At 44.3% G+C, this 115,343-nt stretch carries 91 protein-coding genes, 3 tRNA genes and 1 riboswitch (1 of these 95 cut by a window edge); of the genes, 60 read left to right on the forward strand and 34 right to left on the reverse strand.

The features are described 5' to 3' along the window. Positions 1–59: 59 nt before the first annotated feature. Both QQ041_RS22465 and QQ041_RS22470 read left to right on the forward strand, forming a co-directional pair. Positions 60–136 (forward strand) — tRNA-Asp (locus QQ041_RS22465). Positions 137–195: 59 nt separating this feature from the next. Further along, positions 196–272: transfer RNA gene (locus QQ041_RS22470), tRNA-Trp, on the forward strand. 867 nt (positions 273–1,139) lie between these two features. Here QQ041_RS22470 and QQ041_RS22475 read toward each other — a convergent pair. Continuing rightward, the gene (locus QQ041_RS22475) at positions 1,140–2,420 is read right to left on the reverse strand and encodes a sodium:proton antiporter (protein WP_285955104.1); all 1,281 of its coding nucleotides are present in this window, start codon (positions 2,418–2,420) and stop codon (positions 1,140–1,142) included. A 169-nt stretch (positions 2,421–2,589) separates the two neighbouring features. Between QQ041_RS22475 and metH the strand changes: the two genes are divergently transcribed. Next, complete coding sequence (gene metH / locus QQ041_RS22480; RefSeq protein WP_285955105.1) at positions 2,590–6,267, forward strand: methionine synthase; 3,678 nt, start codon at positions 2,590–2,592, stop codon at positions 6,265–6,267. A 114-nt stretch (positions 6,268–6,381) separates the two neighbouring features. Here the strand turns inward: metH and lysC are convergent, their stop codons facing one another. Next, positions 6,382–7,749, reverse strand: a complete 1,368-nt coding sequence (lysC, locus tag QQ041_RS22485) for a lysine-sensitive aspartokinase 3 (RefSeq protein WP_285955106.1) — start codon at positions 7,747–7,749, stop codon at positions 6,382–6,384. A gap of 108 nt (positions 7,750–7,857) precedes the next feature. Further along, positions 7,858–8,035, reverse strand: a riboswitch (Lysine riboswitch). A 176-nt stretch (positions 8,036–8,211) separates the two neighbouring features. Between lysC and QQ041_RS22490 the strand changes: the two genes are divergently transcribed. Continuing rightward, a complete protein-coding gene (locus QQ041_RS22490) occupies positions 8,212–9,351 on the forward strand; it encodes an alanine--glyoxylate aminotransferase family protein (protein WP_146490459.1) in 1,140 nt (379 codons plus the stop codon). A gap of 101 nt (positions 9,352–9,452) precedes the next feature. Here the strand turns inward: QQ041_RS22490 and QQ041_RS22495 are convergent, their stop codons facing one another. From QQ041_RS22495 to QQ041_RS22510, 4 genes are all read right to left on the reverse strand, one after another. Beyond that, positions 9,453–11,216, reverse strand: a complete 1,764-nt coding sequence (locus QQ041_RS22495; protein WP_285955107.1) for a PglL family O-oligosaccharyltransferase — start codon at positions 11,214–11,216, stop codon at positions 9,453–9,455. A 96-nt stretch (positions 11,217–11,312) separates the two neighbouring features. Next, the gene (gene uvrA, locus QQ041_RS22500) at positions 11,313–14,144 is read right to left on the reverse strand and encodes an excinuclease ABC subunit UvrA (protein ID WP_285955108.1); all 2,832 of its coding nucleotides are present in this window, start codon (positions 14,142–14,144) and stop codon (positions 11,313–11,315) included. A 151-nt stretch (positions 14,145–14,295) separates the two neighbouring features. Beyond that, the gene (gene galU, locus QQ041_RS22505; RefSeq protein WP_061019114.1) at positions 14,296–15,168 is read right to left on the reverse strand and encodes a UTP--glucose-1-phosphate uridylyltransferase GalU; all 873 of its coding nucleotides are present in this window, start codon (positions 15,166–15,168) and stop codon (positions 14,296–14,298) included. 157 nt (positions 15,169–15,325) lie between these two features. Beyond that, positions 15,326–15,973: a LuxR C-terminal-related transcriptional regulator gene (locus QQ041_RS22510; protein ID WP_060982966.1), complete on the reverse strand. Its 648-nt coding sequence runs from the start codon at positions 15,971–15,973 to the stop codon at positions 15,326–15,328. A gap of 278 nt (positions 15,974–16,251) precedes the next feature. Between QQ041_RS22510 and QQ041_RS22515 the strand changes: the two genes are divergently transcribed. From QQ041_RS22515 to tldD, 26 genes are all read left to right on the forward strand, one after another. Next, positions 16,252–16,800, forward strand: coding sequence for a single-stranded DNA-binding protein (locus tag QQ041_RS22515; protein ID WP_285955109.1), 549 nt, complete (start codon positions 16,252–16,254; stop codon positions 16,798–16,800). A gap of 161 nt (positions 16,801–16,961) precedes the next feature. After that, on the forward strand, positions 16,962–18,977 hold the full coding sequence (csrD, locus tag QQ041_RS22520; RefSeq protein ID WP_285955110.1) for an RNase E specificity factor CsrD: 2,016 nt from the start codon (positions 16,962–16,964) through the stop codon (positions 18,975–18,977). A gap of 2 nt (positions 18,978–18,979) precedes the next feature. Next, a complete protein-coding gene (locus tag QQ041_RS22525) occupies positions 18,980–20,422 on the forward strand; it encodes an MSHA biogenesis protein MshI (protein ID WP_285955111.1) in 1,443 nt (480 codons plus the stop codon). Continuing rightward, complete coding sequence (gene pilO, locus QQ041_RS22530; protein ID WP_285955112.1) at positions 20,422–21,069, forward strand: type 4a pilus biogenesis protein PilO; 648 nt, start codon at positions 20,422–20,424, stop codon at positions 21,067–21,069. The genes QQ041_RS22525 and pilO overlap by 1 nt, the downstream gene beginning before the upstream one ends. After that, the gene (locus tag QQ041_RS22535) at positions 21,062–21,397 is read left to right on the forward strand and encodes an MSHA biogenesis protein MshK (RefSeq protein ID WP_285955113.1); all 336 of its coding nucleotides are present in this window, start codon (positions 21,062–21,064) and stop codon (positions 21,395–21,397) included. Before pilO ends, QQ041_RS22535 begins: the two co-directional genes overlap by 8 nt. A 15-nt stretch (positions 21,398–21,412) precedes the next feature. Then, positions 21,413–23,083, forward strand: a complete 1,671-nt coding sequence (gene mshL, locus QQ041_RS22540) for a pilus (MSHA type) biogenesis protein MshL (protein ID WP_146490466.1) — start codon at positions 21,413–21,415, stop codon at positions 23,081–23,083. A 52-nt stretch (positions 23,084–23,135) separates the two neighbouring features. Then, a complete protein-coding gene (locus QQ041_RS22545) occupies positions 23,136–23,975 on the forward strand; it encodes an ExeA family protein (RefSeq protein WP_146490467.1) in 840 nt (279 codons plus the stop codon). A gap of 2 nt (positions 23,976–23,977) precedes the next feature. Continuing rightward, positions 23,978–25,138 carry a lipopolysaccharide assembly protein LapB gene (locus QQ041_RS22550; protein ID WP_285955114.1) on the forward strand — a complete coding sequence of 387 codons (1,161 nt, stop codon included), beginning with the start codon at positions 23,978–23,980 and terminating at the stop codon, positions 25,136–25,138. Then, positions 25,128–26,852, forward strand: a complete 1,725-nt coding sequence (locus QQ041_RS22555) for a GspE/PulE family protein (protein WP_048657952.1) — start codon at positions 25,128–25,130, stop codon at positions 26,850–26,852. Before QQ041_RS22550 ends, QQ041_RS22555 begins: the two co-directional genes overlap by 11 nt. A 12-nt stretch (positions 26,853–26,864) precedes the next feature. Further along, on the forward strand, positions 26,865–28,088 hold the full coding sequence (locus tag QQ041_RS22560) for a type II secretion system F family protein (protein WP_048657953.1): 1,224 nt from the start codon (positions 26,865–26,867) through the stop codon (positions 28,086–28,088). 3 nt (positions 28,089–28,091) lie between these two features. Further along, positions 28,092–28,547, forward strand: a complete 456-nt coding sequence (locus QQ041_RS22565) for a hypothetical protein (protein ID WP_017071537.1) — start codon at positions 28,092–28,094, stop codon at positions 28,545–28,547. A gap of 79 nt (positions 28,548–28,626) precedes the next feature. Further along, positions 28,627–29,202 (forward strand): prepilin-type N-terminal cleavage/methylation domain-containing protein, encoded by a 576-nt coding sequence (locus tag QQ041_RS22570; protein WP_285955115.1) that lies wholly within the window; start codon positions 28,627–28,629, stop codon positions 29,200–29,202. A 35-nt stretch (positions 29,203–29,237) separates the two neighbouring features. Continuing rightward, on the forward strand, positions 29,238–29,696 hold the full coding sequence (locus tag QQ041_RS22575; protein ID WP_102498310.1) for a prepilin-type N-terminal cleavage/methylation domain-containing protein: 459 nt from the start codon (positions 29,238–29,240) through the stop codon (positions 29,694–29,696). A gap of 144 nt (positions 29,697–29,840) precedes the next feature. Next, positions 29,841–30,332 (forward strand): prepilin-type N-terminal cleavage/methylation domain-containing protein, encoded by a 492-nt coding sequence (locus tag QQ041_RS22580; RefSeq protein ID WP_285955116.1) that lies wholly within the window; start codon positions 29,841–29,843, stop codon positions 30,330–30,332. Then, positions 30,329–30,898: a prepilin-type N-terminal cleavage/methylation domain-containing protein gene (locus QQ041_RS22585; protein ID WP_285955117.1), complete on the forward strand. Its 570-nt coding sequence runs from the start codon at positions 30,329–30,331 to the stop codon at positions 30,896–30,898. The genes QQ041_RS22580 and QQ041_RS22585 overlap by 4 nt, the downstream gene beginning before the upstream one ends. Continuing rightward, positions 30,898–31,638 (forward strand): prepilin-type N-terminal cleavage/methylation domain-containing protein, encoded by a 741-nt coding sequence (locus QQ041_RS22590; RefSeq protein WP_285955118.1) that lies wholly within the window; start codon positions 30,898–30,900, stop codon positions 31,636–31,638. The genes QQ041_RS22585 and QQ041_RS22590 overlap by 1 nt, the downstream gene beginning before the upstream one ends. Next, the gene (locus QQ041_RS22595) at positions 31,628–32,056 is read left to right on the forward strand and encodes an MSHA biogenesis protein MshP (protein ID WP_123322484.1); all 429 of its coding nucleotides are present in this window, start codon (positions 31,628–31,630) and stop codon (positions 32,054–32,056) included. The genes QQ041_RS22590 and QQ041_RS22595 overlap by 11 nt, the downstream gene beginning before the upstream one ends. A gap of 2 nt (positions 32,057–32,058) precedes the next feature. Beyond that, positions 32,059–36,375, forward strand: coding sequence for a DUF6701 domain-containing protein (locus tag QQ041_RS22600; RefSeq protein ID WP_285955119.1), 4,317 nt, complete (start codon positions 32,059–32,061; stop codon positions 36,373–36,375). Positions 36,376–36,525: 150 nt separating this feature from the next. Beyond that, positions 36,526–37,569: a rod shape-determining protein gene (locus tag QQ041_RS22605; protein ID WP_017062957.1), complete on the forward strand. Its 1,044-nt coding sequence runs from the start codon at positions 36,526–36,528 to the stop codon at positions 37,567–37,569. 94 nt (positions 37,570–37,663) lie between these two features. Then, positions 37,664–38,551: a rod shape-determining protein MreC gene (gene mreC / locus QQ041_RS22610; RefSeq protein WP_004735927.1), complete on the forward strand. Its 888-nt coding sequence runs from the start codon at positions 37,664–37,666 to the stop codon at positions 38,549–38,551. Further along, positions 38,541–39,029: a rod shape-determining protein MreD gene (gene mreD, locus QQ041_RS22615; RefSeq protein WP_004735926.1), complete on the forward strand. Its 489-nt coding sequence runs from the start codon at positions 38,541–38,543 to the stop codon at positions 39,027–39,029. Before mreC ends, mreD begins: the two co-directional genes overlap by 11 nt. A 7-nt stretch (positions 39,030–39,036) precedes the next feature. Continuing rightward, a complete protein-coding gene (locus QQ041_RS22620; protein ID WP_285955120.1) occupies positions 39,037–39,660 on the forward strand; it encodes a nucleoside triphosphate pyrophosphatase in 624 nt (207 codons plus the stop codon). A 20-nt stretch (positions 39,661–39,680) separates the two neighbouring features. Continuing rightward, positions 39,681–41,150 carry a ribonuclease G gene (gene rng, locus QQ041_RS22625; RefSeq protein WP_017061363.1) on the forward strand — a complete coding sequence of 490 codons (1,470 nt, stop codon included), beginning with the start codon at positions 39,681–39,683 and terminating at the stop codon, positions 41,148–41,150. 10 nt (positions 41,151–41,160) lie between these two features. Beyond that, a complete protein-coding gene (locus QQ041_RS22630) occupies positions 41,161–45,033 on the forward strand; it encodes a YhdP family protein (protein ID WP_285955121.1) in 3,873 nt (1,290 codons plus the stop codon). Between the two features lie 74 nt (positions 45,034–45,107). Then, a complete protein-coding gene (locus QQ041_RS22635; RefSeq protein WP_146490473.1) occupies positions 45,108–45,920 on the forward strand; it encodes a carbon-nitrogen hydrolase family protein in 813 nt (270 codons plus the stop codon). A gap of 19 nt (positions 45,921–45,939) precedes the next feature. Continuing rightward, positions 45,940–47,385: a metalloprotease TldD gene (gene tldD, locus QQ041_RS22640; protein WP_285955122.1), complete on the forward strand. Its 1,446-nt coding sequence runs from the start codon at positions 45,940–45,942 to the stop codon at positions 47,383–47,385. A gap of 106 nt (positions 47,386–47,491) precedes the next feature. Here tldD and QQ041_RS22645 read toward each other — a convergent pair whose 3' ends face one another. Next, on the reverse strand, positions 47,492–48,871 hold the full coding sequence (locus QQ041_RS22645; RefSeq protein WP_285955123.1) for a PhoH family protein: 1,380 nt from the start codon (positions 48,869–48,871) through the stop codon (positions 47,492–47,494). A 466-nt stretch (positions 48,872–49,337) separates the two neighbouring features. Between QQ041_RS22645 and rapA the strand changes: the two genes are divergently transcribed. Then, entirely contained in the window at positions 49,338–52,247 is a 2,910-nt protein-coding gene (rapA, locus tag QQ041_RS22650; protein WP_285955124.1) for an RNA polymerase-associated protein RapA, read from the forward strand. A 110-nt stretch (positions 52,248–52,357) separates the two neighbouring features. Here rapA and QQ041_RS22655 read toward each other — a convergent pair whose 3' ends face one another. Continuing rightward, positions 52,358–53,635: an NRAMP family divalent metal transporter gene (locus QQ041_RS22655; RefSeq protein ID WP_285955125.1), complete on the reverse strand. Its 1,278-nt coding sequence runs from the start codon at positions 53,633–53,635 to the stop codon at positions 52,358–52,360. Between the two features lie 158 nt (positions 53,636–53,793). On the opposite strand from QQ041_RS22655, the gene QQ041_RS22660 reads away from it, so the two are divergent. Further along, positions 53,794–54,528 (forward strand): pseudouridine synthase, encoded by a 735-nt coding sequence (locus tag QQ041_RS22660; RefSeq protein WP_285955126.1) that lies wholly within the window; start codon positions 53,794–53,796, stop codon positions 54,526–54,528. Between the two features lie 34 nt (positions 54,529–54,562). Further along, complete coding sequence (locus QQ041_RS22665) at positions 54,563–55,525, forward strand: D-2-hydroxyacid dehydrogenase (RefSeq protein ID WP_285955127.1); 963 nt, start codon at positions 54,563–54,565, stop codon at positions 55,523–55,525. 85 nt (positions 55,526–55,610) lie between these two features. Here the strand turns inward: QQ041_RS22665 and QQ041_RS22670 are convergent, their stop codons facing one another. The 4 genes from QQ041_RS22670 to argR form a co-directional block, all read right to left on the reverse strand. Continuing rightward, positions 55,611–56,048: a universal stress protein gene (locus tag QQ041_RS22670; protein WP_010434405.1), complete on the reverse strand. Its 438-nt coding sequence runs from the start codon at positions 56,046–56,048 to the stop codon at positions 55,611–55,613. A gap of 107 nt (positions 56,049–56,155) precedes the next feature. After that, on the reverse strand, positions 56,156–58,735 hold the full coding sequence (locus QQ041_RS22675) for a TRAP transporter permease (RefSeq protein ID WP_285955128.1): 2,580 nt from the start codon (positions 58,733–58,735) through the stop codon (positions 56,156–56,158). Positions 58,736–58,990: 255 nt separating this feature from the next. Continuing rightward, positions 58,991–59,959 carry a TAXI family TRAP transporter solute-binding subunit gene (locus tag QQ041_RS22680; protein ID WP_017061374.1) on the reverse strand — a complete coding sequence of 323 codons (969 nt, stop codon included), beginning with the start codon at positions 59,957–59,959 and terminating at the stop codon, positions 58,991–58,993. Between the two features lie 342 nt (positions 59,960–60,301). Beyond that, positions 60,302–60,772 (reverse strand): transcriptional regulator ArgR, encoded by a 471-nt coding sequence (gene argR / locus QQ041_RS22685; RefSeq protein ID WP_004740827.1) that lies wholly within the window; start codon positions 60,770–60,772, stop codon positions 60,302–60,304. A 332-nt stretch (positions 60,773–61,104) separates the two neighbouring features. On the opposite strand from argR, the gene mdh reads away from it, so the two are divergent. Both mdh and QQ041_RS22695 read left to right on the forward strand, forming a co-directional pair. Next, positions 61,105–62,040 carry a malate dehydrogenase gene (mdh, locus tag QQ041_RS22690; RefSeq protein WP_009847834.1) on the forward strand — a complete coding sequence of 312 codons (936 nt, stop codon included), beginning with the start codon at positions 61,105–61,107 and terminating at the stop codon, positions 62,038–62,040. A gap of 125 nt (positions 62,041–62,165) precedes the next feature. Further along, on the forward strand, positions 62,166–62,357 hold the full coding sequence (locus QQ041_RS22695) for a hypothetical protein (protein WP_017061375.1): 192 nt from the start codon (positions 62,166–62,168) through the stop codon (positions 62,355–62,357). A gap of 95 nt (positions 62,358–62,452) precedes the next feature. On the opposite strand, the gene ispB is transcribed toward QQ041_RS22695, so the two are convergent. Next, positions 62,453–63,424, reverse strand: coding sequence for an octaprenyl diphosphate synthase (gene ispB / locus QQ041_RS22700; RefSeq protein ID WP_146490480.1), 972 nt, complete (start codon positions 63,422–63,424; stop codon positions 62,453–62,455). Positions 63,425–63,692: 268 nt separating this feature from the next. Here ispB and rplU point away from each other — a divergent pair, with 268 nt between their 5' ends. From rplU to folA, 6 genes are all read left to right on the forward strand, one after another. After that, a complete protein-coding gene (gene rplU, locus QQ041_RS22705) occupies positions 63,693–64,004 on the forward strand; it encodes a 50S ribosomal protein L21 (protein WP_004740823.1) in 312 nt (103 codons plus the stop codon). 19 nt (positions 64,005–64,023) lie between these two features. After that, a complete protein-coding gene (rpmA, locus tag QQ041_RS22710; protein WP_004735905.1) occupies positions 64,024–64,281 on the forward strand; it encodes a 50S ribosomal protein L27 in 258 nt (85 codons plus the stop codon). Positions 64,282–64,586: 305 nt separating this feature from the next. Next, a complete protein-coding gene (gene cgtA, locus QQ041_RS22715; protein ID WP_017061377.1) occupies positions 64,587–65,759 on the forward strand; it encodes an Obg family GTPase CgtA in 1,173 nt (390 codons plus the stop codon). Between the two features lie 165 nt (positions 65,760–65,924). Next, a complete protein-coding gene (locus QQ041_RS22720; RefSeq protein WP_285955129.1) occupies positions 65,925–66,692 on the forward strand; it encodes a threonine/serine exporter ThrE family protein in 768 nt (255 codons plus the stop codon). Beyond that, the gene (locus QQ041_RS22725) at positions 66,692–67,165 is read left to right on the forward strand and encodes a threonine/serine exporter family protein (RefSeq protein ID WP_017062945.1); all 474 of its coding nucleotides are present in this window, start codon (positions 66,692–66,694) and stop codon (positions 67,163–67,165) included. The genes QQ041_RS22720 and QQ041_RS22725 overlap by 1 nt, the downstream gene beginning before the upstream one ends. Before the next feature lie 39 nt (positions 67,166–67,204). Then, positions 67,205–67,684 carry a type 3 dihydrofolate reductase gene (gene folA / locus QQ041_RS22730; protein WP_146490482.1) on the forward strand — a complete coding sequence of 160 codons (480 nt, stop codon included), beginning with the start codon at positions 67,205–67,207 and terminating at the stop codon, positions 67,682–67,684. A gap of 78 nt (positions 67,685–67,762) precedes the next feature. On the opposite strand, the gene QQ041_RS22735 is transcribed toward folA, so the two are convergent. The 6 genes from QQ041_RS22735 to lptD all read right to left on the reverse strand — a co-directional run bounded on the left by QQ041_RS22735 (position 67,763) and on the right by lptD (position 74,528). Beyond that, positions 67,763–68,566, reverse strand: coding sequence for a symmetrical bis(5'-nucleosyl)-tetraphosphatase (locus QQ041_RS22735; RefSeq protein ID WP_146490483.1), 804 nt, complete (start codon positions 68,564–68,566; stop codon positions 67,763–67,765). A 29-nt stretch (positions 68,567–68,595) separates the two neighbouring features. Then, a complete protein-coding gene (gene apaG, locus QQ041_RS22740) occupies positions 68,596–68,976 on the reverse strand; it encodes a Co2+/Mg2+ efflux protein ApaG (protein WP_004735899.1) in 381 nt (126 codons plus the stop codon). Positions 68,977–69,064: 88 nt separating this feature from the next. Continuing rightward, positions 69,065–69,880: a 16S rRNA (adenine(1518)-N(6)/adenine(1519)-N(6))-dimethyltransferase RsmA gene (gene rsmA, locus QQ041_RS22745; RefSeq protein ID WP_017632191.1), complete on the reverse strand. Its 816-nt coding sequence runs from the start codon at positions 69,878–69,880 to the stop codon at positions 69,065–69,067. Further along, positions 69,877–70,866: a 4-hydroxythreonine-4-phosphate dehydrogenase PdxA gene (gene pdxA / locus QQ041_RS22750; RefSeq protein ID WP_061019093.1), complete on the reverse strand. Its 990-nt coding sequence runs from the start codon at positions 70,864–70,866 to the stop codon at positions 69,877–69,879. Before pdxA ends, rsmA begins: the two co-directional genes overlap by 4 nt. After that, positions 70,856–72,151: a peptidylprolyl isomerase SurA gene (gene surA / locus QQ041_RS22755; protein WP_146490484.1), complete on the reverse strand. Its 1,296-nt coding sequence runs from the start codon at positions 72,149–72,151 to the stop codon at positions 70,856–70,858. Before surA ends, pdxA begins: the two co-directional genes overlap by 11 nt. Positions 72,152–72,194: 43 nt before the next feature. Continuing rightward, positions 72,195–74,528: an LPS assembly protein LptD gene (lptD, locus tag QQ041_RS22760; RefSeq protein WP_146490485.1), complete on the reverse strand. Its 2,334-nt coding sequence runs from the start codon at positions 74,526–74,528 to the stop codon at positions 72,195–72,197. A 148-nt stretch (positions 74,529–74,676) separates the two neighbouring features. On the opposite strand from lptD, the gene djlA reads away from it, so the two are divergent. Both djlA and QQ041_RS22770 read left to right on the forward strand, forming a co-directional pair. Further along, a complete protein-coding gene (gene djlA, locus QQ041_RS22765) occupies positions 74,677–75,531 on the forward strand; it encodes a co-chaperone DjlA (protein ID WP_285955130.1) in 855 nt (284 codons plus the stop codon). 59 nt (positions 75,532–75,590) lie between these two features. After that, positions 75,591–76,136, forward strand: coding sequence for a DUF924 family protein (locus QQ041_RS22770; RefSeq protein ID WP_146490487.1), 546 nt, complete (start codon positions 75,591–75,593; stop codon positions 76,134–76,136). Between the two features lie 97 nt (positions 76,137–76,233). Here the strand turns inward: QQ041_RS22770 and QQ041_RS22775 are convergent, their stop codons facing one another. From QQ041_RS22775 to leuA, 5 genes are all read right to left on the reverse strand, one after another. After that, entirely contained in the window at positions 76,234–77,016 is a 783-nt protein-coding gene (locus tag QQ041_RS22775) for a DUF547 domain-containing protein (protein WP_285955131.1), read from the reverse strand. Between the two features lie 190 nt (positions 77,017–77,206). Next, complete coding sequence (leuD, locus tag QQ041_RS22780) at positions 77,207–77,809, reverse strand: 3-isopropylmalate dehydratase small subunit (RefSeq protein WP_285955132.1); 603 nt, start codon at positions 77,807–77,809, stop codon at positions 77,207–77,209. 14 nt (positions 77,810–77,823) lie between these two features. Continuing rightward, complete coding sequence (leuC, locus tag QQ041_RS22785) at positions 77,824–79,236, reverse strand: 3-isopropylmalate dehydratase large subunit (RefSeq protein ID WP_057621989.1); 1,413 nt, start codon at positions 79,234–79,236, stop codon at positions 77,824–77,826. Positions 79,237–79,353: 117 nt separating this feature from the next. Then, entirely contained in the window at positions 79,354–80,445 is a 1,092-nt protein-coding gene (leuB, locus tag QQ041_RS22790) for a 3-isopropylmalate dehydrogenase (RefSeq protein WP_285955133.1), read from the reverse strand. A 96-nt stretch (positions 80,446–80,541) separates the two neighbouring features. After that, the gene (gene leuA / locus QQ041_RS22795; RefSeq protein WP_060983000.1) at positions 80,542–82,089 is read right to left on the reverse strand and encodes a 2-isopropylmalate synthase; all 1,548 of its coding nucleotides are present in this window, start codon (positions 82,087–82,089) and stop codon (positions 80,542–80,544) included. A 568-nt stretch (positions 82,090–82,657) separates the two neighbouring features. On the opposite strand from leuA, the gene QQ041_RS22800 reads away from it, so the two are divergent. From QQ041_RS22800 to QQ041_RS22845, 10 genes are all read left to right on the forward strand, one after another. After that, entirely contained in the window at positions 82,658–83,317 is a 660-nt protein-coding gene (locus tag QQ041_RS22800) for a TetR/AcrR family transcriptional regulator (RefSeq protein WP_146490491.1), read from the forward strand. Beyond that, on the forward strand, positions 83,317–84,654 hold the full coding sequence (locus tag QQ041_RS22805) for an efflux RND transporter periplasmic adaptor subunit (RefSeq protein ID WP_285955134.1): 1,338 nt from the start codon (positions 83,317–83,319) through the stop codon (positions 84,652–84,654). The genes QQ041_RS22800 and QQ041_RS22805 overlap by 1 nt, the downstream gene beginning before the upstream one ends. Then, on the forward strand, positions 84,651–87,758 hold the full coding sequence (locus QQ041_RS22810; protein ID WP_146490493.1) for an efflux RND transporter permease subunit: 3,108 nt from the start codon (positions 84,651–84,653) through the stop codon (positions 87,756–87,758). Before QQ041_RS22805 ends, QQ041_RS22810 begins: the two co-directional genes overlap by 4 nt. Positions 87,759–87,974: 216 nt before the next feature. Next, a complete protein-coding gene (locus tag QQ041_RS22815) occupies positions 87,975–88,499 on the forward strand; it encodes a phosphatase PAP2 family protein (protein ID WP_146490494.1) in 525 nt (174 codons plus the stop codon). A 54-nt stretch (positions 88,500–88,553) separates the two neighbouring features. Next, the gene (locus QQ041_RS22820; RefSeq protein WP_146490495.1) at positions 88,554–89,624 is read left to right on the forward strand and encodes an MJ1255/VC2487 family glycosyltransferase; all 1,071 of its coding nucleotides are present in this window, start codon (positions 88,554–88,556) and stop codon (positions 89,622–89,624) included. A gap of 346 nt (positions 89,625–89,970) precedes the next feature. Next, positions 89,971–90,930: a transcriptional regulator LeuO gene (gene leuO, locus QQ041_RS22825; protein WP_060983006.1), complete on the forward strand. Its 960-nt coding sequence runs from the start codon at positions 89,971–89,973 to the stop codon at positions 90,928–90,930. Between the two features lie 201 nt (positions 90,931–91,131). After that, complete coding sequence (locus tag QQ041_RS22830) at positions 91,132–92,940, forward strand: long-chain fatty acid--CoA ligase (RefSeq protein WP_146490496.1); 1,809 nt, start codon at positions 91,132–91,134, stop codon at positions 92,938–92,940. Between the two features lie 459 nt (positions 92,941–93,399). Further along, on the forward strand, positions 93,400–95,139 hold the full coding sequence (locus tag QQ041_RS22835) for an acetolactate synthase 3 large subunit (protein WP_146490497.1): 1,740 nt from the start codon (positions 93,400–93,402) through the stop codon (positions 95,137–95,139). Position 95,140: 1 nt separating this feature from the next. Beyond that, complete coding sequence (gene ilvN, locus QQ041_RS22840) at positions 95,141–95,635, forward strand: acetolactate synthase small subunit (protein ID WP_008219984.1); 495 nt, start codon at positions 95,141–95,143, stop codon at positions 95,633–95,635. Between the two features lie 113 nt (positions 95,636–95,748). Further along, positions 95,749–97,632 (forward strand): GGDEF domain-containing protein, encoded by a 1,884-nt coding sequence (locus QQ041_RS22845; RefSeq protein ID WP_285955135.1) that lies wholly within the window; start codon positions 95,749–95,751, stop codon positions 97,630–97,632. Between the two features lie 582 nt (positions 97,633–98,214). Here QQ041_RS22845 and QQ041_RS22850 read toward each other — a convergent pair. Continuing rightward, a complete protein-coding gene (locus QQ041_RS22850) occupies positions 98,215–98,886 on the reverse strand; it encodes a GntR family transcriptional regulator (RefSeq protein ID WP_019826885.1) in 672 nt (223 codons plus the stop codon). A 176-nt stretch (positions 98,887–99,062) separates the two neighbouring features. Continuing rightward, entirely contained in the window at positions 99,063–100,475 is a 1,413-nt protein-coding gene (gene pykF, locus QQ041_RS22855; protein WP_017061403.1) for a pyruvate kinase PykF, read from the reverse strand. Between the two features lie 429 nt (positions 100,476–100,904). Here pykF and QQ041_RS22860 point away from each other — a divergent pair, with 429 nt between their 5' ends. Both QQ041_RS22860 and glmS read left to right on the forward strand, forming a co-directional pair. After that, positions 100,905–101,675: a DeoR/GlpR family DNA-binding transcription regulator gene (locus QQ041_RS22860; protein WP_146490499.1), complete on the forward strand. Its 771-nt coding sequence runs from the start codon at positions 100,905–100,907 to the stop codon at positions 101,673–101,675. Positions 101,676–101,781: 106 nt separating this feature from the next. After that, a complete protein-coding gene (glmS, locus tag QQ041_RS22865; protein ID WP_285955136.1) occupies positions 101,782–103,614 on the forward strand; it encodes a glutamine--fructose-6-phosphate transaminase (isomerizing) in 1,833 nt (610 codons plus the stop codon). 84 nt (positions 103,615–103,698) lie between these two features. Here the strand turns inward: glmS and QQ041_RS22870 are convergent, their stop codons facing one another. The 6 genes from QQ041_RS22870 to rpsU form a co-directional block, all read right to left on the reverse strand. Next, positions 103,699–104,967, reverse strand: coding sequence for an O-acetylhomoserine aminocarboxypropyltransferase/cysteine synthase family protein (locus tag QQ041_RS22870; protein ID WP_146490501.1), 1,269 nt, complete (start codon positions 104,965–104,967; stop codon positions 103,699–103,701). Positions 104,968–105,171: 204 nt separating this feature from the next. Continuing rightward, a tRNA-Ile gene (locus QQ041_RS22875) sits at positions 105,172–105,247 on the reverse strand. Positions 105,248–105,410: 163 nt separating this feature from the next. Next, on the reverse strand, positions 105,411–107,255 hold the full coding sequence (gene rpoD, locus QQ041_RS22880; RefSeq protein ID WP_017061407.1) for an RNA polymerase sigma factor RpoD: 1,845 nt from the start codon (positions 107,253–107,255) through the stop codon (positions 105,411–105,413). A 99-nt stretch (positions 107,256–107,354) separates the two neighbouring features. Beyond that, positions 107,355–109,106 (reverse strand): DNA primase, encoded by a 1,752-nt coding sequence (gene dnaG, locus QQ041_RS22885; RefSeq protein ID WP_017061408.1) that lies wholly within the window; start codon positions 109,104–109,106, stop codon positions 107,355–107,357. A 119-nt stretch (positions 109,107–109,225) separates the two neighbouring features. Then, a complete protein-coding gene (locus QQ041_RS22890) occupies positions 109,226–109,669 on the reverse strand; it encodes a GatB/YqeY domain-containing protein (protein ID WP_017069475.1) in 444 nt (147 codons plus the stop codon). Between the two features lie 25 nt (positions 109,670–109,694). After that, positions 109,695–109,910 carry a 30S ribosomal protein S21 gene (gene rpsU / locus QQ041_RS22895; protein ID WP_004396009.1) on the reverse strand — a complete coding sequence of 72 codons (216 nt, stop codon included), beginning with the start codon at positions 109,908–109,910 and terminating at the stop codon, positions 109,695–109,697. Positions 109,911–110,168: 258 nt separating this feature from the next. Here rpsU and tsaD point away from each other — a divergent pair, with 258 nt between their 5' ends. Continuing rightward, positions 110,169–111,185, forward strand: coding sequence for a tRNA (adenosine(37)-N6)-threonylcarbamoyltransferase complex transferase subunit TsaD (gene tsaD, locus QQ041_RS22900; protein WP_019826876.1), 1,017 nt, complete (start codon positions 110,169–110,171; stop codon positions 111,183–111,185). A 106-nt stretch (positions 111,186–111,291) separates the two neighbouring features. Further along, positions 111,292–112,107, forward strand: coding sequence for an alpha/beta hydrolase (locus QQ041_RS22905; RefSeq protein ID WP_285955137.1), 816 nt, complete (start codon positions 111,292–111,294; stop codon positions 112,105–112,107). 57 nt (positions 112,108–112,164) lie between these two features. Here the strand turns inward: QQ041_RS22905 and plsY are convergent, their stop codons facing one another. Then, positions 112,165–112,761, reverse strand: coding sequence for a glycerol-3-phosphate 1-O-acyltransferase PlsY (gene plsY / locus QQ041_RS22910; protein ID WP_061019074.1), 597 nt, complete (start codon positions 112,759–112,761; stop codon positions 112,165–112,167). Between the two features lie 138 nt (positions 112,762–112,899). Between plsY and folB the strand changes: the two genes are divergently transcribed. Genes folB through QQ041_RS22925 form a run of 3 tightly spaced genes read left to right on the forward strand, consistent with a single transcriptional unit; the run spans position 112,900 to position 114,557 of the window. Continuing rightward, positions 112,900–113,259, forward strand: a complete 360-nt coding sequence (gene folB / locus QQ041_RS22915; RefSeq protein ID WP_146490504.1) for a dihydroneopterin aldolase — start codon at positions 112,900–112,902, stop codon at positions 113,257–113,259. Further along, positions 113,256–113,738, forward strand: a complete 483-nt coding sequence (gene folK / locus QQ041_RS22920; RefSeq protein WP_146490505.1) for a 2-amino-4-hydroxy-6-hydroxymethyldihydropteridine diphosphokinase — start codon at positions 113,256–113,258, stop codon at positions 113,736–113,738. The genes folB and folK overlap by 4 nt, the downstream gene beginning before the upstream one ends. A 15-nt stretch (positions 113,739–113,753) precedes the next feature. After that, positions 113,754–114,557 (forward strand): undecaprenyl-diphosphate phosphatase, encoded by an 804-nt coding sequence (locus tag QQ041_RS22925; RefSeq protein ID WP_004735967.1) that lies wholly within the window; start codon positions 113,754–113,756, stop codon positions 114,555–114,557. Positions 114,558–114,657: 100 nt separating this feature from the next. On the opposite strand, the gene QQ041_RS22930 is transcribed toward QQ041_RS22925, so the two are convergent. Then, positions 114,658–115,343, reverse strand: the 3' portion of a protein-coding gene (locus QQ041_RS22930; RefSeq protein ID WP_285955138.1) for a multifunctional CCA addition/repair protein. It continues 631 nt past the right edge of the window; 686 of the gene's 1,317 nt are visible here — the last part of the coding sequence; the start codon falls outside the window, past its right edge; its stop codon occupies positions 114,658–114,660.

Genomic DNA, 115,343 nt, shown 5'->3' on the forward strand with positions numbered 1-115,343 from the left:
AAATCTTTAGGTTGACCAACCTGGAGATATGGACGCTCACTTAGTGAGTTGACCACTGCGGAGTGGTAGTTCAGTTGGTTAGAATACCGGCCTGTCACGCCGGGGGTCGCGGGTTCGAGTCCCGTCCACTCCGCCACTTATTCGATAACCTCGCCTAGTGCGAGGTTTTTTCGAATCTGAAGTAATGAAAGTTTTAGGGGTGTAGCTCCAATTGGCAGAGCAGCGGATTCCAAATCCGCGTGTTGGGAGTTCGAATCTCTCCACCCCTGCCATATATGAAGCCTCAGCAGAAATGCTGAGGCTTTTTTGCATCTGTTGCTTCTACGAAGCAATGTTGGGAGTTGGATCGCCAGCCCGATCGAATCTCCGGAGTGCCGGCCCAGTCCAACCCTGCCATATTTAAGGCTCTAGACTGCGCGTCCCGGCAGAAATGCTAGAGCCTTTTTATTTTCTGAATCAAATATACGCTATTAGCGGAGCAGCGGATTCTCCGACTTACCAAAACAGCGTGTGTTTGGGGGTAAACCTCTACTCCTGCTATACACAAAGCCTCAGTAAAAAGGCTAGGGCTTGGGGGAACTAGACGTCTCCTTGGCTCGTCAGTTCGGTCGAATCTCGGAGTGCCGGCTCATTCGAACCCTGCTATATTTAAGACTCTAGACTGCGCGTCCCTACAGGAATGCTAGAGCCTTTATTAGAGGTAACGCGGGAAGCACCAAGTACTCCTTTAGCTATCTCTATCTACTCAACACTCATTTTGCTCTGTAATTCTGCTAGTTAATAACTAACGCTATTCTAGCGAGACATTGAGTCCCGTTATTTGTGTTTCAAGGTGCAAGGTGCAAGGTGAAGCCGTTCGATTGATACTTATATAATCTTGGAAGTGGTTTATTGGGTAGACTAGCGAGGGCGCAGAATAACGAGTTCTCTGTATGACTTAAGCTCCTGAAAGAGTTCAGGCCAAATTTAGTCCTCCCCCACATTAAGGTTTTTGTTTACTCAAATACTAGCAGTATCAAATATCGATATAAGCTCTATGTTCCACGTATACTCTTCAGCGAGGGAATTGGTGAGTTTGACTTTCATTACGTATAAAAAAGGCCACCTAAAGTAGACGGCCTTGGTTGATCTTCTAGATGTTAATCTAGCTCTTTCTCTGCTTGTTTTGCTTTCTCTATCATAGGAGTGATTGTTGAGCCTTGAATCAGAATAGAGAACACAACAACAGCATATGTCATGACAAGGATTATCTCTTTAACATCTATTGCCTTGTCTTCAATTACCCAGATACCTGAAGGGATTGAAAGTGCCATGGCTAGTGCTAAACCACCGCGTAAACCACCCCAAGTTAGAATCTTAATCGACCACGGGTTGTAAGTTCTAAAACGTTTAAATCCAATGTAAGACAAGAAAACACTTAAGTAGCGAGCACTCAATACAAGGGGGACTGCGAACGCCATTAAGATCCAGTCTTCTTGGTGGAATTTGAATAGCAGCATCGACATACCAATTAACAAGAATAATACGCCGTTTAAAAATTCATCTATCAATTCCCAGAAATGATCTAGGTGATCTTCACTCTCTTTTGAGAATCCGATAAAGCGAGTCCAGTTACCAATCATGATACCTGATACCACCATTGCTAAAGGTCCTGATACATGTAGAACTTCAGCAAACGCATAACCAGCAGTTGGGATGCCGATGGTTAATAGCAACTCCATCGAGTGGTCATCGGTGTTGCTGATTAGGTAGTGGAATACGAGACCTAAAACAAAACCGTAGACAATGCCGCCAATCGCCTCTTGGACGAATAACATGGTAACACTGCCAACAGTCGGCGCTTCTGTGCCGAATGCGATAGTAAATAGGGTTACGAAGATAACTAAGCCAAAACCATCGTTGAATAGAGATTCTCCCTCGATTTGAGTAGAGATTCTTCTGGGAGCATCGAGCTTCTTTACTATTGCTAACACGGCAATAGGATCGGTTGGGGAGATTAGAGAGCCAAACAGTAGGCAGTAAATTAGATCAAATTGAATACCGATGAACTGACAGAACCCGTACAGTACAAAACCAATAAAGAAGGTTGAAAACAGCGTAGCACCTAACGCGAGTACAGTTATTTCCCACTTTTGGTCTTTTAGGTTTGGTAACTTAATCCCTAAACCACCGGCAAAGAGTAAGAACCCCAATATTCCCTTAAGTAGGAAATCTTCAAAGTTGATACTGGCAACGGTTTCTGAGGCGATGTCAGCCAGTTGGAACCAATTGTTTTGTCCCGCAATGATAATCAATAGAGATAACATCATTGAGCCAGCTGTGATGGCGATGGTTGTCTGCATTTTACCAATTTTTGTATTCACGAAAGCAATAAGCATGGCTGCAGCGGACAAGAAGCATAAGGTGTAATAGACCGACATTGGGATTCCAACATGTAACAAAGTATGAATATGAATTTTCGTTGTCTCATGCTCAAATAGCAAACATTTTTTTGTCATGAGTCGGTAATCAATTTCCTTTTTTAGACGTCTAGACTCCTTTTTAATGTGTGATAGGATGGAGGGATAATTAAAGGAATGAGGTTGTACCGTGGGAAGTAATGTAAGGCAAAAGATTGACGCTCTGTTGAAGCAACGAATTTTACTGATTGATGGTGGTATGGGTACCATGATTCAGGATTATAAATTGGAAGAGCAAGACTATCGTGGTGAACGCTTTGCTGATTGGCACAGTGACTTAAAAGGCAACAATGACCTTTTAGTTCTTACGCAGCCTAAGCTTATCAAAGATATCCATTCAGAATACTTGGAAGCTGGGGCAGACATCCTCGAAACCAATACCTTTAACGCTACAACTATCGCTATGGCCGACTATGATATGGAAAGCCTTAGTGACGAAATTAATTTTGCTGCTGCCAAGCTTGCTCGTGAAGCGGCTGATGAGTGGACAGCAAAGACTCCAGACAAGCCTCGCTTTGTTGCGGGTGTGTTAGGCCCAACCAACCGAACTTGTTCTATCTCGCCTGATGTAAATGATCCAGGGTACCGTAATGTTAGCTTTGACGAATTGGTTGAAGCCTATTCTGAATCGACCCGTGCGCTTATTAAGGGTGGCTCAGATCTTATTCTTATCGAGACTATCTTCGATACGTTGAACGCGAAAGCGTGTGCTTTTGCCGTTGAATCTGTTTTTGAAGAAGTGGGTATTACTCTTCCAGTGATGATCTCCGGTACCATCACTGATGCATCAGGTCGTACGCTTTCAGGGCAGACAACAGAAGCATTCTATAATGCCCTTCGTCATGTTAAACCTATCTCATTTGGACTGAATTGTGCTCTAGGCCCTGACGAACTGCGTGAGTATGTTGGTGAGATGTCTCGCATCTCAGAATGCAATGTTTCGGCTCACCCTAACGCGGGGTTACCTAACGCATTTGGTGAGTATGACCTTTCTCCTGAAGATATGGCCGAACACGTTAAAGAATGGGCTGAAAGTGGTTTCTTGAACCTAATTGGTGGTTGTTGTGGTACTACTCCAGAGCATATCCGCCAAATGGCTGAGGCTGTTGAAGGTGTAACGCCGCGTCAATTGCCAGACTTACCGGTTTCTTGTCGCCTTTCGGGGCTAGAGCCTCTGACGATTGCTAAAGAATCTTTATTCGTGAATGTGGGTGAGCGTACCAATGTGACGGGCTCAGCTCGCTTTAAGCGCCTGATTAAAGAAGAGCTTTACGACGAAGCCTTGAGTGTTGCTCGAGAGCAAGTTGAGAACGGTGCTCAAATTATCGATATCAACATGGATGAAGGGATGCTAGACGCTGAAGCGTGTATGGTTAAATTCCTTAATTTATGTGCCTCTGAACCAGAAATTTCAAAAGTACCAGTAATGGTCGATTCTTCAAAATGGGAAGTTATCGAAGCTGGCCTGAAATGTATTCAGGGTAAAGGTATAGTCAACTCTATCTCTCTAAAAGAAGGCAAAGAGAAATTTGTCGAGCAAGCCAAGTTAGTTCGTCGCTATGGTGCTGCCGTTATTGTGATGGCTTTTGATGAAGTTGGTCAGGCTGATACTCGAGAGCGTAAAGTTGAGATTTGTACCAATGCCTACAACATTCTTGTGGATGAAGTTGGCTTCCCTCCTGAAGACATTATTTTTGATCCGAACATTTTCGCAGTAGCTACTGGTATTGATGAACATAACAACTATGCGGTTGATTTCATTGAAGCAGTGGGAGACATCAAACGCGATCTCCCTCATGCGATGATCTCTGGTGGCGTATCTAACGTGTCGTTCTCATTCCGCGGCAATAACTACGTCCGTGAGGCAATCCACGCAGTATTCCTATATCACTGTTTTAAAAATGGTATGGATATGGGCATTGTAAATGCTGGTCAACTGGAGATTTACGATAATGTTCCTGAAGACCTGCGTGATGCTGTTGAAGATGTAGTACTAAACCGCCGTGATGATTCGACGGAACGTTTGCTTGATATGGCAACTGAGTACCTAGAGCGAGCAGTAGGTAAAGTTGAAGATAAGTCAGCTCTAGAATGGCGTACTTGGCCTGTAGAGAAGCGCTTAGAGCACTCTTTGGTTAAAGGTATTACAGACTTTATAGTTGAAGACACTGAAGAAGCTCGTGTTAATGCCTCTCGTCCTATTGAGGTGATTGAAGGTCCTCTAATGGACGGCATGAACGTTGTTGGTGACCTATTTGGTGAAGGTAAGATGTTCTTACCACAGGTAGTTAAGTCTGCGCGTGTAATGAAGCAGGCTGTTGCGCACTTAGAACCGTTCATCAATGCATCCAAAGAAGTGGGTGCGACTAACGGTAAGATTCTGTTAGCGACCGTTAAAGGCGACGTACACGATATCGGTAAGAATATCGTTGGTGTGGTTTTGCAGTGTAATAACTACGAAATTATCGACTTAGGTGTGATGGTTTCTTGTGAAAAGATTCTTAAGGTCGCGAAAGAAGAGAACGTCGACATTATCGGCTTATCTGGTTTGATCACACCATCTCTTGATGAAATGGTGCACGTTGCCAAAGAGATGGAAAGACAAGGCTTTAAGCTTCCTCTTTTGATTGGTGGTGCAACCACATCTAAAGCTCACACTGCTGTTAAGATTGAACAGAATTACTCAGAGCCAGTGGTTTATGTAAACAACGCCTCTCGTGCTGTGGGTGTATGTACGTCACTGCTTTCTGATGAATTGAAACCTGCTTTCGTTGAGAAGTTGGATATCGATTATGATCGCGTTCGTGATCAACATAATCGTAAGAAGCCTCGCACTAAGCCTGTGACACTTGAAAAAGCTCGTGCTAATAAAGTGGCTATTGATTGGGATGCTTATACACCACCGGCACCGGCTAAGCCGGGAGTGCACATTTTCAAAGATTTTGATGTGGCTACTTTGCGTCAGTACATCGATTGGACGCCATTCTTCATGACGTGGTCTTTAGTTGGTAAGTACCCTGCGATTCTTGAGCATGAAGAAGTGGGCGAAGAAGCGCAACGTTTATTCAAAGACGCTAACGATCTGTTAGACCGTGTGGAGAAAGATAAACTACTTGAAGCTCGCGGTATGTGTGCCATGTTCCCAGCGAACAGTGTTGGTGATGATATTGAGGTGTATACCGATGAATCTCGCACCGAAGTCCTAAAGGTTCTACACAACCTTCGTCAACAGACAGAGAAACCAAAAGGCTTTAACTATTGCCTGTCAGATTACATTGCTCCAAAAGAAAGTGGTAAAGCGGACTGGATTGGTGGCTTTGCGGTAACGGGTGGTATTGGTGAGCGTGAGCTGGCTGATGAATACAAAGCGAAAGGCGATGATTACAATGCAATCATGATTCAAGCGGTTGCTGATCGATTGGCTGAAGCGTTCGCGGAGTACCTGCATAAAGAAGTGAGAAAGGATATTTGGGGTTACTCGCCAGATGAAGACTTATCGAACGATGATTTGATTCGTGAGAAATACCAAGGTATTCGCCCTGCTCCAGGTTACCCTGCTTGCCCAGAGCATACCGAGAAAGGTACGTTGTGGGAGTTAATGAATGTTGAGAAAGCGATTGATATGTCCTTAACGTCGAGCTATGCGATGTGGCCTGGTGCTTCTGTGTCTGGTATGTACTTCTCACACCCTGATGCTCGATACTTTGCTATTGCACAGATTCAACAGGATCAAGTGGATAGCTATGCCGATCGTAAAGGATGGGATATGTTAGAAGCTGAGAAGTGGTTAGGTCCAAACATTAACTAGTTTGAATCTATGACGGGCTTTGATTCGTAAAGTAAAAAGAGAAAGGGTTGCTTAATAGCAACCCTTTTTGTATTTGTGATTTGGTTAATTCAAACCAACCTATTAAACGCTTTCTTATTCAAATAGCTCTTGATGCAGTTTTTGAATTGCCAGTTTAGATACAGGTTCATCTAATAAGAAACATAGGTTGTGTGGGCTTGCTCCGTAACAAATCATACGTAGGTTGAAATCTTCTAGAGTGCCGAAGACCTGCTTTGCATAGCCTTTGCTTTCACTCATGTTGTTACCAATAAGAGCAACAAGGCATAGATCGTGTTCAATATCTACAGAACACAGATCCTCAAGCTCAATGCGAGCGGCTTCTGGCAACTGAGGAGCACCACCTGATGTATCTGTTTGATCGAGAGTGAGTGAGACACTGATCTCTGAGGTAGTGATAAGATCGACAGAGATCTTATGCTTAGCGAGGATCTCGAACACTTTTGCGAGGAAGCCATAAGCATGGAACATATTGGCGCTGCGTAGCGTAACCATGGTTTGGTTGCAGCGTAGGGCAAGCGCTCTGAACAGAGGGGAGCTTTCAACTTGTTGACGAATCCATGTGCCACCGAGCTCTGGTGCTTTTGATGAGCCGACAAATACCGGAATTTGGTGGCGTAGTGCCGGGACTAGAGTCGATGGGTGTAAGATCTTCGCGCCAAAGTTTGCCATTTCCGATGCTTCGCTGAAGCTGATCTCTGGGATAGGAGAGGCCTTAGGAGCAATACGTGGATCGGTAGTATAGATACCCGGAACATCCGTCCAGATCTCTAAGCCAATCGCTTGTACCGACTCGGCAATCAGTGCCGCTGAATAATCACTGCCACCGCGGCCTAGGGTCGTGGTGTTACCTTCGCTATCAGCACCGATAAAGCCTTGGGTAACGACAACTTGTTGTTGGCACAGTGGAATCAATTTCTCTTTTGCCAAAGCAGCAATCTCTTCTAGCTGTGGTTCTGCTTTTCCGAAATCATCATTGGTGCGCATCACTTCTCTGATATCGAAACGAACCGCAGGTGTTCCGCGCTCGCGAAGGATTTGAGCAAGGATGTGTGTCGACATCAACTCGCCACATGCTACAAGGTGATCAGTCAGCTTAGTACTTGCTTGAAATGATGCGGCTTCTGCTGCGCTCGCAATGTCATCAAGAATGCTGTGAACTTCTTTTTCGATGCTGATTGGGTCTGCGAGTTGGTCAAGAATCGCATTATGAATGTCCGTTAATTGCGTCATTAGTTCCTGACGACGAGCTTTGTCTTGAACACCATTCGCCAGTTCAACCAGCAAATTGGTCACACCAGAACATGCACTACTCACGACTAATTTCGTATTTGAGTTGTTTTCAATAATGGCAGCACAGCGGCTCATGGCTTCAAAGTTGGCAACACTTGTTCCGCCAAACTTAGCGACATTAAAAGAACCAGCTACATTAGATGCACTCACGATATATCTCCCACGACTTCCTAAAATAAAATTACTGTTGGGTAATCCAACGTCCGATGTTTTTCGAAGAGAGTTTTAGAGCAAAAAGAGAGGAATTATTAGAATAGTAACCCCAGAAGCTCTTCACCATATAGAAATGGCGACAGTTGACGGGATTCAGCCCGCTCAACCGATAATAAAGGTCCTGCATCCTTTTATTATCTCGGCACTGCTCCCCATAAATGTTTTGTATTGGAAATGCGGTTCCACAAAACATCTGCCTGGGCAGTGCTCCTCTTCTGCTAGATAGCCATTTCATTGAACGTGTTTGCGGTAACAATGTCAATTGGTAACTTGAGATAATTGAAAAATAATTTTAACAATTATGTGACAGTGGTTTGACCTCAATACTTATGGCTAATTGCTGAGGTAATCAATTTGCTTTAGGGTGGATTGTTCACAACATTAACGTAAGGGATGTACATGTCTAATTTAACACTCACTACTGCTATCGATAGCTTTTATCCACCACACCGAACGTTAATGGGACCGGGTCCTTCTGATATCTCGCCTCAAGTGCTGCAGGCTTTGAGTCGCCCAACCATAGGTCATCTAGATCCACTGTTTATTGCGATGATGGATGAGCTTAAACAGCTTCTTAAATACGCTTTTCAGACGGAAAACGAATTTACGATTGCCGTTTCTGCTCCGGGAAGTGCGGGTATGGAGACCTGTTTTGTTAACTTGATTGAGCCTGGTGAAAAGGTGATCGTTTGTCGTAACGGTGTCTTCGGTGAGCGTATGCGAGAAAACGTGGTGCGTTGTGGTGGCGAAGCCATCCTTGTTGACGACGAGTGGGGCAAGCCCGTCTCAGTTGAAAAGGTCGAGCAAGCATTGACAGACAATCCCGATGCTGTTGCTGTGGCTTTTGTTCATGCAGAGACATCAACCGGAGCGCTATCTGATGCTCAAGCTATCTCAGCTATCGCTCGTCAGTTTGATGCGTTAACGATTGTTGACGCAGTAACATCACTAGGTGGTGTGCCATTGCTGGTTGATGAGTGGCAGCTTGATGCGGTTTATTCTGGAAGTCAAAAGTGTTTGTCTTGTGTGCCGGGTCTATCTCCGGTGACTTTCTCTCAGCGTGCCGTTGATAAAATGAAAGCCCGTCAAGCGCCAGTGCAAAGTTGGTTCTTAGATCAAAGCCTAGTATTAGGTTACTGGAGCGGTGAAGGTAAGCGCAGCTACCACCATACCGCACCCGTAAATAGCCTTTATGCACTGCACGAGTCTCTCGTTCTATTGAAAAATGAAGGCCTAGATAATGCGTGGTCTCGTCATCATGCTATGCACCAAGAGCTTAAAGAAGGTGTAGAAGCATTAGGGTTAAGGTTTGTGGTCGATGAAGAGAGCCGCTTGCCGCAGCTGAACGCACTTTATTTCCCTGAAGGCATTGATGAGGCTAAGATCAGAACGCAGCTTTTAGAAGAGTATAACCTTGAGATTGGTGCAGGGCTTGGTTCTTTGGCTGGTAAGGCATGGCGTATCGGCTTGATGGGCTACGGTGCTCGCAAAGAGAATGTCGCGCTGTGTCTTAAAGCGCTGCAAGATGTACTTAAATAATCGAATTAGACTCGTTTCAAAGAAAAGCGCACGATCCTCGTGCGCTTTTTTGTGTTTGTTCTAAAAATAAGATGCAATAGTTACATCTCTCTAGTCCTTGGCTACTCTGCCGATGAGACATTGTTTTCTGCTTGAGATATTTTCTTGTATTGAACCTGTGAAAAGTCTCTGTTTGGAAATAAAAACTTTGCTTCACTACGGATTTGTTCCGCTTTGCTTTCTTCCCCTAAACCTTGGTAAGCAAGGATCAGGTTACTGTAGAACGCTGGTCTTGGTTTACTCTTTATGATCTCTAGTGACCAATCAACGTAGGGCTGAATAAGGCTAGGGTCACCTTTATAAAGACCAATGTTTAGGTAGGTGCTGTATATATCCCAATCGTAGCGATCTTTCCACACCACAGGGTTCGTTACCTGCTTAAGAATGTCTGGGTTCTTCGGTTTAGAAAGTTCAAACTTAGTCAGTACATAGTTGGTATGCAGGGCGCTCAACATATAAAAACTGACTAAGATAGGTATTACTAAGCTCGACACTCTAAACAGGGTCTTGCTGATGATACTGAACGGCTGTTGATAATGTCGGGAAGAGCGCTGATCGACCCAGTAAATCAATATAATGAATGTTATCCAGTGAATCGCCGAGTGATAAAAAGGATACTCAAGCTGAGAGTGCAAAAGAATTGGGATGAATAAAGCGAGCAGGGCTAGACGCGTTCCCTTTGCAGAACTTGCTATACGTGACATAACCAATATTGCAGCAATCAAGATCCCGATGATTGGTACAATTCCCCCTTCTACCCCCCAAAACAGAAACTCATTGTGGGGGTGATCCATTGAAGGAAGACCTGGATGATAGTTTGAATTGAGTTGGTGCTGACGAGCGGTATAAAGGGTGTACTCTGATTCAAATTTCCCGTAGCCGTAACCAGTAAATGGTTTCTCTACCAACATGTCTAGTGTTTGAGGGAAGGTGTAAGCGCGAGGGCTTTCTAGGTTCGCTTTCTTACTCGCTATGCTATCTGTAGCGCTAAGGTTTATTACAGTAAACGCAACCACAATACCTACAACAACTGATGAGCACCATCCATAGAAGCGCTTCTTGGTCGAAAATTTATATAGGTAAGGAAGAATACACACAAAGCCGATGAGTGCTGCTAACCATCCGGTACGTGATGCGATGATGATCAGCAATGGTACGGTTAAGGTTGGGGTTAGGTATAGTAAGAATGACTCGCTAATTTTGTGATTATATTTAGCGGGCTGTCTTGCCAAAAGGTAAGCGGACAGCACAAAACCCGTAGCTAAAAAGCTGGCCATTACATTCGGTTGTTGGAATATCCCATATGGTCGGTTTGCAGCAGTGTTGTAACCAAATAGGTTGCCAGGCTCTAATAAGAAATATTGCATATAGCCAAATAGTGCTTGTATAACAACAGCAAGTACAATGAACCACAACATGCGCTGCTTGTGTTTATTGCTGAACTTAAATTGTTGCAGCACGACAAATAATGCAAAGCCTGCCCACAATCCAAGCAAGCGTCCTGATGCTCCTTGAGGTGCGGCATTGCTGTATAAAATGGGTAGCGTGAGTATGATACAGCTTATCAACAAGCCAATCGTTAATTTTGAATACTTAAGTACTCGGTTGGTAGCGAGTTGGTAAAAGCCAATTGCTAGCGTGAAGCTTAGCGCCAGCCAAGTTGTTGGGTTAAATGATAACGCAAGCCCCGAGCCTCCAGGATTAGGCATGAAAAAATGCATGGCTAACAAGAATACAACAGCTAAAGAAGCCAGAAATGCTTTGTTGAGTGGTAGCTGAGTGACCTGATTTTCTAGCTGGGTGCCGCTAGTGTGTATTGTTGCCATAAATCCCTAACCTTATAAAAACAGAGCTTGTTCCTTCTGAAACAAGCTCTGTTACTTTAACATTTTTCTGTCTGCTCGCAGGGCGCTATTTTACACCTACTTCAAATTTAACATAGGATTAAGGAAGCGAGCGGTGTGTGAACCTTCGACTAACGCCACATCTTCAGGTGTACCTTCTGCAACAATCTCGCCACCACCTTGTCCGCCTTCTGGGCCAAGATCTAGGATCCAGTCTGCTGTTTTAACGACATCTAAGTTGTGCTCAATCACGACAACCGTATTACCGTGATCGCGCAGTCTATGTAGTACCGTTAACAACTGCTGGATATCGTGGAAATGAAGACCTGTTGTTGGCTCATCGAGAATGTATAAGGTTTTTCCAGTATCTCGCTTCGATAGCTCACGCGCCAATTTAACACGTTGTGCTTCACCACCAGATAAGGTTGTCGCAGCTTGCCCTAAGCGAATGTAAGATAGACCCACGTCCATGAGTGTTTGCAGTTTACGAGCAATCACCGGAACCGGATTGAAGAACTCACGCGCATCTTCTACGGTCATCTCTAGAACTTCGTCAATGGTTTTACCTTTATAACGAACTTCTAGTGTTTCACGGTTATAGCGCTTGCCTTTACACACATCGCAAGGTACATACACATCCGGCAAGAAGTGCATCTCTACTTTGATTACGCCATCGCCCTGACAAGCCTCACAACGGCCACCACGAACGTTAAAGCTGAATCGACCTGGTTTATAACCACGAGAACGTGACTCTTGTGTGCCCGCGAATAACTCACGGATAGGAGTGAAGATCCCTGTGTAGGTTGCAGGGTTTGATCTTGGTGTACGACCGATAGGGCTTTGATCTATGTCGATCACCTTATCAAAATGTTCTAATCCTTTAATCTTTTTGTGTTGTGCAGGAACTGCAGTCGTGGCCCCGTTTAATTGAGTGTGGGCGACTTTGAAGAAGGTGTCATTGATCAGCGTGGATTTCCCCGAACCTGATACCCCCGTAATACAACTGAATAAGCCTACAGGAATCGTCGCAGTGACATTCTTTAGGTTGTTCCCCGTTGCGCCTACAATCTCTACGACCTTTTTCTTATCGATAGGTGTTCTCTTTTCTGGCACTGCAATTTCTTTGGCACCGCTCAAGTATTGGCCTGTCAAAGAGTTCGGGTTGTCGATGATGTCTTGCATGGTGCCTTCTGCTACCACGTGTCCACCATGCACCCCCGCCCCTGGACCGATATCGATAACATGGTCAGCACAACGAATTGCATCTTCGTCATGCTCCACGACTAGCACGGTATTACCTAAGTCCCTGAGGTGAATTAAGGTTTGCAGTAGACGTTCATTATCGCGCTGGTGGAGTCCAATTGATGGCTCATCCAGTACATACATAACGCCAACTAAACCGGCACCGATTTGACTCGCCAAGCGAATACGTTGCGCCTCACCACCAGACAGCGTTTCAGCACTGCGTGATAGGTTAAGGTAGTTCAAACCTACGTTGACTAAGAAATGTAGACGATCATTGATCTCTTTCATCACTTTATCTGCGATCTGCCCACGCTGACCGTCTAACTTCAATTCTTGGAAAAATTGTAGTGCGTCAGCAATGCTCAGTTCAACGATTTCCGGCAGTGTTGTATCACCAATGAAAACATTTCGAGCTTCTAATCTTAAGCGAGTGCCATCACAGCTTGAACAAGACTTGGTTGAAATGTACTTGGCGAGATCTTCACGCACCGCGCTAGATTCAGTATCACGATAACGGCGCTCTAAGGTATTTAAAATCCCCTCGAATGGATGGCGCTTAACTCGAATATCACCTCGGTCATTGATGTACTTGAATTCTACTTCAGTACGACCTGATCCTTTTAGAATGATCTCTTGAGTCTTTTTAGGTAGAGAATTAAATGGTGCATATAGATCAAAACCATAATGCTCTGACAACGACGTTAGCATCTGGAAATAGTAGTAGTTCTTTTGATCCCAACCTTTGATTGCACCTTCAGCTATGCTGAGGTTCTCATCTAAAATCACTCGGCTTGGATCAAAATACTGCTGAACCCCAAGGCCATCACAAGTACCGCATGCCCCTGCTGGATTATTGAAAGAGAATAGGCGAGGCTCAAGCTCTTGCATGCTGTAGCCACACTTTGGACAAGCGAAGTTAGCAGAAAATACGATTTCTTCTTGATCTGTTTCGTCCATCCAACCGACGACAGCAATACCACCAGATAGCTCTAATGTGGTCTCGAATGACTCGGCTAAACGCTGTTGAAGATCAGGACGAACCTTAAATCTGTCTACCACGACTTCAATGGTGTGCTTTTTATGAAGTTCAAGTGCTGGTGGATCGGATAGGTCACAGGTTTCACCATCAATGCGCGCACGGATAAAGCCTTGCGCAGCTAAGTTTTCCAGTGTTTTAACATGTTCGCCTTTGCGCTCTTTGACGATCGGTGCCATTAACATCATCTTTGAGCCTTCAGGCAGTTCTAATACTTTATCGACCATTTGGCTGATAGTTTGCGCCGCGAGGGGGATATTGTGATCTGGACAGCGAGGTTCGCCAACTCGCGCGTACAGTAATCTAAGGTAGTCATAGACTTCAGTAATAGTACCGACGGTTGAACGAGGGTTATGTGACGTCGATTTTTGTTCTATTGAGATCGCAGGAGACAAGCCTTCAATGTGGTCGACATCAGGCTTTTCCATAAGAGATAGAAATTGACGAGCGTAAGCCGACAAAGACTCAACATAACGACGTTGACCTTCTGCGTAGAGAGTATCAAACGCAAGTGACGACTTTCCTGAACCTGATAATCCTGTGATAACCGTCAGCTTATCACGAGGTATGGTTAGGTTGACGTCTTTGAGGTTATGCGTACGAGCGCCTCTGATTTCTATTTTATCCATCTCAATAGACCATGTAATTTTAAGTGGCTAAAGTATTACATAGAGTGAGATTTGTGCAAAGTTTTACTGGATAAAAAAACAGTAAAACAAAAAAGGGGCGACTCATAGAGTCACCCTTTTACAATTCGAAACGCTAGTTATTAACCAGGCGTTATGCTTCTTTCTTGGTCGAGTGCTTACCTAGCTCGATTTGCTTTTGGTCTTTTTTGTATAGGTTTTCAAAGCAGTAGTTTGTTGCTTCGATATAACCTTCAACACTACCACAGTCAAAACGTTGGCCTTTAAATTTGTAAGCTAATACACAGCCCGCTTTTGCTTGTTTTAGCAATGCATCGGTAATCTGGATCTCGCCGCCTTTACCTGGTTCAGTCTGTTCGATAAGTTCAAAGATATCCGGAGTCAGAATATAACGACCAATGATCGCTAGGTTGCTTGGAGCAGTACCTTGTTCTGGCTTCTCTACCATGTCATCAACACGGAAAAGATCATCTTTAATCATTTCGCCAGAGATAACACCGTACTTGTGAGTTTCTTCTTCAGGAACTTCTTGTACTGCAACGATAGAACAGCGGAACTGTTTGTACAGAGCAACCATTTGAGCCAATACACCTTGTTGCTCGTTAACACAAAGGTCATCGGCAAGTACAACAGCGAACGGTTCATCACCTACCAGCTCGCGACCTGTTAAGATAGCGTGACCTAAACCTTTCATCTCACGTTGGCGAATGTAGGTGAAGTTTGCCGCTTCAATCGTTTCACGGATATTAATTAGAAGGTCTTCTTTGTTGGTGCCGCTAATTTGGTGCTCAAGCTCGTAGTTCTTATCAAAGTGGTCCATCAATGAATGCTTACCACGACCAGTGACGATACACATTCCATCCATACCAGCTTCGATAGCTTCCTCTACACCGTATTCAATCAGAGGTTTGTTTACTACAGGCATCATTTCTTTCGGCATTGACTTAGTAGCTGGTAAAAAACGTGTACCGTAGCCAGCAGCCGGGAAAAGGCACTTTTTGATCATGATAAGACCCTTTATCTATAATAATTATTGATTCAACCTGAGTGGTTGATATTTCTGAGGGCAACTCTAGCACAAGTTATGTCGAAAATTCAGCAACAATAGCCATGGTTTACTAGAGCTTCCCTCAAAATTATCGCCAGACTAAGAGGCGGATCGATTATGCAAGTAGGTTCTGGTTTGCCCAAGCAATAGCTTGAACCCTATTTTTGACTGCTAACTTACGGAATATCTGATAAAGGTGAGATTTAACCGTGAACTCACTAATAAACAAGTCATCGGCGATTTGTGTGTTTGATGACCCTGATTGAAGGCAGCGAATCACTTGGATCTCACGAATGGTTAAATCAACATTGGTTGGTGTCGTGTTGGTATTGACCATATTACGATAATAAAACAACAGTTGATTGGTTACCTTCCTTGGCAGCCAGTTATCGCCATCAATGACTTCTTGAAGACCACGAGCAATCTTGTCCTTTTGTTCAGTGTTGTAAAAGAGTCCTTTTAGTACCCCATAGGTAAGCAGCTCTGAGGTTGGAAGTTGCTGGGGTACATTGAATAAAATGATTTCGTGATTTTTCCACATAACAGTCAGGTTAGGGCAAATAATCAGTAGTTGTGGTACCTCTCTGTAATCGACGAGCAAGATTCGGTTACTCTGTTTTCTATCAACAAGCATTAAATCGTCCGGTGTCATCTTATAAAGGATAATAGATAAGTGCTTTTCTATCTCTTTTACGTGTAGGTAGGTGTCGCTTGGATCGATGCACATAAAGTGTAAAGTGCGAGCATATCGAGACTTTCTCATTGAAACTCCGTGTTCTAATAACATGAGATTTCACGTTGTCATGCACGCTTTCGCTTCTCTAGTACCTTATTTATGACTTGCGTTGAATATCAATCTGCGAAGTAAATGAGTGGTTTGTAAGTGGAGAAAAAAGCAACATCGCTCTGAATATCATGATTTGTTACGTTTTTATTCTTTGTAGTAGAGTGAGAATAGGAAGCGATTTATCACAGCAGAAAAGCGTGCTATTCTTGTGCGCTAAAAATTTTCTGAGACTATGAATTTAGACGGAGCAAATCATGGCTAGCCGTGGAGTTAACAAAGTTATATTAGTGGGTAACCTAGGTAATGACCCTGAAATTCGTTACATGCCAAATGGCGGCGCAGTAGCGAACATTACCATTGCAACGTCAGAGTCATGGCGTGATAAAGCAACTGGCGAGCAGCGCGAAAAAACAGAATGGCACCGTGTTGCTCTGTTTGGCAAGCTTGCGGAAGTTGCTGGTGAGTACCTACGTAAAGGTTCTCAAGTTTACATTGAAGGTCAACTTCAAACGCGTAAATGGCAAGATCAAAGCGGTCAAGATCGCTACACAACTGAAGTGGTTGTTCAAGGCTTCAATGGTGTGATGCAAATGCTTGGCGGCCGTGCTCAAGGCGGTGCTCCTGCTCAAGGTGGCATGGGTAACAACCAACAGCAAGGTGGTTGGGGTCAGCCACAGCAGCCACAACAACAATACAGTGCTCCAGCTCAACAGCAGCCGAAAGCACCTCAACAAGCTCCTCAGCAGGCTCAACCTCAATATAATGAGCCGCCAATGGATTTTGATGATGACATCCCATTTTAAGCTCTGTTTTTAATATATTATAAAGATAGTATTAAATTGGAAAAAGCCGCGTTTATCGCGGCTTTTTGTTACCTACAATTCTTAACGCTTTATTTACAACGTCAATTTATAGTATAAGTAGCAATACGGTATAATGTGAGTTGAAAAGGATTTCGTTATTCATGAGATATACCCCGACACTAAAATTGAGCACCCGATTGGTCGCATTTGTCACCGTGATAGTTATCAGTGCAATGTTCATCCTTTTTATTGGTGGCACACTCTCCTTTAAACGCATTGGGCAGGAGTATTTAGATCACTATTTGGTTGGTATTGTCGAGGTTGTAGATAAAGAGATGGAAGATCCAGACGCCGCGTATTCAATGCAGCGCTGGATGCCTAAGATGTTGCAAGCGAGCAATATTGTTGAGATGAAACTCTCGAACAAGACCGGTATCGTTTATCGTTTCAAAGATACCTCCCCACAGATAGATCCCAATCGTCTTTATGAAAAAAGCTTTATTTTAGAGCGTAATGAAGGTTACCGAATCGAATTTAAAGCGCTTCCTCCTTATATTGGCTACAACTACTCAATGGAAGCGATGTGGTCAATTACTTTGGCTGTCGCATTGGTCTTGTTCTGTCTGGCTCGCGGTGTTCGTTGGTTGAAAGAGCAACTCATGGGTTCTGAGATCTTAGAAGAGCGAGGAAGAATGATCCTTGCTGGGCAGGTTGAACCTCACGCAAAGGGGGATGAGCGTGAATGGCCTTATACTGCAAGTGAAGCCTTAGATGTATTGATTGAAGAGTTGCAAGACGCTCGTCAAGAGCGAAGTCGCTTTGATACCTTTATTCGTACCCATACCTTCCTAGATAAACTCACGGGCACGGCAAACCGAGTTTTATTTGATAATAAACTGGAATCGGTACTGCATGAAAGTGGTGCTCGAGGTGGTGTGTTACTGATACGTATCGACGAATGGGAACAAGTTCGTGATGCTAACGACAAGCAAACTACTGACGGCTTTATTATTGAAGTGGGTGAAGTCTTATCGAATATCGTTCAGCGTTATCCCGATGTCATTTTTTCTCGCTATTACGAAGCGGACTTTGCTGTATTTATCCCTCACCAGGGTGCAAAAGATATTGCGACTTTGGCAGCTCAGTGTCTAAGGCAGTTAGATAAATTAACCCCGCCAGAGCCTTTGGAACCTGATAACTGGTGTCATATCGGTGTGACTATGTATACCGAAGGTGAGCGCCACAGTCAGATCATGGATGAAACGGAAACAGCATTAAAGAGTGCCCAGCTGGAGCGTATAAATAACTGGAGCCGTTACCCGAAACAGAATAAGAATGAGTTGGATAGAGGCAGTGTTCGTTGGAGAACATTACTTGATAAAGCTCTGCTTCCTGAAAATTTAGTAATCTTTGCTCAGCGGTGTTATCTTATGCCGGAATCTGGTCAAGCTAATGAATTACATAGAGAAATATTTACTAGAATTCAGGACCCTGACAAGGGTTTATTGAAATCGTCTCGATTTATGCCTGCAGTAGAGCAAGTGGGTTATCAAGCTCAAATGGATCAATCTGTTTTGAAGGTTTTGTTGCGTTCGCTTAAAGAATCAACTCAATCTATCAATTATTCAGTGAATCTGAATGTTACCCCATTTGCTAATAAACAGCATTTTAAGTGGTTTAGGAGTGAGTTGTTACAACTCTCTGCTCAGCACCGCTCTCAGCTTGCTTTTGAGTTTCCGGAAGGGCACTTGATTGCTCATCTTGATTATATGAGACCGGTGGCAAGGATGCTGCGAGGTTTAGGGTGTAAAATTGTGGTTGGTCAAGCGGGGCGAACGATTGTTAGCACTCACTATATAAAGGATTTGAAGGTTAATTATATTAAGCTTCATCGAAGCCTAATAAAGAAAATCGATCAAAGGCATGAGAACCAACTGTTTGTCCGAAGCTTAATTGGGGCTTGCGGTGATTCTCCAACTCAAGTGATTGCAGTTGGAGTTGAGACAAAACAAGAAAAGAATACCTTGATAGAGTTAGGCATTAACGGCTATCAAGGGAGATATTTCGACGAAGAACAACAAATCATCCCTTTGCCTAATCAAGCTGAAAAGGCTGTGAAAGCGGAATCTGTTGTCAAAGTTGGACGAAGAAATCGATGGCGTAAGAGTAGTAGTTAAGAATGAATTTTAAAGCGATTTTAGACAAGATAAAGCCAACGAATAATAAAGGTAGCTCGCAAGTTGTTCTATTGGGCAATGATGCCATTTATATTTCATCGATAGATCAAGAACCTCAAGTAACCAGTATTCCAGTGGTTAATGGAGACTGGGAAAGTGCATTAAAAAAATCGCTTAGCAGTGAGGCGTTTACCAGTAATAGCCTTCAGCTCATTGTCTGTGCGAACTACTACCAAACCTACCAAATTGATAAACCTGATATTCCAGAAAGTGAATGGTCGGTAGCACTGCCTTTTTTACTCAAAGATCTTGTTTCTGAAAGAGTCACTGAAATTACGGCGAGTGCGGTCACGCTACCGACGTCGAACAAGCTGCAAGTGTATGTGTTGCCGAAAAAGCTGTTAGATAAGGTCCTAAAGGTTACCAACTCAGTTCAGGTAGAACTAAGTGGTGTGGTTCCAGAAGATGAAATTTGGGGTTACAGTGCTGGCGAGTTGTCTAACTTCATCCTTTTACAGCGCAGCTCAAATTCACACTTTAAGTTGGGTGCGTTTGTTGAAAATACCGTTTGTTTTCAAAGAACGATTCGAAGTGTTGTTCCACCTTTAACAGGTGTTGCGTCAAGTGCTCTACAATTGGACGGCCTTGCTTTAGAGCTCCAACGTTCGATAGATTACCTTTCTTCGCAAATTAAAGGCACTCAACTTCACCAGCTGAAAATCTGCTGTGATGAGGAAGATGAGGCTGAATTACAAAGCGCTTTAAATAGTACATTGAGCTCGACAGTTTCATTGTTGGTAGAAGGTGAGCGTGATAATTCAGAGAGTTTGTTGGTTAAACTCGCAGCTGAAAAAGATACTTTTAATGTCAACCTTTATCCTGAACATCTTAAGCCTAAAAAAGAATATTTTACGCTTACCAATGTTGTTGCGAGTTGGGGACTAGTTTGTGTTTTATTGCTTGGTGGTTACTTCGCGATGCAGTATCAAGTTTCTAATCTAGATAAAGAATTAACAGCCCTGCAACAAGACTCCAATCAACTTAACAAGCAAGTTAACCAATTGAATAGTAAGTTAACTCAGCATAAACCGTCTCCAGAGAAAGTGGCTGCTGTTGCGCGTCTCAAACGTGAGACTGAGGCTAAAAAAGAGGCTTTGAAGGCGGTCGGACAATACGACGAATCCCAACAAGTCGGGTATTCTGGCGTCATGAATTCCTTAGCTAAATTAGGCCGAAATGACATCTCTCTTTCGCACATCTACATGACCCACGATACTTTAGATCTTAGTGGTTTGGCTCGTAACGCAAATGTCGTTCCGAACTGGATTGGTCAGTTTAAAAGTGAGCTTAATTTAGTCGGACGTGCTTTTGAAAAACTTAAAATTGGTCGTAATGACCAGGACGTGGTGACGTTTGAATTAAGTACTCGCAGGGAGAGTAAATAATGCAACAGTGGAACCAACTTAGCGATAAGTTTCTTGCATTAAGCCAAAGAGAAAAATGGCTACTTTTCGTGTGTGGTTTTGTTGGCCTGTCCATGCTGTTATTCACCTTATTGGTTGAGCCCGCGTATCTCGACTTACAAGCGAAAAATGCCAAGACCACGAGCTTGACTCAATCGAATCAAAGGCAGCAGGGTGAATTGCTTGTTCTGCAAGCTAAGTTAAATAAAGACCCAGATAAAGAAATTAACCTCGAATACAAGAAACTCATGCGAGAGAGCCAAGACCTTTCTTTGCAACTTTCAGAGATTGTCGATGGGTTGATTACGCCTTCTCAAATGTCGCAATTATTGGAGAGTGTTCTTAATGCCGGTAATGGTCTAAAGCTTGAGTCGCTAGAGTCGTTAAAACCGGAAGCGATTTCGAATAATAAAGAGACCAGTGAATATTCTGGCTACTTTCTTCACCCTGTGAGAATGGAATTGACGGGCAGTTACTTTGATATTTCAGCTTATCTTCAAGCGCTTGAATCTTTGCCGGTTAGCTACTACTGGCGTACATTTGAATACTCAGTAGAAGAATATCCTAAAGCTCGACTGGTGTTCGAGGTATACACGCTAGGTACTAGACAGGAGTTTATCGGTGGTTAGAACTCTTTTGTTGTTTCTGCTGTTTGGCAGTTCCGCGGTGTGGGCTGAGCAAGACCCCACTGCACCATTAGGTTGGCTTTCACCCCAACAAAAAGCAACGTCAGCTAAGAAAGCGCCAACTCGTTATCGCTTACCGTCCTTAGAAAGCATTGTATGCAAGGGAGATACACCTTGCTATGTGATTCTGAATGGTCAGATTCTCGGCCAAGGGGAAACGATCAGAGGGTACCGAGTTAAGAACATCGATCCAGAATACGTCACTCTGCAGAGAAGCTCTAAGCAGTGGAAATTAGAGATGTTCTCTTTAGATGTTAAGAATAATAATTAAGGTTAGAGTGAAGACATGCGTAAACTTGTAGTAGCAATCCTAGTGTCATCTTTGGTCGGCTGTTCGATGGGGCATAGAGATCCTGTTGAGATTAAAGAATCTTTAAACGAATCAATTAATGAAGCCAATAGTAGAGCGCTTCATGATCTTCCTTCGTCGGTACAAGATGACCTTATGCCTCAGCTTAGTTCTGACTCTATGTCTCCGGGAATGGAAACGGTTAAACGTTTTCGTATTCAGGCAAAAGGTGTTGAAGCGAGAACCTTTTTTGCAAGCTTAGTGAAAGGTACTGAGTATAGCGCTGCTATTCACCCAAGTGTTTCAGGAAAGCTCACTTTTAATTTAACCGATGTGACATTAGATGAAGTGTTAGCTGTGGCTCAGGATATGTATGGCTACGATATAGAAAAGCGTGGCAAAGTCATTCAGGTTTACCCAGCAGGTTTGCGTACAGTAACGATTCCTGTCGATTACTTACAAGTTAAACGTTCTGGTCGCTCATTAACGACGATCACAACCGGAACGATCACGACTTCTGATTCAAACTCATCGAGTTCTTCAAGTTCCAATTCAAACTCGTCTAATTCATCCAACTCTTCTAACTCATCGAATTCTACATCGAACGGTGGTACAGAGATTGAAACGACCTCTGAAAGTGATTTTTGGCCACAGCTTGAGACGGCCGTTGCCCACTTAATTGGTTCTGGTGATGGACAGAGCGTCGTCGTTACCCCGCAAGCCAGTGTGATTACGGTTCGTGCTTATCCTGATGAAATCCGTGAAGTTCGTGAGTTCTTAGGGATTTCTCAGAAGCGCTTACAACGCCAAGTGATCTTGGAAGCGAAGATCATGGAAGTGACTTTGAGTGATGGCTACCAGCAGGGTATCAACTGGACTAAGATGTTCTCGTCAAATGGTACTAACTACACAATCGGCATGGGCTCTATTGTTAAAGATGCAGCCGGTACGATAATCCCAGGTACATTGCCAGGGATGGACCCAATTGGTGCCGCTTTAGGTGGTCAATCTAATATTGTTGTTTCTGGTAGTAGCTTTGAAGCGGTATTAAGTTTCATGGATACACAGGGAGATTTGAACGTACTATCTAGCCCTAGAGTGACAGCTGCGAATAACCAGAAAGCGGTTATTAAAGTGGGTACCGATGAATACTACGTAACAGATTTATCAAGTGCGGTTGGTAGTGGTGATAACGCGAATGTTGCTCCTGAGGTTGAACTAACCCCGTTCTTCTCGGGTATATCTTTGGATGTGACACCTCAGATCGATGATAAAGGCAGTGTGTTCTTACATGTTCACCCGGCAGTCATTGAGGTAGATGAAGAGGTCAAAGAGCTTAACTTGGGTTCAACTACGGGTGTTGTTACGCTTCCTTTGGCAAAAAGTTCTATTCGTGAGTCTGACTCTGTGATTCGTGCTCAAGATGGTGATGTGGTTGTTATTGGTGGCTTGATGAAATCAAATACCAGCGATGTAACCTCTAAAGTTCCATTCCTTGGTGATATTCCGGCCCTCGGCCACTTATTCCGTAATACCAGTCAGTTGACGCAAAAAACTGAGCTTGTGATCTTGCTTAAACCGACAATAGTCGGTGTGAACACATGGCAAACAGAGTTAGAACGTTCTCGAGATCTGCTTCAACAGTGGTTCCCAGATGATGAGGAGTAGTTACTTACTTTTTCAATGTAGATTGGCAGTATCTAACTAAGCTAGGTTGCTTATGTATCAAGCTCATTTTGGTTTTGAACAACTGCCATTTACCTTAACGCCGAATACCGATTTTTTTTATGGTTTAGCGCCTCATTTTGAAGCGATTCAGACGGTAATATCGGCGTTAGAAATGGGCGAGGGTGTGATTAAGGTTACCGGAGAGGTAGGCACTGGAAAAACCATGGTTTGCCGGATGCTAGTCAATCACCTAAATGATTGTACCGCTCTAATTTACCTGCCAAACCCTGTGCTCTCAGGTGCAGACTTACGCCAAGCTGTTGCTAAAGAGCTCGGTTTGACTATCGACAGTGAAGCAACCTTAGTTGATAACATTCAGCATAAGCTTATTGAATTGCACAATTCGGGTTTAAGAGTGGTAGCGATTCTTGATGAGGCTCAAGCTCTATCGGATGAAGCTCTCGAAACATTAAGGCTGTTTGGTAACCTTGAAACAGAAGATAAAAAGCTGCTGCAGATTGTTTTATTGGGGCAGCCTGAGTTGGATACTCGACTAGAGGCTTACCATCTCAGACAGTTTCGTCAAAGAATCACGTTTAGTTCAACATTGAGGCCACTGACTCTCGATGAAACGGTGGCGTATATTGATAACCGGATCACTAAATCTGGTGGTAATCCTGAGTTATTCAGTTTGAACCAAAAGAAGGCGATCTGTCGTTCGTCACTAGGTATTCCGAGATTGATCAACCAACTTTGCCATAAGGCTTTATTGCTTTCGTTCAGTGAAGATAAGAAAAGTATCGACAACCAACATCTGTTTTCCGCTATGCATGAAACATACGATGTATGTAAGCCTAAATTTAAAACGCCAATACTGTGGGGTTGGAATTAATTATGAGTGTTATTAACAACGCCTTGTCTGAATTGGCAAAGAAAAAATCAGCGACTTCGATTGAAGCGGCAGTTGTACCTAAAGTAAAAACACGTTCCCCATTGGTTTGGGTCGCAGCAGGTTTTACTCTGAGTTTAGCAATGGGCGGTTGGGCGATATCGCAAGGTCCTGCTGTCGAACATTCAATCTCAACTCGAGATGTACAGGTTCAGGTCTCTGTCGTTGACAGTTCCAATGATTTTCAGGAAGTAGCTCAACCTATCTCATCACCAACCAAGAAACTGGTGAAGCTAGACTCTGCGAGTTTTTCAACAGAAAACACTGCGATGGTAAAAAGCGCTCAAGCTAAGCCAGTTGTATCTAATTCGGTTGCTGCGTCTATCCCACAACCTACAAAACAGCAAGCATCAACTAAACCTCTAAGCACGGCCCAAACGACTAAGACTGAAATTCCTCAGCCGATTTACGTTGCTAGTGTGGCAAAAACAGATTCGTCCTCTATCTCTAATGACTTAGGAGCTTCTGGTAGCTCAGAAAATAGTGGAATGTTGATCGAACAGGTCGAGTTAACGCCTGAGCAATTATCTGTGAATGCACAAGGGCGAGCTCAAAAAGCGCTTGATGCGAATGACCTTACTGGTGCTCTGAAAGGCTACACTGAAGCTCTACGTTATACGCCACGAAATGAAGATGTTCGTCAGAAACTCGCGATTCTCTATTTTGGTAAGGGGGATACACGTAAAGCGTACGAGCTGTTTCAGTCAGGGATTAAGCTTAATATTAACAGCGAAAAGCTACGCTTGGGCCTATCTAAGCTTTTGGTTAAAGCAAACCAAGCAGAAGCGGCCTTAAGTCCATTAATACATTTACCGCCGAACCCTACGCAAGACTATCTAGCTATGCGTGCAGCATTGAGTCAAAAGTCTCAGCAAGAAGAAGTGGCCTTGGAAAGTTACCAAAAGTTGGTTGAGATTGATTCAGATAATGCTCGCTGGTGGTTAGGTTTAGCGATCCAGCAAGAACGTCAGCTCGATTTCGTAGCAGCTAAAGCGTCATACCAAGGTGCATTAACCAGAGTAGGTATCTCATCTCAATCACAAAGCTTTGTGCGTGACCGGTTAAAAATACTCAATGCTTTAGAGGAGAGCGGCGATGCAAATTAGATTAAGAAAAAGGCTTGGTGATTTGCTTGTCGAAGAGGGCATTATCACGGAGACTCAAGTTGAGCAAGCATTGGCTGCTCAGAAAAGCACCGGTCGTAAGCTGGGTGATGCACTGATTGAACTTGGCTTCTTGTCAGAGCAACAGATGTTGAGTTTCTTGTCACAGCAGTTAGCGATTCCTCTTATTGATCTAAGCCGAGCTGTTGTCGATGTCGAAGCGGTACAGCTTTTACCGGAAGTACATGCTCGTCGCCTTCGTGCATTGGTGATTGGACGCCAAGGTGACACTTTACGTGTTGCAATGAGCGACCCTGCCGACCTGTTTGCCCAAGAATCTTTGCTTGGTCAGTTAGGAGATTACGCACTTGAATTCGTTGTTGCTCCAGAGAGGCAATTGGTTGATGGCTTCGATCGCTATTACCGAAGAACTAAAGAGATCGCCTCATTTGCTGAGCAGCTTCACGCTGAACACCAAGTTAATGATGCCTTTGATTTCGATATCGCTGAAGAAGACAGTGACGAAGTTACAGTAGTAAAGCTAATTAACTCGCTATTTGAAGATGCAATCCAAGTCGGCGCTTCTGATATCCATATCGAGCCAGACTCAAACGTACTGCGTCTTCGTCAGCGTATCGATGGCGTGCTGCATGAAACACTGCTGAACGAAGTGAATATTGCTTCTGCACTTGTATTACGCTTGAAGCTGATGGCAAACCTCGATATCTCAGAGAAACGTCTTCCTCAAGATGGTCGCTTTAATATCCGTGCTAAAGGTCAGTCGGTTGATATTCGTATGTCGACCATGCCAGTACAGCACGGCGAGTCTGTAGTTATGCGTCTTCTTAATCAATCAGCGGGTTTACGTAAGTTAGAAGCGTCGGGTATACCGAGCGATCTGTTGGTTCGTCTTCGTCAACAGCTGCGTCGCCCGCACGGTATGATCTTGGTTACTGGGCCGACAGGTTCGGGTAAAACCACAACCTTGTATGGTGCATTAAGCGAACTCAACGAACCGGGTAAAAAGATCATTACCGCGGAAGATCCGGTGGAATACCGTCTTCCTCGTGTGAACCAAGTTCAGGTAAACCCTAAGATCAATCTCGACTTTTCTACAGTCCTAAGAACCTTCTTGCGTCAGGACCCCGATATCATTCTTATTGGTGAGATGCGTGACCACGAAACGGTTGAGATTGGTCTAAGAGCTGCATTAACAGGCCACTTAGTATTAAGCACCCTCCATACCAATGATGCGGTAGACAGTGCACTGCGCATGATGGATATGGGAGCACCAGGTTATCTGGTAGCGAGCGCTGTTCGAGCGGTCGTTGCACAGCGATTGGTTCGCAAAGTGTGTACCGATTGTAAGGTTGAGGATGAGTTAGATGAACCTCGTAAGCAATGGCTGAGCGTTCGCTTCCCTAACCAAGTGGGTGTGCCGTTTATGAAAGGCCGTGGCTGTCAGAACTGTAATTTAACCGGTTACCGTGGGCGTATTGGTGTATTTGAAATGTTGGAGCTAGAACAAAACATGATGGATGCGCTAAGAGCTAATGATGCGGTTGGTTTTGCTCAAACAGCCCGACAGTCTGAAAATTACAAACCGTTATTGGCTTCTGCGATGGAACTGGCTCTGCAAGGTGTCGTGAGTCTCGATGAGATCATGCATCTTGGCGAAGGCGATGCTTCTGGTGCCACCGACCCAATTTATTTGTAGGGGTAGAGGGATATGCCAACGTATCGTTATGTAGGTCGCAGCTCTGATGGTAGCCAAGTGAGTGGTCAATTGGATGCGAATAACGAAGATCTTGCTGCTGAAAGTTTGATGAGTAAGGGGATCATTCCAACCTCTATCAAATTAGGTAAAAGTGGCGGTTCAGTCTTAGATATGGATGTATCGAGCCTGTTCTCTCCGAGTGTACCTTTGGAGGTGTTGGTTCTGTTTTGCCGACAGTTATACAGCCTAACCAAAGCGGGTGTACCACTTTTAAGGTCGATGAAAGGCCTTACCCAAAACTGTGAAAATAAGCAGTTGAAGGCTGCTCTCGAAGAAGTGGTTGCTGAGCTTACTAATGGTCGAGGGTTAGCGGCATCAATGCAGATGCACCCTAAGGTGTTTAGCCCGCTGTTTGTATCTATGATTGGCGTTGGTGAAAACACAGGTCGTTTAGATCAGGCTTTGCTTCAATTAGCTGGATACTACGAACAGGAAGTTGAGACGCGTAAGCGAATCAAGACCGCTATGCGTTATCCAACGTTCGTGATCAGCTTTATTTTGATCGCAATGTTCATTCTTAACATAAAGGTTATTCCACAGTTCTCTAGCATGTTTGCGCGCTTTGGTGTCGACCTGCCGCTGCCGACTCGTATCTTGATTGGTATGTCGGAATTCTTTGTGAATTACTGGGGCTTAATGCTTGGCGTGATCTTTGGCCTTATCTTTGCGTTTAAAGCCTGGGTTAAAACAGACAAAGGCTTGGAAAAGTGGGATAGATTACGCTTAAAAATGCCTGTTATTGGTGGAGTGGTCAATAGAGCATTATTGTCACGATTTTCACGTACTTTTGCTTTGATGCTAAAAGCTGGTGTACCACTTAACCAATCGTTAGCTTTGTCGGCCGAAGCCTTGGATAACCGTTTTCTAGAGTTGCGAGTTCAAGCCATGAAATCGGCTATTGAAGCGGGTAGTACGGTTTCATCGACTGCGATTAACAGCGAAATTTTCACACCGTTGGTGATACAAATGATTTCAGTAGGTGAAGAAACTGGTCGTATTGATGAACTCTTGCTTGAGGTGGCTGATTTTTATGATCGTGAAGTCGATTACGATCTGAAAACCTTAACTGCCAGAATCGAACCAATCTTGTTAACCATCGTTGCAGGTATGGTGTTGATTTTGGCGCTAGGTATTTTCTTACCGATGTGGGGAATGCTGGATGCAATCAAAGGTTAAGGAATGCTAAATAACCTACAACGCTCACGTTTTGTTATTTGGACTGTGGTTATTCTTTTTCTTATTGTCGGTGTGCTTTCGGCATTTAAAACGGTAGAAGAAGAAGCGACTAACACGGCATTTATTGTGGCGAGCAAGCGGATTTTAGAGCAAGCCAATTTGTTCAAACAGCAGTATTTGTTATCAGGCTCCGAGCAAAACAATGATTCGGAGCACTCCAAAAGTTATAGTCGAACGGGCTGGGTAAAGCCGATTCAAGGTACGGAGCGAGACTGTAATTATTGGCTTGAGGAATTATATCCCCAAGAGAGTATTTTAGGGCTAAGATCGCCAAGTATTGAAGACAAAAGTGATAACATACATTTTCATTGTCGTTATCATTATAGTAATAAGTATCAAATAGATATATTACTCAAAAATGAAAGGTTTAGTGTGAAAGCCAATATTTTGGCTTTGTGAAAATATTGACACTGTTTTTATGGTTTTATACGTGTGCAAATGTATAATGCGCGTTAGCAATTAGATGAGTAGGTAGAAAATGCTTAAAAATCAAAAGGGTTTCTCCCTAGTCGAGTTGGTTATTGTGATTGTAGTCGTTGGTTTATTGGCGGTTGCTGCTTTACCTCGTTTCTTGGATGTGACAGATGAAGCCAAGAAATCAAGTATTGAAGGTGTCGCTGGTGGTTTTGCAACCGCAGTTTTATCGGCAAGAGCACAATGGGAAGCGGAAGCAAGGCCTTCAGAGAAGATTGGTGTTGAAACATACAATACTGTAAATTATGATGGTGTTGATTTTTGGTTAACAAGATCAAAGAACAGTAACAACGTGGAAACTGACTTCCGTGATGGCTACCCTTGGACTCTGAATAGCGATTCTGGTACAGAGCCACAAGATATTTCAGACCAAACATGTTCTGAGTTGATGGAAAACTTATTGCAGAATCCACCTAAAGTAGGTGCGGTTTCAGACGTTGCTAGCGACTCAAATTACAAATATTCAGCGCAAGCGAATTCAGGTGATGCAACGTGTACTTACATTCAATTAGAAGGTAATACCGAGCACCAATTTGTTTACGAAATTAAAACTGGTCGTGTGACCGTAACTTTGCAGTAAGTCTGCGTAAAATTAAACATAGAGAGAGCTTAACTATGAAAAGACAAGGCGGTTTCACCCTAATCGAACTAGTGGTTGTAATTGTTATTCTTGGTATTCTTGCTGTAACTGCGGCACCACGTTTCCTAAATCTGCAAGATGATGCTCGTACGTCTTCTTTGGAAGGCTTAAAAGGTGCAATGGCTGGTGCGGCAGGTATTGTATATGGCAAAGCTGCAATTGATGGCTTAGAGGCTATTTCTTCAGGCCGAGCAGTCTCTGGCGCTAACGGAAATGATATTAATGTAGTGTTTGGTTACCCTGAAGCTACATCTGCTGGTATTGGCAATGCAGTATCAGGTTTAGCTGAAGATTGGACGGTAATTTCGTCTGCAACTGGTGCTATTGCATACGGCTTTGACAACAACACTACGTGTTTTGTAACTTACGCGATCGATGCTACAGCAACAACAGCTCAAGAGCCGAGAATTACAGTTACTTCTTGTACTGAGTAATTGATAGATACGATATTTAAGGCCAGCTCCTGCTGGCCTTTTTTCTATCCAAAGCACACAAAGATCAAAGCTATTCATATACATAATATCGTAAGCTTCGTTATCTTGTATAATCAGTATTCGCTAGGCAGTTAGAGGCTCATTATGGATAACAGCCCCATCTCCAAAGGCTTTACTCTGGTAGAGCTGATCATCGTTATCATTATCCTCGGTATTGTTTCCACCTTTGCCGCAAGTCGCTTCGCTGGAACCTCTAGTTTTTCTACCTTTGCTGCGCAAGAGCAGGTCATCTCCGTTATCCGTCAAATTCAAGTGAACCGAATGCAATCAAACGTTTCGGCTGCTAATGACAGTTTTCGTCTTGCTATTAATAGTAATTGTCTAGGTTCAGTAACTGCTTGCAGTTTGAATCTATCGAATAGCGCTCAAAAAGCACAAGCCGATGCCCGTAGTGATTATGTGAGAGAGTCCGACATCTCATTTTCCCCGGCGAATACCATTATCGACTTTGATCTTTTGGGTAATCCTTCGGTGAGCGCTGGGGTTAATATTACTATTAATTCAAATGCCTCTAGTAATAGCGCTCAGGTGTGTATTAATTCTCAAGGCTATGTGCGTGAAGGGACGTGCCTATGATTCGCTCTCGTGGCTTTACTCTAATTGAAAGCATTGTTGCGATTATCGTATTGGGCATTGCGATGGTCACTATTACCAGCTTTTTGGCTCCTCAAGTGGCAAGCTCGGCCGACCCACATTATCAAAACCGTTCAGTGGCGCTAGGCCAGAGTTTGATGAATCAAATATTGGCACGTGGTTTTGATGAACATAGTGATTTTGATGGTGGTTTGGTGCGCTGTGGGGACGCAGATGCGACTGCTTGTTCTGCTCCTAATGAACTCGGAGTGGATGGGGCAGAGGCAACGCCCGCAGCTTTCAATGATGTCGATGACTATATTGGTTGTTGGTACACTGACACTACGGAGTCAGCGTGTGTCTCATCAACGAAGTACCCACTCGCTAATATCCTAGATGAAAATATTGAAGACAGTTATGCCAATTTTCGTGTTGAGGTTTCCGTGTTTTATGATCAAAACATGGACGGTGTTAACGACAACGCTATTGGTACGATGAAGCGCGTTGAATTACAGATCTTTGGTGGTAACAACCGCTATAGCGTGATCGCTTACAAGGGGAACTACTAATGAAGCAACGTGGTTTTACTCTTATAGAAATGATTGTAACGATCGTGGTCGTTGGTGTGATTGGGTTAGCGATTGCTGGGTTTGTTGAATATGGCATGAAAGGGTATGTTGAGACTATTGACCGACAAAAGGTGCAAGTGAAAGGGCAATTTGTTGTCGAGAAAATGTCGCGAGAGATAAGCCACGCGGTTCCTAACAGTTTTGATTCGAGTATTATGCCTGCTTCGGCTTTTGCTCAAAAATGTCTCACCTTTTATGCTATTAAGTACTCAGGCTTTTATCACCTTGATGAAGCGACAGACGAGCTACATTTTATTATCGGCCAGGACTCCCCAATACTTGATGCAGATGACTTTCTAATTATTAACCCAACGAATTACTCTGACTTAGGAGCGGGTTCAACTAAACGGATTTCAGTCTCAGGTTTGATCTCTACGAATAATGTGTTTACCGCGACCTCTGTTAATCTTAGTAGTCAGTCTATTGCTCAACGCCATTATATTTACGATGAGAGTGCTTCGGTGAGTTACTGTTTGGTGAATGATACCGTTCAGAATCAAGGCCTAATTCAACGCAATGGAGTCACCGTTGCGGATAGTATTAATTATGCTGAAAGTAATTTCCGTTATGAAGAACCTAGCTTGCAGCGAGGTGGTGTGATTCACATCGACCTTGTACTAGAGCAAAACAGTGAAGCAAGTGTTTACCAACAAGATGTGCAGGTACTCAATGCGCCATAGAAAATCATCTCAACAAGGCAGTGTTTTGGTCGTCGCAGTATTTGTTATTGTGGTGATGGGCTTCCTTGCGACTTCTTTAGTACAAGTTCAGTGGTCAAATCACGATACATTGACGCGTAAACAGCTTGGAACACAGGCTTGGCTATTAGCACATTCAGCGAATGAGTGGGCACTCACTCAAGTTTATCCATTAACGGTGTCGCCTGCGGTTTCAACGAGTGTGAGCACTGTGTGTAGCAACTTAAATGCCAATCAAGTGAGTAGTGGTATGTCGACCATCTGCACTGTCGATCAATTAACTTGTCGACAAATCGGCGTTTTAGATGGCGTTGGATTTTTTAAAATAGAATCAACAGCTATCTGTGGTTCGGGTATCAACCAAGTACAGCGTATCCAAGAAGTTTGGGTGAGGGAGTAAGTATGAACTTGTTTAGGTATGTAGCTATCTTCTTTTGTTTGTTTTTTGTAGGAAATATTTACGCAAATCAATGTTCTAACTTGAAGGGAAATGAGGATTTTACCATTTCATTTCAGGTAGAAGGTGATGATGACTATCAAGATTTTTATTTAAAACAAGGTAGCCATGGGCATGTCATTTGGTATACAAACCATAAAAGGTCGGATCCATCATATATTTTCAATGAGCAAAATCTCATTGATGATCGCCTATATGAAGTAACAATTACTAATGATGCTTCTAATGATGAAGTTAAATACTATCGACGAGATATTGATAATGGATTAGGTGCTAGCCTTATTGAAACTAAGTACGAATCTTTGAAAAATGGTAGCTTATCTCCGGTCTATGATGATGACGATATTACTAACGTCAGTTGTAGTGACGGCATATCCCCTCCGCAGCCACCCCCTGTGAACTTAAACCCTCAGTTTGAGTTTGGTACTCTAACTGATACAGAGTGTACTACGTCTCAAAATGGCCAACGTACTTGTACGATTATTTTTGATAACACTTATGATTCGGCTAAGCCAAAGCCATTAGTCTTCGTTATGCCTACTATCGATGCAGGTCTATCTAAGCTGTCTCTTAATCAAACTGAATTACCTTCAACAGCTTCCGTTACTGCTACTACAAGACTAACTGCCACCATTGTTCAAGAGGTTGCCCCTCATCGAAATGCAGCGAATCACGTTAATTTTGTAAATGATGCCCCAATGCATAATATTGATTACTTTGTTATTGAACCTGGAGTTATCACCCTAGGTAACAAGGCGAAGATAGTCGCAGGATCGATTGAAACTAAGGTTGCCGCTTCATATATTCAAAGTGAACGAGGCAACAAAGTTACGATTAACTATCAGGATTATGGCTTACCTTCCAACTTCTCCAATACTCCGGGGGTTCTTGTTCAACCTCAAACCAAAAGAAACAGTTCTAAGTGGTTTACTGGTATGGCTAGAGAGGTCAAAAAAGATAGATTTTTCTTGTCACTAGAGAAGTCAGAGGTGACGAATAACAATAACCTTACTCAGAAAGAGACCGTGGGTTTCGTTGCTGGTGAGGGTAACGGGTTTATTCAAGGTGCACGTTTTTGGTTAGGAGATGGGCAGACTCTCAAAACGACCGAACTTAATGAGAAGGTCATCTCTCCTATTGAGCAGGGATGTTTAGAATATACCGATATAGCATTTGCGGGTTTTGATGCTCCACCGATTCTAGTTGCTAACAAGAACTCTCGTGACGGTAATAATGGCGGTTGGTTGCGTCGTTGCGATGTCACTAAAAACAAAGTCTACTTCGTAGTTGAAGAGGACATGGATAAAGATAAAGAGCGTGGTCACGTAAAAGAAGACGTTGGTTTCTTCATGTTTGACAGGCCTAATGACATCGGGATTTGTGAAGGTTTTAATAATAAAAGTCCTGTACAAACATGGAAAGGCTCCAATGGGAGTTTGGAAATCAATGGTTCTCCCCAAATAGTAGGGGCGCTGAGAGATGGCGGGAATCGTTATGTAGGCTTTTTAAATTCGAATACCAATGATAGAACGGGTGTCGCTTGTGAAGGCCAGCAATGCTTCGGCTTAGATGATTTACTTATTGATAAAGAAGCATTAGAAGATGTACCAGATAATTTAGGCAACTCGTTAGATATCCCTTATACCCACAATGTCACTTCCTTACCTATCACTGTTGGTGGTGTGAAGATCTACGAATATGACAGCATCTCAATTGGTACTGGTGCTGTGGTCGAAATAGAGTCTGGTAAATATAAAATTGGCACACTTAATATCAATGGCACGGGGGAATTACGCGTCAAGAGTGGCGATACGGTGACCGTCTTTACTAAAAGCTTATCTGTAAACAACGGTAGCTATATCGGTGCTCCAATTGTTAATTGGAGCGGGGATAAGCCCATTCTAGCTGGAGATACACACTTTAGGGTCAACGTATTACAAAGTGGTTCCAGTTTTGTCAGTTTAAATAGCAGTGGCTCTGCAAATAAAACCACGTTTGTAGGTCTGTTATACAGCGAACAGAATGTTGACATGAGCGGTACAGCAAGAGTGTATGGTGCTGTTTCTGCTAAATCAGTCAATATGTCATCAAGCTCTTTAATTCATGCTGAGACCAGCTGTATTGTGCCTGTCGATGATTATGATATAGATATTTCCCCTGCAACGGATCTAGCTTTGATGTGTGGTGACGACTCCCCTCAATTTACGATTAACACTTCGAATAATGGTGTGGCAGAAAGTCTAGGGGTGACTATAGATATCACGCCAAGCCCTGAGGAGTTTGATGTTTCTGTCATACAAGGCTCAGGTACTTACCCTAATTATGTTTCTAATAATGATGGTGAATTAACTTTAAAAGTTGTCGCTAAAGATACTGCCAATATTGACTTTGATACAGGTTATAAGCTAAAGGCGACATTAGTGGATGATTCTGGCAAAGAGGTAGAAAGTCAGTTCAAGTTCGTACCATTTAAATTCTCTTTAGTGGATGGCAATATTCCAACGAATCGTCTTGACGTTATTGCGGGGCAGGCTACACCGACAGTAACTAAAGTTTTAGCGTGTGATTCTGGTGATTCAATTGTTGTTGCTGAAAACTATACAGGTGAGGCTGGGGATGAAGTTACCATTACTCACAAGCTTGATAGTTCTAGTTCTTGGAGTGGTTCTGATGGCTCGCTGACTTACTTACCAGAGTTCAAAAAAGGTAGCGCCTCAACTGACTTAACTATCTCTGAATCAGGGCTTTTCAACGTCACTTTAAAAGACAATAGTTTTGATTGTACTGGTTTTGCTGGCTGCCCCGAAGATGGGAGTTACGATGTTGAAGGGAGTTTCTCTGTTTACTCTCGCCCGTGGAAATTTGCAATTTGTACGAATAAGAGTTCGGACGGAAACAGTAACGATAAAGACTCAGACAGTTTCAGTAGTGCGGGAGAGTCATTCGATGTTTATGCTCGCCCAATAAAGCATACAAATTCATCTGCAGTTTGTACTGACGATAACTTGCTGACGAACAATTACTTTAAGTCGACAGCAAGCGTAAAAGTTACAACGACTTTAGATACCCCTCTAATTGCGGATTACCCTGACGCTGAATTGGGTGATTTAACCCCTGTAGCTCAGCTAACTAAACAAATTTCGTCGAATGACCAAGCGAATAAAGGTTATAAGTTCGAGAGTTTAAAATACTCAGAAGCGGGTAGCTTTAACTTCATTGCGACAGAAACTGGGAGTTTCTACGACTCAATTTTAGGTGGCTTCTCTGGCAGTAAATCGATAGGTCGCTTTTATCCTAAATTCTTTGTTCAAGGTACTCCGGAATGGAATGTCGCCAATCAAAATGATATCGCATACTTAAGTCAACCTTATGATTCTACAATTCACCAAGTATATCCAATGGCATCTGGTGAAAGTGATACGGATAATGCACTCAATAACTACCGCTTCTTTAATGAAAACTTGCAAGCAAAGTTTGGTGTTCTAGATGATAGCAACATAGATAACGGCTTCTTGCTAGATACGGATGCCGGATCTTGGCCTGCTGATCGTAAACATTGGTTACTGAATGACAATGCAGCTGAGCTGCAACGAGTTACGGATTCAGATGATGTTAGCCGCAGAGATGGCCCTTTCAATACCAGTGATGCTAGCTCAATAGCCACTAATTTTGGTTTAACAGTGACAGGAGTAGATCCTGTGTCATTTACGGACTCTGACCCTGTGACCGATTCGGCAGCATTCCCAGTCCAACCTCCGGCCCGCTATGGCCGAATGGTACTCGATGATATTGGTGGCAACTCAGGTACTACTCTAACGATTCCACTTCGTGCTGAGTTTTGGGATGGCAGTGAGTTTGTTGTGAACGAGGATGATGATCGCAGTACTTTCAATGGTTCAAATGTTTGTAAGCAAGTCATTTGGACCATTAATGATGTGAAAACCACATTAGTTTCACTTAGTGGCAGTGGAGATGTAAATGATGGTGAAGAAGAAGTAACTGCGGATCAAAATACGCCGACTGGTACGGATGCACCACGAGAACAGGTTCGTTTGTGGCTAAGAATGGATGACTCGGAGCCAAGCAAGAAGACGGGCGAAAATGACATATTATGTTCTGGTAGCGATCAAGACCAGCCATGGCTGCGTTACAACTGGCGACACTTGGGGGACGAAGATCCCTCCACGGTCGTCACATTTGGTATCTATCGTGGTAACGATCGTGTGATCTACCGAGGTGAAAGTGGCTTAACAGGTCAGTAATAATATAATTTTTGCCCCTTAAGTTAGGAATCTGTAAGAAATTGCGGGTTTCAGTCCATGTTTGTACTTCAATGCCTTGCCGTAACAGCAAGGCATTGGTACATTTAGTGCAATTTTTGTCTTCTAATTCTTGCAGGATGAGCGAAGAATATGTTTAAAAAACTTCGTGGCATGTTTTCAAACGACCTATCGATTGATTTAGGTACAGCCAATACCCTTATTTATGTAAAAGGCCAAGGCATTGTTCTTGATGAGCCTTCAGTTGTAGCTATTCGCCAAGATCGTGCGGGTTCTGCAAAGAGTGTCGCTGCTGTTGGTCACGCTGCTAAGCAAATGCTTGGTCGTACGCCTGGTAATATCTCAGCGATCCGTCCAATGAAAGACGGTGTAATCGCCGACTTTTACGTAACGGAAAAAATGCTTCAGCACTTCATTAAACAAGTGCATGACAACAGTGTGCTTAAACCAAGCCCTCGCGTTTTGGTTTGTGTTCCTTGTGGTTCTACGCAAGTAGAGCGTCGTGCTATCCGTGAATCAGCACTAGGTGCTGGTGCTCGTGAAGTTTATCTAATCGATGAACCAATGGCTGCAGCGATTGGTGCTGGCCTACGTGTCTCTGAACCAACAGGTTCAATGGTTGTTGATATCGGTGGTGGTACTACTGAAGTTGCGGTTATCTCGCTAAATGGTGTGGTTTACTCGTCTTCTGTTCGTATCGGCGGTGACCGTTTTGATGAAGCGATCATCAACTACGTTCGTCGTAACTACGGCAGCTTGATCGGTGAAGCGACAGCAGAGAAGATCAAACACGAAATCGGTTCAGCTTACCCTGGCGATGAAGTAGAAGAGATCGAAGTGCGTGGTCGTAACCTTGCTGAAGGTGTACCTCGTAGCTTTAGCCTAAACTCAAATGAAATCCTTGAAGCACTTCAAGAGCCTCTATCTGGCATCGTATCTGCAGTAATGGTTGCGCTAGAACAGTGTCCACCAGAGCTAGCTTCTGATATCTCAGAAAATGGTATGGTACTAACAGGTGGTGGTGCACTGCTTAAAGACCTTGATCGTCTGCTAACAGAAGAAACAGGTATCCCTGTTGTTGTTGCAGAAGAGCCATTAACGTGTGTTGCTCTAGGTGGTGGTAAAGCTCTAGAGATGATCGACATGCACGGCGGCGATCTGTTCAGCGAAGAATAATATCTAGTGTTAGGCTCTTTTTTTACCTAGTTTTATGTAAAGAGCCTAGGACCTTGTCTATAGGATCAAATGTAGCTCTAGGACCAAATATAGAATGAAGCCAATTTTTGGTAGAGGTCCCTCTCTACAATTGCGCCTGTTTTTTGCTGTAATTTTATCAGCCAGCCTTATGCTGGCTGATAGTCGTTTAGATGCTTTCTCAAATGTTCGCTATCTATTAAACAGCATGGTTGCCCCAATTCAATATGCAGCTAACCTTCCTCGTACGATGTTTGATGGTGTATACGACCGTTTTAGCACTCGTAAAGGTCTGATCGAATCAAATCATAATATTAAACGAGAAGTCTTGCGACTGAAGAGCGAGCTGATTCTGCTTGAGCAATATCAAGAAGAAAACAAGCGCCTTCGTAAGCTGTTAGGATCTCCGTTTATCCGTGATGAGAAGAAAGTCGTTACAGAAGTTATGGCGGTAGATACTTCACCATATCGTCATCAAGTCGTGATCGACAAAGGTCAGATTGATGGAGTGTATGAAGGTCAGCCGGTGATCAACGAGAAAGGTATTGTTGGCCAAGTGACTTTTGTTGCTGCTCATAATAGCCGAGTCTTGCTGCTAACGGATGCAAACAATGCGATTCCCGTCCAGGTTATCCGTAATGACATCCGTGTGATTGCTTCTGGCAATGGCATGATTGATGAAATCCAGCTAGAGCACATTCCAACCAGTACCGATATACAGGAAGAAGATCTGTTGGTGACATCGGGTCTTGGTGGAGTCTATCCAGAAGGTTATCCAGTCGCCTATGTTACTGCCGTTGATTACGATCCAAAACGAGAGTTCGCCGTTATCAAAGCAGAGCCTGTGGTTGAGTTCGATAAGCTCAGATACTTGTTGCTTGTATGGCCTGATGAAAATAAACAGATGCAAGCGGATCAATCCAGCATAGAACAAGCATTGTTAGAGGGTGAAGATGGCCAATAGTGTTTTGAGAAGCAAGGTCGTAATTGGCTGCTCATTTTTAGTAGCACTTATTCTGCAAACGATCCCTTGGCCTGGTAGCTTAGATCTATTTAGACCATCTTGGTTGCTGCTGGTTACGTGTTACTGGGTTTTGGCTCTGCCGCATCGTGTTAACGTAGGTAGTGCTTTGATTCTAGGCTTATTGTGGGACCTTTTGATCGGTTCTACTCTAGGCATTCGAGGTATGATGATGGCGATAGTGATGTACATTATTGCGATGAACTTCCTCGTTATTCGTAACATGGCGCTATGGCAGCAAGCGATGATCATTGCTGCGTTAACGGTGTTGTTTGAGGTATTGATCTTCTTCGGTGAATATTTGATCCAAGATGTCGTTTTCAACCCATTATCGCTATGGAGCGCATTGATAAACTGTATACTTTGGCCTTGGATGTTTTTATTAATGAGACGCGTGCGTCGTCATTGGCATGTGAGGTAGCGTGACGATGGAAAAGAAACATTTAGTTTTGGCATCCGGTTCACCACGCCGCAAAGAATTACTATCGCAACTCGGTTATGAGTTCTCTGTCCTTGTAACCGATGTTGAAGAGTGTAAACACGCTCAAGAAACCGCCGAAGAATATGTTAAGCGACTATCTTTAGATAAAGCCTTAGCTGCATTGTCTTTATTAAAAGATAACCCTTCTGAAAGGCAGCATGTCGTTCCTAGTTCTGATACTGTAGATAATGGCTCTGATATAGTCGTTCTTGGTTCCGACACAGTCGTCGTTAGCCAAGGGCAAGTGCTTGAGAAGCCGACCGATCTTGCTGACTCTAAGCGTATGCTTACTCAGTTAGCGAATGAACGTCACCAAGTGATGACGGCGGTTTCTGTGGTTTCAGAAGAAAAACAAAGAACAGAAATCATTATTACCGACGTATGGTTTAAACCCCTCAGTGAAAAAGAAATAGAACAATACTGGCAAACAGGGGAGCCATGCGACAAAGCCGGTAGCTATGGGATCCAAGGTTTGGGCGGACGCTTCGTTACCCGAATCGAAGGTAGTTATTATGCCGTTGTCGGCTTACCTTTATTTGAAACGGATCAGCTACTGCAAGAATTCTTATAATTACTAATCTGAGGTGCACCATGAGTGCTGAATTGTTGCTGAACGTGACCCCGAGTGAAACTCGTGTGGCCATGATTGAGGGGGGGGCTCTTCAAGAGATCCATGTCGAACGAGATGCTCGACGCGGTATCGTAGGAAATATCTATAAAGGACGTGTAAGCCGTGTTCTTCCGGGAATGCAGGCGGCTTTTGTGGATATAGGCCTTGAGAAAGCAGCTTTTTTACACGCCTCTGATATTGTTCCACACACTGAATGTGTTGCTGAAAATGAAAAGAAGCAGTTTCAAGTTCGTGACATTTCAGAACTTGTTCGCCAAGGGCAAGACATTGTGGTGCAAGTGGTCAAAGACCCTCTTGGTACTAAAGGTGCCCGCTTAACGACTGATATCACTCTACCGTCTCGTTATCTGGTATTTATGCCGGGCGCAAGTCATGTTGGTGTATCTCAACGTATCGACAGCGAGTCTGAACGCAACCGTCTTAAAAAAGTTGTGTCTCGTTACTGTGACGAACACGGTGGCTTCATCATCCGTACCGCAGCAGAAGGTGCAGACTCAAATGAGTTGGCACAAGATGCCGCCTTCTTAAAGCGACTGTGGCTAAAAGTATTAGAGCGTCGTGGTAAGCACAAAGCGCGTACTCGCTTGTATGGTGAGCTTTGCTTAAGTCAACGTATCTTGCGTGATTTTGTCGGTACTGAGCTGAGCAAGATTCAGGTCGATTCTCGCCTAGAATATGAAAACCTAAAAGAGTTTACCTCTGAATACGTGCCAGAGCTAACAGACAAGCTTGAGCTGTATGAAGGTGATAAGCCTATCTTTGATATGTACGATACCGAGAACGAAATTCAGCGTTCATTGGATCGTAAAGTTGAATTAAAGTCTGGTGGGTATCTGATTATCGACCAAACTGAAGCGATGACCACGGTTGATATCAACACTGGCGCGTTTGTTGGTCGCCGTAATTTAGAAGAGACGATTTTCAACACCAACGTAGAAGCAACTCAGGCGATTGCTCGCCAGCTGCGTTTGCGTAACTTAGGTGGCATTATCATTATCGACTTTATTGATATGTTGTCTGAGGAACATCGTAAGCGAGTACTAACTTCTTTAGAGGCTGCGCTCGACAAAGACCGTGTGAAAACCAATATTAATGGCTTCACGCAGCTTGGTTTGGTTGAGATGACTCGTAAACGTACTCGTGAAAGTATCGAGCATATCCTGTGTTCTAGCTGTCCTGCTTGTGAAGGTCGCGGCAGTGTGAAGACAGTTGAAACCGTTTGTTATGAAATTCTTCGGGAGATCACGCGAGTGAATCGTGCGTACGACGCCGATAAATTTGTGGTCTATGCGGCAGCTGCCGTGGCTGAGGCGTTAGAGGGCGATGAATCTCATGCGCTTGCTGAGCTTGAAGTGTTTATTGGTAAGCAAGTTAAAATCCAGGCTGAGCCTCTGTACATACAAGAGCAGTTTGATGTTGTTATGATGTAATGGAAATTTTGTGAGCTCAAGCGTTACTCTGATTCTACGTGCATGTTTATGGTTAGTGGTTACTTTCTTAGTAACGCTAGCCATTGCCGTAACTACACTGCGTGTAGCCTTACCCAATTTAAATAAGTATCAATCTGAAATTGAGCTTTGGGTAAACCAACATTCCGGTTTTGATTTTTCGATTCAAGACGTGGGCGGTTTTTGGCGTAACACTCACCCCTCTATTGCTCTGCAAGGCGTTAAAGCCAGCCTTCCTAATGCAGAAGATGTGACCTTTTCTGTCGAGCGTGTTGAAGTCGAGTTTGACTTGATTCAATCGGTCGTACAGATGCGTCCGGTTGTGGCCGATTTGGTCATGAATAAAATGTATCTTGATATCCGCTCTATTGATCTGTTTGCCGGACAAAATGGCAAAGACGAACCTAAAGATCCCGGTTCTTCCAAGCGAGTGATACAAGAGCTCGATAATTTACTGCTGAAAACTTTGGTGGATGTGACCGCTAAAGATTCCTCTCTTTTGTATCGCACTATCTCTGATGAAGAACGTCAGCTTGATATCGAAACTCTTAAATGGCAAAACTCTGGTAAGCATCATCTTGCGGAAGGCGTGGTAAGTATCAAAGATGCCAATCTAAACTCATTGTCAGTGAGCGCTAACTTTGTTGATGGCGGCTCGCTAACGGATATGACGGGCGAGTTTTATGTCAGTGCGGACAGGATTTCAGTAAAGCCTTGGTTAACTCGTTATATGCAGGCGGAATCCGGTATTGAGACGGGCACTGTGAGCTTGAATAGCTGGCTAACACTGCGTAATAGCAAACCTGTGAGCGCTTATGTTGAAGTTCTGCCTTCGGAATTGACTTGGAACGAAGATGGCAAGCATGACCTGATGCTTGAGTCAGGTATCTTTAAGTTGTCTCCTATTGATGATGGTTGGCAAGTAAATGGCCACTCACTAAACCTTAGAACAGACGATACACCTTGGCCTGAACTCGACATTGCGTTCAAGTGGAACCAAGGTCCCTGGGAGCTCAATGTCTCTGAATTAAACATTGAGACAATTACGCCGTTGATCAAGCTGCTGCCTGACTCTGAACAATCAACCAAAATGATCAACGTATTGGCGCCGGGTGGTTCTGTCTCTGATATTCGCGTATCTATGGGGGCAGACATTGAGAGCCTGCGTTACTCTGCCAGTTTTTCTGAGCTGGCGATTGAGCAGTGGGAGTTAGTCCCCGGCTTTAGTCAAGTATCAGGTAGTGTGTTTGGTTCTGCTTCGGAAGCGAAAGCCAGCCTTCACGTTATTGACGATGTGTTTCCTTATGGCGATGTTTTTCAAGCGCCTCTGAATATCAAACAGGGTCAGGTTGATATTGTTTGGCAACAAGATGAGAGTGGCTGGAAACTGTGGTCGGATAAAATCACGGCAGCAACGCCAGATTTACAAGTACTAGGCGCATTCCGTTTGGACTTCCCAAAGGATGCGAGCCCATTCTTATCTTTCTACGGTGAAGCGGACGCTTACAATGTCGGTGAAACATGGCGTTATTTACCTACGCTGGCTCTTGGGCAAGATCTGACAGACTACCTTTCTACTGCGATTCAAGCGGGTAAAGCGGATACCGTAAAACTGTTGTGGCATGGTGATTTATCTCAATATCCATACACCAACCATGATGGTATTTTCCAAGTTTGGGTCGGATTAGAAGACGCTAAATTCAGTTTCGACACCGCGTGGCCACTGATTACTGACCTTCAGCTTGATCTGTTATTTGAAAATGATGCAATGCATCTAGATTCTCGCTCAGCACAGCTGATGGATGTGACAGCCGACCGGATCACTGGACGTATTCCTTATCTAGGGGAAGGCGGCCATATTGAGATTGAAGCGAAGGCAACGGCGTCTGGCAATGCGGTGCGTGATTATATGACGGCTTCGCCACTGGTTGACTCAGTGGGCGCAGCGTTAACCGCACTTCAAGTGAGTGGTGATGTCTCTTCCGAGTTCCAGCTCAATATCCCGTTTGATTCTGAAAAAGAAGCAAGAGCATGGGGTTATGCTGACCTTAGTGGCAACCATGTTGAGATTGAAGCGCCGCCAATGGTGCTTGAAAACACCACGGGCCGTATCGAGTTTGATAATGATGTAGTGACGGCAAATGGCCTCGCCGCTGATTTACTTAAGCAAGGTATATCACTCGACTTTAAAGGTCAGAATGATGGCCCTGGCTATGCTGTTGATATCGATGTGTTAGGTGATTGGGATGTTAAGCCTCTAGAACCTTACATTGGTGAGCAGTGGTTAAGTCGCTTGTCAGGCCATGCGCAATGGCAGAGCCAGATTGATATCCAACTTAATGATATCGGATTTACTTACCAACTTGATTTACAGTCTGATCTTAAATATCTGGCGAGCGATTACCCGTATCCACTGGCGAAAAAATCACTAGAAAGTGGGGCAGCAAGGCTACAAGCATCGGGCAATCAAGAAGCGATTACCGCGCGTCTGCAATTGCCGAACACTAAGTACCAAGCTGAGATTGATATTACAGGTGACGTTCCTGAGTTAACGGCGACTAATTTAGTTCTGGGCCGTGGTGGCTACAAAATTAGTCCTGTTGTAGGTCATCATGCGTTGATTCGTACTGACAAATTCAATGCTGATGATTGGTTATCGGTTGTAATGGAACCAGTGCAGCCATCTAATGCTGTGCTTAGCCAAATGAACACGCCAACCATTCCAGCACCAAGCCGTATTACCTTTGAGAGCAAAGAGCTGATCTTGGGGGGGATATCTTGGAATGATGTCGATTTTAGCGCCCGCAAGAACAAGCAAGCGTGGCAAATGGAAGTCTCTAGCCAAGAGCTCGAAGGGGATATTAATTACCTGCCACCTTACGATTTGACCGTTTCACTGGATCGTCTACATCTGTTCGTTCCTGAGTGGAGCGACAAGAAAAATCAAGAACAACTGCTGCAACGTAAAGCACAAGAAGCGCCATTGATCTCTGAGTTAGATAGGAAGATCCACGATGTGATGCCGAACCTGAAGCTGACCCTGAACGATTTTTGGCTGCAAGGCTATAAGGTTGGCAAGGTCGATGTTGAAATGACTAGGAACGCAGATCGTATTGAGTGGAACAAGATTCAGGTTCGAAGCGGTGGTAACAAAGCAGATGTTAGCGGCTGGTGGGAATTGCAAGGTGACAAGAGTCATTCATCGCTAGCCGTTGACGTTGAGGGTGAAAACAACAGTGAGTTAATGGAGCGCTTCGGCATTACTTCTGGGATTCAAAAAGCGCCATTCGCGCTAGAAGGTCAACTGAACTGGGATGGTTCGCCTTGGGGGATCAAAATGGACACCCTTGATGGCAACGTTAAAACCAAGTTTGGTAAAGGTATTATCTCGGATGTGAGCGGTGCGGCTCGCTTGCTTGGTCTGTTTAGCCTAGATTCGATCATCCGTAAGATGCAGCTCGATTTCTCAGATGTGTTTGATAAAGGCATGGCATTCAACAGCATCACAGGAACGGGTGAGATTCAAAATGGTATCTTCCTGACTAACGACCTCAATATGGATGCGGTGGCTGGTGAAATGAAGATCAAAGGTATCGCTAACCTCAACACACGACAGGTTGATGCTGAGGTGAACTTTACCCCAGATATTACCTCAGGTATTCCAGTATTAACGGCCTTTGCGGTAACTCCTCAAACGGCGCTGTACGTATTGGCGGTAACCACGGTTATTTCACCGGTTGTTGAGGTATTTACTCAGGTTAACTATTCGGTGAAAGGCCCTCTGGATTCACCAACTGTGAGTGAGCTTTCTCGTAGCTCTGGTGAATTCCAGCTTCCAGAGAAACTCCGAAAATTGGCTGAATAGTTGTTAGACACTAGTGGGTTAATATACAACTAAAATTAAAATTCTGAATCATAATAAATGGAGAAGCGGTACACATGGATTGTGTTGGATTGATTCAAATGACTTCAGGCCCTGATCCTGAAAGCAATCTCGATTATCTCGCTCAAGAGATAGTTAAGTGCAAAGAGCTAGGCGCTAAGTGGGTCGTTTGCCCTGAAAACGCATTAGTTTTTGGCAGTAAAGCTGACTATCACCACTATGCTGAGCCTTTAAATGATGGACCTTTGCAAAAGAAAATTTCTGAGCTAGCAAAGCTTCACCGAATTTGGATCGTTATTGGTAGTATGCCGATAAGCACAGCTAAAGGTGTGACTACCACAACCTTGGTGATTGATGATTTTGGTGGTTTAGTCGCTCATTACGATAAGCTGCATATGTTTGATGTGGATGTCGCCGATGCGCATAAGTGTTATCGAGAGTCGGATATTTTCACACCAGGTGACCGAGTTGTGACAACGGAAACGCCTTTTGGTCGCTTAGGTTTGAGTATTTGTTATGATGTGCGCTTTCCTCACTTGTATTCAGAGTTACGTAAGCAAGGTGCACAAATCATGGTTGTACCTGCAGCGTTCACCGCTGTAACCGGTCAAGCGCACTGGGAAGCACTGTTAAGATGCCGCGCCATTGAAACACAATCGTGGATTGTCGCGGTGGGGCAAGGTGGTAAGCACCCTTGCCAAAGAGAGACATGGGGACACTCTATGGTGGTTGATCCCTGGGGACGAGTAGTCGCACAGTTAGACCAAGATCCTAAAAGTATGGTGGTTGAGATAGACATATCCAGTTGCGAGTCAATTAGGCAAAATATGCCAATCACGCAACACTCTCGATTCACCAATCAATTTTAATTACAAACAAGAGCCATCTATGAGCATTAATCAAATTGAAGAAGCGCTACTGAACCCGACAGGGCTTACGGAGCAAAATATCGCAGATACATTGGCGAGCATTGCTACCCGCCAAATTGATTATGCTGATATCTACTTTCAGTCAAGCTGGCACGAATCTTTGGTGCTAGAAGACAGCATTATTAAAGACGGCTCTTTCAATATCGATTGCGGTGTTGGCGTTCGTGCCGTATCTGGCGAAAAGACCGGTTTTGCTTACTCTGACCAAATTCAATTGGATGGTCTTAAGCAGAGCGCAATTGCGGCTCGCGGTATCGCTAAACAAGGTCAAAACGGCAAGGTTCAAGCGTTCAAACGCAACTCTAATCAAGCTTACTATGATGCAGTCAACCCGCTAGCGAGCTGGGAAAAACAGCAGAAAACAGAATTACTCAAATCATTAGATGCTTACATTCGCACTAAAGAACCTATGGTGACTGAAGTATCGGTGAGCCTAAGTGGTGTGCATGAGCAGATGTTGGTTGCTGCGACTGATGGGACTTACGCTGGTGACATTCGCCCGCTGGTTCGTCTATCAATCAGCGTACTTGCGCAGAAAGGCGATCGTCGTGAGCGTGGTAGCGCTGGTGGTGGTGGCCGTTTTGGTTATGACTTCTTCTTAAGTGATGACAAAGGCACTCAAGTAGCTTATCAGTTTGCGGATGAAGCGATTCGCCAAGCATTAGTTAACCTTGAAGCGGTGGCTGCGCCTGCTGGTGCAATGCCTGTGGTTCTTGGTTCTGGCTGGCCGGGCGTTTTGCTGCATGAAGCGGTAGGCCATGGTTTAGAAGGCGATTTCAACCGTAAAGAGTCGTCAGTATTCTCTGGCAAAGTTGGTGAACAAGTAACTTCAAGCCTATGTACGATTGTCGATGACGGCACATTAACGGATCTACGCGGTTCATTGAACGTCGATGATGAAGGTGTTAACGGTCAGTACAATACGCTAATCGAAAACGGAATCTTAAAGGGTTACATGCAAGATAAGTTGAACGCTCGTCTAATGGGTGTAGCACCGACAGGTAATGGTCGTCGTGAGTCATACGCGCACCTTCCAATGCCACGTATGACGAATACATACATGCTACCGGGCGAACACTCGCCGGAAGAGATCATCGCGACGGTTGAGAAAGGTATCTACGCACCGAACTTCGGTGGCGGCCAGGTTGATATTACTTCAGGTAAGTTTGTATTTTCAGCTTCTGAAGCGTACATGATTGAAAACGGTAAGATCACTCACCCAGTGAAGGGCGCAACGCTAATAGGTTCTGGTATCGAGGCAATGCAGCAAGTGTCTATGGTGGGTAACGATCTAAGCATCGACCGCGGTGTTGGTGTATGTGGTAAGGCTGGTCAAAGCGTACCTGTAGGTGTTGGTCAGCCAACATTGAAACTAGACTCTCTAACGGTTGGTGGTACTGAGTAAAGCAGACTAGCCTCTGAAAAATCACTATAAAGATAAATTGAAAAGCGCCTCTATTATGAGGCGCTTTTTGTTTTTGGGTGAATGATGAGTAAGAGCAAAAAAGCGATTACATGTTCTCTTCCGCGAACTCAGCCAGTCGGCTACGCACCACACCATTGAGGTGGATGTTAGCGCTGCCTTCGAAGTTTTTAAAACGCTCGACCATGTAGGTGAGCCCCGAGGTCACAGGGGTTAGATAGGAAGAATCTATCTGCGCTAGGTTCCCTGAGCAGACGATCTTAGTACCTTCACCACAACGGGTGATAATGGTTTTGATTTGTGAAGCGGTCAGGTTTTGACACTCATCCAAAAGCACAAACGCATTCTGAATTGAACGGCCACGCATAAAGTTAATCGATTTGAACTGGATGTTGGCTTTGTCACAGATGTATTTCATCGAGCCTTCTGTGCAGTGATCATTCTTGTGCAGCGCTTCGAGTGTATCGGTCACCGCTGCCAACCAAGGCAACATCTTCTCTTCCTCTGTACCCGGAAGGAAACCAATGGATTCACCGATGTCCGGTGTGTTTCGGGTTACGATGATCTTATCGAATTGTTTACGCTCAATGGTTTGCTCAAGCGCTGCGGCCATCGCGAGCAGTGTTTTACCACTACCCGCTGCGCCGGTGAGAATAACAAGATCAATATCAGGGTCGAGCAGTGCGTCTATCGCCATGCCTTGATAGACGTTCTTTGGTGTGATGTCCCATGCCCTGCGATTCATCAGTCTTTCGCGGCTGAGGTCTCTCAGGGTAATGCTTTGCGGCTCAATTTCTTCGACTCGAGCCGCAAAGTCACTCTCCTCGTCAATCACATATTGATTGAGGAAAGTGGGCTCGAACGGCGCTCTTGCTAAGGTGTGCAGCGTCTTTCCGCCTAAACTTCTGCTCTCGACATTATCGATACAATCCCAAAATGCGCCTTCCAGTTGTTGGAAGCCTTTGGTTAGATATTGGATATCATCAATCAGTTGGTCGGTTTGATAGTCCTCAACAAAACGGACACCGGCTCCTTTGGCTCGCAAACGCATGTTGATGTCTTTGGTAATAAGAACCACTTCGCGCGGCGCGCGTTTATTTTGAAGATAGAGGACGGCGTTGAGGATTCGGTTATCGCCTGCCTTGTCATCGGCGAAGGCTTTGATGCTTTCTTGAAGTTCGTAATCAGCGAGTATTGAAATACTGCCAGATGCGTTTATGTCTTTAGAAAAAGGGATGCCTTCCGATATTTGATCTGGTGTGGCTTCCCTGAACAGGTCTTCGAGCGTTCGAATCGCAATTCTCGCATCTCGAGCAACGTCTCTTTTACTGTCTTTAATTCTGTCGAGTTCTTCTAGCACTGTCATGGGGATAACGACATCGTGCTCTTGGAAAGAAAATATAGCGAAGGGTTCGTGAAGTAGGATATTGGTGTCTAAAACAAATAGCTTCCGGTTGGTCTCGCCCATAGCATCTCCTTGCCGTAGTACGGCTTGCTTTGCATCGATTGAACGTAGATAAAGCTCATATAAAGATTAGTATCTGATTCTGGTGATAGTCAACTACTCACCTAAACTTCATCTAGAGGAACAGCGCCATATTGTGATGAGTGAATATGGCGTATTCGTTTGAGAGCAGCAATCTGCTACCTATAGATTAACCATGAATTTTTGACAGTTTGATTGCACTGGCGAAAACAGAAAAAAAGCACGAAATCATCTCCTTTAGGCGTGACCTAAATCACAGCATCGAGTAAGATTAGCGACCTTTTTCTGCACCATGTTCTCGAGATATTTATTATTGAGAGCGCACTTAAAAAGTGGCTGCAAACTAGGCATTTTTGGCTATATTTTTAGTTCAGGAGCGAGAACGTTCTTGTTTGAAACTGCAGTTAAAAAGACCAAATTCCAACTATAAGATTGAGGTAGTCGATTCATGACATTTGCTTTGGGGCAACGCTGGATAAGCGATACGGAGAGCGATTTAGGTTTAGGTACCGTTGTAGCAATGGATGCTCGCACAGTGACACTAATGTTTGCAGCGTCAGAAGAAAACCGTGTTTATGCACGTACTGATGCTCCCGTAACCCGAGTAACGTTTAATGTAGGCGATGTCATCGAATGCCAAGAAGGTTGGTCTCTGTCTGTCGAAGAAGTTATCGAAGACAAAGGGCTGCTAACCTACTTAGGTACTCGCGAAGATACCCAAGAAACAGAAGTCACTCTGCGTGAAATCTTCTTAAGCAACCAGATCCGATTTAACAAGCCACAAGATAAACTGTACGCGGGTCAAATCGATCGTATGGATAACTTTGTGTTGCGTTACCGCGCGCTGAGCAACCAGTACCAACAACACAAGAGCCCTATGCGTGGCTTGTGTGGTATGCGTGCTGGCTTAATCCCTCATCAGCTATACATCGCTCATGAAGTGGGTCGTCGTCACGCTCCGCGTGTTTTACTGGCCGATGAAGTTGGCCTAGGTAAAACCATCGAAGCGGGCATGATCATCCACCAACAGGTGCTGTCTGGCCGTGCTGAACGTATTCTTATTGTGGTTCCTGAAACTCTACAACATCAATGGTTAGTAGAGATGATGCGTCGTTTCAATCTGCACTTCTCTATCTTTGACGAAGAGCGTTGTATCGAAGCGTTTGCTGAATCAGACAACCCATTTGATACCCAGCAATACGTTTTGTGTTCTTTGGACTTCCTACGTAAGAGCCGCAAGCGCTACGAGCAAGCTCTTGAAGGTGAGTGGGATCTGTTGGTCGTCGATGAAGCGCACCACCTTGAGTGGAGCCAAGACAAACCAAGCCGCGAATACCAAGTGGTAGAAGGCTTAGCGGAAAATACGTCTGGTGTGTTACTACTAACCGCAACGCCTGAGCAGCTTGGTCGTGAGAGCCACTTTGCACGTCTGCGCCTGCTTGATCCAGATCGCTTCTACGATTACGAAGCATTCGTTGAAGAAGAAGACCAATACGCCCCCGTTGCTGATGCAGTAACGGCTCTATTCTCTGGTGTGAAGCTTGAAAACAGCGCGAAGAACCAGATTACGGAACTGCTTTCTGAGCAAGATGTTGAGCCTCTGTTCCGTGTGATTGAAGGTGATAGCAGCGAAGAAGAGCAAGCGTTAGCTCGCCAAGAATTGATTGATAACCTTATGGATCGCCATGGTACCGGCCGTGTTCTTTTCAGAAACACACGTGCTGCAATCAAAGGCTTCCCTAAACGTAATGTAAACCTACTGCCGATGGAAATTCCAACGCAGTACACAACCTCAATGCGTGTATCTGGTATGATCGGTGGCAAGATGGCACCCGAAGCTCGTGCGATGAAGATGCTTTACCCAGAAGAGATCTTCCAAGAGTTTGAAGGTGAAGATTCAAGCTGGTGGCAGTTCGATTCACGCGTTAACTGGTTGATTGAAAAGATCCAAGACAAGCGCAGCGAAAAGATCCTAGTGATCGCTTCTCGTGCAAGTACTGCACTTCAATTAGAGCAAGCACTACGTGAGCGTGAAGGTGTACGTGCAACGGTATTCCACGAAGGCATGTCGATTCTAGAGCGTGATAAAGCTGCGGCTTACTTTGCTCAAGAAGAGGGCGGCGCTCAGGTTCTTATTTGTAGTGAAATCGGCTCTGAAGGTCGTAACTTCCAGTTCGCTAACCAATTAGTGATGTTTGATCTACCATTCAACCCAGACTTGCTTGAGCAACGTATTGGTCGTTTGGATCGTATTGGTCAGCTGCGTGATATCGACATTCATGTTCCTTATCTAAAAGGTACATCACAGGCGATTCTAGCGCGTTGGTTCGATGAAGGTCTGAACGCATTTGCAGAGACGTGCCCTACAGGTCGCACAGTTTACGACAAGTACTCAGATGTTCTTATTGAAATGCTGGCTTCTGGTAACACCGAGCAACTTGATGAAGTGATTGAGGAGTCTGCCAAGCTAAACCAAAGCCTTAAATCAGATCTAGAAAAAGGCCGAGATCGCCTATTAGAAATGCATTCAAACGGCGGCGATAAAGCGCATGAAATTGCAGAAAAGATCGCGTCGACTGACGGTGATACTAATCTAGTGACTTTCGCACTGAGCCTGTTCGATACGATTGGTTTGAACCAAGATGACAAGGGTGAAAATGCACTGGTTGTAACGCCATCTGAGCACATGATGGTGCCAAGCTACCCAGGCTTACCATACGAAGGCGCAACCATCACGTTTGATCGTGATACTGCGCTTTCTCGTGAAGACATGAACTTTATTAGCTGGGAACACCCAATGATTCAGGGCGGTATTGATCTGCTACTGAGCGAGGGTGTGGGTGCATCAGCGGTATCGCTACTGAAAAACAAAGCGCTGCCTGTGGGTACTATCCTGCTTGAGTTGGTTTACCTTGTCGATGCGCAAGCGCCGAAACGCAGCGGTATCAGCCAGTTCTTACCTAAGACGCCAATTCGTTTGATGATGGATGGCCGTGGTAACGACCTATCTGCTCAGGTTGAGTTCGACAGCTTTAACCGTCAATTAAGCCCTGTAAACCGTCACTTAGCGAGCAAGCTAGTTAACTCGGTACAAGGTGAGATTCACAAGCTAATCGAAGCAGGTGAGACGCACGTACTTCCTAAAGTGGAAGAAGTGCGTCAACAAGCTCAACGAGACATGCAGACTAATCTAAACGGTGAATTAGAGCGTCTACAAGCGCTTAAAGCCGTGAACCCTAACATTCGTGATGAAGAGCTAGAGGTAATCGAAGCTCAAATCAATGAACTAACTGGTTACATCAGCAAAGCTCAGGTTCAGCTAGATTCATTACGCTTGATTGTGGTTTCTCACAACTAGTTTTGAATTAGCGAAATGCTTCAACGAAATAAGGCCTTCATCATGAAGGCCTTATTTTTATCTAGCGTTGAAAGCTGTATTGGTTGTTTAAAGATGTATCGGCTGAGGAATTACATCAACCACTTCCACCAAACAAATACTGCTAAGAAACCAAATAGGTAAACAAGACCCGCGACAGACAACCATTTTAGCTTGCTACCAATTGCTAGTGCTTCTGGAAGTTTAGCCTTGTTTACTAAGATGAAGTTAAGTAGCGCGAAGAATGGCGTTGTTGCAAAGGCAAGTACCATTGCAAAATCAAGCATTGGCATCAATGCAGCGCTAAAGAACATCACAATGGCGAGTGCTGCTATAGAGACAATGATGATCCAACCTTGCAGCATGCGTGGGCTCGATTCTTTGTTGAGTAACAGACGCTGTGATTCAGCAAGCACACGTGAGTAGCCATCGATAACGGTAATGGTACTGCCAAAGATACAGAAGAAAGCGACGATCGCAATCAGTGGACGAGACCATTCACCAATCGTAGAAGCATAAATACCAACTAGCTGGTGAGTAAAGCCAACACCAGAGCGAGACAGTTCCACGCCTGAACCGTGAAGCACTAGAGCACCCAAAGCGACAAATACCAAAGCAAGCAGTGCAGTTCCAATGTAGCCGACGTTGAAATCGAATAAGGCAGATTGAGCAGTGACTTCCTGTTTCTCTTTTTGGCTTTTTAGCCACATAGAGGTGATGCTTGAAATCTCGATAGGCGCAGGCATCCAACCCATGGTCACCACGATAAAGCCAATAGCAGCTAATGACCAAGGTGATGGTGGAACAAAAGCAGCATCCGGTTCAACGGGAGAGCCAATAGCAATCGCAACGGCAGCTAAGGTTGTGATGGTAAGGATCGCCATGATCGCTTTAGATAGTGTATCGAGCGCGCGATAATGGCCAGCAAAAAGAATGATCAAACAGGTCGCTAAAACGATCATGCACAATGTGCTGGTGGCTAATTCGAAAGGAACAAAGTAGCTAAGTAGGCTTGCACTAAATAACAGTAGTGCTGCAGTATTTACCACGGCGGAAATGGCACTCAGTATCGAAAAGGTAACAAGGTAAGGTCGGCCAAGGTTAGAGTATCCTTCCACCAAACTTTGCCCTGTGCCAAGAGTATATTGGATACCAGCTCTGAAGAATGGGTACTTAAATATGTTTACCAGGATAATAAGTGCGGCAAGCTGCCAACCATAAATCGCCCCAGCCTTGGTTGAGGCGACTAAGTGAGATCCACCTACAGCCGCTGCGGCCATCATAATACCTGGGCCAAGGGACTTGATTAAGCTTGATAGGGGAGCTGAGGCTGGTGTTTTTGTGTTGGTGGTTTTAACCGTACTTTCCATCATTTTTCCTTTGATGCTGACTTCTTATTTTCCGTTACTCTATCAATACCATGTTTCGTAAAGTCGTCAACTTTTATGTACAAAAATATTGGAAATTGTATTTAATAATAAACAAATCAACCGCAAATTATTTATTCACTAGTAATTAAGAGGCTTCAATGGCGTTAGAACAGTACACACCACCACGTGAACCGTGGATTGATATTGTCTATCAAGATGACGATATTCTTGTGGTGAACAAGCCTGCTGGCCTACTTTCAGTGCCGGGAAGATTGCCAGAACATTACGATAGTATGTGGAGTCGGTTAGTTGTCGAATTTCCGGAGATTCAAGTCGTGCATCGATTGGACATGTCGACATCGGGCTTGATGCTGCTCGCTAAACATAAACCAGCAGAGCGACATCTGAAGAAGCAATTTCAATATCGACTGACTCACAAACTCTATTACGCACGGGTATGGGGTTCAGTTGAAAAGAAAGAGGGATTGATTGACCTTCCTCTTCTTTGCGATTGGACGAATCGCCCGAAGCAGAAAGTGTGTTTCGAGGACGGTAAACCATCACAGACTCGTTATGTGGTGGAGCAACAAGAGACTCAAACCACCTTGTTGAAGTTACTGCCGATTACTGGCCGCTCTCATCAGTTACGTGTGCATTGTATGGAAATAGGGAACCCAATTGTGGGCGACGAGTTTTATGCAACGCCAGATGCGTTTAACTATAGCGATAGGTTAGCTCTGCACGCGTGTGAACTGAGTTTTTATCATCCGGCTAATGATCAGTTATTCAAAGCTTTTGTTCCATGCGAGTTTTATCCTCAAGCATTTCCGCAAATCGAACAGCACTTTGAAATTGCGCCAGAGCTTCCAGACTACGGTAAGCTAAAAGCTTAGAATGGTGCCACCAATACCAATTCAAGGACGTACAATGTCGAAGTTGAAAGTGGTTTTTCTCGACAGAGCCACCATCCCACCTCAAATTCATTTAAAACCTCTCAGCTTTGAACATCAGTGGATGGAGTATGATTTTACTGCTCCAGAGCTAGTTGCAGAGCGTATTGCGAGAGCGGATGTTGTTATCACCAATAAGGTTGTGCTTAACGCTGATAATTTAGGTCAAGCACAACAACTCAAGTTGATCGCTGTGTCAGCGACTGGCGTCAACAATGTCGATGTCGACTATTGCAAGGGTAACAATATCGCGGTGGCTAACGTACAGGGCTACGCGACTCAATCAGTGCCTGAGCATGTGATTGCAATGTTGTTTACGTTAAAGAGAAACCTTGTCGGCTATCATCAAGATATTGAAGCGGGAGAGTGGCAAAAGGACAAGCAGTTTTGTTTCTTTACACATCCGATCCAAGATATTGCAGGCAGCACATTAGGTTTGATCGGTAGTGGAAGTTTAGGGCAAGCGACCGCGATTCTGGCAAAAGCTATTGGTATGAACGTCATCTTTGCTGAGCGTAAAGGGGCAGACTGTTGTCGAGAAGGCTATTTGCCTTTTGAAACTGTTTTAAAGCAAGCGGATGCGATCAGCCTGCATTGTCCATTGACTGATGCGACCCTAAACCTGATTTCAGAGCGTGAGCTAGCAATGATGAAACCAAGTGCGGTGTTAATTAATGCTGGCCGTGGTGGATTGGTCGATGAACAAGCCTTGGTTGAAGCTTTGAAAAGTAATGAGATTGCCGGCGCAGGTATGGATGTATTTACACAAGAGCCAGCAGACAACTCAAACCCACTATTAGCTAACAGTCATTTACCCAATTTACTGTTAACACCTCACGTCGCATGGGGCAGTGACAGTTCCATTCAAAAACTGTCTGATATCTTAATCGATAACATAGATGGCTTTGTCGCAGGTCATCCGCAAAATTTAGTCAGCTAAATGGTTAGTTAAACGGCGTGAGTTAAAAACAAAAAAGGCTGGCTTTTAGGCCAACCTTTTTAGATCGTTGTGTCGATTAAGTGATTTAGCCTTGCGGCTTAACTACCAATACATTGATTGGTGAGTTCTGTACCACTTTGCTCGCAACAGAACCAAGTACCACTTTGTCGATTTTCGAACGTTTATGGCTAGGCATCACAATAAGGTCAGCCCCCAGTTTTTCTGCGTAATCTAGAATCGTTGTGTAGGTCTTGCCTTCGGCAACGTGAACCTTATACACCACTTCATCGTCAATGTGCTTATCAGCAAACTCTTTCAGCTGATTTTTAACATCAAGCTTCATTTGGTTCGCCGCATCTTTCGGGAAGTAAGACGCAACCATCGACATGTGAATGCCCGGTAGTACGTTCAGAATGTGGATTTCAGCATTGCTGTGTTTCGCGTGCCACACCGCTAGCTCGACGGCTTTATCAGAAAAGCCTTTGTCGTTAAGATCAACGGGAACAAGGATTTGTCTATACATGTATTCGTCTCTTTTTGAGCAGCGTCTAGTACATACCAAACGCTGTAATTATCTTTTCCATGTAGTAAAAAAGCCAAATAGAGTAGAGCACTACTTGGCTCTATCCATTACGCGCTAATCTCATCCTTACGAGCACGCCTTCTTTGGTTCATCGCTAAACCAATTAAAATCAGTAGGGCAGGTAAGAATACCCACTCTTTCATTGGTCGATCTGCATCTTGGATAACGGATTTAATTTCCCAATCAAAGTCAATGCCAGCGGCTTCTGCAGGGCTACCAAACTCAACCATATCAACAATCATCTTGTCGTCAGTTTGTGTCAGCATTAGACCCATTGAAGCAATGCGGTCTTCACTTGTTGTCGCAGAATCTTCAAATGGAAGGCGGACTGTTTTCTCAGAATAGTTACCTTCTAAGTTTTCGCCACCTACTCTCAATTCAAGTGATTGTCCCACAGATAAATTTTCTGTGATTTGAGCGATCTCAACTCCTGGCGAAAGAACTTTCTCTGGATAAATCATGTCCCACCAGAAACCAGGGCGGAAGAAAGAGAAGGTCAGAACGATAAGCAGTATGGTTTCCCACCACTTGTTCTTAGTGAACCACCAACCTTGTGTCGCTGCAGCAAAGATAAGTACCGCAGTAACAGAAGAGAAAATCGTTAGAGCTAAGTGCCACCAAGAATCAATGCCCATCAACAGTAGTTGGGTATTGAATATGAACATGAACGGTAAGATCGCGGTCCGGATATCGTAGGTAAAGCCTTGAATACCCGTACGAATCGGATCGGATTTCGCAATCGCGGCGGCCGCAAATGCTGCCAAACCTACCGGAGGTGTGTCATCCGCAAGAATACCGAAGTAGAACACGAATAAGTGAACCGCAATCAGTGGAATGATCAAGCCGTGCGCTGCACCTAAGGTAACAATTACCGGCGCCATCAGTGTTGAAACAACGATGTAGTTCGCCGTTGTTGGCAAGCCCATACCTAAGATCAAGCTGATTACTGCAGTAAATAGCAGCATAAGGATGATGCTACCGCCTGAGATAAACTCAACGAAATCCGTCATTACAAGACCGATACCCGTTAGAGTCACCACGCCAACAACCGTACCTGCAGCAGCTGTTGCTACACCGATGCCTATCATGTTACGTGCGCCTGAAACCAAGCTCTCAGCTAGATCAACGAAGCCAGCTTTGGTTTGCTCTGCAAGATCGTCTGATTTGTTCATCAGAGTCATTAAAGGACGCTGAGTGATCAAAATGAAGATCATGAATACGGTTGCCCAGAAGGCAGACAGACCTGGGGAGAAACGTTCAACCGTTAAACACCAAACTAGCACTACGATAGGCAGTAGGAAGTGCAAACCAGATTTAATCGTTGGACCTGGATCTGGAACTTCTTTCAGGTCTGCATCGATTTCCATGCCGCCTTCAGCTGCGTATTTTGCTGATACGCGAACCAGAGCAACATAAGCGATCAATAGCGCCACAGTTACGATTGGTGTTGCAGCATCGCCAAAGACATCTTTCGTCCAACCGACACCGTAGTAAACCGCAGCACTGATAACACATAGACCTAAAATGGTTCCAGTGAAAGAGAGTAGGCTTTGTACGATAGTTGGTGTGTGGCGACGAGGTAGGCCAGTCATACCTGCTTTACATGCTTCTAGGTGAACAATGTAAATCAGAGCAATATAAGAGATCAGAGCTGGAAGTAGCGCCGCCTTGATTACTTCTACATACGAGATGCCCACATATTCAACCATCAGGAATGCCGCAGCACCCATGATAGGTGGCGTTAGCTGACCGTTGGTTGAAGCTGCTACTTCTACTGCACCAGCTTTTGTGCCCGGGAAACCAACACGCTTCATTAGCGGGATAGTAAAGGTACCTGTGGTAACAACGTTTGCAATCGAAGAGCCTGATACCAGACCAGATAAACCAGACGCTACAACGGCTGCTTTCGCTGGGCCGCCCTTCATGTGACCAAGCAGAGAGAATGCAACTTTGATGAAGTAAGCACCAGCACCAGCACGTTCTAGCATTGCACCAAACAGTACAAACAAGAATACGAATGACGTTGATACGCCAAGAGCTACACCGAATACACCTTCTGTTGTTAGCCACAGGTGCGACATTGCCTTGTTCAGGCTCGCACCTTTGTGGGCAATAACGTCTGGCATGTGAGGGCCACCAAAGGTGTAAAGTAGGAATACTGCCGCCACAACCATAAGAGGTGGACCTAAAGCGCGTCGTGTTGCTTCAAGCAGTAGAACCATACCGAATACGGCCGCAACAATATCGAATGTTGTTGGTGCACCCGAGCGACCGGCAAGTTCAGTGTAGAAAATATAGATATAAGAAGCTGAAAAACTACCTACTAGCGCCAATATCCAGTCGACTGCAGGAATGCGATCCCGAGGCGAGTTCTTCATAGCTGGATAAGCGGTAAAGGCTAAGAAAATAGCAAACGTAAGGTGAATTGCTCGAGCTTCAGTGTCGTTTAAAATTGCGAAGTTAAAAATGAACGGCAGCGGAGATGCATACCAAAGTTGGAACAGTGACCAACATAGAGGCACAAACCATAAAATACGGCCTTGGATACCACGAGGGCTACGCGCACCAGTATCTGATTGTGCCACCATTTCTTGCACATCTGGAGACGGTGATGTTGTCTGCGTCATGTACTTTATCCTTATTATTGATGGTCTGCCTTTTCTTACGAACAACCAAACGTTATTTATTTCCTATCTAGTGTAGTGAATGGATAGGGAAATGCGTTCTTTGTTCGTCTTTGTCTTAGGCTTGATACGAAGGTAAGTCCTCCAAATTGGAGAAACTTAAAGGGTTGCTCTTTTCACTTAAGTTATTTTTATAAAACGTGAAAAGCCAATAAGGAGGGCTAGCCTCCTTATTGGTGTAGTAGGCTTAAAGTAGAATTACTTTAGAAGGCCCACTTCTTTGTAGTATTTTGCTGCGCCTGGGTGAAGAGGGATAGAGATACCCGCTTTAACCATGTCTTCTTTTTTCAGGTTAGCAAATGCTGGGTGTAGACGTTTGAAAGTGTCAAAGTTTTCAAATACTGCCTTAGCAACGTTGTATGCAACTTCTTCAGAAACGTCTGAAGTTGTTACCATTGTTGCTGCAACACCGAAGCTGTTTACGTCAGCGTCAGTACCACGGTACATGCCAGCAGGAACTGTGCTGTAAGCGTAGTATGGGTTTTCAGCTACGATCTTGTCGATCTGGGGACCTGTTGCTGAAACCAGTTTTGCATCACAAGAAGTCGTTGCTTCTTTGATTGAACCGTTCGGGTGACCAACCATGTAGATGAATGCATCAATCTTGTTATCACAAAGTGCTTGTGAACGCTCAGAACCTTTAAGTTCAGAAGCAAGCTTGAAGCTGTCGTTCGTCCAACCCATAGCGTCCATTACAACACCCATCGTTGCACGGTCACCAGAGCCTGGATTACCAATGTTTACGCGCTTACCAGCTAGGTCAGAAACATTGTTGATGCCAGCATCGGTACGAGCGATGATGTTGAACGGTTCTGTATGTAGAGAGAACATAGCGCGAAGTTTCTTGTATTCGCCCTGATCTTTGAACTTACTTGTACCGTTGTAGCCGTGGTATTGCCAGTCCGATTGAACAACACCGAAATCTAGTTCACCAGCACGGATGGTGTTAACGTTGTAGATTGAACCACCAGTAGACTCTACAGAACAACGAATGTTGTGGTCTTTGCGGCCCTTGTTCACTAGTTTACAAATTGCACCACCAGTCGGATAGTAAACACCCGTCACTGAACCAGTACCAATTGTGATGAACTCTTGAGCGTTAACAGCGCCAGCGCCCATTACAGCAGCTGCAATAGCACCAACTTTAATAAGTTTGGTAAATGCCATGAATTTCCCTTCCTTTATTCATTATTAACCCTGAAACAAGTGTAGTCGTTTCTGGAGTTTCCTATTTGGAAACGGCACCTTTTTCAATCCATGTGATGAAAAAGTGGCTGAATAATATCAAAAATTGGCAGAAAATTACTCGAATGTTAAAAGATATAGCTAAAAAATCTAACAAATGATGTCTAGATCTCGTGTTTAATTTGCTACTGAGTTTTTTAAAATCAATGATTTAGTGTAATTTCGGGAGGGGAGCATGGATATTCTAGGATGTGATTTGGATCACGAAGCGAATAGATGCTCGTGATCCATTAGTAAGGCTGATAGTTATGAAACTATGATCAATTATCCTGCGTATTCAAACAGTTCGCACACAGAATCAAACAGTTGCTTAGTGGTAACCGATAACGTTGGAGTAATAAAGATAGTGTCATCACCCGCGACCACACCCAGTATGCCTTCCGACTTACCTAGTGAGTCTAATAAGCGAGCAATAAGCTGAGCTGCACCAGGGCCAGTGTGTATCACAACTAATGCATTGTTGTGGTCAATATCTAGTACTAATTCTCGTAAAGAGCTAGAAACTGTCGGAACACCAAGTTCAGCAGGAAGGCAGTAAACCATCTCCATTTTTGCGTTACGAGTTCGAACGGCACCAAACTTGGTTAACATACGCGAGACTTTAGACTGGTTGATGCTTTCAAAACCTTCGTGTTTTAGGGCATCTACAATTTCGCCTTGTGAGCCAAAACGTTCTTCTTTTAGTAAGGCTTTAAATGCACGAACTAAGTTGTCTTGCTTTTCTGTATTGCGCATATGTCATTCTTATTCATTAACAAAGATGTTTGCATATTCTCGCATACATATTCAATTTTAGCCAAAATATCCCAGTAATTTGTTAGTTATATCACTGTAAATATTTAATAGAATAATGTGTTATTTGCGACGACTTATTTTGTTATTTCAGTTGATTATCGCCATAATGCGAACTCGCTGTGTAGCACGGTTTTATTGACTTGCGCGAAGTCGCAAAGCTAGCGTTAATTGATTGTAATCACTTTGTGATTAATATAGTTTTTTAACTTAGATTTAGCTCAAGAATTACCCTACAAAGAATTTATAAGAGAAAGCTCTCAAGGAGAATAACAATGAAAGTAGCTGTTATTGGTGCCGCTGGTGGCATCGGTCAAGCCCTAGCCCTACTACTTAAGAACCGCCTACCTGCTGGTTCAGATCTTGCACTTTACGATATCGCACCGGTAACACCGGGTGTTGCTGCCGATCTTAGCCATATCCCAACGCCTGTTTCGATCAAAGGTTACGCAGGTGAAGATCCAACACCAGCACTAGAAGGTGCGGATGTTGTACTTATTTCTGCAGGTGTTGCTCGTAAGCCTGGTATGGATCGTGCGGATCTTTTCAATGTGAACGCTGGCATTGTTAAGTCTCTTGCAGAGAAAATCGCAGTTACTTGTCCTACTGCTTGTGTTGGTATCATCACTAACCCAGTAAACACGACAGTGCCAATCGCGGCTGAAGTACTGAAAAAAGCGGGCGTTTACGACAAGCGTCGTCTATTTGGTATTACGACTCTTGATGTGATTCGTTCTGAAACGTTCGTTGCTGAACTAAAAGATAAAGATCCAGGCGACATCCGTGTTCCTGTTATCGGCGGTCACTCAGGCGTAACTATCCTTCCTCTGCTTTCTCAAGTTGAAGGCGTAGAGTTCACTGATGAAGAAATCGCAGCGCTAACGACTCGCATCCAAAATGCAGGTACGGAAGTAGTAGAAGCTAAAGCTGGCGGCGGTAGTGCGACACTGTCTATGGGTCAAGCGGCTTGTCGTTTCGGTCTTGCACTAGTGAAAGCACTTCAAGGCGAAGAGAATGTGATTGAATGCGCATACGTTGAAGGTGAAGGCGAGCACGCACCATTCTTCGCACAACCAGTTAAACTTGGCAAAGAGGGCGCTGAAGCGATCCTTAGCTACGGTGAGCTGAGCGACTTCGAACGTAACGCTTTAGATAGCATGCTTGAAACACTAAATGGCGACATTGAGATTGGTGTTGAATTCGCTAAATAAGCGAGACGCTATTTAACTCAGCCTAAAAGTTAATTAATAAGAGCCGGTCATTATGATCGGCTTTTTTGATCCTAGAATTCAAGCTACTCGTATTTTCCTCTACAACCAAGTTGAGGGTAAATTTTATGGCTACTGTTCAGAAGGGTATGAATGTCGAATATTTGGGGCACCTAGGAAAAGTATTGGTTATTGATGAGCAAGAGCAGTATGCCTTAGTAGAGACTTACAATGGGCATGAGCAATACGCAGTGCCAATGGAAGAGCTTGAAGAGATTGAAGCACAATTGCCACTATCATTAGAAGCGAGCCGATATTGAACTTGGATCTTTTATAAATATTTGTTCAAAACTAAAAAAGAGCCCTGAGGCTCTTTTTTATTATTTATATAGAAGCTAGTTGTCTATCAACGAGCTTACTTACTGCGTTTAACTGCCAAGTGTGCGAGCGTTGTTAGCGCTTGCTTATATTCAGAGTCAGGAAGTACAGAAAGCTCAGCAATCGCTTTATCGGCTTCTTCATAGGCTTTATTTGTTGTGTACTCTAAAGAGCCTGTCTCTTTCATCACAGCCATAATATCGTCGAGACGTTCCATCCCATTCGCTTTTTCAATCGCTTCACGAATCATGCTTGCTTGTTCAGAAGAACCATTGTGCATTGCGTAAAGTAGAGGCAGCGTTGGTTTGCCTTCGGCAAGATCGTCACCAACGTTCTTACCCATCTCTTTACCGTCAGCTGTGTAATCCATCACATCATCAATCAGTTGGAATGCGGTGCCTAAGTACTTACCGTAGTTCTGCATTGCTGTTTCGATTTCTGGTGATGATTCGCTAAGAATGGCACCGATTTGCGTTGCAGCTTCAAACAGGCGAGCGGTCTTAGAGTAGATCACCTGCATATAGCTTTCTTCTGTGGTGTCTGGGTTGTTGCAGTTCATTAATTGTTGAACTTCACCCTCGGCAATTACGTTTACCGCTTCGCTCATCAACTCAAGGATCTTTAAGGATCCTAGCGTTGTCATCATTTGGAATGAGCGAGTATAAATAAAGTCGCCCACCAAAACGCTAGCTGCATTACCAAAAGCGGCATTGGCTGTCGCTTTACCGCGTCTCATGTCTGATTCGTCGACAACATCATCATGGAGCAGGGTAGCGGTGTGAATAAACTCGATAAAGGCTGCTGAGGTGATGTGAGCTTCACCTTGATAACCAAGTGCACGAGCAGATAAAAGAGCAAGCAAAGGGCGTAGGCGTTTGCCACCGCCGCTAACGATATAAAAACCAAGCTGGTTGATTAAACTTACGTCAGAATTAAGTTGGGCTTGAATTGTTTCATTCACTTTTGCCATATCATTGGCAGTAAGCGTTTGGATAGCTTTAAAATCCATTGTTCATCCGGCTGAAGTTAGACCCTGTAAGGCTTATACGTTGTATTTAATTGTTGAATAATACACTAAAAAACGTTGATTAATACATCGCTAAAGGGCATGATTGCCGCACTTTTCTTTGGCGAACAGGTTTTCGCCAATTTTTTAAAAATATGGCTTGTCATAGCGCCATGATTCCCGTAGAATCTGCGCCCTATTGATTAGTTTAGCGCACACCCGAGTTGTACAATTAACAACCATAGGCTGTGCGGAAAAAGCGGAGTAAAATATGTACGCTGTTTTCCAATCTGGTGGCAAACAACACCGAGTAAGCGAAGGTCAAACACTTCGTTTAGAGAAATTAGACGTTGAAACTGGTGCAACTGTAGAATTTGATAAAGTTCTTCTTGTTGCTAACGGCGAAGAAATCGCTGTTGGTGCACCTCTTGTTGAAGGTGGCAAGGTTACTGCTGAAGTAGTACAACACGGTCGTGGCGATAAAGTAAAAATCGTTAAGTTCCGTCGTCGTAAGCACTCGCGTAAGCAAGCTGGTCACCGTCAGTGGTTCACTGAAGTGAAAATCACTGGCATTAACGCTTAAGTATTAGGAGAGTTTAACAATGGCACATAAAAAAGCTGGCGGTTCTACTAATAACGGCCGCGATTCAGAAAGCAAACGTCTTGGTGTTAAGCGTTTTGGTGGTGAATCTGTTCTTGCAGGTAACATCATCGTTCGTCAACGTGGTACTAAGTTCCACGCTGGCACAAACGTTGGCATCGGTAAAGACCACACTCTTTTCGCTCTTACTGAAGGTAAAGTGAAATTTGCTGTTAAAGGTCCTAAAAACCGTAAGTTTGTAAGCATCGAAGCTGAGTAATTTAATCTTTAACTAGATTATTTTATTAGCTTTCAAGCTGAATTCAAAAGCCCTGCCGATTCGGCAGGGTTTTTTATTTATAGCAAGAATAAAAAAGCAGACGCTCTGGCTTTACTTTTTAATAAGCAGTTTGGTTTTTAAGAAACCATTTGTTTTTTAAGAAAAAGAAAGCAAAGAACCTCTCCTTATTTGTTCCTTGGTTGCAGGTCGGCCTAGATCTTAGGTGATCGATCTAAACACGGATCTGCTAGAATTTATATCACTCCTTGATGAGTGGTAACGCAACGTAAGTGCGGAGTTAAAAAATGAAATTCGTTGATGAAGCGGTAGTAAAAATAGAAGCCGGTGATGGCGGTAATGGTACAGTTAGCTTTTGGCGCGAAAAATTCGTCGCTAAAGGTGGCCCTGACGGCGGTGACGGTGGTGACGGTGGTGATGTTTACATCCAAGCGGATGAGAACTTGAACACACTGATCGATTATCGTTTCCAACGCTTTTACAACGCAGAGCGTGGTGAGAACGGTCGCGGTGGTAACTGTACTGGTAAACGTGGTAAAGACATTACACTGAAAGTACCTGTAGGTACTCGTGCGGTTGATATCCATACCAACGAAATCGTTGCTGAAGTTGCTGAACACGGTAAGAAAGTAATGGTTGGTAAAGGTGGTTGGCACGGTCTTGGTAACACGCGTTTTAAATCGTCTGTTAACCGTGCACCTCGTCAAAAGACAATGGGTACTAAAGGTGAAGTTCGCGAACTGCGTTTAGAGCTTCTTCTATTAGCTGACGTTGGTATGCTTGGCCTACCAAACGCAGGTAAATCTACTTTTATTCGTTCAGTATCTGCTGCGAAACCAAAAGTGGCTGATTACCCGTTCACTACCTTGATCCCAAGCTTGGGCGTGGTAAGTGTCGTTCCTGAAAAGAGCTTCGTCGTTGCCGATATCCCTGGTCTAATCGAAGGCGCAGCTGATGGCGCAGGCCTTGGTATTCGTTTCCTTAAGCACCTTGAGCGTTGTCGTGTTCTTCTGCATATGATCGATATTATGCCGATCGATCAGTCTGATCCTATTCAGAATGCACTAACGATCATTGATGAGCTTGAGCAATACAGTGAAAAAGTTTCACAGAAACCTCGTTGGTTAGTGTTCAACAAAGTTGACCTAATGCCTGAAGACGAAGCAGACGAAAAGATTCAAGAAATCATCGATGCTTTGGGTTGGGAAGGCGAGTACTTCAAGATCTCTGCTGTGAACAAAATCGGCACCAAAGATCTTTGCTTCAAACTGGGTGAGTTTATGGAAAACCTACCTCGTGAAGTTGTAGAAGTTGAAGAAGAAGAAAAAGTAGACTTTATGTGGGATGACTACCATAAAGATGCGATGAGCGGTAAGAATGTCGTCACTGAAGATGACGATGACTGGGACGATTGGGATGACGAAGAAGATGACGGTCATGTTATCTATGTTCGTGACTAATCCTCTTAGTTTCTCATAACGCATCGGTCGCTTCTTACAAGTACACTGATAGTTTTATTAAACCGCAATGAAAATTGCGGTTTTTTTGTATCTAAATCATTATGTACAGTCGGATTTTAATGCAGAATTTATTTCTAGAAATTTAACGCCTATGGGAAGGAAATCATGGCACCAAAGCAAAGAGCGATCTCAAGACTTGTCGCTCAATCAGGACAAATGTTACTGGCACACGGAGCTGAAAGTACACTGGTCGGCGATATTATGCGCCGTATCGGCATTGCTTGTGGGGTGAATGAGGTTGAAGTCGCACTGTCAGCCAATGCGCTCGTTGTCACTACCGTGATGAATGATCACTGTATTACCACCACACGAAGCTGTGCTGATCGTGGCATTAACATGCAAGTGATCACTGACATTCAGCGAATTTGCATCATGATGGAGAAGGGAATTCTCGATTATGAATTAGCATATAAAAAGATTCAAAACATCAGCCCTGAACGCTACAACCGTTGGCTAGTGGTTGTGATGATAGGGTTATCGTGCGCCTCTTTTAGCCGTCTTGCGGGCGGAGATTGGCAGGTATTCATGATGACTTTTATTGCCTCAGCCTGTGGCATGATCGTCAGACAAGAAGTTGGCCATCGTCATTTCAATCCTTTATTAAATTTTGCGATCACTGCATTCGTTACCACTACCATCTCTGCTCAAGCTGTACTTTACAATATTGGCGGTCAACCCACGATCGTGATGGCTTCATCAGTATTGATGCTAGTACCAGGCTTTCCTCTGATTAACTCTGTTGCTGATATGCTCAAAGGTCACATTAATATGGGGTTAGCGCGCTTTACCATGGCCAGCTTATTAACTCTGGCAACGAGCTTGGGTATTGTTGCAGCGATGAGTTTATCTGATGTTTGGGGATGGGCGAGCTAATGAGTATTTTCGAACTGTTTTTAGGTTTGCTCAATGATATGTTTTTCGCCGCGATTCCTGCGGTTGGATTCGCATTGGTGTTTAACGTCCCACAGCGCGCGTTAATTTATTGTGCATTAGGAGGCTCTATTGGTCACGGTAGCCGTTACCTGATGATGCACTTTGGTATTCCAATCGAATGGGCGACATTTTTCGCCGCGACTGTAGTTGGTATGATAGGGGTTCATTGGTCACATAAACTGTTAGCGCATCCTAAAGTATTTACGGTTGCTGCCTTGATTCCTATGGTCCCAGGCGTGTTTGCCTTCAAGGCAATGATTGCTATGGTAGAGATTAACAGAGCTGGCTACACTCCCGAGTTACTGGCAATGTTGATGGAGAACTTTTTGAAATCAATGTTCATTATCGCTGGACTAGCGGTTGGCTTAGCTGTACCTGGGCTGTTATTCTACCGACGCAGACCTATCGTCTAGCATCAAATCTCTCTCAGTTAAGGACAGGACTTTCGATTTATGATCATCAGTATGATTGCAGCAATGGCCAATAACCGTGTAATAGGTAAAGACAACCAGATGCCTTGGCACTTGCCTGCGGATTTTGCATGGTTCAAGCGCTCAACTATGGGTAAGCCTGTAGTCATGGGGCGTAAAACCTATGATTCGATCGGTCGTCCTTTACCTGGCCGATTAAACGTTGTGATTAGCCGTGATGAGAGCTTAGAGATCGAAGGGGTGACAACGGTTACTTCTATTGAAAAAGCTCTGGATCTCGTTAGTGATGTTGAAGAGGTGATGATCATCGGTGGTGGTTCAATCTATGAAAGCTGCCTACCTAAAGCAGACAAGTTGTACCTGACCTATATCGATTTTGATGTTGATGGCGACACTCAATTCCCAGACTGGGGAGAGGGTTGGAAACAAAGCTTTAATGATACTTATCAAGCGGATGAGAAAAACAAACACAATATGGAGTTTGTGATTCTCGAGCGTTAACTGTGGTTATTAAGAGTTAGGCTTTGAAAAATGCTTGCGTTACTGTACCCAGCAGCGCAAGCGTTCGTATCTCTGTTTCTATAGCGCTTTTTGAGTAAAAAACTGTTTGTCTTCCCAGCGAAGTGCGGTTAAGTCTCCTCCCCAAACGCAGCCAGTATCAAGTCCAATCACGTCTTTTCCGTTATAGCCTTCAAGTGCAGCCCAGTGTCCAAAAACAACGGTTTTATCGAGCTTTATGCGTTGTGGAAGGTCAAACCACGGTACTAATGGTTCATCGGTAATTTCATTGGGTGGTAGCTTACATGCCATGTCGAGTCGACCATCTTCAAAACAGAAGCGCATTCTTGTTAGGCTATTGATTGCATATCGATAGCGCTCAATATCATGTAAATCCTGATGCCATAAATCAGGCGTGTTGCTGTACATGTTTTCGATAAGCCATTGCCATCTGTCTGACTTCAGCAAGGATACTATCTCTCGATTTTCGATACGTGCTGTTTCTATGCTCCATTGCGGTGAGATACCCGCATGGCACATCACGAACTCCGGGTGTTCCTGAAGCAAAGGTTGTTGCCTTAACCATTCGAGTAGTAATTCACGATCTTCAGCATCAAGAATCGCTTGAGTCTTATCTTTTGGTTTCGCTGGAAATAGCCCTAAGGACACCGCCAGAAGGTGTAAGTCGTGGTTGCCTAATACAACCTTAGCTGCGTCACCAAGGCTACGAATAAAGCGTAGAGTTTCCAATGATTTTGGGCCTCGAGCGACTAGGTCTCCAGCTACCCATAAGGTATCTTGGTGTTTATCAAAGTTAATAACTTCAAGCAGTAATTGAAGTTCGTCGAAGCACCCTTGGATGTCTCCGACAATATAATTCGACACAATAATTTCCTGTAGATACGGATGTACGGCTAATTAAGAATATTAGGGATTGCGAGTCTGAATGGGTCAACTTCGGTAATAAAATCAATGCCCTTGTTATCGGTCATCACATAGTGACCTTGCATAACGCCAACAGGGGTTTCGATGACAGTGCCACTTGTGTAGGTGTATTCGTCGTTGGCTTCAATCACGGGTTGTTGCCCAACCACGCCATCACCTTCAATGGTGAGCTGCTTGCCGTTAGAGTCGGTAATTAACCAGCGGCGAGACATCAGCTGCACCGTTGTTTTACTTAGGTTTTTGATGGTTATGATGTAGGCGAAGACGTAACGGTTCTTCGTTGGCTCAGATTGCTCCTCTATGTATTTAGAGTGAACCTGGCATTTGATACAAGGCGTAGATATATCCATATTCGCACCTTTTGTTGTTGGTATACTTAATGTAATTAAAGTATTACATAAAAAAGGCTCCTAACCGAAGTGTAGGAGCCTTTTTTATTTATTTATCAGCGTTGTGACTGTCGTGCAGCCAGTTTGCCATGTCGACAAACTGCTCGAGCGTTAAGTTTTCAGGACGCATACTTGGGTTGATACCAAGTTCTTCAAGTACTTCCTTATCAATTAAGCTCTTGTAGCAGTTACGAACGGTTTTACGACGTTGGTTAAAGCCTTCACGACAAACACGATCTAACCATTTTAGATCTTTTGCTGGGTAAGGTAACACTTCGTATGGCTGCAAGCGTACAACTGCTGAGTCTACTTTCGGTGGCGGAACGAAAGCCGTTGGTGGCACTTCCAGTACTGGTGTTACTTTGCAGTAGTATTGAGCCATTACAGTAAGACGACCGTAAGCTTTGCTGCCAGGACCTGCAGCCAAACGGTTAACCACTTCTTTTTGAAGCATAAAGTGCATGTCTTGCACGTCTTTATGGAATTCAAAAAGGTGGAACATCAATGGTGTAGAGATGTTATATGGCAAGTTACCAAAGATGCGTAGCTTATTGTTTGGCTTAACGAGCTCTTGGAAGTCGAACTTCATCGCATCGCCTTCGCGGATTGTTAGCTTATCAGCCAAATCCGGATGGTTACGAAGACGCTCTGCAAGGTCTCTATCCAATTCGATAACGGTAAATTTATCGACAAGCTTACCCACAGGCTCAGTAATAGCGCCTAGACCAGGGCCGATCTCTACTAGATTTTGACCTGGTAGTGGGTTAATGCTCGATACGATGCCATCAATAATGTATGGATCGTTAAGGAAGTTTTGACCAAAACGTTTACGCGCTTTGTGTCCTAAGTGGACATCATTTCTCATTGCTTTTTCTCTACTAATTCAATGGCGTGCGTGAGCGCTGTTCTAAAGCTCCCTGTATCGGCTTGGCCTTTCCCTGCCAAGTCTAAGGCGGTACCGTGGTCGACTGATGTGCGAATAAACGGTAAGCCAAGCGTGATGTTCACTGAGCGACCAAACCCTTTGTATTTCAATACCGGGAGTACTTGGTCGTGATACATACCTAAAACAGCATCTGCATCTTGCAAATATTTTTCATTAAAGATGGTGTCTGCTGGCAATGGGCCAACTAAATTGATGCCATCTTTTTGGCGAATTTTTTCTAGCGTCGGGGTGATGGTTTCTATTTCTTCACGCCCTAAGCAACCATCTTCACCAGCATGTGGATTCAAGCCACACACGTAGATAGTTGGTTTCTCAATAGCAAATTTTTCAACCAAGTCTTTATTCAGAATAGCAATAATTTGCTCTAATCTGTCTTCGGTCACTGCTTGAGATACATAAGCTAGTGGGATGTGCGTTGTTACGAGAGCAACACGCAGCCCTTCAGTTGCCAACATCATCACTACCAGTGGTGTATTGGACTTCTCTGCAAAGAACTCGGTATGGCCACTAAAAGCAACGCCAGCTCGGTTAATTACACCCTTGTGAACAGGGCCGGTGACAATAGCATCAAATTCATCATTCATACAGCCAATTGCTGCGGTTTCTAAAGTATTTAATACGTAATGGCCATTAGCCTCGTTGAGTTGGCCCGCAATTGCCATTTCAGCAAGTGGAATGTGTTTCACTACTAGTGTGCCAGCACGTTGAGGTTGCTTAGCCGCGTTTGCGTCGTAATCTAGCAGATCCACTTCGATACCAAGCACTTTAGCTCGTTCAGCTAGCAGTGTCTTATCGGCACAGACTACAAGTTGATGAGGCCAGCTTTCTTGAGATAGAGCCAGAGTCAGATCTGGACCTATCCCCGCGGGCTCTCCTGCAGTTATGACAATACGTTTAGTTGTCATCTTGGTCGTCCTCAACCATTTCCACAAAGGCACTTGCTCTCACTTCTTGTAGCCAAGCACCAGCTTCTTCGTTGAATTTACGGTTAAATAGAATTTGGTAAGCTTTATTTTTCAAAGCTGAATCAGTACGGTCTACTTCGCGACGGTCTAGTACTTCAACAATGTGCCAACCGTGCACGGTTTTGAATGGCGCACTGATCTTACCTTCGGGTAGTGTTTCTACTTGGTGTTTGAACTCTGGTACATACAAATCTGGCGTTTGGTAACCTAGCTCACCGTCTTGTACTGCAGAACCTGGGTCTTGGCTGTATTGCTGAGCAAGGTCGCCAAAGCTCGCTTCACCTGCGTTGACACGACGAGTGATTTCTTCAAGTTGCTCTTTGGCACCGTCATCACTCAAGATGACCGTTGGCTTAATCAGGATATGACGAGCATTAACTTCCGTTACCGCTACGGTTTCTAAGCCTTTCACATCTTCAATTTTTAGAATATGGAAACCAACGCCGCTTCGGAAAGGACCTATGATGCTGCCTTTATTTTGCATTTTGATTTGATCAGCAAAGATGGTCGGCATCTCTTCTTTGCGCATCCAACCCCAATCACCACCTTGTAGTGCTTTAGGACCTTTAGAGTAAGTATATGCCATGGTGCTAAAATCTTTGCCTGAGTTCAGTTCTTCGACAAGTTCTTTAGCTTGGGCTTCTAGCTCTTCTTTGGTTTGGTCATCATTGAAGCGAAGTTGAATGTGTCCAATCTTGTATTGAACGGTTGCGTTAGTCTCTTGCGCTAAGATATCCGCTAGGTTATCGACCTCTGCAGGAAGGATGTTAATACGACGGCGAACTAGAGCATTGCGAGCCTCACTTGCCGCAATTTCTTTTCTTACTTGCTCTCGAAATGCATTGTAGCTAAGGCCTTCTTCAGCAACCGATGCGGTAAGTTGTTCTACCGTTTGGTTGTTGTCTTTGGCGATACCTTCAATAGCTTGATCAAGTCGAGCATCATCAATACGAACACCGATACGTTCCGCTTCTTGAGTCTGAATAGTATCGATGATCAGTTTTTCAAGCACTTGCTCGTTGAGCACGTCTTGTGATGGCAGTGTTTGACCGCTTTTTTTAGCGTTTGCACGCAGCGTCTTCATAGAAGCATCGATGTCACTTTGTAAGATAACGCCTTCGTTAACGATAACTTTTACGCTGTCTAGCTCGATCGGCGCTGCATAGCTTGTTGATAAAGTACAAGCTGCTGCAATGGCAATTAATGTGCGTTTCCACAATGTCATGTGTAATCCTTTAAATTTACTGATGTCTTATCAGTAAAGAAAATTAGTTGTTTAAGAAGAATGGGCGACCGTAGCTTAGCGAGTTGTCGGAGCTGCTATCCCCAACTGCTCCAGAGTCAGAACCAATGTTGGTACCAAAGCCTACAATACCGAAGTTAACGCTGAAGTTATTTTCATATTCAGGCGTAGTATTTGGATTACTAATGTTATTTGTCAAACGGTTACTATAAGTAAAGCCGATGTACCAACAATCCGATCTGTAGTTTAAACGAGCTAACCACTCTAGATCTTCTTGTGTGGTTAAGTCATAGAAATATTGAGCACTGGTATTCCACTTTGGCGAAATTTGGTAGGCACCGAGTAAACCTGCTTGAGATATACCATCTCTTGTTATTGATGATACGTCAAAATCTACAGTTTCATTTATGTATTCTTCTGTAACGTAGCGATAGTTGGTTTGTATGTAACCACCAGCAAAGCGGTATTCAAGTGTACTATTGGCTAATTGCATCGAAGATGAGTCAATGTCGTATTGCACGCCACCATGGTAGAACAGATAGTCATCGTAGTTGAAGTCCATTTCGATAGCCCAAGAAGAATAATTAGTTTTATCATTAGATCCTTCACTGCTCAGGGTTTGTTTTGTATCTTTATCAAAATAGAATATTTGACCAAATGATATATTTAGTCTTTCTTTGTATTCGTCATCAAAGAAACGAGATGAAGCCCCATAACTGACTTGGTTTGCAGCTGCGATACGGTCTACACCACTGTATTTACGGCTTCTAAATAGACCGTAATAATCGGTTTGTAACAGCGTAGTATCATAAAGACCAATATCGCTTTGATCTTCTTCTGGCACGTAAAGATACTGGACTTGCGGTTCGAGTGTTTGAGTATAGTTGCCAACAATAGTGGTGTCGCGTTCTAGGACGATACCTGCGTGGCTTCTAAACTCTGGAATAACTCGGCTTACCGATTCTTCTAAGCCTTCATAATCAGAACCCGCACCTGTATCAACGCCATCAAGATCTTGTTGATAGTAAGTACCAAGTAGTCGAGCTTCTGTGGTCCAAGTACCCCAAGTATTCCCTACTGGGATGGTAATACCGGGTTCCACGTGAATACGGTTCGCCGATGGCTTGCCTGCAGCGTCGGTATCAAATATTGAGACATGACTTATCATGTCGAAGTCTAAGTACTCCATCACCTCAGGAGCATAGTAATTGTACTCTAGCTGTGGCATTAGGCGGTAAGGTAGGTTATTACTTGTAGTCAGAACTTGGAAATCTCGAACAAGTACCGATGCATCCCAGTTTTGGGAACGGTATGTCGCTCGGCCTTCCTGAAGTAGTTGGCCATCTTCACGATTACCAATACCAGAACTTAGATCGGTAAAGTAATCAATGTCGCTGACTTTTGAGTAGTCGACTTCAAACAACCACGATTGCTGGAATATCCCTGAGTGCTGAAGTTGAGCTCCCCAACGGTCGCCTTTTTCGGAGTATTTTTTGTCATCCGGTAAATACTCAGACTCGATACTACCTGAGCCAAAGTCGCTCAAGTAACGGAATTTACTGTTAAGTTGTGTGCCACGCTCTTGCATGTACTTAAAAGTGGTTTCTAAGTCGTAGTTTGGTGCTAAGTTCCAATAAACAGGGATTTCAGCTTCAAAGCCATCACTTGAACCGTATGACACGGTTGGGTACAGGAAACCTGTTTTACGTGTATCGCCAATAGGGACAGTTAGATAAGGCAGATAGAAAACTGGAACGCTCTGGATTTCAAAGCGTGGGTTATAAAAGGTCGCTTGCTCTTCGTCTTGGTCGACATCGATACTCGATGCTCTTAGACGCCAAGCGTTGTCACCAATCGGGCAAGAGGTAATCGAGCCATCTTCAATCTCATAAACCGCTTTACCTGTTTTTGCTATATAAACAGCATCTCCGCGACCTGGTTCGCAAAGAAATTCGTAATCGGTATTTTCTAACGTCATCTCATCGGTAGTCAGATTGTTGGTTGCTCTATCTGATACTGACTTGATTTGACCGTCACTAAAGTTTACGTTGCCTTCAGCTACAACGATATTTTCTTGTTGGTGTAGGGTTACGTTATCAGCAAGGATGGTCTTGTTCCCTTGCGTAACTCTTACGTCACCTGAATATATAGCCTTGTCACCATTGATAGCTTCTAAGCGATCTGACTCAACGTGTGCGGGTAGCTGTGTCTCGTTTTCTGCAGCGGGTTCGATCAAGCATTGATCTATAGAGGGCATTTCCTGCACACTACTATTGGTGATTGTTTCAGCTTGAGTTGTCGACACGTATAACGCCGTACTTATAGACGCGGCTAACAAGGTGCGGGAAAAAGATTGCATGAAGTTGAACTATCCTGTGTCACTAGATGAAGGGTTGATCTAGTATCAATCCAATTAATAAAGCATTTCCTTATGATAAAGGAAATATTAGCATTCAGCATCATCAGACAGCATTACTCAGATAAAATTCATAGATAGAGAACACATAATGCAAATATTTGGCAAAATTTTGGGCGCGTTTTTTGGCTTTTTATTTGGAGGGCCGCTCGGTTTAGTTTTTGGTCTGTTTTTAGGACATCAATTCGATAAAGCTCGCCGATTGAACCAATCTGGATTCAATAGCTCCGGTTTTGGTCGAGGGCCAAGCCAAGCAGAAAGACAGAGTGAGTTTTTTAAATCCGCTTTTGCAGTTATGGGACATGTTGCTAAAGCGAAGGGGCAAGTAACACCAGAAGAGATTCAGCTTGCTTCTACCATGATGGAGCGCATGAACCTACATGGAGAGCAACGTAAAGCGGCGCAAGATGCTTTTCGTGATGGTAAAGAGAGTGACTTCCCGCTGAGCGACGTACTTGAGCGAGTGAAAATCTCATCGGGTGGTCGTTTTGATCTTCTACAGTTCTTTCTTGAGTTGCAAGTATCTGCTGCATTTGCTGATGGGAGCTTGCATCCAAGTGAGCGTCAGGTCTTGCATAAGATAGCTCAAGGTCTAGGGTTTTCTGCAGAGCAATTAGAACGCCGCTTGCAGATGCAAGAAGCTTCATTCCGTTTCCAACAGCAAGGCGGAAGCTTTGGTGGTCATCAAGGCCATGGGCAATCATCAGGTTGGCAACAGGCTTCACAGCAGAATCAGCTTGGCGATGCTTTTAAGGTACTAGGTGTGAGTGAGAGTGCCGACGGTAAAGAGGTCAAGAAAGCTTATCGTAAGCTGATGAATGAGCACCACCCAGATAAACTGATGGCGAAGGGCTTGCCTCCAGAGATGATGAATGTTGCGAAAGAGAAATCGCAAGAGATTCAAAATGCTTATGACCTGATAAAAAAAGTTAAAGGTTTTAAGTAATCGAACACTAAAGCGAGTCATGACATTAAATGACTCGCTTTTTTATTAAAGGGAATTATATGACGGTAACGTATCAGGATGTTCTAGAGTTTTGGTTCGATGAGTTGACGCCTAAAGATTGGTTTACTGGCGGCGCCGAGATTGACTCTTTGATAGAGTCTCGATTTTCTGAACTGCACAAAACTGCGACTCAAGGTGAGCTGTTTGAATGGCGACAAAACGCACAAGGGCGATTGGCAGAGATTATCGTGCTTGATCAGTTTTCTCGAAATATTGGTAGAAACAGTCCGGCAGCTTTTTCGGCTGATCCGATGGCGTTGGCTCTAGCGCAAGAGGCGGTAGCGGGTGGTTTTGACCACCAACTTAACGAGCAACAAAAAAGTTTCCTGTATATGCCTTATATGCACAGTGAGTCTTTGTTGGTCCATGAACAAGCCGTGGAGCTCTTTTCTCAAACGGGATTAGAACATAATTTGGATTTTGAGTTTAAGCACAAGATTATCATTGAGCGATTTGGTCGCTATCCGCACCGAAATGAAGTGTTAGGACGAACTTCGACTCCTGAAGAGGTTGAATTCTTGCAGCAGCCAGGTTCAAGTTTCTAGTTTTAGAATTCAGTGAAATAGATGAAAAGAGGCTAGTGGTTGATAAAACCCTAGCCTCTTTTTTGTTTTGCTTTAGTTATGAAGTTTAGCGTTAGAGCTAGTTAGCTTGGTTGAGCGACCAGTCGTAGTCATAACTGATATTTTGAGTATTGGTTACTGCTTCTGTTCGATATTGGTCTAAGTGCTGAATGAGTTGTTTCTCCGTACCAAAATCCACAGCAAACCAATCGTAAATCGATGATAGCTGAAGCTTATTATTTGTAACCAGCACGCCTTTGTCACTGTTTACAAACTCATGAGCAGCTTGCTCTAGCAAGGTTTCAGTATTGTCAGAGGTAAAAGCATCAGGCTGCAAGTTAGGGCAACTTAGGCTGGCACAGTTCACTGCATAATGCGTGCGTGGATCTTGCCAAATCGGTCTTAGGATTCGATGTTCAATATCGTTGAGTGTCAGTGACTTACCGTTAACGACTACTACATCATCTCCCCACGGCCCGAAACTAAATAGTCCGCCAAGTTTAGTGATGGATTTTATCGGGTAGGCATCAAGAATCAAATCGACAGTCACGGCGTTGTATAGGTTAACCCAATAGGCATACTGCTCCGCTTTTGAATAGTCGAGCGGATTAACTTGTTCGAGTTGTTGGATGTATTGCTTGAGCTTTTTTTTATCGGCAGTGTTCACTGCTTTATAGCGAACTAGGGTATTTTGCCCTTGTTTAACTAGGTTGTTATCGAGAAATTGCTGCCAATCTTGGTGAGATACTTGTTCTAGATTGGTTTCATTGCTTTGATTCCAGTACCGCCAAAGATCGGATTTAGGCGCAGACCAAACTAAGGTTGAGAAAAGTAGGCTGACAATAAAAAGTAGTTGTTTCATGGCATTCTCCTGATGACTGACTACTAAGACCTTATGGCTTACCATTTTCTTTCATGGCTCTTCAGTTAAATAACGAACTTAGTCAAATAAAGAAGAAGTTTAATAATGATATTCAGCTAAATAAAAAAGGTTGGCACTAGGCCAACCTTTTATGTCTACAGAAACTGTGTGATTCTATTTCAAGACTTCTTTATTTCAGGAAGCTAGGAATCTTAGCTTCAAACTCTGAGATCTTATCAGCATGTTGAAGTGTAAGGCCGATATTATCTAAACCATTCAGTAAGCAATGACGGCGGAACTCATCAATTTCAAACGAGTACTGTTTACCATTTGCGCTCACTTTCATTGCTTCTAGATCAACGGTGATTTCTGCGCCTTCATTTGCTTCAACGAATTGGAATAGCTCATCCACTTCTTGCTCAGTCAATCGAACCGGCACCATTTGGTTGTTGATCGAGTTACCGTAGAAAATGTCGGCAAAGCTCGGTGCGATCATTACTTGGATACCGTAATCGGCAAGCGCCCAAGGTGCATGTTCACGAGATGAGCCACAACCGAAGTTTTCACGAGCTAGAAGAATTGAAGCGCCTTGGTAGCGTGCTTCGTTCATTACAAACTCAGGGTTTGGTTGTTTGCCAGCGTCATCTAAGAAGCGCCAGTCGTGGAACAAGTGCTTACCAAAACCGATGCGGTTCACTTTCTGTAGAAACTGCTTTGGAATGATCGCATCAGTGTCGATGTTGGCCGTATCTAGAGGAACGACTAATCCGGTGTGTTGTTGAAAACCTGACATGTTAAATCCTCTAATTAAAGTTCACGAATATCGACAAAGTGACCAGCGATAGCGGCTGCGGCTGCCATCGCTGGGCTAACTAGGTGCGTACGACCATCACGGCCTTGGCGACCTTCAAAGTTACGGTTTGATGTAGAAGCACAGCGCTCTTGTGGACCTAGACGGTCATTGTTCATTGCAAGACACATAGAGCAGCCTGGTAGGCGCCATTCAAAACCTGCTTCGATGAAGATCTTATCTAGGCCTTCTGCTTCAGCTTGCGCTTTTACTTGCTCAGAGCCTGGAACGATCAATGCTTGAACATGTTTCGCGACTTGGCGGCCTTTTGCTACGGCAGCAGCTGCACGCATGTCTTCGATACGCGAGTTAGTACAAGAACCTACGAAGACTTTATCGACGTTGTAATCCGATAGCGACTTACCTGCTTCAAGACCCATATAAGCCAGAGCTTTTTCTGCAGATGCCTTTTCAACAGGGTCTGCGAAGCTTTCTGGTGCAGGGATTGGTGTGTCTACCGAGATAACCTGACCTGGGTTGGTTCCCCATGTGACTTGCGGTTTGATGTCTGCCGCTTCTAGCGTGACAACAGCATCGAACTCTGCGTCAGCATCGGTTTTCAATGTGTCCCAGTATTCAATTGCCGCTTCTAAGTCTTCCCCTGCTGGAGAGAACTTACGACCTTTGATGTACTCGTATGTCGTTGCATCTGGAGCAATTAAGCCAGCTTTCGCACCAAGCTCAATTGCCATGTTACATACCGTCATACGACCTTCCATCGTAAGGTCTGTAATTGCCTCACCACAGAATTCAACCACGTAGCCTGTACCGCCAGCAGCCGTTGTTTTACCGATGATCGCTAGCACGATGTCTTTTGCAGTGATGCCCGGAGCAACCTTGCCTTTTACTTCGATCTTCATGGTTTTAGCGCGAGCTTGTTTTAGCGTTTGAGTTGCTAGAACGTGTTCAACTTCTGAAGTACCAATACCGAACGCAAGAGAACCAAATGCACCGTGTGTCGCAGTGTGTGAGTCACCACATACGATGGTCATGCCCGGTAGAGTAATACCTAGCTCAGGGCCCATGACGTGCACAATACCTTGGTATTTGTGGTTTAGGTCGTAAAGCGTTACACCAAACTCTTCACAGTTTTTTGATAGCGTTTCCATTTGGATACGAGCCATCTCACCAGAAGCATTAATGTCTTTGGTTTGAGTTGATACGTTGTGATCCATGGTCGCGAAAGTCTTGCCTACTTGGCGAACTTTACGGCCTTTTTCTCGCAGCCCATCAAACGCTTGAGGTGACGTTACTTCGTGAACTAGGTGACGGTCGATGTAAAGAATCGGGTTTTCGCCTTCCGCTGCTACTGCAACGTGTGCGTCGTAAACTTTTTCGTATAAGGTTTTTGCTTGCTGGTTTGTCGACATAGCTGTTCTTCCTTGGGAGCATCAGTCCCAGTGTTTGTTTCGAGCCAAGTCATGCGGTTTAAGCTGACTTGGCTTGATATTATTCTTATGTACTTGCTTTTAATCGGAGCATTTAGCCTATGAAGCTAAGATGTACTCTGCGATCTTGTCACCCATTTCAGAGGTAGTAAGCGCTTGGTTGTTACCTGCAAGGTCTGCTGTTAGCTCGCCTGCAGAAAGTGCTTTAGACACCGCTGCTTCGATGTCTTGTGCTGCTGCTGCTTCGCCTAGGCTGTAACGAAGCATTAGCGCAGCAGAAAGAATTTGCGCTACTGGGTTCGCGATGTTCTTGCCTGCGATATCTGGCGCGCTGCCACCTGCAGGTTCGTATAGGCCGAAGTTACTTTCGTTCAAGCTTGCAGAAGGAAGCATACCCATAGAGCCGGTGATCATTGCACACTCATCAGAGATGATGTCACCGAAGATGTTTGAACATAGCATTACGTCAAACTGAGATGGATCTTTGATTAGCTGCATGGTCGCGTTGTCGATGTACATGTGGTTTAGCGTGACATCTGGGTAATCTTTCGAGATTTCTTCAACCACTTCACGCCATAAGATAGAGCTCTGTAGAACGTTCGCTTTATCGATTGAGTAAACGTTTTTGTTACGTAGACGTGCAGATTCAAAAGCAATCTTTGCAATGCGTTCGATTTCGTAACGGTGGTAAATCTCAGTATCAAAGGCTTTTTCAGTTGCGCCTTCGCCTTCACGACCTTTAGGTTGGCCGAAGTAGATGCCGCCTGTTAGCTCACGAACAACAACGATGTCGAAACCATTACCTGAAATGTCAGCACGCAAAGGAGAGAAAGACTCTAGACCTTTATGGATTTGTGCAGGACGTAGGTTACAGAACAATTGGAAGTGTTTACGCAGGGGAAGTAGAGCACCACGCTCTGGTTGATCGTTTGGTGGAAGGTGTTCCCACTTAGGGCCGCCAACCGAGCCAAATAGTACTGCGTCAGATTCTTCACAGCCTGTTACTGTCGCTTCTGGAAGTGGACAGCCGTGGTTATCAATTGCGATACCACCAACATCATACTCTTCGCGAGAAAAGCTAATTGCGTGTTTCTTTTCGATCGCGTCTAACACTTTATGTGCTTGCTGCATTACTTCTGGGCCAATGCCATCACCAGGTAGTACGGCAATCTTGTATGATTTATCAGTCATGTTAATCCTTTAATTCTTGTTACTGAGCTGTTCGCTCGTTTTAAATTTTGTCCCTAAAGCCAATAACATCGGCTCTAGGGCTCTGTTATTGGGTGTTTAAACTGTCGCGATTCTTTGCTGTTTCATTTCAGCAATGGTGTCTGCGCGTTGAATGCTATTAATAACGTGCAGTAGCGCCTGACCAGAGGCCTCAACGATATCCGTTGAAACGCCCGTACCGTGGTATTTACGGCCTTTATAGTTAGCAATAATATCAGCTTGGCCTAGGCCATCTTCGCCTTCACCTTTCGCGGTAAGGTCGAATTTATCCAAGGCAATCTCGTAACCCGTTAAGCGGTAGATACATTGGTATAAAGCATCAACAGGGCCGTTACCAACAGCCGCTTCGCATTTCTCTTCATCGCCACATTGAAGCTTGATGCTGGTGGTAGACATAACACTACCAGATTGCACGCTTAGGTAGTTAAGTTTATAGAAGTCATCTTCGTCGCGTAGGTTCGCAAAGTGCATTAGTGCTTCAAGGTCGTAATCGAACACTTGGCCTTTACGGTCAGCTAGCTTCAAGAAGTCTTCGTACAATGAATCTAGGCTGTACTCGTTGTCTTTGTAACCCATAGCATCCATGTGGCTCTTAACGGCTGCACGACCGCTGCGGCTTGTTAGGTTCAATGCTTTGTTCTTCAAGCCAATAGACTCAGGCGTCATGATCTCGTAAGTGTTCTTGTTCTTAAGCATGCCATCTTGGTGGATACCTGAAGAGTGGCTGAATGCGTTAGCACCAACGATTGCTTTGTTGTCTTGAATTGGCATGTGGCAAAGCTGGCTAACCAACTTACTGGTACGGTGAATCTCTTTGTGATCCAAACCAGTATGAACACCTAATAGCTCTTGACGAGTTTTGATGATCATTGCGATTTCTTCTAAAGAACAGTTACCCGCACGCTCACCAATACCATTGATTGTGCCTTCAATTTGTCGAGCACCCGCTTGAACCGCAGCAATTGAGTTGGCAACCGACATACCTAAATCATCGTGGCAGTGAACAGAGATGATCGCTTGATCGATGTTTGGTACGCGATCAAATAGCGTTTGGATAATGCCACCGAATTCATTTGGTACTGTGTAGCCTACAGTATCTGGAATGTTGATGGTTTTTGCGCCAGCGTTGATAGCAGCTTCAACCATACGACATAGGTTGTCGATAGGTGTACGACCTGCATCTTCACAAGAGAACTCAACATCATCGGTATAGTTACGCGCATGCTTTACAGCTTTTACTGCCATCTCGACAACATCGTCGTAGCTGCGACGTAATTTGTCTTGAACGTGAACCGTCGATGTCGAAATAAAGGTATGAATACGGAACTGCTCAGCGACTTTTAACGCTTCTGCCGCTGCGTCGATGTCTTTCGCAACTGCGCGAGAAAGTGCACAGATTCGGCTATCTTTAATATTCTTCGCGATGGTTTGTACAGATTCGAAATCGCCTGGTGATGACACTGGGAAACCGGCTTCAATAACATCTACACCCAGTCGTTCAAGTGCATAAGCGATCTGTAATTTCTCTTTTACCGTAAGGCTTGCTGCCAACGCTTGCTCGCCATCACGTAAGGTCGTGTCAAAAATTATCACTTGATCGTTCATGGGTGCTTCCTTATATCGATAATGAATCGATTGCTATCCAAATTATTATTAAGAATGATGTTCTTTTAAAAGTGCCAGTTACAAAAAAACCCGCTCAGCGCGGGTTTTAATATTTGTGTAGTTCTTGACCCACAACTTACCCGCGCGATTGGTTCACGATAAGGAGAAGTTTCAGCAGTCGAGAAGAAGAAAAAATCATTACACAAATATCCGTAAATAAACTGTTAACACCATATTTACCGGAATTTATTCTGAGCGTCAAACAAGAAAATCCAATATCAGCGTGCATTGGCGACGTTTTGGTTTGGTTTGTGCTGTTTTGTGTTGTTTTGTTGGCTGAATCATCTGATTGGCGGTTTTGTATTGGGGGGTTAGTTTATCGTTTGGCTTATGTGTAGGTTAAAACTTTGTAGTAAATCTTTTTGATGGAACGATTCACCAAAAAAATCACAAGCGTGACCAAATTAATTAATCACTTGATTAAATAGTGAGTAATTAATCTTCTACTGTTACGCCTGTTTATCTCTATAATTAATCATATGATTAATTATAGAGATGGATTTTTGCCATGACGGCACGAAAAGCAGGGCGACCTCAAAAGAACTTAGATGTTCGACAGTTATTGATTGAGCATGCTCGTGATCTGTTTGTCGTTCAGCCATACGATAAGGTCTCGACACGTTTAATTGCTGATCGTGCGGGTGTGAACATTGCGATGATCCGTTATTACTTTGGTAGTAAGGCCGGGCTGTTTGAGGCGATGCTGCGTGAAACGCTACGACCGATGCAATTGCAGATGCAAAGGTTGGTTGAAGAAAGCAGCCATGAGAACTTTCTTGATTTAATGCGGACTTACTACAAAGAGATGGTCAAGGTGCCCAAGTTTCCTCGCTTGATAGCTCAAGTGATGAATATGCCGCCTTCAGAGGTGCAGAGAGAGTTGCTAGAGAAGGTCTTTCTTGATGTAACCAAACCTGCTCAAGATGTCATTTTTGAAAAACTGGTGGCACAAGGCGTCTTAAGAAAAGATATGGATCCTAAACTCTGTCGCGTGTCGTATATAAGCTTGATGGTATTTCCATTCATTGCGCCGCCTCCTCTATTAGCAATCCATGGTATTGAGATTAATGAAGAATTTCTTAACCGCTTAATCGAACACAACATTAAATTGATGACAGAAGGCTTTATAAATACGCCTAGCCCTTCTTCTGTGCAGGACCAAAGATAATGAAAATAAATAAAAAACTACTCTTCTTTCCAGCACTTGCGGTTGGTGTGATTGGCCTTGTCGCCGCGATTAACTTGAAGCCGGATCTGCCAACCAAACCTGCAGGTGATAGAGCCCGCTTAGTTGATACAGTAAGCCTAGAGCAACAACTGATAGCGCCGTTAGCGGTTGGTTTTGGCAAAGTGGTGCCGAAAGTCGAATGGAAAGCGATTGCTGAGGTGACAGGACAAATAGTGTATCGACACCCGGATCTTGAAAAAGGGCAGGTGATCCCTGCAGGAACGGTTGTGCTCAAGGTTGATCCATTGGATTACGAATTGAAACTGATACAAGCAGAGGCGGATCTAAAATCAAGCCAAACCTCATTAGCGAAATTGAATCAAGAAGAAGACAACCTTAATCAGACTCTTAAGATCGAAAAGAATCGCTTAGTGATCAGCAACAAAGAGCTACAACGTAAACAGGATCTGCGTAAGAAAGGACTAACTTCTCAGTCTGATGTCGACCTGCAACAACAAAGCGCATTGTCTCAACAGAAGCTAGTGTTGGATATCGCGAACCAAATTGCTTTAATGCCAGATGAAAAACGCGTCGCGCAAGCGGTGATTAAGGTCAACCTATCTAAAGTGAAAGAAGCACAACGCTCTCTCGATAAGACCACCATAACCTTGCCAAGAGCTATGCGAATAGCTCAGGTTGATATTGAACAAAATCAAGTGGTTAATCTTCAGCAAGAGATGTTTATTGCTCACGGGATTAATGTCATGGAAGTGGAGGCACAACTTTCTATTCACGATATGCAAACTTTAGCCTCCAGTTTTAACCAGTTCCCTCGCGATGCAGCAGGAATCCCTAATCCTTATGAAGCGCCAATCAAAGCAAGCATTCAACTTAATAGCGGCAACCTGAACCTTAGCTGGCCTGCGAAGGTGGCAAGAATCAGCGAAACAGTTGATGAAAACCAAGCGACGGCGGGGATTATTCTCGAGATCGCTCAAGATTACTCACAATTGCAACCAGACAGCGCAACGCCTTTGGTCAACGGCATGTTTGTCAAAGCTGAGATTGAGGGTGTAGCGAATCTGAGTTGGGTGGTTCCAGAGCGAGCACTGCATGGTGATAAGGTTTATCTGATGGATGACAATCAGCGTTTGCAAGTGGTCAATGTTGAAGTGCTTTATCGCAGAGACAATCAAGTGGTTGTGAGTGGCGAGCTACAAACTGGAGATAAACTGGTGCTCAATGATGTTCTGCCAGCAATTGAAGGCATGTTACTGAAAGAGTCGAACCCTGAAGAGGCTGAGCTGGAATCAAATACTCAGGAGAGTGCGTCATGATCAAGTTTTTCTCTCGGCACCCAACAGCAGCCAACTTGCTGATGCTTGGGCTGTTGATCTTGGGTATAAGTTCACTATCAACCATCAAACGTGAAACATTTCCCGCTTATGACCCGCCTTACATTATGGCTGCGATTGTTTATCCCGGCGCTTCTCCACAAGAAGTGGAAGAGAGCTTATGTGTGCGTATGGAAGATGCAGTAGACGGGTTAGCTAACATTGAAGAGACTCAGTGTGAAGCGATCGAAGGCAGCGCTCGTTTAATTCTCAAGTTAAATGAGAAAGCGGACATCGGCCGAATGCTGGTGGACGTGCAAACTCAGATCAACTCGATCAATGACTTCCCAACCGAGATTGAATCACCTGTTGTTCAAGAGCTAGATTGGAATGAACCAGTTGTTGATATCGCCATCACAGCCGAAACGTCGTGGCCGGAACTTAAGGCCTACGCGGAAGAGCTTAAGCGCACTATGAAGCTCGATTACGGTGTATCTTTGGTCGAGGTCAGCGGCTTCTCAGATCATCAATATCGAGTAGAACTGGATACCCAAGCCATTCGTCAGCTGGGTTTGAGCGTCGGTGATATCGCCGATCAGATAGGCCGTCAAAATGTAAAGCTTCCGAGCGGTAACGTTGAAACACCAGACAAGAACTTTTTGATTCGTTTTGACGAGAGGCGAATTACGCCTGTTGAACTGGAAAGTATCGTGGTTGGATCTGCGCCTAATGGTTCGGTGATTCGCTTAAGGGACATAGCCAAAATAACCGACCGCTTTGAGCTTGATGAACAGAAGGTACTGTTTGATGGTAAGCCTTCTGCGCTATTGAAGATCAGCAAAAACAAAGAAGATGATGCGCTACGAATCAAAGAGAACGTGACCCGATTCGTTGAAGATCAAAGCGCGATTGCCCCTGATGGTGTGACATTGCAAATGACCAATGATCTCTCGTCTGTGCTTTGGGATCGTTTAACCATGATGGTACGCAACGGCTGGCAAGGTATTGTGCTGGTGTTTGCCACCATGTGGTTGTTCTTCAGTTTGCGATATTCATTCTGGGTTGCGGCAGGTTTACCCGTAGCCTTCCTTGGTGGCTTGTTTTTAATGGCCAACCTTGGCCTGTCGATCAACATCATGTCATTGGTCGGCTTATTAATGGCGATCGGTATTATGATGGATGATGCCATCGTGATTGCCGAATCGATAGCCTCCCATTTAGATAGGGGGCAAAATGTTGATGATGCGGTGTACAACGGAGTTAAGAAAGTGCTCCCCGGGGTGTTATCTTCTTTCTTAACCACTGTGTGTATTTTCGGTAGCTTACTATTCCTTGATGGGGAAATGGGTGCGGTGCTTAAAGCGGTGCCTCAGGTACTTATCTTGGTGTTGTCGCTGAGTCTAATCGAAGCGTTTCTTATTCTACCAAATCACTTATCTCATTCATTACATAAAGAAAAAAATGACAAGCCTGCACTGCGCTTCAAAGTCGTGTTGTTAGAGAAGTTTGAGAACTTCCGCAATACCACTTTGATGAACATGGTCGAGAAGGTCGTGACGTTCCGTTATGCCTTTATGGGCGGTGTGATAACTCTGCTGTTGTTATCCATCTCCTTGATCGCTGGTGGCGTTGTCAAATTCCAGCCCTTTCCTGAGTTGGATGGCGATATTGCCGAGGCGCGTATTATTCTTCCCCCGGGCGCATCATTGTCTCAAACCGAAAAAGTCGTCGACAAAATTGTCGCGTCGGCTGAGCGTTTGAACAAGCAATGGAGCGAAGAGGTTGAGGAAGGCAATACACTGGTCGAGCACATCACCAGCCAATTCAATGCTAACGCCGATGCTAATGAATCTGGCCCACATTTAGCTACAGTTCGCTTAGACTTACGTGGAGCAGAGAGCCGTAATACGGTTATCGATGACTTCATTGATGCGTGGCGTGAAGATATTGGCGATTTAGCGGATCCTATTTCATTGGTGTTTAAGCAACCCACTATGGGCCCGGGCGGTCGTGCTATTGAGATTCGTGCTAAGCATGATGACCTGAGTGCATTGAAATCGGCCTCTTTGGATATTCAGGAATACCTCAATCAGTTTGATGGCGTACATGGTGTGCTTGATGACATGCGCATGGGTAAGGAAGAGATCTTAGTGAAGCTGCGCCCTGGAGCCGAAACCTACAATGTGAATGGGCAGATGATTGCATCTCAGTTACGAGCGGCTTTCTTTGGGCAAACGGCGGATGAGATTCAAATCGGTGTTGAGAATATCTCGATTGAGGTTCGTCTTGATAAAGAGCAAGCGGGCGACATACAGCAGCTGGCTAACTTCCCAATCATTACCGCAGATGGCAGTCAGATCCCGCTAGCAACATTGGCGACATTAGATTTCCAACGTAATTACGTGCGAATCCAGCGCATTGATGGGCTGAGAACCATCAGCATCTTTGGTGATATTGACAATAAGAAAGCGAGCTCATCCGCAATTTTGGCTCAGTTCCAAAAAGATGAAGCAGCCAAGCTTGTTCAGAAGTACCCAGGTTTACGCTTTGATTTCGAAGGGGAAGCTAAAGATGCAGCTAAGACTGGCGCCTCGATGGGCAAAGGATTCTTACTCGGCTTATTCGGCGTGTTTGCGATCCTTAGCTATCAGTTCAGAAGCTACTTAGAGCCTGTGGTCGTGATGTTAGCCATTCCACTCGCCTTTATTGGAGTGGTTGTTGGTCACTGGATACTTGGGCACTCTTTGAGTATGCCTAGCATGATGGGCTTTGTGTCGCTTGCCGGGATTGTGGTCAACGATTCTATCTTGTTGGTGCAGTATATTCGTCACCATGTCGATGAGGGAGATAGCGTGCATGACTCAGTGGTGAAAGCCAGTCGCGAGCGTTTCCGTGCGGTATTTTTGACCTCAATGACGACAGCCGCTGGTTTGTTACCGCTACTAACAGAAACTAGCTTGCAGGCTCAGGTTATCCAGCCATTGGTTATTTCGATTGTGTTCGGCATATTTGCCTCGACCTTACTGGTGCTGTTTATGATCCCAGCGGCCTACGCGATATTGGCGGATTTCGGTTTGGTGAAAAAGCACGAGCCACTCTCGTTATAGAGTCTTCGTTTATTCGTTTTTAAAGAAATAACAAACAATAAAGCGACCTTGAGTCGCTTTATTTGTATCTGTGTGATCACACTCAAGCTTGGGATGCACAATTTAGTTGAGTCATTTGCTTCAAAATTCATTTTAGTTCATTAAAAACGTCACTTAACTGTCATTTCAGGGGAATAACTTGAGCCTTAACTGAATAAGGATTGTTAAGGAGAACGTATGCGTACCATCGAACCTATTGTCCGCTGGGATGTGGCATTTTCTGTTTTCTGTTTAAAGAACCGTTACAGCGGGCAACATGCAACCTTGAGTAAAGCGGTGTCTCATACTGGAGATGGACACCTTTATGTTTTGATTGCTTTGGTTGCACTGCTGGCTGATAGCAACACCGGTCGAGATTTTCTTTTGGTGGGCTTAACCGCTTTTGCTATCGAACTGCCTATCTACTGGCTGGCCAAAAATACCCTCAAGCGCCGTAGACCAGCTGAATTCTCTTCACTGCTTCACTCTCATATTGTGCCATCCGATAAATACAGCCTGCCTTCAGGGCATTCCGCTGCGGCTTTTGTTATGGCGACCCTAATTGGACATTTCTATCCGAGCTTGTACCTCTTTAGCTTGGTGTGGGCAACTGCGATTGCAGGCTCTCGAATCCTGCTCGGTGTGCACTTTTTAACGGACGTACTGATTGGTGCAGCCTTGGGCATCGCTTGTACTAGCCTTGCTATCAGTTTCATCCTGTAATCATTTTGTTGGCAATCACTGCCGAGCTAAAGTGGTAAATTCAAAGGAACATGCATGAAAATTTTATATGGTGTACAAGGTACGGGGAATGGTCACATCGCGAGAGCGAGAGCAATGGCTGTGGCTTTTCGTCAGCAAAATATCGATGTCGATTTTCTATTCTCAGGTCGAGAAGCGAGTAAATACTTTTCGATGGAAGCGTTTGGCAACTATCAGACTCGCAGCGGCTTAACTTTTTACAGCGAGCAGGGGCAGGTTAAATACGGCAAAACATTCATCAAGAATAACATCTGGCGATTTCTCCGTGAGATTAACCAGATCGATCTTACGCCTTATGACTTAGTGATTAATGACTTTGAGCCTGTGACTGCATGGGCGGCTAAGCGGCAAGGTGTGCCATGCATTGGGATAAGCCACCAGAATGCGTTTCGTTATGATGTACCCAAAGAAGGGGGCAACTGGATTGAACATTCAGTGATTCAACATTTCGCTCCAACCGAGCACTCTATTGGTTTGCATTGGTATCACTTTGAACAGCCGATTTTACCACCTATTGTTCATACACCTATTGTTCACACGCTGGTTGGTAATGAACAAACCAAAACAGCACCAGATTTTACGTTGGTCTATTTGCCGTTTGAGGAGATTGAGTCGATCTCAGAGCTGCTGATGAAGTTCATTTCCCATAATTTTGTTTGCTACCACCCGAATGTCATTGAGCATAGCCGAGTCGAAAATATTGAGTTTAAACCACTCAGTCATGCAGGCTTTCAATTCGACCTAAACCAGTGCTCAGGTGTGGTAGCCAATGGCGGCTTTGAATTGCCATCTGAAGCCCTAACCTTGGGGAAAAAATTGCTTCTCAAACCACTCGAAGGACAGTTCGAACAACAGAGCAATGTGGCGACGCTAGAGGCTCTTGGATTAGCTCAAACCATGACCTTTTTAGATGCGGCTATCTTGCGTACTTGGCTCAGTGAAAAACAGGCTGAAGTGGTCACTTACCCTGACGTGGCAAGTGCACTCGTTGAATGGCTATTAGCGGGGAATTGGTCTAATCAAGACGACTTAAGAAAGCAACTTTGGGGCAAGGTAGATTTTCCAAGTTATGCATCGCTCACCTAACTCATAAGTGTTATTTCTGAATGGACGGGCCAACCAATTCATAGGTTCAATAAGTTGTAACAATTGTAACCAAACGATAGAACAGCTAAATAAGTCGAAATGAAACTCATAAGTGAAGCATTTTATGTTTTTTTATAACTCTATAAGTTTCTGATTTTTAGGTGTTATTTAATCATTAAGATAAAATAAAATTATTCTTTATCAATCTTGTTGGTAGCTCGAGATGTATTGGTTAATAGTAATGGTAATCCGAAAAGTATCGGTCTGATAAATATAAGAATTAGTGGTTATCTATTCCCATACCATTACCAATTTAACGCTGTCGAACCGACAAGAGGCAACTTGAATGTTAGAGAAAAAAGACGCAATGAGTGCAATTGCAAGCTACAGAATGGAAAGCACACTTCGTGGAGTTGACTTAAATCTTTTGACTGTATTTGATGCAGTTATGCAAGAACAAAACATTACACGTGCAGCTCACAATCTGGGTATGTCTCAGCCTGCTGTAAGTAACGCTGTTGCTCGTCTAAAAGTGATGTTTAACGACGAACTATTCATGCGTCAAGGTCGTGGTATTCAACCGACTCAACGTGCTCGTCAGTTGTTTGGTCCAATCCGCCAAGCGCTACAGTTAGTACGCAACGAACTACCAAGTTCTGTGTTCTCTCCAGAGTCGTCTTCTCGCCTGTTCAAACTTGCGATTTGCAGCCCTTGTGACATGCGTTTTGCTCCTAAGATTATGTCGACAATCAATGACCAAGCACCTAGCGTTAAACTGCACATGGATGCTGAATTCGATCGTCAACTTTCAGAGCGCATGCGCTACCAAGAAATCGACTTCGTTATTGATTACGCTCGTTTTGATGAGCAAGGCTTCTCAAGCACTGAAATCTTCCAAGATGAATTAGTTGTGGTTGCTTCTGCTTCTCACCCACGCATCAACGGTGAAGTTTCTGCGGCAGAGCTGCTTAACGAAAAACACGCAAAACTGTCTCGCATCCATGGTCAACGTAGCTTCTCTGAGCAAGCTTACCGTGACCTAGATTGCACGCCTTTCTATGAAGGTACGAGCTTGAGCAACGTTCTTTACGTTGTTGGTCAATCTGAACTAGTAACGATTGCTCCTCGTTGGATGGTAGAGCATGCAGCAAATAAAGAGCAGCTTCAGATTCTAGATTTCCCATTCGATAATGCGGCTATTTCTGGCTTCCTAAGCTGGCACGAATCAAGTGAAAAGGACAAAGGACACATTTGGTTACGAGATCAGTTAATGATGATCTGTGGTGAAGTCGTGGCACTTAACTAGACACTAATCCCTATGTTTTATAAGCCCTAAGCTAGGAGTCTGGCTTGGGGCTTTTTTGTACCTGCTATTTTTGTTGATAGAAAACTTAGCGTGAGACGTACTATTACTTATAACTTTGAGCTTCATCAGTTGCCTTTTCCATGATCAGAGGTACACTTGTGCGCTCAAAAAAGCTTACAGGTGTAAGCCAAAGGTAAAGAGATGGCCAATTTAGATTTTCATATCGTAAAAAGACTTCGTGACCAAATTGCCCAAGGCGGCAACCGTACAGCTTTGAAGCACAAAGTAGACAATGTATGGCAAGGCATTAGCTGGGAACAGTTTGGACAACAAATCGATACGCTTTCATTAGCACTGTTGGCTCAAGGACTGAGAGTTCAGGATAAGATCGGTATCTATTCGAATAATATGCCTCAATGGACAGTGGCAGATTTTGCATCTTTACAAGCGCGTCTTGTGACTGTGCCGATTTATCCGACGAACACAGCAGCACAGTCTTCTTACATCATCCAAAACGCAGATGTGAAGATCTTATTCGTTGGCGAACAGGTTCAATTCGATGCGGCTGTTAGCCTGTTTGAAGAGTGCGAACAGTTAGAAGTGGTTGTTGCTATGTCTGATGACATTGACCTTCAAGGCCACAACTTTGCAGTATCGTGGACTGACTTCATGGCGCGTGGCGTTGAAGCACAACAAGCTGAACTTGACATGCGTCTTGCTGATGCAAGCATGGACGACTTACTGACTCTTATCTATACCTCTGGTACCACAGGTCAGCCAAAAGGCGTAATGCTTGATTACACCAATATTGGCTACCAGTTAGAAGGCCACGATGAGCGCCTTAGCCTAAGCAAAGACGATGTCTCACTGTGTTTCCTACCTCTGTCACACGTATTTGAGCGTGCTTGGACGTTCTACGTTCTCTATAAAGGCGCAACCAACTGCTACCTGCAAGACACGATGCAAGTGCGTGATGCGTTAAGCGATGTGAAACCAACAGTAATGTGTGCGGTTCCACGTTTCTATGAGAAGATCTTCTCTGCGATTCACGAGAAGGTATCTAAAGCGCCATTTATTCGTAAAGTGCTATTTACTTGGGCGGTGAACATGGGAGCAAAGCTTTCAGTTTGTCACCAGGAAGGTCGTACTCCATCGTTAATTCTGAAAAAGAGCCATGCACTAGCCGATAAGCTTGTGCTATCTAAACTGCGCGCTCTACTAGGTGGCAACATCAACTTTATGCCATGTGGTGGCGCAAAGCTTGATGAGACGATTGGTCGTTTCTTCCATGCTATCGGTATCAACGTAAAACTTGGTTACGGCATGACAGAAACCACAGCAACAGTATCTTGTTGGGATGACCGCTGTTTTAACCCTGATTCGATTGGTATGTCGATGCCGGGCGCAGAAGTAAAAATTGGTGCGAAGGACGAGATTCTTGTTCGTGGTCCAATGGTGATGCGTGGCTATTACAAGATGCCAGAAGAGACAGCTAAGACATTCGATGAGCACGGTTTCTTGAAAACTGGTGATGCGGGTCATTTTGATGAAAATGGTAACCTGTTCATTACCGATCGTATCAAAGAGCTGATGAAAACCTCTGGTGGTAAGTACATTGCACCGCAAGTGGTGGAAGGCGCGATTGGTAAAGATCACTTTATCGAACAGATTGCTGTTATCGCTGATACGCGCAAATTCGTTTCTGCGCTGATTGTTCCTTGTTATGACTCACTAGAAGAGTATGCCAAAGAGCTTAATATCAAGTATCACGATCGCGTTGAGCTTGTTAAGCATCACCAAATCGTCGAGATGCTAGAAAAGCGTGTGAATGACCTACAGCAAGAACTGGCTAAGTTTGAGCAAGTGAAGAAATTCAAACTGCTACCAAAAGCATTTTCTATGGATGATGGTGAGCTGACACCAACTCAAAAATTGCGTCGTAAAGTTATCAACGATAAGTATCAAGACGAAATCGAAGAAATGTACAATGAAAAGCCAAAAGATAAGTAGTTTTCTGCTTAGATAAATTTTCAGTTGTTTAAAAATCCCCCTACGGATGTGATTGCATTTTTAGGGGGATTTTTTGTATCTAATGACACGCACAATGTGCGAAAACGCACGCCAGAAAGCTCGCTGTTAATCGAAAAATAGCGATCTTTCGAAATATTAAGTGCTTTTTTTTGTCTGGTAACCAGTTTTTAAATCTATCATTTAGGTCTTGGGTGGGTTTTATTTAATGCTTTGAGCTAATAGTTGGTTTTTTGGCACAGTGGCCGAATAACAGGTGTTAGACCAGATGATAATAAAGCGTTAAAGTTGTTTCGTATTACTGTTTGTTGTTATCACGACAGACAGCCATAGCCGAAAAAGTGGAAGTATTTCGAATTAGGCTACGAATAAGCCCTAGACTATGAAAAACCAGCCCAACATGTTCACCAAATATGATTGGAAACTGGTGAGGAGAGCAATATGACAACAAAACCTGAAACAGCAATGTTATCCGGCGCTGAGATGGTGGTGCAGTCTCTGATTGAAGAGGGTGTAGAACAAATCTTTGGTTACCCGGGTGGTTCTGTACTTGATATCTACGATGCGCTGCATGCTAAAACTGCTGAAATTAAACACGTATTAGTACGACACGAACAAGCCGCTACCCACATGGCAGATGGCTATACTCGTTCTACCGGTAAACCGGGTGTAGTACTTGTGTGTTCTGGTCCAGGTGCGACCAATACCGTTACTGGTATTGCAACAGCCTACATGGACTCAATCCCAATGATTGTTATTTCTGGTAACGTACCAAATAACCTTATTGGTAACGATGCCTTCCAAGAGTGTGACATCGTGGGTGTATCACGCCCGATCGTTAAACACAGCTTCTTAGTTAAGAAAGCGGAAGATATCCCTGAAGTCGTTAAAAAAGCATTCTATATTTCAACGACAGGACGTCCCGGTCCTGTGGTTATTGATCTGCCCAAAGACATCTTAAACCCACAAATCAAGCTTCCTTATGAATACCCAGAAACGATCAAAATGCGTTCGTACAACCCAACGGTTACGGGTCATAAAGGTCAGATTAAAAAGGCGCTAAAAGCCCTTCTTGAAGCGAAGAAGCCAGTACTTTACGTCGGTGGTGGTGCGGTTATTTCTGAGGCAGATAAACAGCTAATCAAATTAGCTGAAGCACTGAATTTACCCGTAGTAAGTACCCTAATGGGGCTTGGCGCTTTCCCTGGCACTCATAAGAACTCTTTGGGTATGCTAGGTATGCATGGTTTGTATGAGGCTAATATGGCGATGCATAATGCTGATCTTATCTTTGGTGTCGGTGTACGCTTTGATGACCGTACGACCAATAACCTGGATAAGTATTGCCCGAACGCAAAGATCATGCATATTGATATCGACCCATCGTCGATCTCTAAAAACGTGAAAGTGGATCTGCCTATCGTAGGTTCTGCGGAAAAAGTACTAGAAAGCATGGTTAACCTGCTGATTGAGCAGGGCGGCACTAACGATGCGCAAGCTCTAGAGTGCTGGTGGAGTGAAATCAAGCAGTGGCAAGATCGTGATTGCCTAGCTTATGAAAAATCTTCAGAGTGCATCAAACCACAACAAGTTATTGAAACACTTCATAAAGTAACTAATGGTGATGCTTACGTTGCTTCGGATGTAGGTCAGCACCAAATGTTTGCAGCATTGTACTACCCATTCAACAAGCCACGCCGTTGGATTAACTCTGGTGGCTTAGGCACGATGGGCTTTGGTCTGCCTGCTGGAATGGGGGTTAAGTTTGCTAAGCCAGACGAAGAAGTGGTTGTGGTAACGGGTGATGGCAGTATTCAGATGAACATCCAAGAGCTGTCGACTGCGCTGCAATATAATATCCCAGTTAAGATTATTAACCTTAACAACCGTTTCTTAGGCATGGTAAAACAGTGGCAAGACATTGTTTATCAAGGCCGTCACTCTAACTCATATATGGACTCTGTTCCTGATTTTGCTGCTATCGCCGAGGCTTACGGCCACGTTGGTATGCGTATTTCATCTCCGGATGAACTGGAATCAGGTTTGGAAAAAGCACTGGCGATGAAAGACCGTTTGGTATTTGTCGATATCAGTGTGGATGACACCGAGCACGTATACCCAATGCAGATCAAGGGCGAGGGTATGGATAACATGTGGCTAAGCAAAACGGAGAGAACATAATATGAGACACATCATTTCACTATTAATGGAAAACCAACCTGGTGCACTTTCTCGTGTGGTTGGCTTGTTTTCTCAGCGTGGCTACAACATCGAGTCTTTGAACGTATCTCCAACCGATGATCCGACGCTGTCTCGTCTGAACGTAACCACTAACTCAAGCGAAATGCAGCTTGAGCAGATCCAGAAACAGCTACATAAACTAATCGATGTACTTAAGGTACAAGAAGTATCTGAGCTTGAGCATATCGAGCGTGAGCTGTTGATGGTAAAAGTACGCGCGAGCGGCTTTGCTCGTGCAGAAGTGAAGCGCACGGCTGATATCTTCCGTGGCCAAATCGTTGATGTAACGGCTTCTCAATATACGGTTCAAATGGCCGGCACTAGCGAGAAGCTTGATGCCTTCATTCAGGCATTGTCTGAAGTGACGGAAGTGCTTGAAGTAGCTCGAAGTGGTGTTGTTGGCATCGCACGAGGCGAACGTGCGTTGAAAGCCTAGGCGATAAGTCTTTAAAAAACAACTTAAAAGCCGCTTTTGTAAGCGGCTTTTATTTTGTTAATTTTTTAGAGTGCTATAATCCCGCGCTGCACTTCCATTCATCTGAGTTAGCAATGCGAAATAAAAAATCAATAATTACATTGCTGATTATCTCTATCATACTGTCTTCTGCAGTATGCCTGTATTATTTACAGCGCTACAAAGAAGTAAAACAGCAGAGCTTTGACTACTCGGCTAAGCAAGCCGTCCATCAGTTAGTGTATGCCAAGCGAGATTATGATCTTCTTAAGACTCAGTTAGTCTCGGTAATGGAGCTACTAAGTCATAGCCAGAGTTTGGTTAACTTTGCTTCTTCTCCTTCAGACCAAACCAAAGGTCTACTTGAAGAGGTCTGGCAATCTGTTCTTGTGAATCAGAAGTGGTATACACAAATCCATCTGTTAGATATCACAGGTAAAGAACTGGTGCGGGTTAATTATTCCTCTGATACCGGTAGGGTGACGCTACCTCAACATCTGCAAGATAGGTCAGATTCTAACTACTTCCAATACGCTCAAAAACTAGAAGCCGAACAGATTGGCGGTTGGGGTATTGAGCTTGAAACGGAGCATGGTGAAGTCACCTTCCCGTATTCGCCGGTAATCCGTGTTTTTACCCCCGTAGAAACCCCAGACGAAAGAGTAGGCTACCTTGTCATCAATCTCGATGTATGGGGCTTATCGTCGCGTCTGAGCTTTTCACCTGATAACGATCTTCGAGCAGAAGTTCTCAATGACGCGGGCTACTTCATCGCGAGTAACAACAGCGGTAAGTTGTTCGGAGACTCTATTCCTGAAAGAAAAGGCTACAACCTGAAAAATATCGCGCCGAAGACATGGGATGCGATCTCCAATGATCAGGTAGGGTACGTTTTTGAAGATGGTAATTTGTTTGCCTTTAACACGGTTATGCTCGCGAACAGTCAAAAGGTTCATTTACTGATTCAACTTAATCACAAGCAATTGATGGATCGAGCTGAGCGTGATCTGAATGATCTGGCCTATGAAGAGATCATTGTTTTGATTACGGTGCTGATTTTCGCTTTCCCGTTTGCTTACATTGTGACGCACTATCGACGCCGAAGTCTAGAGAGTAAATTGGCACGCGCCGCATTGAATGGCATGTCGGCAGTGATGATCTCTGACAAGCAACACCGCACAATGATGATCAACAACGAATTTGAAAACATGACTGGGTACAGTAAAAAACAAGTTATTGGCCAGAATGCATTGCAGTTGTTGCTTGAGAATACCGACCAAGTGCTCTCAAGTTCGACCATCTGGAGCCATTTAGAACAAGAAGAAGTATGGGAAGGGGAAGTTCAGTGTAAGAACAAGTTACGTATTCCTTTTACTGCGATCATGCGAGTTCATGTGGTCAAAAACAGTTCGGGCAAAGTCAGCTACTACATCACTTCGTTGGTTGATATTTCCGTAAGGAAGGAGCTTGAGGTGCGTTTGAGGATCTTAAGTGAACGCGACTCTTTGAGTAATCTTTGGAACCGACGAAAGTTCGAAGAGCAGTTAGCTTACTATTCTCGCTTGGTTGAGCGTTATCCTAATGAAGCGACTACGTGCTTAGCCTTAGTCGATATCGATAACTTTAAGCGAATCAATGACGAACTTGGCCACGATGAAGGCGACCGTGTGATTGCAAGTGTTGCTAAGCTTCTGCAAGATAGCCTTCGTGGGACTGACTTTGTTGCACGTGTCGGAGGAGAAGAGTTTGCACTCTTGATGCCACACACCTCACTGCCGGAAGCAAAACGCGTATTGGAACGATTACGAATCGAGATTGAGCTAGCAGCTGGAACTAAGGTAACGGTGAGTGTTGGCTTTACGGATTTAACCAGTAACAGCACTCGTTCATATAAGTGTGCTGATGTTGCACTTTACGAATCTAAATCGTCTGGCCGTAATACGGTCTCTATGTGTCCTAGCTACGATGATGTCGCTTAGGTTCGCTTCTACCTAGTCCTCTTTTCTATTTGCTTAACTTCTTCAAGCGGCTCCCCGACTCATTTTGCCTTTCCCCCCTTTTTATTAGGAATCTCACTTTTGAATGACCTATGTCACAAAATCTATACAGTTAGACTAAAGTCTAATGCTGGTGAAAATTTGAGCTAAAATGAACAATAAGTAAACTACTTTGCTTCAGATTACATCGTGTGAAACGATATAATAAATTGAGTGTTTACCAGATGTAAAAGGATGACACCGTTAACTTAATTCAGCTGGTTAGCTAGCCTTATCAATAACTTGAAAGGCAGCAGTAGAATTAGGTTAGCTGGAGCAAGAGTTTGGGGATCATACAGTCTGGTTAAAAGAGGCGTGGTATGTTTGTCGATTTTTTAGTGAGGTTAACCATAGGCACATTAGCCATTCTTGGCTTTCAGCTTAGTGCATTGTATTTTTTACCTATGGTTGTGCTGCTCAATACTCATCACAAAGAGTTTTTTGGGTGGTAGTTCAGTCGTGGTACTGGAAAAAAAAACGGAGCCGTTGGGCTCCGTTTTTATTTGGTGAGAATTTATCTTGGCATTATGCCGCTTCGATAACTTCTTCAATTCGTTTCATTGAACCTAGTAAGTGTTGATCAAGCAGTTCTGTCGCTTGTTCTACATTCTTAGAGAGTACTAGCTTCATGATCATTTCGTGCTCATCAATATTGAACAGATCATCAGATGCGCTTTCTGCAGACATAGCGAGGAAGCGGTAACGTTTCACTTGGTTAATTAGGTCATCAAAGAACTTAAACATGTTCTCTGAATCAGCGCCTTCAAGTAACGCAACATGGAACTGCTGATGGCGCTCTTCCCACTCAACACAATCAAACTCTTCAGATACGTACTGCACTCGCGACAGTTTATGGTAAGACGTTAATACATCTAGTTCCCAGCTCTCATCACCCGCTGAAATCGCTTTTTTAAGCAGAACAGAAGAGACAACACGAAGGCTTTCGTAGAGATCATTCAGTTCTTTCTTTGATACAGGAGATACCCAGCAGCCTTTTTGTGGCTCTAGCTTTACGTATTTGCTCCAAGATAATTGTACCAAGGCTTCACGAATAGGGGATGCGCCAACGTTGTAGCGTGCTTTTAGATCAGCAACAACGAGCTTTTGGCCTGGGGTTAACTCACCATTAAGAATATCTTGGCGAATCATCTTTGATACTTTGTCAGTGAGCGTAGGACTAGACATTACAAACCTCATCTATATATGATTTCTAGTCTGCTAATCCGTCTCTTAGAAAGAGCCAATTGGAAGTTAACAGTACGTAGTTCTATTGTGATTGATAATACAGCGTACTGAAAAGTTAGGCAAGATTTTGTTTCATAAAAAAAGAGGGCCGAAGCCCTCTTTTATATTTTATGCGAATCGGTTCATTCTTATAGAACGTGAACAGATGCCGTGTTTGTAGTACCAGAAGCTACTAGAGCACCAGAAACCATAACTACGATGTCGCCTTTGTTACCTAGGCCAGATTGTAGAGCGATTTCTTTACCGTTGATGTAGAACGCGTCTGTGTTCTCGATAGAGTCAACAAGAACTGGCTTAACACCTTTAGTAAGAACTAGCTGTGCAGCTGTCTTTTCGTTAGTTGTTAGAGCAAGGATGTTTGCAGTTGGGAAGTACTTACGTACTGAACGTGCAGACTTACCGCCTTCAGTTGCAACAACGATTAGAGGAGCAGCTAGCTTCTCTGCAGTGTCTACAGCGCCTTTACATACTGCTTCAGTGATGCGTAGACGTGGGCTGTCTAGACGAGAACCTAGCTCGGCTTTAAGAGCTGAATCAGTACGGTTCGCGATTTGAGCCATGATAGTAACAGCTTCAACTGGGTACTTACCTTTAGCAGTTTCACCAGAAAGCATTACAGCATCAGTACCATCCATGATTGCGTTCGCAACGTCACCCGCTTCTGCACGAGTTGGACGTGGGTTGCTGATCATAGAGTCAAGCATTTGAGTTGCAGTGATAACCATCTTACGTGCACGGTTACACTTCTCGATCATCATCTTCTGAGCGAAGATTACTTCTTCAGCTGGGATTTCAACACCTAGGTCACCACGAGCAACCATGATGCCGTCAGAAGCTTCAAGGATTGAATCGAAGTTATCTACACCTTCTTGGTTTTCAATCTTAGAAATGATGTGGATGTTCTCGCCGCCGTTAGCGTTTAGAAGCTCACGGATTTCTTTAACGTCTTCTTCTTTACGGATGAAAGAAGCAGCAACGAAATCAACGCCTTGCTCACAACCAAACTTAAGGTCAGCTTTGTCTTTCTCAGAAAGAGCTGGAAGTTGAACAGAAACGCCAGGAAGGTTAACACCTTTGTTTTCGCCTAGAGCACCGTTGTTAAGAACTTTACACTTAACTTCAGTTTCTGTTGTTGCGATAACTTCCATTTCGATTAGGCCGTCATCAACAAGGATAGTGTTACCCGCTGTTAGGTCTTTAGCGAAACCTAGGTAAGTTACTGCTACTACGTCTTTGTTACCAACAACTGTTGCGTCAGTTGTGAAAGTGAACTCTTGACCAGCTACTAGATCTACGTCGTTACCATCTTCAAGCTTGATAGTACGGATTTCTGGACCTTTAGTATCTAGAAGGATAGCAAGTTGCTCACCTTTGTTTTCCATTACTTTACGGAAGTTCGCGATACGAGTGCCGTGCTCTGCGAAATCACCGTGAGAGAAGTTAAGACGCATAACGTTCATGCCAGCATCTACTAGTTCAGTTAGCTTCTCTACAGATTCAGTTTTAGGGCCAATCGTACATACGATTTTGGTCTTTTTCATGGAAGGTACTCTCCGGTAAGTATTGTTACAATTTGAAATTTATTTAAGTTCTGAAGATTGGTCCGCTACATCAACATTTTGTGCCTGTTGTGTAAAAGCGCGGGACTTCCAATATGTCCTTCAGAGTTGTAAGTCTTTCATCAATTTTAGTCATTTTATGACCAAAAGATTTTGATTCAATATCGGTTTTATGTGACTTACCCCACTATATAGGCGGTAAGTTGCAAAAAAATAACAGTCAGTTTTGTAATTTTTTTTCTTTTCGGGTGCGGATTCTACCACCTAATGAGTTCAATATCACTGCTTAACAATTGTCTTAGGACAAGGTTTTATCGCTATTTATTAATTTTTTGGATCAAAATAAATGGACTAAATAGTTTCGTTGCAACTATAATATCTTTCATATCGAAACTTAATGGTCTTTTTTAAATGTCGAAACGAAACACGCAGCTCAGAAGACATGCAATTTCTAACTTAGTGAATGAAAAAGGGGAGGTTAGTGTTGATGAATTATCCGCTAAGTTCGAAACCTCAGAGGTCACTATTAGAAAGGACTTGGCGTCTTTAGAGAAAAACGGTCAGCTTTTACGCCGTTATGGTGGTGCGATTTCGTTACCGAAAGAGGTTGTTAATGAAGAACTGGGTCAACAAGTTTCGACTCGAAAGGTTTCATTGGCAAAAGCCGCTGCAGATTTAATTCGCGACCATAACCGCATCGTGATCGATAGTGGCAGTACTACAGGTGCCCTAATTCAGCAGCTTAATGCCAAGCGTGGCTTGGTTGTTATGACCAACTCATTGCACGTCGCTAATGCGCTTAATGAGCTTGAAAGCGAGCCTACATTATTAATGACTGGCGGCACTTGGGATACGCATTCGGACTCTTTCCAAGGCAAAGTCGCAGAGTCGGTGCTTCGCGCTTACGATTTTGACCAACTATTCATCGGGGCCGATGGTATCGACCTTGATAGAGGTACAACCACGTTTAATGAGTTGGTTGGCCTAAGCAAAGTAATGGCTGAAGTGTCACGAGAAGTGATCGTGATGGTTGAGTCGGAAAAGGTGGGACGAAAGATCCCGAACTTAGAGCTGGCATGGGAACACATTGACATCTTAATTACAGATACAGACTTAGGCGAAGAATCCATAGCAAGTATCGAATCACATGATGTTCGCGTGATCCTGACCGATCCAGCGTAAAAACAAATTTAAGTATTATGCATTTACCTTCCTATAATTGATCTTAATAAAGATATGGCCTTTGCTTGCTGCCAATAGGAATAAACGAAATTGATGGAGTAAAACTATGTGTGGAATTGTTGGTGCAGTAGCACAGCGTGATGTAGCCGAAATTTTAGTAGAAGGCCTTCGCCGCCTAGAATACCGAGGCTACGATTCAGCGGGTGTCGCTGTAGTTGATACCGAAGCTAACTTAACTCGTGTCCGCCGCCTTGGTAAAGTACAAGAGCTCGCTGACGCGGTAGACGAGCAACATGTGATTGGTGGTACAGGTATCGCTCACACTCGTTGGGCAACACACGGTGAGCCATCTGAAGCGAACGCCCACCCACACATGTCTGGCGATATTGCCGTTGTGCACAATGGCATTATCGAAAACCACGAAGCACTGCGCGCTATGCTGCAAGAGCGTGGCTACGTGTTTACTTCACAAACAGATACAGAAGTTATCGCTCACTTAGTTGAGTGGGAACTTCGCACTTCAGCTTCTTTGGTTGAAGCGCTACAGAAAACCGCAAAACAATTAGACGGCGCGTACGGCACGGTTGTTGTTGATCGTAAAGATCCTAGCCGTATCGTTGTGGCTCGTTCTGGTAGCCCTATCGTTATTGGTTTTGGTGTGGGTGAGAACTTCCTGGCATCAGACCAACTTGCACTGCTAAGTGTAACTCGTCGCTTCATGTACCTAGAAGAAGGTGATGTTGCTGAGGTTACTCGTCGTGATGTAACGGTATTTGATGTAGCGGGTGAGCGTGTAGAGCGTGAAATCGTAGAATCAAACGCAGAACATGATGCTGGTGATAAAGGTCAATACCGTCACTTCATGCAGAAAGAGATCTTCGAACAGCCAACCGCGCTGATCAACACAATGGAAGGTCGTATCTCTGACACTTCGGTTATCACTAACGCGATTGGTGTTAAAGCGGAAGAGATCTTAAGCAAGGTTGAACATGTACAGATCATCGCATGTGGTACCTCTTATAACTCAGGCATGGCAGCTCGCTACTGGTTTGAATCTCTAGCTGGCGTAAGCTGTGACGTAGAGATCGCCTCTGAGTTCCGTTACCGTGACTTCGTTGTTCGCCCGAATAGCCTATTGGTGACTCTGTCTCAGTCTGGTGAAACTGCGGATACGCTTGCTGCACTTCGTCTTGCAAAAGAGAAGGGCTACATGTCAGCAATGACCATCTGTAACGTTGCCGGTTCTTCGCTGGTTCGTGAATCTGACTTTGCTTTTATGACTCGCGCAGGAACGGAGATCGGTGTTGCTTCTACGAAAGCGTTCACAACTCAACTAGCAGCAATGCTGATGATGGTTACTTCAATTGGTCGCCTACAAGGTCGTATCAATGAAGAGAAAGAAGCGGAAATCGTAAAAGCACTGCACGACTTGCCAGCTGACATTGAGAAAGCACTCGCGTTTGACAAAGAGATCGAAGCGTTAGCACCTGACTTTGCTGATAAGCACCATACTCTGTTTTTAGGTCGTGGTGAGTTCTACCCAATCGCGATGGAAGCGTCTCTTAAACTGAAAGAGATCTCTTACATCCACGCAGAAGCATACGCGGCTGGTGAGCTTAAGCACGGTCCTTTGGCTCTTATAGATGCAGATATGCCAGTTGTCGTTATTGCACCAAGTAACGACTTGCTAGAGAAGCTGAAATCAAACGTTGAAGAAGTCCGTGCTCGTGGTGGCCTGTTGTATGTATTTGCAGATGAAGCTGCTGGTTTCGAAAGCGATGAGAACATGAAGATTATCAAGATGCCTCACGTAAGTGAAGTAACGGCATCTATCTACTACACAATACCAATGCAGCTGCTGTCTTACCATGTTGCGTTGATCAAAGGTACCGACGTTGACCAACCTCGTAATCTAGCGAAAGCTGTTACCGTTGAATAATCGTGCACTTGATAAGATATAGATAACAAGAAGCCCATCCAGTGATGGGCTTCTTTATGTCTGTTACTTAAAGCTTTAGCGTCACTAAGCGCTCAGTGCTTGCTCTAGGTCAGCCAAGATATCGTCAATGTGCTCAATACCTACTGAGAGGCGAATCATCTCTGGTGATACTCCGGCTTGTTTCTGTTCAGCTTCGCTTAATTGACGGTGTGTTGTAGAAGCAGGGTGACAAGCCAGAGACTTGGCATCACCAATGTTCACCAAGCGCTTGAAGATTTGTAGCGCGTCGTAGAAGCGGACACCTGCTTCATAACCGTCCTTCAAACCAAAAGACAGAATAGCCGATGGTTTACCCTGCATGTATTTTTCAGCAAGCGGGTAGAACTCAGACGTTGGTAAACCAGCGTAGCTCACCCAACTTACTTTCTCATGTTGCTGAAGGTACTCCGCTACTTTCAATGCGTTTTCTGTGTGTCGCTCCATGCGTAACGACAACGTCTCCAAACCTTGCATCAACATGAAAGCATTCATGGGTGACAGTGCTGCACCTGTATTGCGTAGTGGAACCGTTCTAGCGCGACCAATAAATGCAGCCTCACCAAAGGCTTCGGTATAAACCACGCCATGATAAGAAGGCTCTGGCTGATTAAACACAGGGAAGCGGTCCTTGTGCTGTGCCCATGGGAATTTACCTGAGTCGACAATCACGCCACCTAACGTTGTACCGTGACCACCCACGTATTTGGTTAGTGAGTGCACCACGATGTCGGCACCAAAATCGATAGGTTTACACAGCACAGGCGTTGCCACCGTATTATCAACAATTACAGGCACACCTTGTGCGTGAGCAAGTTCTGCAACACGCTCTAAGTCGATAATATTACCTGCTGGGTTACCAATACTTTCACAGTAAACCGCCTTAGTTTTTTCATCGATCAGTGCCGCTAAGCTTTCAGGTTTGTCGTCTTTAGCAAAACGAACTTCAATTCCTTGGTTTGGCAGCATGTGAGCAAATAGAGTGTAAGTACCACCGTAAAGCTGAGGCGTTGAAACAATGTTGTCACCTATTTGTGCCAACGTCTGAATCGCGTAGTTGATCGCAGCACTGCCTGCACTCACGACTAAGCCTGCAATCCCACCTTCTAAGGCCGCCATGCGTTTTTCTAACACGTCATTGGTTGGATTCATTATCCGTGTGTAGATATTACCTGGCACCGCAAGGTTGAAGAGATCGGCGCCGTGTTGTGCGTCATCGAATTCGTACGCGACGGTTTGATAAATAGGTGTGGCAACCGATTTGGTTGTTGGATCAGTGTCGTAACCGAAGTGAATCGAGAGTGTTTCGTCTTTCATGAGTCTTCCCTGAACTATTGAATGATTTGTGTACACTCATATTGCCGATTTTTTTATAAAAGAAAAGTATGTTTAGTCACAGAGAGGCAATTGGAATTGTATGCGGGACGATTCGATATTGGTTAGGAAGTGCAGGGCGTGAGTTGTACAGATTTAGAAAAGCAAAAAGCCAGAGCAGCATGAACTGTTCTGGCTTTTCTAATTTGGTGGCCCCTCCCAGATTTGAACTGGGGACCGAACGATTATGAGTCGTGCGCTCTAACCACTGAGCTAAGGGGCCGTAGGGCATAGATTATAGGGGAAGCATTCAGTGGTGTCTAGACACTATAAGGGGCAATTCCGCTTACATCTTAGCCACTTAAATCACACAGATAAAAAAAAGGTGAGCCAACGCTCACCTTTTCTTATTTATGCTTAAAAGCTAACCACACTAAAGCGTGTGATTACTCGTCTAGGAAGCTACGCAGAGTTTCTGAGCGGCTTGGGTGACGAAGTTTACGCAGTGCTTTTGCTTCGATCTGACGGATACGTTCACGAGTTACGTCGAACTGCTTGCCCACTTCTTCAAGAGTGTGGTCAGTGTTCATGTCGATACCGAAACGCATACGCAGTACTTTAGCTTCACGAGGTGTTAGGCCAGCAAGAACGTCTTTAGTTGCACCGCGTAGGCTTGTTGCCGTTGCAGAGTCTAAAGGTAGTTCTAGCGTTGTATCCTCGATGAAATCACCTAGGTGCGAATCTTCGTCGTCACCGATTGGTGTCTCCATTGAGATTGGCTCTTTAGCGATTTTCAGTACTTTACGGATCTTGTCTTCAGGCATTTGCATGCGTTCAGCCAGTTCTTCCGGAAGTGGTTCACGACCCATCTCTTGTAGCATTTGACGAGAGATACGGTTTAGTTTGTTGATCGTTTCGATCATGTGAACCGGAATACGGATAGTACGAGCTTGGTCGGCAATCGAACGAGTGATTGCTTGACGGATCCACCAAGTAGCGTAAGTAGAGAACTTATAACCACGACGGTATTCAAACTTATCTACGGCTTTCATCAGACCGATGTTACCTTCTTGGATTAGATCCAGGAATTGTAGACCACGGTTTGTGTACTTCTTAGCAATCGAGATTACTAGACGTAAGTTCGCTTCAACCATCTCTTTCTTCGCACGACGAGCTTTCGCTTCACCGATAGACATACGACGGCTGATATCTTTGATGCTTTGAACAGTAAGAGACGTTTCACGTTCGATCATATCCAGTTTTTGGATAGAGCGACGGATGTCGTGCTCGTTACGTTTGATCTTTTCTGCGTATGGCTTGTCTGAAGCAAGAACTTCATCCAACCATGCTTCGCTAGATTCGTTACCAGTAAATAGAGCAATGAAAGATTTCTTCGGCATTTTGCCGTACTCAACCGTTTGACGCATGATTAGACGTTCTTGAGTACGTACGCGATCCATAGAGTTACGCAGTTCGTTTACTAGGTAATCAAACTGTTTTGGTGTTAGACGGAACTCTTTGAATACGTCTTGCATCATTGTCGTTGCAAGCGTTGCTTTCGGGCTTTCATGGCCGTACTCGTTGATCGCTAGCTGACGGTTCTGGTAGCTAGTACGAAGCGCTGTGAACTTCTCAAGAGCAAGCTCAGGATCGATACCTGTATCTTCTTCTTCCTCTTCCTCGTCGTCTTCAGCGTCTTCTTTGTCTTCGTCTTCCAGATCAGTTTCAGCAAGTTCTGAACCGATGTGAGTCGCCGTTGGCGCAGCTGTGCCATCGTCGTCTGGGTCAACAAAGCCATTGATTAGGTCTGTTAAGCGAATCTCTTCTGCTTGTACGCGGTCAAACTGTTCCAAGATGTATGGAATAGTGCCTGGGTACTCAGCAACCGATAGTTGAACTGTATTGATACCATCTTCAATACGTTTCGCAATGTCGATTTCGCCTTCACGAGTCAGTAGTTCAACCGTACCCATTTCACGCATGTACATACGAACTGGGTCAGTAGTACGGCCAATCTCGCTTTCTACGCTTGAAAGCGCAGCAGCTGCAGCTTCGGCTGCATCTTCATCTATATTGGCATCGTCATCATTAAGTGCTAGATCATCAGCATCAGGTGCAGTTTCAACTACCTTGATACCCATGTCGTTGATCATTTGAATGATGTCTTCTACCTGTTCAGAATCCACGATTTCTGCAGGTAGGTGGTCGTTTACTTCGGCGTAGGTCAGATAGCCTTGTTCCTTGCCTTTAATAACAAGTAATTTTAGCTGTGACTGCGGATTTTGATCCATAGATGATATCCAACTTCAGGTCTGGTGAAGGACGTTGCATTCTCAAATGCAAACCAATTATGTTAACAAATTTATTAAATGCTGACTAATCAAACAGGGTTACGCTTTTAGATCTAGCATTAAAGCTAGTAGCTCCCTTTTTTCTTCGGCTGATAAACCGACGCTTCTTGCTTTGGCCTGCAGGTTTTCAATTTGTTTTTCAACGCACTGGGCAAGTATGTTGTCCAATGAGTCTAAAAATATGTCTTCTTGATTGTCTTCGTCGAGGGGGATTTCCCAGCTCGCGAGACGAGACAGAAGAGCCTCATGTTTATTGTGTCGCCAATGCTCTAATAATTGGCCTGTGTTGATATGGGGATGCTCGTGGCATTTATCAAGTACTTCGACGAATAAACTTAGTCCGGGCAACTGTAAGCCTTTGACACTTGATAAATCCGGTACCATATCAGCATAGCTCGGATTTTGGATAAGCAAAGCGATAACTTCACGCATTGGAGTGCGCTTCAGCTCTTTATGTGGTTGAGGTGTCGGGTTCTGTGTATGAACACGCGCACGTCTCAATTGGTTATCAAATCCAGTTCGCTCATCGAGCAGTTTTTCGAGCAATTCTTGGAAGTAACTGTCAGGGATTTTATTAATCAAGGCGCTGGCGTGTGCACGCAGTGCTGATTTCCCTTCGGTTGTTCCCAAGTTTAACTTGTGTATTTCAATCAGGTTATCGAACAAATAGGTCGACAGTGGCGTCGCATTGTGGACCAGCTGTTCAAAAGCGGCTTTGCCATGCTCTCTAATATAGCTGTCTGGATCTTCACCGTCGGGCAAGAATAGAAACTTAAGCGTGTTACCGGTTTTCAGGTATTCAAGCGCGTTTTCTAGTGCGCGCCATGCGGCCTCTTTACCTGCTCGGTCACCATCGTAACAACAAACCACAGTGCTGGTTTGACGGAACAACATTTGAACGTGGTCGCCAGTTGTCGAGGTGCCCAGTGATGCCACTGAGTAATCGACACCATATTGCGCAAGTGCCACGACATCCATATAACCTTCAACCACAAGTATTTGCGGCGGTTCACGGTAGGCCTGCAGCACTTCATAAAGGCCGTAAAGCTCTTTACCTTTATGGAAGATAGGCGTTTCTGGTGAGTTCAGATATTTTGGTGTGCCGTCTTCTAATACGCGACCACCAAACCCGATAACTCGGCCACGCCGATCGCGAATCGGGAACATTACGCGTCCACGGAATCGGTCGTATCGGTTACCTTTATCGTTCTCGATTAACATGCCGCCAGTCACGAGCATGTCTTGTGCTTCCTTCTGTTGGCCAAAGTTCTTACGAACTAAGTCCCACTCATCGGCCACATAACCAATGCCAAACTTCTGGACGATTTCGCCCGAAAGACCACGATTCTTTAGGTAATCAATCGCAGGTTTGTTGGCTGATATTTTCAATTGAGAGCGGTAAAAATTACTGATGCCGCCCATCAAATCGTAGAGGTTACGTTTTTGTTCGCTGTTGGCTCTTGGTGCTGTTGATATCTCGCCGCTGCGCTGCTCTCTAGGAACATCGAGGCCTAAGAAAGAGGCAAGCTCTTCAATAGCTTCAACAAAATCGAGACGTTCGAACTCCATAATGAAGTCGATAGCATTACCGTGTACGCCACAACCAAAGCAGTGATAAAACTGTTTTTCTTGGCTTACGCTAAAAGAAGGGGTCTTTTCGTTGTGGAATGGACAACAAGCACCATAGTTTTTACCTTTTTTCTTAAGTTTCACGCGTGCGTCTACAATGTCGACAATGTCGAGACGCGCTAGGAGATCATCGATGAAACTACGCGGGATGTGTCCTGCCATAAAACCTTAGAAAAATGCACTAACTGAGAGTGTGGATAATAATAGTTTGAATAGGTTACAGATACAAACAAGCCGTGCGTTCCGAAGGATTGCACGGCTTGTTGCAATTTGATTTGGGATTAAGCGAGTTTAGAACGAACTAAACCACTAACTTTACCCATATCTGCACGCCCTTGAATTTGTGGTTTCAAGATAGCCATTACTTTACCCATGTCTTGCATGCCCGCTGGTTGAGCTTCGGCGATTGCGCTATCAAGTAGTGCAATAACTTCTTCATCAGTTAGCGGTTGAGGCATAAAGCCTTCAAGTACCGTAATTTCTGCTTTTTCCACGTCAGCAAGATCTTGACGATTTGCCGATTCATATTGAGCAACAGAATCGCGACGTTGCTTAACCATTTTAACTAATACAGCAAGAATGTCGTCGTCGTTCAGAGTGATCCGTTCGTCAACTTCACGTTGCTTAATTGCTGAAAGAGCTAAGCGGATAGTGCCAAGGCGCGGTTTGTCCTTGGCTTTCATCGCTAATTTTTGCTCTTCTTTGAGTTGTTCAATAAGAGCCATAACTCAGTCCTTATGGATTAAGTTATTAGTACAGGCGAACGCGACGTGCGTTTTCGCGAGCTAGCTTCTTAGCGTGACGCTTTTGAGCTGCTGCTTTAGCGCGTTTGCGAACTGTAGTTGGCTTTTCGTAGTGCTCGCGACGGCGAACTTCAGAAAGGATACCTGCTTTTTCACAAGAGCGCTTGAAACGACGTAGTGCAACGTCGAACGGTTCGTTTTCACGTACTTTAACTATTGGCATATGCCTTTCACCTCAGGGGTTATTCATTATCGCTGGCTACTCAGTACCAAATCAGAGAAGTTACCCATCGAGCTAACTCTCTATTCGTGTTTGGCCATTAACCAGCTTGATCAAAAATGGTGCGGAATTTTAATCCGATCACAGTGGCTTTGTAAAGCACTTTGTCGATTATAGTCTGTACAATATTTGTTTGAAGAGCTTAGGCAGGGTAATATTGCGCTAATTTCCCATTTTAGACGAAAGCGTGCCGAGAAAATTATGCGCATTATTGGTATTGAAACCTCTTGTGATGAAACAGGAATCGCGATTTATGATGATGAGCAAGGGCTGCTTTCTCATCAATTATATAGCCAAGTAAAGTTGCACGCCGATTACGGTGGTGTGGTGCCTGAGCTAGCGTCGCGTGACCACGTGAAAAAAACAATTCCTCTTATTAAAGCGGCATTAGCTGAAGCGAACCTAACGTCGAAAGACATTGATGGTGTGGCTTACACAGCTGGCCCTGGTTTAGTGGGTGCACTGCTGGTTGGTGCAACGATTGGTCGCAGTATTGCTTATGCGTGGGGCGTGCCTGCTGTGCCTGTTCACCATATGGAAGGTCACCTTCTTGCGCCAATGCTAGAAGATAACCCACCACCATTCCCATTTGTGGCTCTGCTGGTTTCTGGCGGGCATACCATGATGGTAGAAGTGAAAGGTATTGGTGAATACCGAATCCTTGGTGAATCGATTGATGATGCGGCGGGTGAAGCGTTTGATAAAACCGCGAAACTGATGGGCTTAGATTACCCTGGTGGTCCACTGCTATCTCGTTTGGCGGAAAAAGGCACTCCGGGTCGTTTTAAGTTCCCGCGCCCAATGACCGATCGTCCGGGGTTAGATATGAGCTTTTCTGGTCTGAAGACGTTCGCAGCGAATACCATTCGTGATAACGATAATGATGACCAAACTCGCGCTGATATCGCTTATGCCTTCCAAGAAGCCGTTTGTGCAACCTTAGTAATCAAGTGTAAGCGCGCCTTGGTTGAAACGGGTATGAAACGTATAGTGATTGCTGGCGGTGTAAGTGCCAACAAACAACTGCGTGTTGAGCTTGAAGCTCTTGCTAAGAAAATCGGTGGTGAGGTGTACTACCCACGCACAGAATTCTGTACAGATAACGGTGCGATGATCGCTTATGCGGGCATGCAGCGCTTGAAGAATGGCGAAACGGCTGATTTGTCTGTTCATGCCACACCGCGTTGGCCTATTGACCAGCTAGAGCCAATTGCGTAATTGACTATAGTGTTTCGATAAACGGTCGCCTTGTGCGGCCGTTTTTATATCCTAGCTTACCGACTGTATGTCGATAAATAATTGCTGATAGAGATTAGGGAAGAAGATGAACAAGTTCACAGTAGACAATCAATCGATGGCGTACCTAGATGAAGGTCAAGGCCCTGTTGTTGTATTCGGTCACAGCTATCTTTGGGATAGTGCAATGTGGCAGCCACAGGTTGAGGCTCTAAAAGCTCAGTATCGCTGCATTGTTCCAGAGCTTTGGTCTCATGGTGAATCACAAGCTGCTCCGAACTCGATGCGTAACCTGAAAGATTACGCTCAACATGTTTTGGCACTGCTTGATCACCTAAACATCGATAAGTTCTCAGTGGTTGGTTTATCGGTTGGTGGTATGTGGGGCACGGAACTTGCCGAATTAGCGCCTGCACGAATCAAGTCTTTGGTACTTATGGATACCTTTGTTGGTTTAGAGCCAGAAGTTGCCCATGCGAAATACTTCAGCATGCTAGACACCATTTCTCAAACTAAGATGGTTCCTCAACCGATTGTTGAAGCGGTTGTCCCACTGTTCTTTGCGAATGATGCTCAAACCAATACGCCAACTTTAGTGGAAGGTTTTACTCAGCAGTTATCTGCTCTTGAGGGCGAGAACGCTGAAGAAGTGGCTCGAATTGGTCGAATGGTGTTTGGACGTCGAGATATGATTGAGTCGGTAGAGAACTTTGCTCTGCCTGTTTTGATTGCTGTAGGACAGGAAGATAAACCACGTCCGGTACTTGAGTCATACTTAATGCACGATTGCATTACGGGCAGTGAATTAGTGGTGATTCCTGGCGCTGGTCATATTAGTTCGTTAGAGCAACCAGAGTTTGTGAACACAATGCTGAAGACGTTTTTAGATAAGCACCTGCTGTAACCTTCTTACCCTTAAAATGATCGGCTTAAACCTGTATATTCAAACGGATATATAAGGTTAAGCCGATTTTTTTTGTCCGAGTTTTGGCTCACTGCCATCGAGTAGGCGACGGATATTCTGATGGTGACGTAGCACAATCAAACAACACAACATGGCTACAGGCAGTGTGTATTGAGGTTTGACTAACCAAGCGTAGAAAGGTGCGAGCAACACAGTAACCAGTGCCGCTAAAGAAGAGTAACGAAACAAAAAAGCCACAATCAACCAAGTCGCCATGATCATACCGGTTAGATCGAATCCTATTGGGGCGATAGCGCCGAGTGCAGTTGCGACGCCTTTACCACCTTTAAAGTGGAAGAATATTGGGTACATATGGCCAAGACAAGCAGCAATCGCCACTACACCTAAAATGATCGAGTCGATATTGAGGTAGTAGCCAAGCCAGACAGGGATGGTGCCTTTCAGCATGTCACACAGGAGGACAGCAGCAGCTGCGCCTTTGCCGCCAACGCGCAGTACATTGGTGGCTCCAGGGTTATTGGAGCCTACCGTTCTTGGATCAGGAAGTCTTAAGACTCGGCATATCAAGACCGCACTAGAGATTGAACCTAGCAAATAGGCTGCAATGATCATGATTAGTGCCAATGGGGTCATGTCTTTCCTTAAACGGTTATAAGCCTAGCGATGGGAAAATAATGCTCAATCCAAGAGTAATTGATATCATATCTCGAATTACGCAAATAATACGTTTTTTTCCCCAATATGGGTATCCGACCTCTAAAAGGACAAGTCATGGCATTGGATAAAGTTTTCATTGAACAGCTAGAAGTAATTACAACGATCGGTGTTTACGATTGGGAACAAGAGATTAAACAAAAACTTGTGCTTGATATTGAAATGGCTCATGACAACCGCCCAGCAGGTAAGAGTGATGATGTGGTTGATGCTTTGGATTACTCGACAGTGAGTACTGCTGTGCTTGACCATATTGCGAATGGCCGATTCCTATTGGTGGAGCGTGTGGCAGAAGAAGTCGCTGAATTGATCATGACTCAATTCTCTGTACCTTGGATTAAAATCCGTTTAGCTAAACCGGGCGCAGTGCCGCAAGCAAAAGCCGTTGGCGTAGTCATCGAACGAGGTCAAGCATGACAATAGCCTATGTTGGCGTTGGCACGAACATAGACCGCGATAAGCATGCAAGGGTGGCATGGACAGAGCTTCAATCGTTAGGGACTAACCTTAAATGTTCTAAAATCTATCACTGTGAGCCCGTGGGTTTTAATAGCCATCCGTTTTATAACTTTGTGATAGAGCTCGACACGTCACTCTCATTGACTGAATTTTCACAGCAGCTGCGTACAATTGAGTTTAAATGGGGTCGCTCTCAAGATGCGCACAAACTTCAAGATCGAAAACTCGATCTTGATATTGTGCTGTTTGGAGAGGTGGTTTCTGAGCGCGAACCAGAATTACCACGCAGTGATATCTACAAATATCCTTTTGTAACGCAACCGCTTTATGATCTTTGTCCTGCGAGAGTGATCCCGCAAGACGGAAGAACCGTCAGTGAAATATGGCAGAAGATGCAGCAATTAGACTCGCTCTCTGTCGTAGATATAAAACTATAATTTTTAAGGTAAGTAATGAGTTATTTTGAAGCGTTTATGTTGGCGTTGGTGCAAGGCTTTACTGAGTTTTTACCTATTTCCAGTTCTGCACACTTGATTCTTCCATCAGCGGTTTTAGGCTGGGAAGATCAGGGTTTGGCTTTTGATGTTGCTGTCCATGTCGGTACTTTGGCCGCAGTAGTGATCTATTTCCGTAAAGAAGTCGTCTCTTTGTTGAGCGCATTCTTTGGTTCAGTGTTTAAAGGCGATCGCAGCAAGGAAGCGAAGTTAGCGTGGATGATCATTCTCGCGACGATTCCTGCGTGTATCTTTGGTCTGTTGATGAAAGATATTGTTGAGCTTTATCTGCGTAGCGCGTGGGTGATCGCAACGACAACGATTATCTTTGGTCTGTTGTTATGGTGGGTGGATAAGAACTCAAGCCTGCGTGATGACGAATACCAAGCGGGTTGGAAAAAGGCGTTATTTATTGGTCTTGCTCAAGCAATGGCGATCATTCCGGGCACGTCTCGTTCTGGCGCAACCATTACCGCGGCGCTGTATCTTGGTTTTACACGTGAAGCAGCAGCTCGATTCTCTTTCTTGATGTCTATCCCAATCATCACTCTAGCTGGTGGTTATTTGGGTCTGAAGTTAGTGACCAGTGGTGACCCAATTCATGTGGGCACTTTGCTAACGGGAATCGTGGTTTCTTTCATTAGTGCTTATATCTGTATCCACTTCTTCTTGAAGCTGATCTCTCGTATGGGTATGACACCGTTTGTTATATACCGCCTGATTCTAGGTTTTGGTCTATTTGCTTTCTTGATGATGCAGTAGCGCTCGACTTACGAAGACAAATGTTTCGTCCTACAGATTGAAACGGAAAAACCCGCTTAGTTGCGGGTTTTTTAATGCGTGCTTACTAACGGAGTGAAGACTAACTATCAGTGAGTTCTGATAAAGAGCCTTCAATAGCCACCGCTCTGCGCTTCTCTTGCTCTTCTCGAATATCTTTACCTTTAAAGCCATCAGCAATGATCGCTTTTACTTCAACTTGAAGCGCCGCTTGATAGGCCGCTTCAAAACGCGCTTTCTGAGGGTAAGGCTGATCTTCTAACCCTCTACGGCCTGCGTGGTCAGCTTGGCAGCAAAGCAAGATGTCGTTGAGTCGATCTGGTTTACGCCAAACATCGAACTTGTTGAGAACCTTAAGGATGGTTGTAGGTTTGAGCTCACTAGCACGATGGATATTAGAATGCTGCTCGCACACTAATAGTGCGAGGTCTCTGAATTCATTGGGCACTCTCACTCGCTCACACAGTTTCTTGATGATCTTAACACCTGTGTGGCAGTGCATCTTATGGCTTGGCCATTCACTTTCAGGTGTAACGCCTTTACCTAAGTCATGCACTTGAGCAGCAAAGCGTACCGGTAACGATGGGCTTAATAGTGCAGCTTGTTGAGCAACCATCAGAGTGTGAATGCCTGTGTCGATTTCAGGATGCCATTTCTCAGGTTGAGGGACGCCAAATAGAGCGTCAATCTCAGGTAATACGATTGCCAATGCACCACACTCTTTCAATACAGAAAGGAACACTTCTGGGTGTGGTGTACTGAGTGATT

The sequence above is a fragment of the Vibrio sp. TMPB1044 genome (assembly GCF_030442075.1).
GTDB classification, from domain to species: Bacteria; Pseudomonadota; Gammaproteobacteria; order Enterobacterales; family Vibrionaceae; genus Vibrio; species Vibrio satsumensis.

What these genes read in the sequence shown, in the direction of transcription:
- folA (WP_146490482.1), top strand. Translation starts at nt 67,205, where the DNA reads ATGATCATCAGTATGATTGCAGCAATGGCCAATAACCGTGTAATAGGT.
- QQ041_RS22720 (WP_285955129.1), top strand. Translation starts at nt 65,925, where the DNA reads ATGGCACCAAAGCAAAGAGCGATCTCAAGACTTGTCGCTCAATCAGGA.
- QQ041_RS22545 (WP_146490467.1), top strand. Translation starts at nt 23,136, where the DNA reads ATGTATCAAGCTCATTTTGGTTTTGAACAACTGCCATTTACCTTAACG.
- QQ041_RS22525 (WP_285955111.1), top strand. Translation starts at nt 18,980, where the DNA reads ATGAATTTTAAAGCGATTTTAGACAAGATAAAGCCAACGAATAATAAA.
- QQ041_RS22510 (WP_060982966.1), bottom strand. Translation starts at nt 15,973, where the DNA reads ATGAGAAAGTCTCGATATGCTCGCACTTTACACTTTATGTGCATCGAT.
- QQ041_RS22830 (WP_146490496.1), top strand. Translation starts at nt 91,132, where the DNA reads ATGGCCAATTTAGATTTTCATATCGTAAAAAGACTTCGTGACCAAATT.
- QQ041_RS22805 (WP_285955134.1), top strand. Translation starts at nt 83,317, where the DNA reads ATGAAAATAAATAAAAAACTACTCTTCTTTCCAGCACTTGCGGTTGGT.
- QQ041_RS22495 (WP_285955107.1), bottom strand. Translation starts at nt 11,216, where the DNA reads ATGGCAACAATACACACTAGCGGCACCCAGCTAGAAAATCAGGTCACT.
- QQ041_RS22775 (WP_285955131.1), bottom strand. Translation starts at nt 77,016, where the DNA reads ATGAAACAACTACTTTTTATTGTCAGCCTACTTTTCTCAACCTTAGTT.
- QQ041_RS22845 (WP_285955135.1), top strand. Translation starts at nt 95,749, where the DNA reads ATGCGAAATAAAAAATCAATAATTACATTGCTGATTATCTCTATCATA.
- rpmA (WP_004735905.1), top strand. Translation starts at nt 64,024, where the DNA reads ATGGCACATAAAAAAGCTGGCGGTTCTACTAATAACGGCCGCGATTCA.
- tsaD (WP_019826876.1), top strand. Translation starts at nt 110,169, where the DNA reads ATGCGCATTATTGGTATTGAAACCTCTTGTGATGAAACAGGAATCGCG.
- glmS (WP_285955136.1), top strand. Translation starts at nt 101,782, where the DNA reads ATGTGTGGAATTGTTGGTGCAGTAGCACAGCGTGATGTAGCCGAAATT.
- QQ041_RS22835 (WP_146490497.1), top strand. Translation starts at nt 93,400, where the DNA reads ATGACAACAAAACCTGAAACAGCAATGTTATCCGGCGCTGAGATGGTG.
- QQ041_RS22655 (WP_285955125.1), bottom strand. Translation starts at nt 53,635, where the DNA reads ATGGAAAGTACGGTTAAAACCACCAACACAAAAACACCAGCCTCAGCT.
- QQ041_RS22725 (WP_017062945.1), top strand. Translation starts at nt 66,692, where the DNA reads ATGAGTATTTTCGAACTGTTTTTAGGTTTGCTCAATGATATGTTTTTC.
- leuA (WP_060983000.1), bottom strand. Translation starts at nt 82,089, where the DNA reads ATGAACGATCAAGTGATAATTTTTGACACGACCTTACGTGATGGCGAG.
- QQ041_RS22770 (WP_146490487.1), top strand. Translation starts at nt 75,591, where the DNA reads ATGACGGTAACGTATCAGGATGTTCTAGAGTTTTGGTTCGATGAGTTG.
- QQ041_RS22860 (WP_146490499.1), top strand. Translation starts at nt 100,905, where the DNA reads ATGTCGAAACGAAACACGCAGCTCAGAAGACATGCAATTTCTAACTTA.
- rsmA (WP_017632191.1), bottom strand. Translation starts at nt 69,880, where the DNA reads ATGAGAAATGATGTCCACTTAGGACACAAAGCGCGTAAACGTTTTGGT.
- galU (WP_061019114.1), bottom strand. Translation starts at nt 15,168, where the DNA reads ATGATCAAAAAGTGCCTTTTCCCGGCTGCTGGCTACGGTACACGTTTT.
- leuC (WP_057621989.1), bottom strand. Translation starts at nt 79,236, where the DNA reads ATGTCGACAAACCAGCAAGCAAAAACCTTATACGAAAAAGTTTACGAC.
- djlA (WP_285955130.1), top strand. Translation starts at nt 74,677, where the DNA reads ATGCAAATATTTGGCAAAATTTTGGGCGCGTTTTTTGGCTTTTTATTT.
- QQ041_RS22570 (WP_285955115.1), top strand. Translation starts at nt 28,627, where the DNA reads ATGCTTAAAAATCAAAAGGGTTTCTCCCTAGTCGAGTTGGTTATTGTG.
- QQ041_RS22660 (WP_285955126.1), top strand. Translation starts at nt 53,794, where the DNA reads ATGGCGTTAGAACAGTACACACCACCACGTGAACCGTGGATTGATATT.
- QQ041_RS22555 (WP_048657952.1), top strand. Translation starts at nt 25,128, where the DNA reads ATGCAAATTAGATTAAGAAAAAGGCTTGGTGATTTGCTTGTCGAAGAG.
- ilvN (WP_008219984.1), top strand. Translation starts at nt 95,141, where the DNA reads ATGAGACACATCATTTCACTATTAATGGAAAACCAACCTGGTGCACTT.
- folK (WP_146490505.1), top strand. Translation starts at nt 113,256, where the DNA reads ATGACAATAGCCTATGTTGGCGTTGGCACGAACATAGACCGCGATAAG.
- QQ041_RS22590 (WP_285955118.1), top strand. Translation starts at nt 30,898, where the DNA reads ATGAAGCAACGTGGTTTTACTCTTATAGAAATGATTGTAACGATCGTG.
- QQ041_RS22680 (WP_017061374.1), bottom strand. Translation starts at nt 59,959, where the DNA reads ATGGCATTTACCAAACTTATTAAAGTTGGTGCTATTGCAGCTGCTGTA.
- QQ041_RS22605 (WP_017062957.1), top strand. Translation starts at nt 36,526, where the DNA reads ATGTTTAAAAAACTTCGTGGCATGTTTTCAAACGACCTATCGATTGAT.
- QQ041_RS22475 (WP_285955104.1), bottom strand. Translation starts at nt 2,420, where the DNA reads ATGTCGGTCTATTACACCTTATGCTTCTTGTCCGCTGCAGCCATGCTT.
- lptD (WP_146490485.1), bottom strand. Translation starts at nt 74,528, where the DNA reads ATGCAATCTTTTTCCCGCACCTTGTTAGCCGCGTCTATAAGTACGGCG.
- mreD (WP_004735926.1), top strand. Translation starts at nt 38,541, where the DNA reads ATGGCCAATAGTGTTTTGAGAAGCAAGGTCGTAATTGGCTGCTCATTT.
- tldD (WP_285955122.1), top strand. Translation starts at nt 45,940, where the DNA reads ATGAGCATTAATCAAATTGAAGAAGCGCTACTGAACCCGACAGGGCTT.
- QQ041_RS22800 (WP_146490491.1), top strand. Translation starts at nt 82,658, where the DNA reads ATGACGGCACGAAAAGCAGGGCGACCTCAAAAGAACTTAGATGTTCGA.
- surA (WP_146490484.1), bottom strand. Translation starts at nt 72,151, where the DNA reads ATGACATTGTGGAAACGCACATTAATTGCCATTGCAGCAGCTTGTACT.
- rpoD (WP_017061407.1), bottom strand. Translation starts at nt 107,255, where the DNA reads ATGGATCAAAATCCGCAGTCACAGCTAAAATTACTTGTTATTAAAGGC.
- apaG (WP_004735899.1), bottom strand. Translation starts at nt 68,976, where the DNA reads ATGGATATATCTACGCCTTGTATCAAATGCCAGGTTCACTCTAAATAC.
- QQ041_RS22560 (WP_048657953.1), top strand. Translation starts at nt 26,865, where the DNA reads ATGCCAACGTATCGTTATGTAGGTCGCAGCTCTGATGGTAGCCAAGTG.
- QQ041_RS22695 (WP_017061375.1), top strand. Translation starts at nt 62,166, where the DNA reads ATGGCTACTGTTCAGAAGGGTATGAATGTCGAATATTTGGGGCACCTA.
- QQ041_RS22515 (WP_285955109.1), top strand. Translation starts at nt 16,252, where the DNA reads ATGGCTAGCCGTGGAGTTAACAAAGTTATATTAGTGGGTAACCTAGGT.
- ispB (WP_146490480.1), bottom strand. Translation starts at nt 63,424, where the DNA reads ATGGATTTTAAAGCTATCCAAACGCTTACTGCCAATGATATGGCAAAA.
- QQ041_RS22905 (WP_285955137.1), top strand. Translation starts at nt 111,292, where the DNA reads ATGAACAAGTTCACAGTAGACAATCAATCGATGGCGTACCTAGATGAA.
- leuD (WP_285955132.1), bottom strand. Translation starts at nt 77,809, where the DNA reads ATGTCAGGTTTTCAACAACACACCGGATTAGTCGTTCCTCTAGATACG.
- QQ041_RS22575 (WP_102498310.1), top strand. Translation starts at nt 29,238, where the DNA reads ATGAAAAGACAAGGCGGTTTCACCCTAATCGAACTAGTGGTTGTAATT.
- QQ041_RS22600 (WP_285955119.1), top strand. Translation starts at nt 32,059, where the DNA reads ATGAACTTGTTTAGGTATGTAGCTATCTTCTTTTGTTTGTTTTTTGTA.
- QQ041_RS22890 (WP_017069475.1), bottom strand. Translation starts at nt 109,669, where the DNA reads ATGGCTCTTATTGAACAACTCAAAGAAGAGCAAAAATTAGCGATGAAA.
- argR (WP_004740827.1), bottom strand. Translation starts at nt 60,772, where the DNA reads ATGCGCAATACAGAAAAGCAAGACAACTTAGTTCGTGCATTTAAAGCC.
- QQ041_RS22925 (WP_004735967.1), top strand. Translation starts at nt 113,754, where the DNA reads ATGAGTTATTTTGAAGCGTTTATGTTGGCGTTGGTGCAAGGCTTTACT.
- QQ041_RS22815 (WP_146490494.1), top strand. Translation starts at nt 87,975, where the DNA reads ATGCGTACCATCGAACCTATTGTCCGCTGGGATGTGGCATTTTCTGTT.
- QQ041_RS22645 (WP_285955123.1), bottom strand. Translation starts at nt 48,871, where the DNA reads ATGGGCGAGACCAACCGGAAGCTATTTGTTTTAGACACCAATATCCTA.
- leuB (WP_285955133.1), bottom strand. Translation starts at nt 80,445, where the DNA reads ATGACTGATAAATCATACAAGATTGCCGTACTACCTGGTGATGGCATT.
- mdh (WP_009847834.1), top strand. Translation starts at nt 61,105, where the DNA reads ATGAAAGTAGCTGTTATTGGTGCCGCTGGTGGCATCGGTCAAGCCCTA.
- QQ041_RS22810 (WP_146490493.1), top strand. Translation starts at nt 84,651, where the DNA reads ATGATCAAGTTTTTCTCTCGGCACCCAACAGCAGCCAACTTGCTGATG.
- QQ041_RS22820 (WP_146490495.1), top strand. Translation starts at nt 88,554, where the DNA reads ATGAAAATTTTATATGGTGTACAAGGTACGGGGAATGGTCACATCGCG.
- plsY (WP_061019074.1), bottom strand. Translation starts at nt 112,761, where the DNA reads ATGACCCCATTGGCACTAATCATGATCATTGCAGCCTATTTGCTAGGT.
- QQ041_RS22580 (WP_285955116.1), top strand. Translation starts at nt 29,841, where the DNA reads ATGGATAACAGCCCCATCTCCAAAGGCTTTACTCTGGTAGAGCTGATC.
- rpsU (WP_004396009.1), bottom strand. Translation starts at nt 109,910, where the DNA reads ATGCCAATAGTTAAAGTACGTGAAAACGAACCGTTCGACGTTGCACTA.
- rapA (WP_285955124.1), top strand. Translation starts at nt 49,338, where the DNA reads ATGACATTTGCTTTGGGGCAACGCTGGATAAGCGATACGGAGAGCGAT.
- mreC (WP_004735927.1), top strand. Translation starts at nt 37,664, where the DNA reads ATGAAGCCAATTTTTGGTAGAGGTCCCTCTCTACAATTGCGCCTGTTT.
- csrD (WP_285955110.1), top strand. Translation starts at nt 16,962, where the DNA reads ATGAGATATACCCCGACACTAAAATTGAGCACCCGATTGGTCGCATTT.
- pilO (WP_285955112.1), top strand. Translation starts at nt 20,422, where the DNA reads ATGCAACAGTGGAACCAACTTAGCGATAAGTTTCTTGCATTAAGCCAA.
- folB (WP_146490504.1), top strand. Translation starts at nt 112,900, where the DNA reads ATGGCATTGGATAAAGTTTTCATTGAACAGCTAGAAGTAATTACAACG.
- QQ041_RS22585 (WP_285955117.1), top strand. Translation starts at nt 30,329, where the DNA reads ATGATTCGCTCTCGTGGCTTTACTCTAATTGAAAGCATTGTTGCGATT.
- QQ041_RS22635 (WP_146490473.1), top strand. Translation starts at nt 45,108, where the DNA reads ATGGATTGTGTTGGATTGATTCAAATGACTTCAGGCCCTGATCCTGAA.
- QQ041_RS22620 (WP_285955120.1), top strand. Translation starts at nt 39,037, where the DNA reads ATGGAAAAGAAACATTTAGTTTTGGCATCCGGTTCACCACGCCGCAAA.
- QQ041_RS22850 (WP_019826885.1), bottom strand. Translation starts at nt 98,886, where the DNA reads ATGAGGTTTGTAATGTCTAGTCCTACGCTCACTGACAAAGTATCAAAG.
- QQ041_RS22665 (WP_285955127.1), top strand. Translation starts at nt 54,563, where the DNA reads ATGTCGAAGTTGAAAGTGGTTTTTCTCGACAGAGCCACCATCCCACCT.
- rng (WP_017061363.1), top strand. Translation starts at nt 39,681, where the DNA reads ATGAGTGCTGAATTGTTGCTGAACGTGACCCCGAGTGAAACTCGTGTG.
- mshL (WP_146490466.1), top strand. Translation starts at nt 21,413, where the DNA reads ATGCGTAAACTTGTAGTAGCAATCCTAGTGTCATCTTTGGTCGGCTGT.
- QQ041_RS22870 (WP_146490501.1), bottom strand. Translation starts at nt 104,967, where the DNA reads ATGAAAGACGAAACACTCTCGATTCACTTCGGTTACGACACTGATCCA.
- uvrA (WP_285955108.1), bottom strand. Translation starts at nt 14,144, where the DNA reads ATGGATAAAATAGAAATCAGAGGCGCTCGTACGCATAACCTCAAAGAC.
- leuO (WP_060983006.1), top strand. Translation starts at nt 89,971, where the DNA reads ATGTTAGAGAAAAAAGACGCAATGAGTGCAATTGCAAGCTACAGAATG.
- QQ041_RS22675 (WP_285955128.1), bottom strand. Translation starts at nt 58,735, where the DNA reads ATGACGCAGACAACATCACCGTCTCCAGATGTGCAAGAAATGGTGGCA.
- QQ041_RS22670 (WP_010434405.1), bottom strand. Translation starts at nt 56,048, where the DNA reads ATGTATAGACAAATCCTTGTTCCCGTTGATCTTAACGACAAAGGCTTT.
- QQ041_RS22565 (WP_017071537.1), top strand. Translation starts at nt 28,092, where the DNA reads ATGCTAAATAACCTACAACGCTCACGTTTTGTTATTTGGACTGTGGTT.
- pdxA (WP_061019093.1), bottom strand. Translation starts at nt 70,866, where the DNA reads ATGACAACTAAACGTATTGTCATAACTGCAGGAGAGCCCGCGGGGATA.
- QQ041_RS22550 (WP_285955114.1), top strand. Translation starts at nt 23,978, where the DNA reads ATGAGTGTTATTAACAACGCCTTGTCTGAATTGGCAAAGAAAAAATCA.
- cgtA (WP_017061377.1), top strand. Translation starts at nt 64,587, where the DNA reads ATGAAATTCGTTGATGAAGCGGTAGTAAAAATAGAAGCCGGTGATGGC.
- dnaG (WP_017061408.1), bottom strand. Translation starts at nt 109,106, where the DNA reads ATGGCAGGACACATCCCGCGTAGTTTCATCGATGATCTCCTAGCGCGT.
- QQ041_RS22595 (WP_123322484.1), top strand. Translation starts at nt 31,628, where the DNA reads ATGCGCCATAGAAAATCATCTCAACAAGGCAGTGTTTTGGTCGTCGCA.
- pykF (WP_017061403.1), bottom strand. Translation starts at nt 100,475, where the DNA reads ATGAAAAAGACCAAAATCGTATGTACGATTGGCCCTAAAACTGAATCT.
- rplU (WP_004740823.1), top strand. Translation starts at nt 63,693, where the DNA reads ATGTACGCTGTTTTCCAATCTGGTGGCAAACAACACCGAGTAAGCGAA.
- QQ041_RS22490 (WP_146490459.1), top strand. Translation starts at nt 8,212, where the DNA reads ATGTCTAATTTAACACTCACTACTGCTATCGATAGCTTTTATCCACCA.